Origin of the sequence: Nonomuraea sp. NPDC049158, from assembly GCF_040648335.1 — a bacterium.
In the GTDB taxonomy this organism is placed as follows: domain Bacteria; phylum Actinomycetota; class Actinomycetes; order Streptosporangiales; family Streptosporangiaceae; genus Nonomuraea.
Genome location: NZ_JBEZDM010000002.1, coordinates 619,550 through 734,276 on the forward strand (window position 1 = coordinate 619,550; position 114,727 = coordinate 734,276).

General features: G+C 69.0%; 104 protein-coding genes (2 of these 104 cut by a window edge). 45 read left to right on the plus strand and 59 right to left on the minus strand.

Going from position 1 to position 114,727, the window contains the following annotated elements; translation table 11 throughout:
* Both AB0B61_RS07145 and AB0B61_RS07150 read right to left on the minus strand, forming a co-directional pair.
* On the minus strand, positions 1-555 hold the 5' portion of the coding sequence (locus AB0B61_RS07145; RefSeq protein WP_225292135.1) for an enoyl-CoA hydratase-related protein. 219 nt of this gene lie to the left of the window's left edge; 555 of the gene's 774 nt are visible here — the first part of the coding sequence; the start codon lies at positions 553-555; the stop codon falls past the left edge of the window.
* A 2-nt stretch (positions 556-557) separates the two neighbouring features.
* Positions 558-1,415, minus strand: coding sequence for an NAD(P)-dependent oxidoreductase (locus AB0B61_RS07150; protein ID WP_358429104.1), 858 nt, complete (start codon positions 1,413-1,415; stop codon positions 558-560).
* Between the two features lie 111 nt (positions 1,416-1,526).
* Between AB0B61_RS07150 and AB0B61_RS07155 the strand changes: the two genes are divergently transcribed.
* On the plus strand, positions 1,527-3,455 hold the full coding sequence (locus AB0B61_RS07155; protein WP_358429106.1) for an N-acetylmuramoyl-L-alanine amidase: 1,929 nt from the start codon (positions 1,527-1,529) through the stop codon (positions 3,453-3,455).
* On the opposite strand, the gene AB0B61_RS07160 is transcribed toward AB0B61_RS07155, so the two are convergent.
* Both AB0B61_RS07160 and glgP read right to left on the minus strand, forming a co-directional pair.
* Positions 3,418-4,314, minus strand: coding sequence for a MurR/RpiR family transcriptional regulator (locus AB0B61_RS07160; RefSeq protein WP_225292140.1), 897 nt, complete (start codon positions 4,312-4,314; stop codon positions 3,418-3,420). The genes AB0B61_RS07155 and AB0B61_RS07160 overlap by 38 nt on opposite strands.
* 104 nt (positions 4,315-4,418) lie before the next feature.
* Entirely contained in the window at positions 4,419-7,001 is a 2,583-nt protein-coding gene (gene glgP, locus AB0B61_RS07165) for an alpha-glucan family phosphorylase (RefSeq protein ID WP_358429108.1), read from the minus strand.
* Positions 7,002-7,239: 238 nt separating this feature from the next.
* On the opposite strand from glgP, the gene AB0B61_RS07170 reads away from it, so the two are divergent.
* From AB0B61_RS07170 to AB0B61_RS07180, 3 genes are all read left to right on the plus strand, one after another.
* Positions 7,240-9,351 carry an alpha-1,4-glucan--maltose-1-phosphate maltosyltransferase gene (locus AB0B61_RS07170; RefSeq protein ID WP_358429110.1) on the plus strand — a complete coding sequence of 704 codons (2,112 nt, stop codon included), beginning with the start codon at positions 7,240-7,242 and terminating at the stop codon, positions 9,349-9,351.
* Positions 9,352-9,421: 70 nt separating this feature from the next.
* Complete coding sequence (treS, locus tag AB0B61_RS07175; RefSeq protein WP_357643461.1) at positions 9,422-11,122, plus strand: maltose alpha-D-glucosyltransferase; 1,701 nt, start codon at positions 9,422-9,424, stop codon at positions 11,120-11,122.
* Between the two features lie 3 nt (positions 11,123-11,125).
* Positions 11,126-12,490 (plus strand): phosphotransferase, encoded by a 1,365-nt coding sequence (locus AB0B61_RS07180; protein WP_358429112.1) that lies wholly within the window; start codon positions 11,126-11,128, stop codon positions 12,488-12,490.
* Positions 12,491-12,567: 77 nt separating this feature from the next.
* On the opposite strand, the gene AB0B61_RS07185 is transcribed toward AB0B61_RS07180, so the two are convergent.
* Positions 12,568-13,407 (minus strand): NAD(P)-binding domain-containing protein, encoded by an 840-nt coding sequence (locus tag AB0B61_RS07185; protein ID WP_358429114.1) that lies wholly within the window; start codon positions 13,405-13,407, stop codon positions 12,568-12,570.
* 81 nt (positions 13,408-13,488) lie between these two features.
* Here AB0B61_RS07185 and AB0B61_RS07190 point away from each other — a divergent pair, with 81 nt between their 5' ends.
* The 5 genes from AB0B61_RS07190 (at position 13,489) to sppA (ending at position 23,032) form a co-directional block, all read left to right on the plus strand.
* Positions 13,489-16,713, plus strand: coding sequence for a BTAD domain-containing putative transcriptional regulator (locus AB0B61_RS07190; protein WP_358429116.1), 3,225 nt, complete (start codon positions 13,489-13,491; stop codon positions 16,711-16,713).
* Between the two features lie 183 nt (positions 16,714-16,896).
* A complete protein-coding gene (gene glgB / locus AB0B61_RS07195) occupies positions 16,897-19,056 on the plus strand; it encodes a 1,4-alpha-glucan branching protein GlgB (RefSeq protein WP_358429349.1) in 2,160 nt (719 codons plus the stop codon).
* A gap of 65 nt (positions 19,057-19,121) precedes the next feature.
* Complete coding sequence (locus tag AB0B61_RS07200) at positions 19,122-20,996, plus strand: S8 family serine peptidase (protein WP_358429118.1); 1,875 nt, start codon at positions 19,122-19,124, stop codon at positions 20,994-20,996.
* Between the two features lie 110 nt (positions 20,997-21,106).
* Complete coding sequence (locus AB0B61_RS07205; RefSeq protein ID WP_358429120.1) at positions 21,107-21,253, plus strand: hypothetical protein; 147 nt, start codon at positions 21,107-21,109, stop codon at positions 21,251-21,253.
* Positions 21,254-21,334: 81 nt separating this feature from the next.
* Positions 21,335-23,032, plus strand: a complete 1,698-nt coding sequence (gene sppA, locus AB0B61_RS07210) for a signal peptide peptidase SppA (protein WP_358429122.1) — start codon at positions 21,335-21,337, stop codon at positions 23,030-23,032.
* A 28-nt stretch (positions 23,033-23,060) separates the two neighbouring features.
* On the opposite strand, the gene AB0B61_RS07215 is transcribed toward sppA, so the two are convergent.
* From AB0B61_RS07215 to AB0B61_RS07235, 5 genes are read right to left on the minus strand one after another with little or no spacing between them, the layout of a single operon-like run.
* A complete protein-coding gene (locus tag AB0B61_RS07215) occupies positions 23,061-23,546 on the minus strand; it encodes a flavin reductase family protein (protein WP_358429124.1) in 486 nt (161 codons plus the stop codon).
* 40 nt (positions 23,547-23,586) lie between these two features.
* A complete protein-coding gene (locus AB0B61_RS07220) occupies positions 23,587-24,510 on the minus strand; it encodes an ABC transporter substrate-binding protein (protein ID WP_358429126.1) in 924 nt (307 codons plus the stop codon).
* A 36-nt stretch (positions 24,511-24,546) separates the two neighbouring features.
* Positions 24,547-25,218, minus strand: a complete 672-nt coding sequence (locus tag AB0B61_RS07225) for an ABC transporter permease subunit (protein ID WP_358429128.1) — start codon at positions 25,216-25,218, stop codon at positions 24,547-24,549.
* Positions 25,215-25,889: an ABC transporter permease gene (locus tag AB0B61_RS07230; protein WP_358429130.1), complete on the minus strand. Its 675-nt coding sequence runs from the start codon at positions 25,887-25,889 to the stop codon at positions 25,215-25,217. The genes AB0B61_RS07225 and AB0B61_RS07230 overlap by 4 nt, the downstream gene beginning before the upstream one ends.
* A 22-nt stretch (positions 25,890-25,911) precedes the next feature.
* Positions 25,912-26,970, minus strand: a complete 1,059-nt coding sequence (locus tag AB0B61_RS07235; RefSeq protein WP_358429132.1) for an ATP-binding cassette domain-containing protein — start codon at positions 26,968-26,970, stop codon at positions 25,912-25,914.
* A 265-nt stretch (positions 26,971-27,235) separates the two neighbouring features.
* Between AB0B61_RS07235 and AB0B61_RS07240 the strand changes: the two genes are divergently transcribed.
* The gene (locus tag AB0B61_RS07240; protein ID WP_358429134.1) at positions 27,236-28,663 is read left to right on the plus strand and encodes a hypothetical protein; all 1,428 of its coding nucleotides are present in this window, start codon (positions 27,236-27,238) and stop codon (positions 28,661-28,663) included.
* Positions 28,664-28,860: 197 nt separating this feature from the next.
* Here the strand turns inward: AB0B61_RS07240 and AB0B61_RS07245 are convergent, their stop codons facing one another.
* From AB0B61_RS07245 to AB0B61_RS07270, 6 genes are all read right to left on the minus strand, one after another.
* A complete protein-coding gene (locus AB0B61_RS07245) occupies positions 28,861-30,027 on the minus strand; it encodes a lipid-transfer protein (RefSeq protein WP_358429136.1) in 1,167 nt (388 codons plus the stop codon).
* Between the two features lie 68 nt (positions 30,028-30,095).
* The gene (locus AB0B61_RS07250; RefSeq protein WP_358429138.1) at positions 30,096-30,509 is read right to left on the minus strand and encodes a MaoC/PaaZ C-terminal domain-containing protein; all 414 of its coding nucleotides are present in this window, start codon (positions 30,507-30,509) and stop codon (positions 30,096-30,098) included.
* On the minus strand, positions 30,509-31,507 hold the full coding sequence (locus AB0B61_RS07255) for a bifunctional MaoC family dehydratase N-terminal/OB-fold nucleic acid binding domain-containing protein (protein ID WP_358429140.1): 999 nt from the start codon (positions 31,505-31,507) through the stop codon (positions 30,509-30,511). The genes AB0B61_RS07250 and AB0B61_RS07255 overlap by 1 nt, the downstream gene beginning before the upstream one ends.
* Positions 31,504-32,658 (minus strand): acyl-CoA dehydrogenase family protein, encoded by a 1,155-nt coding sequence (locus AB0B61_RS07260; protein ID WP_358429142.1) that lies wholly within the window; start codon positions 32,656-32,658, stop codon positions 31,504-31,506. Before AB0B61_RS07260 ends, AB0B61_RS07255 begins: the two co-directional genes overlap by 4 nt.
* Positions 32,658-33,698: an acyl-CoA dehydrogenase family protein gene (locus tag AB0B61_RS07265; protein WP_358429144.1), complete on the minus strand. Its 1,041-nt coding sequence runs from the start codon at positions 33,696-33,698 to the stop codon at positions 32,658-32,660. The genes AB0B61_RS07260 and AB0B61_RS07265 overlap by 1 nt, the downstream gene beginning before the upstream one ends.
* A complete protein-coding gene (locus AB0B61_RS07270) occupies positions 33,698-35,347 on the minus strand; it encodes an AMP-binding protein (RefSeq protein WP_358429146.1) in 1,650 nt (549 codons plus the stop codon). The genes AB0B61_RS07265 and AB0B61_RS07270 overlap by 1 nt, the downstream gene beginning before the upstream one ends.
* Before the next feature lie 242 nt (positions 35,348-35,589).
* Between AB0B61_RS07270 and AB0B61_RS07275 the strand changes: the two genes are divergently transcribed.
* On the plus strand, positions 35,590-36,183 hold the full coding sequence (locus tag AB0B61_RS07275) for a TetR family transcriptional regulator (protein WP_357644750.1): 594 nt from the start codon (positions 35,590-35,592) through the stop codon (positions 36,181-36,183).
* A 6-nt stretch (positions 36,184-36,189) separates the two neighbouring features.
* On the opposite strand, the gene AB0B61_RS07280 is transcribed toward AB0B61_RS07275, so the two are convergent.
* Complete coding sequence (locus AB0B61_RS07280) at positions 36,190-37,152, minus strand: helix-turn-helix domain-containing protein (RefSeq protein WP_358429148.1); 963 nt, start codon at positions 37,150-37,152, stop codon at positions 36,190-36,192.
* Positions 37,153-37,230: 78 nt separating this feature from the next.
* Between AB0B61_RS07280 and AB0B61_RS07285 the strand changes: the two genes are divergently transcribed.
* The 6 genes from AB0B61_RS07285 (at position 37,231) to AB0B61_RS07310 (ending at position 43,217) form a co-directional block, all read left to right on the plus strand.
* Positions 37,231-38,169 carry an NADP-dependent oxidoreductase gene (locus AB0B61_RS07285; RefSeq protein ID WP_358429351.1) on the plus strand — a complete coding sequence of 313 codons (939 nt, stop codon included), beginning with the start codon at positions 37,231-37,233 and terminating at the stop codon, positions 38,167-38,169.
* 41 nt (positions 38,170-38,210) lie between these two features.
* Positions 38,211-39,203, plus strand: coding sequence for a sigma-70 family RNA polymerase sigma factor (locus tag AB0B61_RS07290; protein ID WP_358429150.1), 993 nt, complete (start codon positions 38,211-38,213; stop codon positions 39,201-39,203).
* Positions 39,204-39,246: 43 nt separating this feature from the next.
* Positions 39,247-40,365 (plus strand): steroid 3-ketoacyl-CoA thiolase, encoded by a 1,119-nt coding sequence (locus AB0B61_RS07295; RefSeq protein ID WP_358429152.1) that lies wholly within the window; start codon positions 39,247-39,249, stop codon positions 40,363-40,365.
* Between the two features lie 157 nt (positions 40,366-40,522).
* The gene (locus AB0B61_RS07300) at positions 40,523-41,548 is read left to right on the plus strand and encodes an MBL fold metallo-hydrolase (RefSeq protein ID WP_358429154.1); all 1,026 of its coding nucleotides are present in this window, start codon (positions 40,523-40,525) and stop codon (positions 41,546-41,548) included.
* A gap of 25 nt (positions 41,549-41,573) precedes the next feature.
* Positions 41,574-42,248: a FadR/GntR family transcriptional regulator gene (locus tag AB0B61_RS07305; protein WP_357949938.1), complete on the plus strand. Its 675-nt coding sequence runs from the start codon at positions 41,574-41,576 to the stop codon at positions 42,246-42,248.
* 15 nt (positions 42,249-42,263) lie between these two features.
* Positions 42,264-43,217 carry a DNA polymerase ligase N-terminal domain-containing protein gene (locus AB0B61_RS07310; RefSeq protein WP_358429156.1) on the plus strand — a complete coding sequence of 318 codons (954 nt, stop codon included), beginning with the start codon at positions 42,264-42,266 and terminating at the stop codon, positions 43,215-43,217.
* Between the two features lie 30 nt (positions 43,218-43,247).
* On the opposite strand, the gene AB0B61_RS07315 is transcribed toward AB0B61_RS07310, so the two are convergent.
* Positions 43,248-44,420, minus strand: a complete 1,173-nt coding sequence (locus AB0B61_RS07315; RefSeq protein ID WP_358429158.1) for a C45 family peptidase — start codon at positions 44,418-44,420, stop codon at positions 43,248-43,250.
* A 401-nt stretch (positions 44,421-44,821) separates the two neighbouring features.
* Here AB0B61_RS07315 and AB0B61_RS07320 point away from each other — a divergent pair, with 401 nt between their 5' ends.
* Both AB0B61_RS07320 and AB0B61_RS07325 read left to right on the plus strand, forming a co-directional pair.
* A complete protein-coding gene (locus tag AB0B61_RS07320; RefSeq protein ID WP_358429160.1) occupies positions 44,822-46,027 on the plus strand; it encodes an ATP-binding protein in 1,206 nt (401 codons plus the stop codon).
* A 50-nt stretch (positions 46,028-46,077) separates the two neighbouring features.
* A complete protein-coding gene (locus tag AB0B61_RS07325; protein ID WP_358429162.1) occupies positions 46,078-46,497 on the plus strand; it encodes a GNAT family N-acetyltransferase in 420 nt (139 codons plus the stop codon).
* Positions 46,498-46,621: 124 nt separating this feature from the next.
* Here the strand turns inward: AB0B61_RS07325 and AB0B61_RS07330 are convergent, their stop codons facing one another.
* The 9 genes from AB0B61_RS07330 to AB0B61_RS07370 all read right to left on the minus strand — a co-directional run bounded on the left by AB0B61_RS07330 (position 46,622) and on the right by AB0B61_RS07370 (position 55,529).
* Complete coding sequence (locus AB0B61_RS07330; RefSeq protein ID WP_358429164.1) at positions 46,622-47,578, minus strand: aldo/keto reductase; 957 nt, start codon at positions 47,576-47,578, stop codon at positions 46,622-46,624.
* A complete protein-coding gene (locus AB0B61_RS07335; protein ID WP_358429166.1) occupies positions 47,575-47,880 on the minus strand; it encodes an L-rhamnose mutarotase in 306 nt (101 codons plus the stop codon). The genes AB0B61_RS07330 and AB0B61_RS07335 overlap by 4 nt, the downstream gene beginning before the upstream one ends.
* Complete coding sequence (locus AB0B61_RS07340; protein WP_358429168.1) at positions 47,880-48,872, minus strand: ABC transporter permease; 993 nt, start codon at positions 48,870-48,872, stop codon at positions 47,880-47,882. The genes AB0B61_RS07335 and AB0B61_RS07340 overlap by 1 nt, the downstream gene beginning before the upstream one ends.
* Entirely contained in the window at positions 48,869-50,320 is a 1,452-nt protein-coding gene (locus AB0B61_RS07345; protein WP_358429170.1) for a sugar ABC transporter ATP-binding protein, read from the minus strand. Before AB0B61_RS07345 ends, AB0B61_RS07340 begins: the two co-directional genes overlap by 4 nt.
* Positions 50,321-50,349: 29 nt before the next feature.
* Positions 50,350-51,375, minus strand: a complete 1,026-nt coding sequence (locus tag AB0B61_RS07350) for a sugar ABC transporter substrate-binding protein (protein ID WP_358429172.1) — start codon at positions 51,373-51,375, stop codon at positions 50,350-50,352.
* 73 nt (positions 51,376-51,448) lie between these two features.
* Positions 51,449-52,183, minus strand: a complete 735-nt coding sequence (locus tag AB0B61_RS07355; protein WP_357949902.1) for an SDR family oxidoreductase — start codon at positions 52,181-52,183, stop codon at positions 51,449-51,451.
* Positions 52,180-53,487 (minus strand): L-fuconate dehydratase, encoded by a 1,308-nt coding sequence (locus AB0B61_RS07360; RefSeq protein WP_358429174.1) that lies wholly within the window; start codon positions 53,485-53,487, stop codon positions 52,180-52,182. Before AB0B61_RS07360 ends, AB0B61_RS07355 begins: the two co-directional genes overlap by 4 nt.
* Positions 53,484-54,329: a fumarylacetoacetate hydrolase family protein gene (locus tag AB0B61_RS07365; RefSeq protein ID WP_358429176.1), complete on the minus strand. Its 846-nt coding sequence runs from the start codon at positions 54,327-54,329 to the stop codon at positions 53,484-53,486. The genes AB0B61_RS07360 and AB0B61_RS07365 overlap by 4 nt, the downstream gene beginning before the upstream one ends.
* Before the next feature lie 597 nt (positions 54,330-54,926).
* Positions 54,927-55,529 carry a TetR/AcrR family transcriptional regulator gene (locus tag AB0B61_RS07370; RefSeq protein WP_357949895.1) on the minus strand — a complete coding sequence of 201 codons (603 nt, stop codon included), beginning with the start codon at positions 55,527-55,529 and terminating at the stop codon, positions 54,927-54,929.
* A 104-nt stretch (positions 55,530-55,633) separates the two neighbouring features.
* Between AB0B61_RS07370 and AB0B61_RS07375 the strand changes: the two genes are divergently transcribed.
* A complete protein-coding gene (locus tag AB0B61_RS07375; protein WP_358429178.1) occupies positions 55,634-56,407 on the plus strand; it encodes an SDR family oxidoreductase in 774 nt (257 codons plus the stop codon).
* A 261-nt stretch (positions 56,408-56,668) separates the two neighbouring features.
* Entirely contained in the window at positions 56,669-57,856 is a 1,188-nt protein-coding gene (locus AB0B61_RS07380) for a cytochrome P450 (protein ID WP_358429180.1), read from the plus strand.
* A 157-nt stretch (positions 57,857-58,013) separates the two neighbouring features.
* Here the strand turns inward: AB0B61_RS07380 and AB0B61_RS07385 are convergent, their stop codons facing one another.
* From AB0B61_RS07385 to AB0B61_RS07395, 3 genes are all read right to left on the minus strand, one after another.
* Entirely contained in the window at positions 58,014-58,514 is a 501-nt protein-coding gene (locus AB0B61_RS07385; protein WP_358429182.1) for a GNAT family N-acetyltransferase, read from the minus strand.
* Between the two features lie 59 nt (positions 58,515-58,573).
* Entirely contained in the window at positions 58,574-59,389 is an 816-nt protein-coding gene (locus AB0B61_RS07390; protein WP_358429184.1) for a class I SAM-dependent methyltransferase, read from the minus strand.
* A 172-nt stretch (positions 59,390-59,561) separates the two neighbouring features.
* Positions 59,562-61,148 carry an alpha/beta fold hydrolase gene (locus tag AB0B61_RS07395; RefSeq protein WP_358429186.1) on the minus strand — a complete coding sequence of 529 codons (1,587 nt, stop codon included), beginning with the start codon at positions 61,146-61,148 and terminating at the stop codon, positions 59,562-59,564.
* A gap of 324 nt (positions 61,149-61,472) precedes the next feature.
* On the opposite strand from AB0B61_RS07395, the gene AB0B61_RS07400 reads away from it, so the two are divergent.
* Entirely contained in the window at positions 61,473-61,868 is a 396-nt protein-coding gene (locus AB0B61_RS07400) for a hypothetical protein (protein WP_358429188.1), read from the plus strand.
* A gap of 225 nt (positions 61,869-62,093) precedes the next feature.
* Here the strand turns inward: AB0B61_RS07400 and AB0B61_RS07405 are convergent, their stop codons facing one another.
* Positions 62,094-62,480, minus strand: coding sequence for a helix-turn-helix domain-containing protein (locus AB0B61_RS07405; RefSeq protein WP_358429190.1), 387 nt, complete (start codon positions 62,478-62,480; stop codon positions 62,094-62,096).
* Positions 62,481-62,581: 101 nt separating this feature from the next.
* On the opposite strand from AB0B61_RS07405, the gene AB0B61_RS07410 reads away from it, so the two are divergent.
* From AB0B61_RS07410 to AB0B61_RS07420, 3 genes are all read left to right on the plus strand, one after another.
* Entirely contained in the window at positions 62,582-63,244 is a 663-nt protein-coding gene (locus tag AB0B61_RS07410) for an NAD(P)-binding domain-containing protein (RefSeq protein WP_358429192.1), read from the plus strand.
* Positions 63,245-63,565: 321 nt separating this feature from the next.
* Entirely contained in the window at positions 63,566-64,126 is a 561-nt protein-coding gene (locus AB0B61_RS07415; RefSeq protein WP_358429194.1) for an RNA polymerase sigma factor, read from the plus strand.
* Positions 64,119-64,412, plus strand: a complete 294-nt coding sequence (locus AB0B61_RS07420) for a hypothetical protein (RefSeq protein ID WP_358429196.1) — start codon at positions 64,119-64,121, stop codon at positions 64,410-64,412. Before AB0B61_RS07415 ends, AB0B61_RS07420 begins: the two co-directional genes overlap by 8 nt.
* An 85-nt stretch (positions 64,413-64,497) precedes the next feature.
* On the opposite strand, the gene AB0B61_RS07425 is transcribed toward AB0B61_RS07420, so the two are convergent.
* Both AB0B61_RS07425 and AB0B61_RS07430 read right to left on the minus strand, forming a co-directional pair.
* Positions 64,498-66,006, minus strand: coding sequence for an SMI1/KNR4 family protein (locus AB0B61_RS07425; RefSeq protein ID WP_358429198.1), 1,509 nt, complete (start codon positions 66,004-66,006; stop codon positions 64,498-64,500).
* Positions 66,007-66,111: 105 nt separating this feature from the next.
* The gene (locus AB0B61_RS07430) at positions 66,112-66,987 is read right to left on the minus strand and encodes an LLM class flavin-dependent oxidoreductase (RefSeq protein WP_358429200.1); all 876 of its coding nucleotides are present in this window, start codon (positions 66,985-66,987) and stop codon (positions 66,112-66,114) included.
* An 85-nt stretch (positions 66,988-67,072) separates the two neighbouring features.
* Between AB0B61_RS07430 and AB0B61_RS07435 the strand changes: the two genes are divergently transcribed.
* Positions 67,073-67,540, plus strand: coding sequence for a MarR family transcriptional regulator (locus AB0B61_RS07435; RefSeq protein WP_358429202.1), 468 nt, complete (start codon positions 67,073-67,075; stop codon positions 67,538-67,540).
* Here AB0B61_RS07435 and AB0B61_RS07440 read toward each other — a convergent pair.
* The 3 genes from AB0B61_RS07440 to AB0B61_RS07450 form a co-directional block, all read right to left on the minus strand.
* Positions 67,537-68,367 (minus strand): SRPBCC family protein, encoded by an 831-nt coding sequence (locus tag AB0B61_RS07440; protein ID WP_358429203.1) that lies wholly within the window; start codon positions 68,365-68,367, stop codon positions 67,537-67,539. The two genes, AB0B61_RS07435 and AB0B61_RS07440, sit on opposite strands and share 4 nt — an antisense overlap.
* Positions 68,360-68,917 carry a helix-turn-helix domain-containing protein gene (locus tag AB0B61_RS07445; protein ID WP_358429205.1) on the minus strand — a complete coding sequence of 186 codons (558 nt, stop codon included), beginning with the start codon at positions 68,915-68,917 and terminating at the stop codon, positions 68,360-68,362. Before AB0B61_RS07445 ends, AB0B61_RS07440 begins: the two co-directional genes overlap by 8 nt.
* Before the next feature lie 114 nt (positions 68,918-69,031).
* Positions 69,032-70,054 carry a GDP-mannose 4,6-dehydratase gene (locus AB0B61_RS07450; RefSeq protein WP_358429207.1) on the minus strand — a complete coding sequence of 341 codons (1,023 nt, stop codon included), beginning with the start codon at positions 70,052-70,054 and terminating at the stop codon, positions 69,032-69,034.
* A 250-nt stretch (positions 70,055-70,304) separates the two neighbouring features.
* Here AB0B61_RS07450 and AB0B61_RS07455 point away from each other — a divergent pair, with 250 nt between their 5' ends.
* The 4 genes from AB0B61_RS07455 to AB0B61_RS07470 all read left to right on the plus strand — a co-directional run bounded on the left by AB0B61_RS07455 (position 70,305) and on the right by AB0B61_RS07470 (position 74,469).
* Positions 70,305-71,549: a glycosyltransferase family 4 protein gene (locus tag AB0B61_RS07455; protein ID WP_358429209.1), complete on the plus strand. Its 1,245-nt coding sequence runs from the start codon at positions 70,305-70,307 to the stop codon at positions 71,547-71,549.
* A 43-nt stretch (positions 71,550-71,592) separates the two neighbouring features.
* Positions 71,593-72,309 carry a methyltransferase domain-containing protein gene (locus AB0B61_RS07460; RefSeq protein ID WP_358429211.1) on the plus strand — a complete coding sequence of 239 codons (717 nt, stop codon included), beginning with the start codon at positions 71,593-71,595 and terminating at the stop codon, positions 72,307-72,309.
* On the plus strand, positions 72,306-73,346 hold the full coding sequence (locus AB0B61_RS07465) for a prenyltransferase (RefSeq protein WP_358429213.1): 1,041 nt from the start codon (positions 72,306-72,308) through the stop codon (positions 73,344-73,346). The genes AB0B61_RS07460 and AB0B61_RS07465 overlap by 4 nt, the downstream gene beginning before the upstream one ends.
* Positions 73,347-73,497: 151 nt before the next feature.
* Entirely contained in the window at positions 73,498-74,469 is a 972-nt protein-coding gene (locus AB0B61_RS07470) for a DUF1702 family protein (protein ID WP_358429215.1), read from the plus strand.
* Here the strand turns inward: AB0B61_RS07470 and AB0B61_RS07475 are convergent.
* A complete protein-coding gene (locus tag AB0B61_RS07475; protein ID WP_358429353.1) occupies positions 74,466-75,095 on the minus strand; it encodes a class I SAM-dependent methyltransferase in 630 nt (209 codons plus the stop codon). The genes AB0B61_RS07470 and AB0B61_RS07475 overlap by 4 nt on opposite strands.
* 49 nt (positions 75,096-75,144) lie before the next feature.
* Here AB0B61_RS07475 and AB0B61_RS07480 point away from each other — a divergent pair, with 49 nt between their 5' ends.
* The 3 genes from AB0B61_RS07480 to AB0B61_RS07490 are packed head-to-tail and all read left to right on the plus strand — an operon-like array spanning position 75,145 to position 76,925.
* Positions 75,145-75,633, plus strand: a complete 489-nt coding sequence (locus AB0B61_RS07480) for a pyridoxamine 5'-phosphate oxidase family protein (protein ID WP_358429217.1) — start codon at positions 75,145-75,147, stop codon at positions 75,631-75,633.
* Entirely contained in the window at positions 75,630-75,821 is a 192-nt protein-coding gene (locus AB0B61_RS07485; protein ID WP_219533778.1) for a ferredoxin, read from the plus strand. The genes AB0B61_RS07480 and AB0B61_RS07485 overlap by 4 nt, the downstream gene beginning before the upstream one ends.
* An 18-nt stretch (positions 75,822-75,839) precedes the next feature.
* Complete coding sequence (locus AB0B61_RS07490) at positions 75,840-76,925, plus strand: alcohol dehydrogenase catalytic domain-containing protein (RefSeq protein ID WP_358429219.1); 1,086 nt, start codon at positions 75,840-75,842, stop codon at positions 76,923-76,925.
* A 100-nt stretch (positions 76,926-77,025) separates the two neighbouring features.
* On the opposite strand, the gene AB0B61_RS07495 is transcribed toward AB0B61_RS07490, so the two are convergent.
* The gene (locus AB0B61_RS07495; RefSeq protein WP_358429221.1) at positions 77,026-77,478 is read right to left on the minus strand and encodes a carboxymuconolactone decarboxylase family protein; all 453 of its coding nucleotides are present in this window, start codon (positions 77,476-77,478) and stop codon (positions 77,026-77,028) included.
* A 141-nt stretch (positions 77,479-77,619) separates the two neighbouring features.
* Positions 77,620-78,804, minus strand: coding sequence for a cytochrome P450 (locus tag AB0B61_RS07500; protein ID WP_358429223.1), 1,185 nt, complete (start codon positions 78,802-78,804; stop codon positions 77,620-77,622).
* Between the two features lie 103 nt (positions 78,805-78,907).
* Between AB0B61_RS07500 and AB0B61_RS07505 the strand changes: the two genes are divergently transcribed.
* From AB0B61_RS07505 to AB0B61_RS07515, 3 genes are all read left to right on the plus strand, one after another.
* A complete protein-coding gene (locus tag AB0B61_RS07505) occupies positions 78,908-79,540 on the plus strand; it encodes a sigma-70 family RNA polymerase sigma factor (RefSeq protein WP_358429225.1) in 633 nt (210 codons plus the stop codon).
* Complete coding sequence (locus AB0B61_RS07510; RefSeq protein ID WP_358429227.1) at positions 79,537-80,439, plus strand: hypothetical protein; 903 nt, start codon at positions 79,537-79,539, stop codon at positions 80,437-80,439. Before AB0B61_RS07505 ends, AB0B61_RS07510 begins: the two co-directional genes overlap by 4 nt.
* Before the next feature lie 109 nt (positions 80,440-80,548).
* Positions 80,549-81,064: a hypothetical protein gene (locus tag AB0B61_RS07515; protein WP_358429229.1), complete on the plus strand. Its 516-nt coding sequence runs from the start codon at positions 80,549-80,551 to the stop codon at positions 81,062-81,064.
* A gap of 15 nt (positions 81,065-81,079) precedes the next feature.
* Here the strand turns inward: AB0B61_RS07515 and AB0B61_RS07520 are convergent, their stop codons facing one another.
* The 5 genes from AB0B61_RS07520 to AB0B61_RS07540 all read right to left on the minus strand — a co-directional run bounded on the left by AB0B61_RS07520 (position 81,080) and on the right by AB0B61_RS07540 (position 86,164).
* On the minus strand, positions 81,080-81,634 hold the full coding sequence (locus AB0B61_RS07520; RefSeq protein WP_358429230.1) for a dihydrofolate reductase family protein: 555 nt from the start codon (positions 81,632-81,634) through the stop codon (positions 81,080-81,082).
* 99 nt (positions 81,635-81,733) lie between these two features.
* Complete coding sequence (locus tag AB0B61_RS07525; protein ID WP_358429232.1) at positions 81,734-83,374, minus strand: ubiquinol-cytochrome c reductase cytochrome b subunit; 1,641 nt, start codon at positions 83,372-83,374, stop codon at positions 81,734-81,736.
* Between the two features lie 177 nt (positions 83,375-83,551).
* A complete protein-coding gene (locus tag AB0B61_RS07530) occupies positions 83,552-83,767 on the minus strand; it encodes a DUF397 domain-containing protein (RefSeq protein WP_358429234.1) in 216 nt (71 codons plus the stop codon).
* The gene (locus AB0B61_RS07535) at positions 83,752-84,585 is read right to left on the minus strand and encodes a helix-turn-helix transcriptional regulator (protein ID WP_358429236.1); all 834 of its coding nucleotides are present in this window, start codon (positions 84,583-84,585) and stop codon (positions 83,752-83,754) included. Before AB0B61_RS07535 ends, AB0B61_RS07530 begins: the two co-directional genes overlap by 16 nt.
* Positions 84,586-85,273: 688 nt before the next feature.
* Positions 85,274-86,164 (minus strand): NAD(P)H-binding protein, encoded by an 891-nt coding sequence (locus AB0B61_RS07540; RefSeq protein ID WP_358429238.1) that lies wholly within the window; start codon positions 86,162-86,164, stop codon positions 85,274-85,276.
* A gap of 397 nt (positions 86,165-86,561) precedes the next feature.
* Here AB0B61_RS07540 and AB0B61_RS07545 point away from each other — a divergent pair, with 397 nt between their 5' ends.
* Positions 86,562-86,822: a type II toxin-antitoxin system VapC family toxin gene (locus AB0B61_RS07545; RefSeq protein ID WP_358429240.1), complete on the plus strand. Its 261-nt coding sequence runs from the start codon at positions 86,562-86,564 to the stop codon at positions 86,820-86,822.
* Positions 86,823-87,048: 226 nt separating this feature from the next.
* Here AB0B61_RS07545 and AB0B61_RS07550 read toward each other — a convergent pair whose 3' ends face one another.
* The 3 genes from AB0B61_RS07550 to AB0B61_RS07560 all read right to left on the minus strand — a co-directional run bounded on the left by AB0B61_RS07550 (position 87,049) and on the right by AB0B61_RS07560 (position 91,144).
* Positions 87,049-88,284, minus strand: a complete 1,236-nt coding sequence (locus tag AB0B61_RS07550) for a serine hydrolase domain-containing protein (protein WP_358429242.1) — start codon at positions 88,282-88,284, stop codon at positions 87,049-87,051.
* Positions 88,285-88,388: 104 nt separating this feature from the next.
* A complete protein-coding gene (locus AB0B61_RS07555; protein WP_358429244.1) occupies positions 88,389-89,933 on the minus strand; it encodes a serine hydrolase domain-containing protein in 1,545 nt (514 codons plus the stop codon).
* A 161-nt stretch (positions 89,934-90,094) separates the two neighbouring features.
* Positions 90,095-91,144 (minus strand): FAD-dependent monooxygenase, encoded by a 1,050-nt coding sequence (locus tag AB0B61_RS07560; protein ID WP_358429246.1) that lies wholly within the window; start codon positions 91,142-91,144, stop codon positions 90,095-90,097.
* A gap of 70 nt (positions 91,145-91,214) precedes the next feature.
* Here AB0B61_RS07560 and AB0B61_RS07565 point away from each other — a divergent pair, with 70 nt between their 5' ends.
* Positions 91,215-94,004: a BTAD domain-containing putative transcriptional regulator gene (locus AB0B61_RS07565; protein ID WP_358429248.1), complete on the plus strand. Its 2,790-nt coding sequence runs from the start codon at positions 91,215-91,217 to the stop codon at positions 94,002-94,004.
* Positions 94,005-94,059: 55 nt separating this feature from the next.
* Entirely contained in the window at positions 94,060-94,542 is a 483-nt protein-coding gene (locus AB0B61_RS07570; RefSeq protein ID WP_358429250.1) for a DinB family protein, read from the plus strand.
* A gap of 310 nt (positions 94,543-94,852) precedes the next feature.
* On the opposite strand, the gene AB0B61_RS07575 is transcribed toward AB0B61_RS07570, so the two are convergent.
* The 6 genes from AB0B61_RS07575 to AB0B61_RS07600 are packed head-to-tail and all read right to left on the minus strand — an operon-like array spanning position 94,853 to position 101,702.
* A complete protein-coding gene (locus tag AB0B61_RS07575; protein ID WP_358429252.1) occupies positions 94,853-95,857 on the minus strand; it encodes a sugar phosphate isomerase/epimerase family protein in 1,005 nt (334 codons plus the stop codon).
* Positions 95,854-96,984 (minus strand): Gfo/Idh/MocA family oxidoreductase, encoded by a 1,131-nt coding sequence (locus AB0B61_RS07580; RefSeq protein ID WP_358429254.1) that lies wholly within the window; start codon positions 96,982-96,984, stop codon positions 95,854-95,856. Before AB0B61_RS07580 ends, AB0B61_RS07575 begins: the two co-directional genes overlap by 4 nt.
* Before the next feature lie 11 nt (positions 96,985-96,995).
* Positions 96,996-98,042: a substrate-binding domain-containing protein gene (locus tag AB0B61_RS07585; protein ID WP_358429256.1), complete on the minus strand. Its 1,047-nt coding sequence runs from the start codon at positions 98,040-98,042 to the stop codon at positions 96,996-96,998.
* Positions 98,039-99,046 (minus strand): ABC transporter permease, encoded by a 1,008-nt coding sequence (locus AB0B61_RS07590; RefSeq protein WP_358429258.1) that lies wholly within the window; start codon positions 99,044-99,046, stop codon positions 98,039-98,041. Before AB0B61_RS07590 ends, AB0B61_RS07585 begins: the two co-directional genes overlap by 4 nt.
* Positions 99,046-100,533, minus strand: a complete 1,488-nt coding sequence (locus AB0B61_RS07595; protein WP_358429260.1) for a sugar ABC transporter ATP-binding protein — start codon at positions 100,531-100,533, stop codon at positions 99,046-99,048. Before AB0B61_RS07595 ends, AB0B61_RS07590 begins: the two co-directional genes overlap by 1 nt.
* Before the next feature lie 11 nt (positions 100,534-100,544).
* Complete coding sequence (locus AB0B61_RS07600) at positions 100,545-101,702, minus strand: ROK family transcriptional regulator (RefSeq protein ID WP_358429262.1); 1,158 nt, start codon at positions 101,700-101,702, stop codon at positions 100,545-100,547.
* An 807-nt stretch (positions 101,703-102,509) separates the two neighbouring features.
* On the opposite strand from AB0B61_RS07600, the gene AB0B61_RS07605 reads away from it, so the two are divergent.
* From AB0B61_RS07605 to AB0B61_RS07615, 3 genes are read left to right on the plus strand one after another with little or no spacing between them, the layout of a single operon-like run.
* Positions 102,510-102,623, plus strand: a complete 114-nt coding sequence (locus AB0B61_RS07605) for an LPXTG cell wall anchor domain-containing protein (RefSeq protein WP_358178670.1) — start codon at positions 102,510-102,512, stop codon at positions 102,621-102,623.
* 15 nt (positions 102,624-102,638) lie between these two features.
* Entirely contained in the window at positions 102,639-104,423 is a 1,785-nt protein-coding gene (locus AB0B61_RS07610; protein WP_358429264.1) for a DUF4012 domain-containing protein, read from the plus strand.
* A 53-nt stretch (positions 104,424-104,476) separates the two neighbouring features.
* Positions 104,477-105,058, plus strand: a complete 582-nt coding sequence (locus AB0B61_RS07615) for a hypothetical protein (protein ID WP_358429266.1) — start codon at positions 104,477-104,479, stop codon at positions 105,056-105,058.
* Here the strand turns inward: AB0B61_RS07615 and AB0B61_RS07620 are convergent.
* Genes AB0B61_RS07620 through AB0B61_RS07640 form a run of 5 tightly spaced genes read right to left on the minus strand, consistent with a single transcriptional unit; the run spans position 105,036 to position 110,610 of the window.
* Entirely contained in the window at positions 105,036-106,430 is a 1,395-nt protein-coding gene (locus AB0B61_RS07620) for a polysaccharide biosynthesis tyrosine autokinase (RefSeq protein ID WP_358429268.1), read from the minus strand. The two genes, AB0B61_RS07615 and AB0B61_RS07620, sit on opposite strands and share 23 nt — an antisense overlap.
* Before the next feature lie 4 nt (positions 106,431-106,434).
* Entirely contained in the window at positions 106,435-107,475 is a 1,041-nt protein-coding gene (locus AB0B61_RS07625; RefSeq protein WP_358429270.1) for an MraY family glycosyltransferase, read from the minus strand.
* Positions 107,472-108,461 (minus strand): GDP-mannose 4,6-dehydratase, encoded by a 990-nt coding sequence (locus tag AB0B61_RS07630; protein WP_358429272.1) that lies wholly within the window; start codon positions 108,459-108,461, stop codon positions 107,472-107,474. Before AB0B61_RS07630 ends, AB0B61_RS07625 begins: the two co-directional genes overlap by 4 nt.
* Before the next feature lie 41 nt (positions 108,462-108,502).
* Entirely contained in the window at positions 108,503-109,456 is a 954-nt protein-coding gene (locus AB0B61_RS07635; RefSeq protein WP_358429274.1) for an NAD-dependent epimerase/dehydratase family protein, read from the minus strand.
* Positions 109,453-110,610 carry a glycosyltransferase gene (locus AB0B61_RS07640; protein WP_358429276.1) on the minus strand — a complete coding sequence of 386 codons (1,158 nt, stop codon included), beginning with the start codon at positions 110,608-110,610 and terminating at the stop codon, positions 109,453-109,455. Before AB0B61_RS07640 ends, AB0B61_RS07635 begins: the two co-directional genes overlap by 4 nt.
* Positions 110,611-111,076: 466 nt before the next feature.
* Between AB0B61_RS07640 and AB0B61_RS07645 the strand changes: the two genes are divergently transcribed.
* Entirely contained in the window at positions 111,077-112,402 is a 1,326-nt protein-coding gene (locus AB0B61_RS07645) for a UDP-glucose/GDP-mannose dehydrogenase family protein (protein WP_358429355.1), read from the plus strand.
* 4 nt (positions 112,403-112,406) lie between these two features.
* Here AB0B61_RS07645 and AB0B61_RS07650 read toward each other — a convergent pair whose 3' ends face one another.
* Complete coding sequence (locus AB0B61_RS07650; protein ID WP_358429278.1) at positions 112,407-113,519, minus strand: glycosyltransferase; 1,113 nt, start codon at positions 113,517-113,519, stop codon at positions 112,407-112,409.
* 205 nt (positions 113,520-113,724) lie between these two features.
* Here AB0B61_RS07650 and AB0B61_RS07655 point away from each other — a divergent pair, with 205 nt between their 5' ends.
* Positions 113,725-113,850, plus strand: a complete 126-nt coding sequence (locus AB0B61_RS07655; protein WP_358429280.1) for a hypothetical protein — start codon at positions 113,725-113,727, stop codon at positions 113,848-113,850.
* Positions 113,847-114,727, plus strand: the 5' portion of a protein-coding gene (locus AB0B61_RS07660) for a glycosyltransferase family 4 protein (RefSeq protein WP_358429282.1). 226 nt of this gene lie beyond the right edge of the window; only the first 881 of its 1,107 coding nucleotides appear in the window; the start codon lies at positions 113,847-113,849; the stop codon falls past the right edge of the window. Before AB0B61_RS07655 ends, AB0B61_RS07660 begins: the two co-directional genes overlap by 4 nt.

Here is a 114,727-nt window from a genome sequence, read left to right on the forward strand (position 1 = left end):
CACCTCCGCGTCGGGCACCACCCGATCCACCAGCCCGATCGACAGCGCCTCGGCGGCCGGCACGTGGCGGCCTGAGTAGATGAGGTCCTTGGCCCGCGCGGGGCCGATCAGGCGCGGCAGGCGCTGGGTGCCGCCCGCGCCGGGGATGAGGCCGAGCTGGATCTCCGGCTGGCCCAGTTTGGCCGACTCGCCGGCCACCCGGAAGTCGGCGCACAGGGCCAGCTCGCAGCCGCCGCCCAGCGCGTAGCCGGTGACGGCGGCGATGACGGGCTTGCCGATGGCGGCCACCGCGGTGAAGCAGCCCTGGAGCCCGCGGGAGTGGGCGGCCATGTCGGCATAGGACATGACGACCATTTCCTTGATGTCGACGCCGGCCGCGAAGACCCGCTCGCCGCCGTAGACGACGACGGCGCGCACTTCGGGATCGGCGTCGACGGCTCGGGCCGCTTCGCCGAGCTCGTGCTGCATCTGACTGTTGAGGGCGTTCATCTTGGGACGGTCAAGCCGGATCGTGGCGATCTGGTCGGCCACTTCAACGCGTACGAAATCACCCATGCTCAGGACATTACAAGCTGTTGGCGCCGAACCAGATCCAGCAGATCAGTACGCGGGGTCCAGCCGAGCAACGCGTGGAGGCGGCGGGTGTCGGCCAGTGAGGCGCCGGGCTCGTCGGGCGGGGCGGGCACGACGTCGAAGGTGAGGCTGGCTCCGGTCACCGTGGCGACCGCCTCGGCCATGGCCCGCAGGGTGTGGCCGCGGCCCGTGCCGAGGTTCACGATGCCGGGCGCGCCGATGAGCTCGATCATCGCGCGGGCCACCTGGCGTACGTCGGTGACATCGCGCGTACGGTCGAGCGAGCCGAGCACGCGCAAAGGACGGCCCTCCTGGGCGGCGCGTAACCAGATCGACAGCGCCATGTCGGGCCGCTGCCCCTCCCCCGCGACGGTGAACGGCCGGACGATCGTGACGTCGGGGCGGTCGAGGCAGAGCCGTTCCAGGGCGACCTTGCTCGTGGCGTAACCGCCGATGGGACGGACCGGGTCCGACTCCGCGCTGGGCCGGCCGTGGGACGCTCCGCCGTACACCGAACTGGACGAGGTGATCAGGAGCGGGACGCCGGGTGGCGTGAGGGCCAGCACCCGCGCGCCCGCGAGCACGTTGTCCCGATGACGCCGCCAGGCGATCTCGGGGTCGGTGTCGCGCACGCCCGCGCAGCCGGCCAGGTGGTAGACCGCTTCCGCGCCGGAGAAGGCCCCCGGCTCCAGGTCCAGCAGGTCGGCCTTGATCACGGTGAGTCCGGGTCGTTCCTCGACGGGCAGGCGGTCGATGGCGATGACCGGGGAGCCGGACGCGAGCAGGGCCGACGTCAGCGCGCGGCCGATGAATCCGGCCGCACCGGTCACGATCGACGTCACCCGCCCCACCATAGGGCGTGATGTCCTGAAAAATGTCTTCGCAAAGCTCTCGCCGAAGAAGGAAAATGTTGAGACGCTGACTCCGATATTCCCCCAGTCGAGGAGCAGTACATGCGCAGAGCACTGGCGATCGCGGTGGTCGCCTTGCTGCCATTAGTCAACATGACGGCCGCGGCCGGCACCACTGCCGAGCAACCCCCGGATCGGCAGGCGGCGTTCGCCGCGGCCGCCAAGGAGTTCCAGGTTCCCGAGAGCGTCCTGCTCGGTGTCTCCTATCTGGAGTCGCGCTGGGACGCCCACGCCGGGCAGCCCAGCAACGACGCCGGCTTCGGCCCCATGCACCTGACCGACGCCGCCGCCTTCACCGGGTCCAACCACCACGGCGAAGGTGAGGAGGACGCGCGCGGCGACGAGACCAGGCCGTTACCCCCGGTCGCGACGGCGGTCGCGCCCACCGAGATCTCGGCCTCGCTCAAGACCATGGAGAAGGCCGCCCAGCTGACCGGCGCCAGCCACGAGGCGCTCCGGACCGACGCCGCCACGAACATCAGGGGCGGCGCGGCGCTGCTGGCCGACTACCAGAAGTCGATCGGCGCGCCGCTGAGCGCGGACCCGGCCCAGTGGTACGGGGCGGTCGCCAAATACTCGGGCGCCGACGAGTCCGAGGCGGCCAAGGTCTTCGCCGACGAGGTCTACAGCACCATCGAGGACGGCGCCGAGCGGGTGACCGACGACGGGCAGCGGGTCAAGCTCACGCCGATCCCCGGCCTGGAGCGGATCGAGGAGTGGCTGGAGAAGCTCGGCCTGCGGCCGCCGCGCCGCGACGGCGTCGAGTGCCCGAGGTCGATCTCCTGCGAGTGGATCCCGTCGGCCTACGCGCAGAAGCCGAACGGCGACTACGGGCACTACGACCTGGCCAACCGGCCCGACAGCCAGAAGATCCAGTACATCGTCATCCATGACATGGAGGGCTACTTCCTCCCGTCGATCAAGCTGAACCAGGACGTCAACTACGGCGCGAGCTGGCAGTACTCGGTGCGCTCCACCGACGGCCACATCGCCCAGCACGTCAAGGGCAAGGACGTCGCCTGGCAGGCCGGCAACTGGTACATCAACGCCAAGTCCATCGGCATCGAGCACGAGGGCTTCCTGGCCGAGGGCGGCACCTGGTACACCGAGGCGATGTACCGCTCCTCCGCCAAGCTCGTGCGCTACCTGGCGGCCAGGTACGACGTGCCGCTGGACCGGGCGCACATCCTGGGCCACGACAACGTGCCGGGCACGCTGCCGACCACGGTGCGGGGCATGCACGAAGACCCGGGCCCGTTCTGGGATTGGAAGCACTACTTCGACCTGATCGGCGCGCCGCTGTACGGTTTCGGCAGCCCCAAGGCGGGCTCCATCATGATCAGCCCCGACTTCGCCACCAACAAGCCGTACTTCTACGGCTGCGACCGCAAGAACCCGGAGGCCGCCTGCCCGCCGCTCCCCGCCGGGACCGTGTGGCTGCGCACCGAGCCGCGTGCCGACGCGCCGCTGATCAAGGACATCGGCAAGCACCCGACGGGCACCAACGACTCGCTCTACAGCGTGTACGACCACAGCGCCAGAGCGAGCACCGGCCAGCGGTTCGCCGTCGCCGATCGGCAGGGCGACTGGACCGCGATCTGGTACCTCGGCCAGAAGAGCTGGTTCTACAACCCGCGCTCCGCGCCGACCGCCGTCCCGTCCGCGGGCCTGGTGGTCACGCCCAAGCCGGGTCTCGCGACCGTCCCGGTGTACGGCAGGGCCTACCCGGAGCAGGAGGCCTACCCGGCCGACATCCCGTACCAGGCGGTGACCCCGCTGCAGTACACGTTCTCGGCCGGTGAGAAGTACACCCTGGCGGGGCAGGCGGCCACCGAGTATTACCGGGCGGTCACCTTCGACGAGGCCAGCCACAAGGTGGTCAAGGGCAAGACGAAGTACCTGCAGATCCAGTTCGGGCACCGGGTGATGTTCGTCAAGGCTGACGACGTGCGGGTGTCGCTCGCCTGGTGAACTCCTTGACGGCGCGCCTGGTGCTCTGCAACGCCTCCTGAGAGGAGTCGAAGGTGCGCTGGGCGACGCCGACGAACACGCAGTCGACGACGAGGAGCTGGCTGATCCGGCTGGCCAGGGCGCCGGGACGGAACTCCGTCTCGCGCCCGGCCGAGATCAGCACGTGTTCGGCCAGCTCCGCGATCGACGAGCGGGGGTTGTTGGTGATGGCGACGGTCGTCGCGCCGGCCTCCCCCGCTCTCGACAGCGGTTCGAGCACATCGGGCGTCTCGCCCGAGGTGCTGATGCCGATCGCCACGTCGCCGGGCTTGAGCAGCACGGCGCTGGTCAGCGCCAGGTGGGCGTCCTGGAAGGCGTGGCTGGACAGGCCGATGCGCAGCAGCTTCTGCGCCACGTCCTCGGCCACCAGGCCCGAGGCGCCCACGCCGTAGGCGTCCACCCGCCGGGCGCCGACGATCGCGTCGACGACCAGGCCGAGGCGCTCCGAGGTGAGCTGGGCGACCGTGTCGTTGATCGCCTCCGACTCGGCCCTGGCCACCTTCTGGATGACCTCCGACAGCGGATCGTCGGGCGCCAGGTCACCTGGCACCAGACGATCCGGCTGGGCGGCCGCGGCCGCCAGGGCCAAGCGCAGCTGTGGGTAGCCGGCGAAGCCCAGAAGCCTGGCCGTACGTACGATCGTCGCCTCGCTGGTGCCCGAGGCGGCGGACAGCTCGGTGATCGTGCTCCGGGCCACCGTCGCCGGATCTTCCAGGATGAGGCGGGCGACGGTCTGCGCGGCCGGAGTCAGGGACGGAAGCACGCCGCGGACCGTCGCCACCAGAGTGTCTGCCCGTAGGCCGTTCGCGCTGTCGTCCACGGTCTCGATTATGACGCTCCTCCAGCGTTTTCCCTATTGCACGGCCCACTCGGCCCGTTCAGCGCAGCCCGCCCGGCCCGTTCAGCACAGCCCGCCCAGTTCGTTCAGCGGAGCATGCCGTTCGTCATCCCCGCGGGCTCCTCGGGAACGGCGATGAGGCCGAGCTCGGCGCGGGAGGCGGCCAGCGGATGATGCGGGACCGCCCGGACCGTGTAGCCGAACGCGCCGGTGTGGTCCAGCGGCACCACGCCCACGTAGTGAGCCCGGCCATCGTCGTCGACGCCCTCGGCCCGCAGCTCGATGTAGGCAGGGTGGATCAGCTCGTCGTGCGGCCCGACCCGGCCGTAGGCGGCCTCGACCAGGAGGTCGCCCGGCTCCAGGTCGCCGAGCGCGACCGTGGCGCGCAGTTCGAGCGCCGCGCCGACCTCAGGCGCGTCGCCGATGCCCGACGACTCCACGTGCTCGACCCGGACACCCGGCCAGGCCCGCGTGACGCGTACGCGCCAGGCCGCGAACGCCTTGGCCCCGGCGGAGGAGTCGGCCTCCAGCGCGCGGGCGGCCCGAGCGGCGGGCAGGTAGAGGCCGACCACGTAGTCGCGCAGCATCCGCCCGGCGAGCACCTTGGGGCCGAGCGAGGTGAGCGTGTGCTTGACCATCTCCAGCCAGCGGCGCGGCAGCCCGTCACCGGCCCGGTCGTAGAAGCGGTCGGCCACCTCGTTCTCGATCAGGTCGTAAAGGGCGGCGGCCTCCAGCTCGTCACGGCGGTCGGGATCGGTCACCCCGTCGGCCGTGGGGATGGCCCAGCCGTTGGTGCCGTCGTACCACTCGTCCCACCAGCCGTCGCGGATCGACAGGTTGAGCCCGCCGTTCAGCGCCGACTTCATGCCCGAGGTGCCGGAGGCCTCCAGCGGCCGGAGCGGGTTGTTCAGCCACACGTCGCAGCCCTGGACGAGCAGCTGGCCGAGCGCCATGTCGTAGTCGGGCAGGAACACGATGCGGTGCCGCACGTCGGGCCGGTCGGCGAACTTGACGATCTGCTGGATCAGCTTCTTGCCGCCCTCGTCGGCGGGGTGGGCCTTGCCCGCGATCACGATCTGGACCGGCTTGTCGGCGTCGAGCAGCAGCTGCGACAGGCGCTTGGCGTCGCGCAGCATGAGCGTGAGCCGCTTGTAGGACGGCACGCGCCGGGCGAACCCGATCGTCAGCACGTCGGGATCGAGCACGTCGTCGATCCAGCCGAGCTCGGCGTCGGAGGCGCCGCGGTCACGCCACGCCTTGCGCAGCCTGACCCTGGCCCCCTCGACGAGCCGCCGCCGGAGCGTGCCCCTGATGTCCCAGAGGTCCGAGTCGGGGACCTTCTGGACGCCTTCCCAGCCGCGCGCCCGCTCGATCAGCGAGGGCAGCTCGCGGCCGGCCAGCTCCATGAGCTCGCGGCCGACCCAGGTGGGCGCGTGGACGCCGTTGGTGATCGAGCCGATCGGCACCTCGTCGACGTCGAAACCTGGCCACAGGCTCTTGAACATCTCGCGGCTGACCGCGCCGTGCAGCACGGAGACGCCGTTGACGCGCTGGGCCAGCCGCATGCCCATGATCGCCATGTTGAACCGGCCGGGCTGGTCCTCGGCGCCGAGCGCGAGGATGCGCTCGACGGGCACGGTCGGCCAGGCGTTGTCGCCGCCGAACTGGCGCTCGATCATGTCGACGGGGAACCTGTCGATGCCCGCCGGAACCGGCGTGTGCGTGGTGAAGACCGTGCCCGCGCGTACGGCCTCCAGCGCCTCGTCGAAGGAGAGGCGGGACTCGGTCAGCTCGCGGATGCGTTCGAGGCCGAGGAAGCCGGCATGGCCCTCGTTGGTGTGGAACACCTCGGGCTCGGCGTGGCCGGTGATGCGGCAGTAGGCGCGGATCGCCCGCACACCGCCGACGCCCAGGAGCAGCTCCTGCAGCAGCCGGTGGTCGGTGCCGCCGCCGTAGAGGCGGTCGGTGACGTCGCGGGCCGCGGCGTCGTTGTCGGCCACGTCGGAGTCGAGGAGCAGCAGCGGCACCCTGCCTACCTGCGCCACCCAGATCTGCGCGTGCAGGACCCGCTCACCGGGCAGGGAGATGCGGATCTTGACGGGCGTGCCGTCCTCCTCCTTCAGGAGGGTCAGCGGCAGGCCGCCCGCGTCGAGTGACGGGTAGTGCTCCAGCTGCCAGCCCTCCGGCGAGAGGGACTGGGTGAAGTAGCCGTGGCGGTACAGCAGGCCGACCGCGAGGATCGGCACGCCGAGGTCGCTGGCGGTCTTGAGGTGGTCGCCGGCCAGGATGCCCAGGCCGCCGGAGTATTGAGGGAGTGCGGCGGCGATGCCGTACTCGGGGGAGAAGTAGGCGATGGCGCGCGCGGCGTCGGGCAGCGTCTGATACCAACGCGGCGCGGTGATGTATTCGCGCAGGTCGTCGGCGGCATCGGCGAGACGGCGCAGGAATCGGCGGTCGGCGGCCAGCTCGGCCAGCCTGGCGTGGTCGACGGCGCCCAGGAGGGCGACGGGGTCGTGCCCTACCTGCTCCCAGAGACGGGGGTCGACCTCGGCGAAGAGGTCGGTCGTCTCCGGGTGCCATGACCAGCGCAAGTTGTGCACGAGCTCGCCGAGGGCGGCCAACTCCGCGGGCAGGACAGTGCGGACGGTGAACCGGCGGATTGCTCTCACGTTTTCGAACCCTATGGGCTAGGAGGGACCTCTCAGTCCCTCACCTTCGGCAAGGCCGTTCAAACCCCTTCCGAGAAGAAGCATGAAGAGGAAATATTGGGGCAACTTCCACCAATGTTGGTTCTCCTGGGGACACTCGGGAGGTCCTCCACTGCTGCCCACAATTTACATGCAAGGATCGTTCCTACCACGGAAGCCTCCGGCGGTACCGAGCGTGCCGTCGCAACCTTGAAATGCGATGATCGGACGAATTCCCATCACGGACATCTCCCCCGTCGTCGACTGCGGGCAGTGGCCCGCCAAGGCGGTCGCCGGCGAGACCTTTCAGGTCTCGGCGACCGTGTTCAGAGAGGGCCACGACGCCGTGGCCGCGGGCGTTGTGCTCACCACGCCCGATGGACAGCGAGGCCGCCTGAGACCGATGCGCGAGCTCGCGCCGGGCACCGACAGGTGGGGACTCGACGTGTGCCTGCCGGCCGAGGGTGACTGGCTGTTCAGGGTGGAGGCGTGGAGCGACCCCATCGCTACCTGGCTGCACGACGCGGAGATCAAGATCCCGCGGGGCATGGACAGCGACCTCATGTGCGAGGAGGGCGCGCGGCTGTTCGAGCGCGCCGCCAAGGCCGTACGGCAGGCGGACTGTCCCACCCCCGGCAACGGGAACGGGCATCCCGCGGCCCACACCAGAACCGGCCGGGCCACCGACACCAAGCCATCCACCAAGGTCAACGGCGACAGCACGTGCGGCCATCGCGCCGCGCTGCTGGCCGTCGCCGCCACGCTCCGCGACGAGCAGCTCGACCCCCGGGCCCGGCTGTCCATCGCGCAGTTGCCGGAGACGGCGGCGCTGCTGGACGCGCACCCGCTGCGCGCCCTGGTGACCAGGGCCCGGCCGCGGACGATCAGGGTGGACCGGCGCCGGGCCCTGTACGGCTCCTGGTACGAGTTCTTCCCCAGGTCAGAGGGCGCGGTCGTCAACGAGTCCGGCGTCTCCAAGTCCGGAAATTTCCAGACCGCGGCCAAGCGTCTGCCCGCGATCGCCAAGATGGGCTTCGACGTCGTCTACCTGCCGCCGATCCATCCCATCGGCCTCACGTTCCGCAAGGGGCGCAACAACACCCTGAGCCCCGAGCCCGACGAGCCGGGATCGCCCTGGGCGATCGGCTCCGACGACGGCGGCCACGACACGATCCACTCCGATCTGGGGACGATCGAGGACTTCGCCGAGTTCGTCAGCCGGACCCGCGAGCTGGGCATGGAGGTCGCGCTCGACTTCGCGCTGCAGTGCTCGCCCGACCATCCGTGGGTCAAGGAGCACCCGGAGTGGTTCACGATCAGGGCCGACGGCACGATCGCCTACGCCGAGAACCCGCCGAAGAAGTACCAGGACATCTACCCGGTCAACTTCGACAAGGATCCCGAGGGCATCTACACCGAGGTGAGGCGGGTCCTGCGGCACTGGATGGACCACGGCGTACGGATCTTCCGGGTGGACAACCCGCACACCAAGCCGGTGGGGTTCTGGGAGCGGCTGCTGGCCGACATCCACGCGACGGACCCGGACGTGATCTTCCTGGCCGAGGCGTTCACCCGGCCGGCGATGCTGCAGACCCTGGCCAAGGTGGGCTTCCACCAGTCCTACACGTACTTCACGTGGAAGAACTCCAAGCACGACGTGGAGACCTACCTCGCCGAGCTGTCCAGGCAGACGTCGTACTTCCTGCGGCCCAACGTGTTCGTTAACACACCGGATATTCTTCACGAATACCTGCAGCACGGCGGAAATCCTGCTTTCCGGATCCGTGCCGTGCTCGCCGCGCTCGCCTCACCCACCTGGGGCGTCTATTCCGGGTACGAGCTTGGGGAGAATGTCCCTGTCCGCCCGGGTAGTGAGGAATATCTAGATAGTGAGAAATATCAGTACAAACCGCGGGACTGGGTGGAGGCGGAGCGGGCAGGGTGGAGCCTGGCGCCGTTCATCACCCACCTGAATTTGTTCCGAAGAGCACATCCAGCGCTGCAGGAGTTGCGTAATCTACGGTTCCACCGGGTTGACCAACCGGACATGGTGTGCTTCTCCAAGCGCCTGCCGGGCGCCTATGACCCCGCCACACGACGGCACGGGCTGGGCGATGTCGTCCTGGCGGTTGTCAATCTCGACCCACACCACACCCACGAGGCGGCGGTCGAGCTGGACATGCCGGCCCTCGGTCTCGACTGGAATGCCGAGTTCGTCGTCGACGACGAACTGTCGGGCGAGTCGTACCGTTGGCGGCAGAACAACTACGTTCGCCTCGACCCCCACATCCAGCCAGCCCACATCTTCACCGTACGAGCCGCGCCACGGTAGAACACAGAATTCAGCGGGGAGTCTTCAACGTGTGTGAAAGCGCCTCCTTCATGAGCCCAAGGGAGTGCTCATGAGCTCCACACCCATTCCCAACCCCTTCGACGAGGAGAAGCCGCGCGACCCCTACTGGTACAAGCGCGCGGTCTTCTACGAGGTTCTGATCAGGGGCTTCGCCGATTCCAACGGCGACGGCACCGGTGACATCAAGGGCCTGATCAGCAAGCTCGACTATCTCCAGTGGCTCGGCGTGGACTGCCTGTGGCTGTTGCCGCTGTACGAGTCACCGCTGCGCGACGGCGGCTACGACATCGCCGACTTCATGAAGATCCTGCCGGAGTTCGGCGATCTCGGAGACTTCGTGAAGCTCGTCGACGAGGCCCACAAACGCGGCATGCGCGTCATCGCCGACCTGGTGATGAACCACACCAGCGACGCCCACCCCTGGTTCCAGGCCGCGCGCCATGACCCGGAGGGGCCGTTCGGCGACTTCTACGTCTGGTCGGACAACGACAGCAGCTATCCCGACGCCCGGATCATCTTCATCGACACCGAGACGTCCAACTGGACCTATGACCAGGTCCGCGGCCAGTACTACTGGCATCGCTTCTTCCACCACCAGCCGGACCTCAACTACGAGAACCCGGCCGTGCAGGACGCGATGCTGGAGGTGCTGCGCTTCTGGCTCGACCTGGGTATCGACGGGTTCCGCCTCGACGCCGTGCCGTACCTCTTCGAGGAGGAGGGCACCAACTGCGAGAACCTGCCGCGCACGCACGACTACCTCAAGCGGATCCGCAAGGAGGTCGACCGGCTCTACAACGACCGGGTGCTGCTCGCCGAGGCCAACCAGTGGCCCTCCGACGTGGTCGAGTACTTCGGCGACCCGGTGGGCGGGGGCGACGAGTGCCACATGGCGTTCCACTTCCCGCTGATGCCGCGCATCTTCATGGCCGTACGCAGGGAGTCGCGCTACCCCATTTCCGAAATCTTGGCCCAAACACCGAAGATTCCGGAACATTGCCAGTGGGGGATCTTCCTCCGCAACCACGATGAGCTGACGCTCGAGATGGTCACGGACGAGGAACGCGACTACATGTACACCGAGTACGCCAAGGACCCGCGCATGCGGGCCAACGTCGGCATCCGGCGGCGCCTGGCGCCCCTGCTGGAGAACGACCGCAACCAGATCGAGCTGTTCACCGCGCTGCTCCTGTCGCTGCCCGGCTCGCCGGTGCTCTACTACGGCGACGAGATCGGCATGGGCGACAACATCTGGCTCGGCGACCGCGACGGCGTACGCACGCCCATGCAGTGGGACCCCGACCGCAACGCCGGGTTCTCCGACTGCGACCCGGGGCGGCTCTACCTGCCGGTCATCATGGACCCGATCTACGGCTACCAGGGGCTCAACGTCGAGGCGCACCAGAAGAACGGCGGCTCGCTGCTCCACTGGACCAAGCGCATGATCGAGATCCGCAAGCGGCACCCGGTGTTCGGCCTGGGTGAGTTCACCGAGCTCAACTCCTCCAACCCGAGCGTGCTGGCGTTCGTCCGTGAGCTGGGCGACGACCGGATGTTGTGCGTCAACAACCTCTCGCGCTTCCCCCAGCCGGTCGAGCTTGACCTGCGCAGATTCGTCGGCGTCTCGCCCGTTGAGACGATGGGTGGAGTTCCATTCCCGGCAATTGGCGAACTTCCGTATCTTTTGACGCTTCCCGGGCATGGGTTCTATTGGTTCACACTCCCACCGGCCATCACCCAGGAGGAGTAAGACGTGCTTGACGGGCTCCTTGCCGCATGGATCAGTCGCCAACGATGGTTCGGCGGCAAGGGGCGCGCGATCGACTCCCTGTCGATCGAGTCGGACGTCGTGATCGACGCCGACGACCCCGGCCTCCGCCACCTGATCGTGTCCGTCTGGCAGGGCGCGTCGAGAGATCGCTACCAGATCCTGCTCGGCATGCGGACCGAGCTGCCCGACCGGCTGAAACACGCGCTGATCGGCACCCACGGCCCCTACGCCTTCGAAAACGGCCCCGACCATCCCGAGTGGTACGTCTACGACGCCGTCCACGACCAAGCGCTGACTCACTGGGTCCTGGAGTGCATGGCCGAGGGCTGCGGCTGGGACACCGTCCGCTTCCGCCACCTGCCCGGCGTCACCATCGACACCTCACCGCGCAGCCTGGTGCTCGGCGCCGAGCAGTCCAACACCTCCCTGGTGTACGGGGACGCCTACATCTGCAAGTTCTTCCGCCGCCTGATCCCCGGTGTGAACCCGGAGCTGGAGATCGTCACGGCCCTGGACGCCCTCGAGTCCGCGCACATCGCCAAGCCGTACGGCTGGATCGAGACCGACCTCGACGGCACCGCCACGACGCTGGCCATCATGCAGGAATACCTGTCCACCGCCAACGACGGCTGGGACCTGGCCCTGGCCAGTGTGCGGGACCTGTACGGCTCGATGTCCGAGTTCTCGGCCGGCGAGGTCGGGGGCGACTTCGCCGCCGAGGCGCACCGGCTCGGCGTGGCCACCGCCCACGTCCATCACGAGCTGGCCACCGCCTTCCCCACCGACCTGATCGAGACGCACGAGGTCAAGCGGATGGCCGAGGGCTTCCGGCGGCGGCTGGGCCGGGCCGTGGGCGAGGTGCCGGAGCTGCGCGAGCACGTCGACGCGCTGGAGGCCGCCTACCACGCGGTGGAGGACCTGACCGTCGAGGTGCCCGTGCAACGGGTGCACGGCGACTACCACCTGGGCCAGGTGATGCGCACCGCGACCGGCTGGGTGGTGCTCGACTTCGAGGGCGAGCCGGGCCAGCCCCTGGCCGAACGCCGGGCCCTGTCGTCCCCGCTGCGCGACGTGGCCGGGATGCTCCGCTCGTTCGACTACGCGGCCCGGCACCTGCTGGCCGACCACTCGCAGCCCGAGTCCCTGGAGGAGCGGGCCGCCGAGTGGGCCGACCGCAACAGGACCGCCTTCCTGGCGGGCTACACCGAGGGCGGCGGGGTGATCACCCCGGCGGACGCGGCGCTGTTGCGCGCGTTCGAGCTGTCGAAGGCGGTGTACGAGGTGGTCTACGAGGCACGCAACCGCCCCTCATGGATCCGCATCCCGCTGGCCGCCTTCCGCCGCTGACCTCTTCAAGCCGCCACGGCTTCAAGCCGCCACAGCTTTAAGCCGTCATCGCTTTAAGCCGTCACCGCTTCAAGCCGTCACCGCAGCTCTTCGATCAGGCTCGCCAGGCCCTCGGCGCCGTGGCCGGCCGCCACCCGCCGGTCGAGGACGTCCCCCATGGGCAGCAGCAGGTCCGGCTTCACGCCCTGCTCCTCGAAGGCACGGACCAGGTTGACCATGCCCACCCGGTTGACCTCCAGGTTGGAGACGTCGGTCGCGTAGTCGCCCGCCTCGATGGCCGCCGCCAACTCGGGCGTCCGACCGGCCATCGCGTTCATCCACGGCAGCAGCAGCTCCGTGGTGAACTCCGCCACCGGCCGCTTCTCCGAGGCGATCAGCGCCGCCGCCTCCAGGAATCCGGCGAACTGGCCGTACATGCCGGTGAGCATGGCCAGGTCGTACAGCGGCGCGAGCCCCGCGTCCGTCCCCAGGTAGCGGGACCCGGCCAGCGCGCTCAACGCCTCCTCGTAGCGCTCGAAGGCGGCCGGCGAGCCGCTGTAGAGGATCAGCGCGCCGGGCGTGCCGATCATCTGGGGGACGGCCATGATGCCACCGTCCAGGTAGTCGCCGCCGCGCGCGGCCACCCAGTCCGCCATGTCGCGGGCCTCCGCGGGCCTGCCGTTGGTGAGGTTCAGCAGAACCCGGTCGTCCAGCTGTACTACGCCGAGGAGCTCCCGCACGGCCGCGTAGTCGAGCACGCAGACGATCACCAGCGGGCTGGCCGCGACCGCCTCCGCCGCGGTCGCCACGGCGGTGGCGCCCAGGCCGTCTGCCTTGCCTTCCGTACGGTTCCAGACGGTGACGCTATGACCGGCCCCGACGAGGGTCCGGGCCAGGGCCTGGCCCATGAGGCCCAGGCCGAGGATAGAGATACGCATGCTGACCAGTCCTTTCGTTGACGGCTTCCACATTGCTGGCCGGGGGTTATGGTCGGGTTCGGAGTTTGTTATGGGGGGCTGATGAGATTCGGGGTGCTGGGCCCCCTCTCGGTGTGGACGCCGGACGGGCAGCCGATCCAGGTGCCCGAGGCCAAGGTCCGCGCGTTGCTCGCCGACCTGCTGGCGCACCGGGGGCGGCCGGTCTCGACTGACCGGCTCATCGAGGACCTGTGGGGCGACCGCCCACCCGCCGACGCGCCGGCCGCGCTCCGGGTCAAGGTCTCCCAACTGCGCCGGGCGCTCGGCGACCGCTCACTGGTGCCCTTCCGGCCGCCGGGGTACCTGCTCGCGGTGGACGCTGAGGCGGTGGACGCGGGCCTGTTCCAGTCCCTGCTCGCCCGCGCCGGGCGGAGCGACGACGCACGGGTACGGCAGGCGCTGCTGACCGAGGCGCTCGGCCTGTGGCGGGGGGCTCCGTATGCCGAGTTCGGCGACTTCGCCAGGGCGGCCGCGGCCCGGCTGGAGGAGCAGCGCCTCGTCGCGCTGGAGGAACTGGCCGAGACGCGGCTGGAGCTGGGCGACCACGGTTCACTGGCAGCCGAGCTGGCCGAGCTGGTGGCCGCGCACCCGCTGCGGGAGCGGCTGCGGGCCGCGCACCTGCGGGCGCTGTACCGGGCGGGGCGGCAGAGCGAGGCCCTGGCCGGTTATGGGCAACTGCGCGAGCTGCTGGCTGAAGAGCTGGGCATCGACCCGGCACCCGAACTGACGGCGCTGCACGCGGCGATCCTCCGCCAGGACCCAACCCTCGACCCACCCGCGCCGCCCGTGAACCCCACTCACTCCCATCCGCCCACACCGCCTGTGGACCCACCGCACCCCCATGCGCCCGCATCGCCTGTGGGCCCCCCGCACCCCCATGCGCCCACACCACCTGTGGACCCGCCACACCCCCACACGCCCGCACCACCACCCCGCTCCGGCTCTCCCGCGCCTCTTGGAGGGCCGCAGGACGACGGCGGGCCCGGAGCGCCCACCGGGCCGCCGGGGACGAATCTGCCCGCGCCGCTGACCGAGCTGATCGGCCGGGACGCGGAGGTGGCCGAGGTGCGGTCGCTGCTGGGGGCCGGGCGGCTCGTCACGCTGACCGGGCCGGGCGGGGTCGGTAAGACCCGGCTCGCCCTGGAGGCGGCGGCCGAGCCCGGTCGGCCGTTCCCCGGTGGGGTGTGGCTGGTCGAGCTGGCCTCGGCCACATCGTCCGCTGAGGGCGTGGTGGCCGAGGTGGTGGCGACGGTGCTGGGGGTCAGGGATGATCTGCCCGGGTCCGTGGTCGACCGGCTCGCCGCCGCGCTGCGTACCAGCGCGACGCTGCTCGTCCTCGACAACTGCGAGCACGTGGTCGGACAGGTCGCCGAGCTGGCCGAGCGGCTGCTGCGGGCCGCGCCCGAGCTGCGCGTGCTGGCGACCAGCCAGGAGTCGCTGCGCGTCCCCGGCGAGGTCCTGTGGAGCGTGCCGCCACTCGGGCCGGAGGCCGCCGCGCGCCTGCTCGCCGCCCGGGCCGGTATCGGGCCGGGCGACGACGGCGTGGCCGAGATCTGCGCGCGGCTCGACGGGATCCCGCTGGCGCTGGAGCTGGCCGCCACCCGGCTGCGGGCGCTCACTCCACGCGGGCTGGCCGCCCGGCTCGACGACCGGTTCCGGGTGCTCGCCACTGGACATCGGGGCGCTCCCGCCCGGCAGCGGACGCTGCGGGCGATGATCGACTGGAGCTGGGAGCTGCTGACCGGCGCCGAGCGGGTCGTGCTGCGGCGCCTGGCCGTGCACGCCGACGGCTGCACGCTCGAAGCCGCCGAGGCGATCTGCGCCGAACCGGGCCTGGACGTGCTCGACCTGCTGGCCAGGCTGGTGGACAGGTCGCTGGTGGTACGGACTCCCGGCGGCCGGTACCGGCTGCTGGAATCGGTGGCCGCGTACAGCCTCGAACGGCTGTCCGAAGCGGATGAGACGGAGACGGTCCGGCTGCGGCACGCCCGCCACCACGCCGACCTCGCCGAACGGGCCGAGCCCGGCCTGCGCGGACCTGAGCAGCGGCATTGGCTCGCGCTCCTCGACGCCGACGCGGCCAACCTCCGCGCCGCGATCGAGACCTCACTCCGGCTTGGCGCCACGGACGAGGCGGTCCGGCTGGTGAACGCGCTGGCCTGGTACTGGGTGCTGCGCGGCAGGCTCGGCGAGGGGCAGCGGACCCTGGAGGCGGTGCTGGCCGTCGCCGACGACGCGCAGGCCCGGGTCTGGCTGGCCGGGCTGCGGATGCTGTCCGGGCAGGGGCGGGCCCCCGGCGTGGAGCGGCTGGCGGCCGGGATCGCGGATCCGGGGCGCCGGGCCAGGGCGCAGTGGTTCTTGGCCTTCACGCTGTACGGCTATGACGACCCGGTGGTCACCGACGCGTTGCTGGACAGCGCGTTGGAGTCCTTCCTCGCCTTGGACGACCGGTGGGGCACGGCGGCGGCGCTGAGCCTGCGGGCCAGGCGGGCGCTGCTGCGCGGCGATCTGGCGGCGCTGCGGCAGGACGGGGAGCGGGGCCTGGAGCTGTTCCGCGAGGTGGGCGACCGGTGGGGCGAGATGCGGGCGGCCGAGAACCTCGGGACGCTGGCCGAGATCACCGGCGACTACGCGCAGGCCGCCGACCTGCGGCGCGATGGGCTGCGTGGCGCCGAGGAGCTCGGGCTGCAGAGCGAGGTGTCCGGCGCGCTGTCCAGGCTGGGCCGGGTGGCGCTGCTGACCGGGGACCTCGACGAGGCCCGGGAGCTGCACGAGCGGGCCCGGCGGCTGGCGGTCGCCCGATCGGATGTGCCGCTGGAGGAGTTCGCCGAGGTCGGGCTGGCCTTGGTCGCCCGGCGGCAGGGGCGGCTCGATGAGGCGGAACGGCTGCTGCGCCGCTGGTTGCGCTGGGTGCGTGCGGTGGCCGGCGAGCCGGGGGCGGCGCTGATCCTGGCCGAGCTGGGGTTCGTCGCCGAGCAGCGTGGGGACGCGGTGGCCGCGCTGGAGTGGCAGCGAGAGGGGCTGGCGGTGGCGCGGCGGGTGGGCGATCCGCGCGCGATCGCGCTCGCCCTGGAGGGCCTGGCGGGCGCCCGCGCGCTCGGCGGCCATCACGAAGAGGCGGCCGAGCTGCTGGACACGGCCGGCGCGCTCAGGGCGTCGGTGGGCGCCCCGCTGCCCGAGGCGGAACGCGGCGATGTCGGCCGGATCGCGACCTCGATCCGGACGGCGCTTGACCAGCGGCAGACCACCGAGACCGGCCGCTCCTGACGTCGGCGCCGGTCGCGGAGGCGCCGCCCCCGCAGATCATCCTGAACCCATCGCAAAGCGGGCATTTACTCCCGTCGCTGGCTCGCGATAAACCCAAGATTTCGCACTTTCGGTGATTGTCTGCGTGAATGCGGGCAGTGCCTGGGTTGTAGGTCTGACGTAGGGCAGGGTGGGAGCATGCCGATGAGGACAGAGCTCGACCGACTCGCGGGCGGAGCACACCACGATCCGCATTCCGTGCTGGGAGCACATCCCGTCGAGGGCGGTGTCACCTTCCGTACGCTGCGTCCGCTGGCCGAGCGGGTGCGCGTGGTCCTGGACGACGGGACGGCCCACGATCTCAAGCACACGGCCCACGGGGTCTTCGAGGTCACGGTCAAGGGGCTCGACAAGGTGCCCTCCTACTCCTTCAGCGTCCAGTACGCCGGCGCCGAGCCGTACCAGGCCCGTGACCCCTACCGCCACTGGCCCACGCTGGGCGAGGTGGACCTGCACCTCATCGGCGAGGGACGCCACGAGCGGCTGTGGGAGGTGCTCGGGGCGCGCGTGATGCGGCACGAGGACGTCGACGGCACCGCGTTCGCCGTCTGGGCGCCGAACGCGCGCGGCGTCCGGGTCGTCGGCGACTTCAACCACTGGGACGGCACCGCCTACCCGATGCGCTCGCTGGGCCGTTCCGGCGTGTGGGAGCTGTTCATCCCCGAGCTGGGGCGGGGCGAGCGGTACAAGTTCCACATCCTCGGCGCCGACGGCGTGTGGCGGGACAAGGCCGACCCGATGGCCCGGCGGACCGAGGTGCCGCCGCAGACCGCCTCCGTGGTCGAGCAGTCCGCCTACACCTGGGAAGACGACTCCTGGATGACCGAGCGCGCCGAGAAGAACGCGCAGCGGGGTCCGGCGAGCGTCTACGAGGTGCACCTGGGGTCGTGGCGGCCCGGTCTGTCCTATCTGGAGCTGGCCGAGCAGCTCGTCGACTACGTCCAGGACATGGGCTTCACGCATGTGGAGCTGCTGCCGGTGGCCGAGCACCCGTTCGGCGGGTCGTGGGGCTACCAGGTGACCTCCTACTACGCGCCGACGGCCCGGTTCGGGACGCCCGACGAGTTCCGCCACGTGGTGGACCGGATGCACCAGGCCGGGATCGGGGTGCTGCTCGACTGGGTGCCCGCGCACTTCCCGATGGACGACTGGGCGCTGGCGCGCTTCGACGGCACGCCGCTGTACGAGCACGCCGACCCCGCCCGTGGCGAGCACCCCGACTGGGGGACCTACGTCTTCGACTTCGGCCGCCGGGAGGTGCGTAACTTCCTGGTCGCCAACGCGCTCTACTGGATGAAGGAGTTCCACATCGACGGGCTGCGGGTCGACGCGGTCGCCTCGATGCTCTATCTCGACTACTCGCGGCGCGAGGGTGAGTGGACGCCGAACATCTACGGCGGCCGGGAGAACCTCGACGCGGTGGAGTTCCTCAAGGAGATGAACGCCGTCTGCTACCGGGAGTCTCCGGGCATCACGACCGTGGCGGAGGAGTCGACGGCGTGGCCGGGCGTGTCGCGGCCCGTGCACCTGGGCGGGCTCGGGTTCGGCTTCAAGTGGAACATGGGCTGGATGCACGACACGCTCAGCTATCTACGCCATGAGCCGATATTTCGGCAGTACCACCACCATCAGATGACTTTTTCGCTCATGTACGCCTACTCCGAGAACTTCGTGCTGCCGCTGTCCCATGACGAGGTCGTGCACGGCAAGGGCTCGCTGCTGGGCAAGATGCCGGGCGACGAATGGCAGCGGTTCGCCCAGCTCAGGGCCCTGCTCGCGTTCATGTGGGCGCATCCGGGCAAGCAGTTGCTGTTCATGGGCGGCGAGTTCGGCCAGGGCTCGGAGTGGTCGGAGGAGCGCGGGCTCGACTGGTGGGTGCTGGAGTTCGACGGGCACGCGGGCGTACAACGGCTGGTGCGCGACCTCAACCGGCTCTACCGCGAGACCCCGGCCCTGTGGGAGCAGGACGCGGCGCCCGAGGGCTTCCGCTGGATCGACGCCGACGACGCGCGGGGTAACACCTTCTCGTTCGTCCGTTACGCGGCCGATGGGTCGGCGGTGGCGTGCGTGGCCAACTTCAGCGGCGCGCCGTACGAGAACTACCGGCTCGGCCTTCCCTACGGCGGCCAGTGGACGGAGATCGTCAACACCGACGCCTACGACTACTGGGGCAGCGGGGTCGGCAATATGGGCGAGGTCCAGGCCGTCGAGGAGCCCTGGCACGGCCTGCCGCACTCCGCCACGCTGCGGGTTCCGCCGCTGGGCGCCGTGTGGCTGCGTCACGACGCGCTGGGAAGTGAGTGAGAGTTCGCTGAGAAGGGCTTTCCACCCCTGTGCGAGCCGGATAAATCCCCCTAAACTCCGAGATCGTGCGACTTCGCTCCTTGATCGTGTGCGCGATCCTGCTGGCCTTAGTGCCGGCCGCTCCGGCCTTCGCCGACGACCCGACGTCTACCCCGACACCCACGCCGAGCGCGACCCAGGAGAAGCTCGAAGACGGCCTGGCGCTCAGCGGCGGCACCGTGCGCGCCATCGTCGAGCTGACCGACCCGGCGCAGAACGCGCCCGTGGCCAAGCAGGCGGCGGCCGACAGCGTGGACGTCGTGCTGCGGCCGGAGAGCCAGCCGTTCATCGTGGTTCAGGGCACCGCCGAGGAACTCGCCGCGCTCGCCGCGGACTCGCGCGTCACCTCGATCCACCGCGATCGCGCCTATCCCCCGACGGCGGCGAACAACCTCACCCAGATCGGCGCCGACCAGGCGCACGCCCAGGGCTTCGTCGGCACCGGCCAGGCGGTGGCCGTGCTCGACACCGGCATCGACGAGAACCACCCGAACTTCGGCGGCCGGATCGTGGACGAGGCGTGCTTCTCCGCGGTGGAGGCGGGCGTGGAGTCGCTGTGCCCGAACGGCCAGACCACGCAGACCGGCAAGGGCGCGGCCGACGCCATGACGGCCAAGTGCCTGGCCAACGGCGAGAACCTGTGCGAGCACGGCTCCCACGTCGCGGGCATCGCGGCGGGCAACGGCGGCGTCGCGCCGGGCGCGGGGATCGTCGCGGTGCAGGTGTTCAGCCGGGTCAACGACGAGTCGGTCTGTGGCGAGGCGTCGTGCCTGCTGGCGTACGAGTCGTCGCTGCGGCTGGCCCTGGACTACGTGGCCGCCTCGACGCAGCCCATCGCCGCGGTGAACCTGAGCCTGGGCGGCCAGCCGTCCGAGGGCTCCTGCGACGACAGCGAGGAAGGCGCGATCTTCAAGCCGAAGATCGACGCCCTGCTGGCCAAGGGCATCGCGACCGTGGTCGCCGCCGGTAACGAGTACTTCGAGGGGACCTCGTTCCCCGCCTGCATCACCTCCGCGGTGGCCGTGGGCGCGAACGACGACAGCGACGCGATCGCCGACTTCTCCAACCGGGGCGCCGGGGTGGACCTGTTCGCGCCGGGCGTGGAGATCGACTCGTCGGTGCCCGACGACCAGACGGCCGTCTACAGCGGCACCTCGATGGCGACTCCGCACGTGGCGGGCGCGCTGGCGCTGCTGAAGGCGCAGTCCCCGCAGACCCCGATGACCGAGCTGATCGACAAGCTCAAGGCGGCCGGCCGCCCGTACGTCTATGAGGCCAACAACACCCAGGTCACCACGCCACGCCTGGACGTGCTCGCCGCGCTGACCGGCAGCGCGCCGCAGCCGCCCATCACCCAGACCCCGGCACCCGCCCCCGAGGACCCCGACCCGTCCGACCCCGACCCCGAGCCCGACCCGTCGGACAGCAGCGGCCCCACGCCGTCGCCCGTGCCGTCGGAGTCGAGCCCGACGCCGGTCCCGCTGCCGACCCTCACCGTGACCGTGACGGTGACGGTCACCCCCAAGGCCCCCGCCACGGTGTGTACGCGCGGTACGGCCGGCACCCGCCTGACGGCCAAGAAATGGGCCGTGGAGCTGCACCGGAGCACCGGCAAGCTGCCCGACGCCACGCTCACCTGCTACCTGAGCCTGGTGCAGAAGGCCAGTACGGTCTTCCCCGAGCTGACCAAGGCATCGACCTTGGGCACCGCGTACCGGGTGCTGAAGGCCGACAAGACCAACCGCGCGAAGCTGGACGCCGCCCTGCTGACGGGCTGGCTGAATTGGGCCCACGGAACCAATGGGACAACAACCTTGAAGTCCGCCGAAAAGGTGCGACTCACCGTAAAGTCCACGAGCGCGGCACTGAAGAAGGCGGCGAAGAGCGTCCTGCCGAAGTAGCGGCAAAGGTTTCGCTGGCGTAGATGCGTCACTTGGGAGACAGCGACATCACCCTTCTCGTGGGTGGGGACTGCGCAGGCAATATGCCTTTCCCCACCACGGAGGAACCAGTGAAGCTACGACCGCTGCTGACCGGCATGGTCGCGCTCGCCACGGTATGGGACATCATGGCGGCCTCCGCGGCGGCGCGGGTCGTCGAGACGGCGAAACGGATCAACCTCGCCAGGGCGATCCTGCCGAGCCAGTCGGCCGTCTAACCCCCCGCCTGGCCTGCCGTCCAGCTCTCGGCGGGAGTTTGGTCAACCCATGACCGACTCCTGCCGCTTAGGGTGGCTTTTATGGACGCAGGCAAGGCGATCTTGGATACCGTTGACAGGTTTCGCCAGCGGCGCACCGCCCCGCTGGTACTCGAGCTCGATCTGACCGAAGGGCTCACCGAAGGGCCACCGGCGGACCCGCTCTCCGCTGTGCTGTCCATGCGCAAGACGCGGCTGCCCGATGTGCTCTCGGGCCTCAAGCGGGCCAGGCAGGACTCCCGGGTCAAGGCACTGATCGTGAAGATGGGCGGCAACCCGCTCGGTCTGGCGATGGTGCAGGAGCTGCGCCAGGCGGTGACCCAGTTCCGGGACTCGGGCAAGCTGACGGTCGCCTTCGCCGAGACGTTCGGCGAGTTCGGCAACGCCACCGTGCCCTACTACCTGGCCACCGCGTTCGAGCGGATCTACCTGCAGCCGAGCGGCGACGTGGGGCTGACGGGCGTGGCGCTGGAGCAGCGGTTCGTCAAGGGCACGCTGGCCAAGCTGGGTGTCGACTACGAGGTCGGCCAGCGGCACGAGTACAAGACCGCGGCCAACATGTTCACCCAGGACCACATGACCGAGCCGCACCGCGAGTCGATGACCCGCATCGTCGAGTCGGTCATCGAGCAGGTCGGCGCGGGCATCGCCGAGGGCCGCCGGCTCGACCCGGCCAAGGTGCGCGAGCTGATCGACCAGGGGCCCTTCATCGGCGCCGAGGCGCTGGAGGCCGGCCTGGTCGACGGGCTGGCCTACCGCGACGAGGTGTACGACGAGGTCAAGCGGGCCGCGGGTGGTGAACCGCACCTGCAGTACGTCTCCCGCTACGCCAAGGCCGCGGCCGTACGCAAGCTGCCGCACCCGACGGCCGACGGCATCGCGCTCGTCCACGGCAACGGGCAGATCAGGTCCGGCCGCAGCGGGCGCAGCCCGCTCGGCGGCGGCGGCGCGATGGGCTCCGACACGGTGAGCGCCGCGCTGCGGGCCGCCCGGCGCGACGAGCACGTCAAGGCGATCGTGTTCCGGGTGGACAGCCCAGGCGGCTCGTACGTCGCCTCGGACACGGTCTGGCGTGAGGTCGTGCTGGCCCGCAAGGTCAAGCCGGTGATCGTGTCGATGGGCGACGTGGCCGCCTCCGGCGGTTACTTCGTCTCGATGGCCGCCGACGTGATCGTCGCCCAGCCCGGCACGCTGACCGGCTCCATCGGCGTGTTCGCCGGCAAGCCGGTGATGCGGGAGCTGCTGGAGAAGGTCGGCGTCAACTCCGAGCTGGTGGCCGGGGGCGCCAACGCGGGCATGTTCTCCGCGACGCGCGCCTTCTCCCCCGAGCAGTGGGAGCGGGTCAACGCCTGGCTCGACCGGATCTACGATGACTTCGTGGGCAAGGTCGCCGAGGGTCGCGGCCTGACCCGGGACCGCGCCCACGAGCTGGCCCGCGGCCGTGTCTGGACCGGCTCCGACGCCCAAGCCTGCGGCCTGGTCGACGAGCTGGGCGGCCTCGAGGACGCGCTCGGCATGGCCAGGAAGCGCGCGGGCCTGGGCGCGGAGGCGCCCGTGCGGGTCTATCCGCGGCTCAACCCGCTGGAGCGGCTGCTGGGGCCGGAGTCGAGCGAGGACAAGGCCGCCGCGCTGGCCCGCGTCCGCCTGGAGGCCTGGGGGCCGCTCGCCCGGCTCTCCGCCGAGCTGGGCCTCCCGGCCGCCGGGCCGCTGACCCTCCCGAGCTGGTACGCGATCCGCTGAGACCGCCGTACGCGTTGCCGTTTTGCTGTCAGGAGCCGCCCATCGGGCGGTAGCGGGCGCGGAGCCGTACCAGCGGCTGGAGCGAGGGCGTGACGTACGGCACCGCGAGCACGCGCGCGACGAACAGCGTGTGATCCCCGGCGGGGACCACCTGGGTGGTCTCCGCCTCCAGGGCCGCGACGCCGCCCTCGACGACGAGCGCGTCCGAGTGGCTGCCGCGGTGGTGCGCGGTGCCCGCCACCAGGTGACGGGCGCTGGGCCGCCCGGCGGCGGCGAAGCGGCTGGCGATCGCGGCCTGCCCGGCCGACAGGAGCGAGGCCGCCCAGCGGTCCTGGCGCAGCAGCACCTCGCAGAGGTAGCCGCCGCTGCCCAGGCTCACCAGGATCAGCGGCGGCTCCAGCGAGACCGACATCAGCGCCGAGACCGTGGTGCCCAGGTCGTCGCGGCCGTCGCGCACGGTGACCACCGCCACGCCCGCCGCGAGCTGCGCCATCGCCTCGGTGAACTCACTCACGACGAGAGCCCCCGGAGTGCGGGGACCCTCGCCGGGCGGATCAGCCGAGACCGTTGGAGGTCAGCCATTCCTTGGCCACCGTGGCGGGCTCGTCCTTGTTGACGGCGATCTTCTGCATCATGTCGAGCAGCGACTGCGTGGTGAGCTTGGCCGAGATCGCGTTGAGCGTGGTCTTGACCGTGTCGTTCACCGCCGCCTTGTTGACCAGCGGCGTCACGTTCTGGGCGGCGAAGAGGTTCTTCGTGTCCTGGAGCGAGACGAGGTTGTTGGCGGCGATCTTCGGGTCGGTGCTGAACACGTTGCCGACCTGGACCGTGCCGTCCTTGATGGCGTCGGCGGTCGTCGCGCCGGTGGCCTTCCAGTCCTTGAACTCGATCCCGTAGACCGACTTCAGCTCCGCCTCCCAGCGCTTCTTGAACTCGGCCGGAGCTCCGATGACCATGGTCTTGGACACCTTGGCCAGGTCGTCCATGCTGTTGAGCGACTGCTTGGCCTGCGTGTCCTTGCTGATCGTCAGGGTGTCCTTGTCCTCGGCGGGAGAGGAGTCGAGGACCTCGAGCTCGGGCGGCAGCTTCTCCTTGAGTCCGGCGTTGACCTCGTCGGTGGTCTTCGCCTTGGTCTCCTTGTCGACGAAGGCCAGCAAGTTGCCGTTGTACTCGGGTACGACGGTCAGCCCACCGCTCTTGACCTGGTCGTAGATGACCTCGCGGGTGCCGATGTTGGGCTTCTCCTCCACCTGCACGCCCTTGGCCTGGAGCGCCTGGGCGTAGATCGAGGCCAGCAGGGTGTTCTCATCGAAGTTGGCGGAGCCGATGATGACCTTGCCGCCACTCGCGGAGGCCGAGCCGCTGGGCGCGGCGCTCGTGGTGTCGAGCGGGTTGCCTCCACTGCCGCCACCCCCACAAGCGGCCAACGCGAGCGATGCCGTCAGCAGCACCGCCGCGGTGCCGAACATGCGTTTCATCGTTATTTCCTTCCTTAGCGGCAGGTATTGGAGAGATTAGCGGACCTTGACCCGCTGGCTCACCCCTGGGGAGACCGTCACCCTCCGAGCGAGGGTGAACAGCACCTGCACGACGAGCGCGAACAACACAATCAGTACTGAACCGCCGACGACACTGGCGTAATCCTGAGTCGAGAAGCCATCGATGACGAATCGCCCCAGCCCGCCCAATCCGGTGTAGGCCGCGATCGTGGTGGTGGCGACCACCTGAATGGCCGACAGCCGGAGCCCGAGGAGGATCAGCGGCAGCGCCACGGGCACCAGCACCCGTCCGAGCACCTGCCCGCTCCGCAGGCCCATCCCGTAGGCGGCGTCACGCAGCTCCGGGTCCACGCCCCTGATGCCCTCGAAGGTGTTGACCAGGATCGGCGGTATGGCCAGGAGCACCAGCGGAATGATCACCGGCAGGATGGACGCGGTGCCGAGCAGCAGCACGAACAGCACCAGCAGCCCCAGCGTCGGCAGCGCCCTGGCCAGGTTGGCCGTGACCACCACGCCGATCCCGCCCTTGCCGGTGTGCCCGATGAGCAGACCGAGCGGAATCGCGATCAGCACGGCCAGGGCCAGCGCCATGACCGAGAACTCCAGGTGTTCGAGCAGCCGCGCGGGGATGCCCGCCGGGCCCGACCAGTTGTCGGCGTTGCCGAAGAACTCCAGCAGCCAGTTCACGCGGACCTCCTAGCCCGGACCCAGGGCGTGAGCAGCCGCTGGGCGAGCACCAGGAGGCCGTCGGCGATGAGGGCCAGCAGCACGATCAGCACGATGCCGACCAGCGCGGGCGGCACGAACGGGTTCTGGTAGGCCCTGGTGAACAGCATGCCCAGGCCGCCCTGCCCGATCAGCGCGCCGACGCTCACGAGGCTGATACTGGAGACGGCGACCACCCGGAGCCCGGCGATCACGACGGGCGTGGCGATCGGCAGCTCCACCTGTATCAAGCGGCGCAGTGGCGTGAACCCCATCGCGACGGCCGACTGCCGCACGTGCTCGGGCACCGCGCCGAGCCCGTCGACGACCGACGGGATGAGTACGGCGCAGGCGTAGAAGGTCAACGGCACGATCACGGTCGTCTTCGACAGGCCGCTGAACTGGATGAGCAGCATGAAGACCGGCAGCGACGGCAGCGCGTAGATGACGTTGAACACGCCCGTGGTCGGCTGGTAGAGCCAGCGCCAGCGCACGCTGGCCAGCCCCAGCGGCAGCGCCACGACCAGCGCGGCGACGATCGGCACCAGCGACATGATCAGGTGGTCGCCGAGCAGGTTCTTGATGCTGTCGACCCGCCCGGTGTCCCAGTTGCGCGCGATCCACTCCCATATGGAGGGAGGTCCATCAGCCATCGCCCATACGGAGGGAGATCCGTCAGCCATCGGCCGCCTCCGCGAGTGCCTCGTCGAGCGCCTCCCGAGTGGCGGCGCCTACGACCTTGCCGTCCCCGTCGACGGCCACCGCGCAGCCCGACGGCGACAGCAGCGCCGCGTCGAGAGCCGAGCGCATCGAGTCGCGGCCGAGCACGAACGTCCCGTACGGCTCCAGCTCGGCCGGCCGCTCGCGCGAGATCCAGCCGACCGGCCGGTCATCGCCGGTGACGACGAGCAGCCACGGCTCGTCCGTGGGACCCTCGAAGCCCTCGGGCACGGTCAGGTCGTCACGCAGGCGCAGGCCCTCCGTCGAGATGAACTGCAGGCGCCTGATGCCCCGGTCATGGCCGAGGAACTCGCGGACGAAGTCGTCGGCGGGCTCCGACAGGAGCGTCTTGGGGTCGGCCAGCTGCGCCAGCTTGCCGCCCACGCGCAGGACGGCCACCCGGTCGCCGAGCTTGATGGCCTCGTCGATGTCGTGGGTGACGAAGACGATGGTCTTGTTCAGCTCCGCCTGCAGTCTGAGCAGCTCTTCCTGCAGGCTGGTGCGGACGATCGGGTCGACCGCGCTGAACGGCTCGTCCATGAGCAGCACCGGCGGATCCGCCGCGAGCGCCCTGGCCACACCGACCCGCTGCTGCTGCCCGCCGGACAGCTGGAACGGGTAACGCTCGCCCATGGCCGAGTCGAGCCCCACGCGTTCGAGCAGCTCCATGGCGCGGTCACGGGCCTTCTTACGATCCCAGCCGAGCAAATAGGGGACGGTGGCGATGTTGTCAACGATCTTCCGGTGCGGGAAGAGCCCAGCCTGCTGGATGACATAGCCGATGCCGCGCCGCAACGTCGGCGGATCGATGCCCTGTACGGGCTCACCGTCAAGGAGGATCCGCCCCTCTGAGGCGTCGATCATCCGGTTGATCATTCGGAGGGACGTCGTCTTCCCGCAACCCGAGGGGCCGACGAACACGGTGATCTCACCCGTCGGCGCCTCAAGGCTCAGGTGATCAACTGCGACCGTGCCGTCCGGATAGCGTTTGCTGACGTCGTCAAATGTGATCACGCGCGACCTCTCGCGTTCGTGGCGGGGGCCGCAGCCCCCCTGCTACGGCCGCCGCATGATCTCTCAGGACGACCAGACTACGGCGATCCAGCGCACTCTGTCCCCTCGGGCCTCTGTGAAACGCTTCAGGTAGTTGCAAGTTTCATGCGAAATGCCGTTCTGATAGTGCGCGGTACCTGGGTAAGTTGGCATGATTAACTCCACAAACATCGACGCCGCACCCCCCACCTCAAGCGTCCGTATTTCAGCAAGAGGATCCGGCCCCGTGACAGACTTGCTCACCGATCACCCCTCCCGGGCGGAACTGATCGCCGAGCTCTACGACCGTTACGCCGCCGGGCTGTTCGCGTACTGCGCCGACCAGCTCGGAGACCACGGTTCCGCATCCGACGCCCTGGTGTCCGTCCTGGGTTCCGCCGCCGACGCCTCGGTGTCCGCCCTCGCCGGTGTCCCGGCGAGGACGCCTGCCCGCGCCGCCCTGTTCGCGTTCGCCCGCCGCGAGATCCAGCGCCGCGATGTCGTCTACGCGCCGCCGGCGGTCGACCCGCTGATCGACCCGGCGTCCGCGCTGGTGGAGCGGGTCCTGCGAGAGCTGCGCCCGCACCAGCGCGAGGTGCTCGTGCTGTGCGAGGTGTGCGGGCTGGACCGCGCCGAGCTGGCCTGGGTGCTCGACGTGGCGCCCGACACGGCGGACGAGCTGGCCACCAGCGCCACGCACCGCTACCGGCAGGCGCTCGACACCACCCTGGCCTGCACGGAAACCCGCGTGTCCAAGCCGGTGGCCGACGTCTACGGGGCACTGGGCGTGGCGCCGTTGCGCGACGTGCTGGGCCGGCTGCCCTGGCCACCGCCGCCCGCCTCTCTCCACTCGCACTTCGCTCGCCAGGTCCCGCCCGGTCGTACGGCGGCGCCGATGTTCGTCAAGCCGCTCTGGCCGGGACCACCCACGTGGCCGCAGCCGCTGGCTGTGGCGGACGCGGCGACCAGCACCGGGATCTTCCCGACAGAGCTGCTGACCCCGCCGTCGCCGTCCCGCGTACCGGCACACGAGGCCCCCACGGCCCCGATGCCCAAACTCCGCGACCCCTTCGGGCCCGGCCCGGCTCTAGAGGGCCCCGCCCCTGCGGGTCCGACTTCCAAGAGCCCGGCTCCTGAGGGACAGCGGTTCTTCACGCCTCGGCTGTCCAGCGCGCGGCCATCCGACGATGCCCTCTTCGGCGCGTGGCCGGTGCGTGATGGGCTGTTCCGCCTGCCGCAGCCCGCTTCCGAGAAGGCCGCGCCCGCCCAGCCGGTCAAGGAGCCCTTGCCGGAACGGCCGTTCACTCTCTCGGCGTCCATTCCGGGGGACGTGCTGGATGACGAGCCGATCACCGAGGAACTGCCCGCCATCGGCGACATCCTCGTACACAAGGGCGAGGCCAGGGAGCCCGGCGCCTTCTTCGTCCCCAGGACCGCCGCCAGAGAGCCCATCTACCGGCTGCCGGCCCCGCTGCCGTTCCCGCCGACCGTGGACGACCTGCCCATCGTGGACGACCTGCCCGAGGACCTCCCGGACGTACCGGAGATCCCGCGAGCCCGGGTACGGCCCGGCAAGGACCGGCACCACGACTGGGCGTGGGAACTGGTCGGGTTCCTGGTCTGTGTCGGGATCGCGATGATCGTGTTCTTCGCGGTCCCACTCATCATCGGCTAGCCTCCACGCCCCCGCCGGGGGCTCCCCCACAGAGACCCCAGCGACCACGGACCGTCACTTCCGCTGCCCCCGCAGGGGGCTTCTCCCCCCAATAGGGACTCCAGCCGCAACGGACCGTCACAGAGATCGAGACGGTCGCGTGACGAACCGCCCGGGGAACCCCCGTCAACGACCGGAGCCGCGACCCAAGGACGCCGTCAGCCGGCCGACAGGATCAGCCCGCTGGTCGGGACGCCGGTGCCCGCCGTCACCAGGACATTGCGGACGCCGCTCACCTGGTTGGCGGAGGTGCCTCTCAGCTGCCGTACGGCCTCGGCGATGCCGTTCATGCCGTGGATGTAGGCCTCCCCCAGCTGGCCGCCGTTCGGGTTGACGGGCAGGCGGCCGCCGAGCTCGATGCCGCCGTCCTGGAGGTAGCCGGGGGCCTCTCCTCTGCCGCAGAAGCCCAGCTCCTCCAGTTGGGCCAGGACGAACGGGGTGAAGTGGTCGTACAGGATGGCGGTCTGGATGTCCTGCGGGGTCAGGCCGGACATGTCCCATAGACGTCGGCCGACGACGCCCATCTCCGGCAGGCCGCTCATGTCATCGCGGTAGTAGCTGGTCATCATCATCTGCCCCCCACCCGATCCCTGGGCGGCGGCGGTGATCACGGCCGGGGAGCGGCGCAGGTCACGGGCTCGTTCGGTGGTCGTGACCACCAGGGCCACGGCTCCGTCGCTCTCCTGGCAGCAGTCGAGCAGGTGCAGCGGCTCCACGATCCACTTGGACTCCTGGTGCTCCGCCAGGGTGATGGGCCGGCCGTGGAACCAGGCGGCGGGGTTCGTGGAGGCGTGCCTGCGCATGGCGACGGCCACCCGGCCGAAGTCCGCTGATGTGGCGCCATAGGTGTGCATGTACCGCTGGGCGAACATGGCCACCCACCCGGCGGGCGTCATCAGCCCGAACGGTACATGCCAGCTCATCTCCAGCCCCTGCGAGGTCGGCTGGCCGCCCAGGCGGGCGTCCGGCTGCCCGAACCTCCGGCCGGACCGCTCGTTGAACGCCCGGTAGCAGACGACAGTGGTGGCCATGCCGGTCGCGACGGCCATGGCGGCCTGGGCCACCGTGCCGCACGCCGCGCCGCCCCCGTACTCGACCCTGGAGAAGTACGTGAGCTCACCGGCGCCGATCTCCCGGGCCACGGCGATCTCCTGGTTGGTGTCCTGGGTGAAGGTCACCATCCCGTCCACGTCACCCGGCGCCACCCCGGCATCGTCGAGCGCGGCGAACACGGCCTCGGCCGCCAGCCGCAACTCCGACCGGCCGGATCGCTTGCTGAACTCGGTGGCGCCGATGCCGGCGATGGCGGCTCGTGACTTGAGCACTGACGTGCCACTCCTTCGGGTCAGGGGGCTCTGTTCGGGCTGGGTTGTTCGGGCCGGGGCCGTTCGGTTCAGAGGGCTGTGGGGAGGGTGAGGGTGATCGTGCCGGTGGCGTGGTCGCCGAGGCTGACCTTGCCGCGTACCTCGACGGTGAGCTCTTCCCCCGCCCGCGAGACGATCGTGCCGGTGAAGCTCAGCCGGTCGCCCGCGTACGCAGGGACGCCGAGCTTGACGTTGATGCGTCTGATGACGGCCGCTGGACCCGCCCAGTCCGTGACGTACCGCTCCACCAGCCCCATCGTGGTCAGGATGTTGAGGAAGATGTCCTTGGAGCCCTGCGCGCGGGCGCGCTCGACGTCGTGGTGCACCGGGGTGAAGTCCATGGTGGCCAGGGCGGTGGAGACGACCACCGTGGGCGTGAGGTCGATCGACAGCTCGGGGAGCGCCGAACCGAGCTCGACCTGGTCTTCGGTCAGCGTCCGCATCACGACTCCCCTGGCGCCCACATGGGCAGGACTAGTTCGTCATCCAGCGCGCGGTACGTCACGCGCAACGACATGCCGATACTGACGGCGTCGGTCGGACAGTCCACGATGTTTCCTACGATCCTCACCCCTTCTGGCAGTTCCACCACTGCCACCACGAAGGGCGTCTCGCGTCCCGGCACCGGGGGGTGGTGGTGGACGACGTAGCTGTAGACGGTGCCGTGGCCGCTCGCCACGGTGTGGGTGCGGTTGGTGGAGCGGCAGGCGGGACATATGGGGCCGGGCGGGTGGCGCAGCTCGCCGCAGTCGGCGCAGCGCTGGACGCGCAGCTCGCCCTGCTGGACGCCCTCCCAGAAGAAGGCCGTGTCGGCGTTGACGGCGGGACGCAACGGGTACGGCTCGCGGCGGCCGGTCTCCGGCGGTTTCGCGGTCTCGGATCCTGCGGCCTCGGATTCTGCGGCGGCGGAGCTGGGGCGTTCGCGGGTACGTGGGCGAAATTTCAGGATTCGGAACATCATCTCGGCCACTGGTTCGTCCGCCTCGTCGTACCAGGTGACGTTCCAGGTGGCGAAGTAGCCCTCGCCGAGCGCCGTACGCTTCGGGCCCACGAGGCTCGTGAAGCGGGTCGACGGGGTCAGGCGCTCGCCGAGCCGTACGTACCGGTGATAGGTCTGCTCGCAGTTCGTCGCCACCACGCCCGTGTAGCCGTGCGCATTCAGTGCGGCGAGCATGTCGTCGACCGGCGAGCGGTCCTTGGCGGCGTTCTGGCGGAGGCCCTGCATGGTCCAGACCTGGATCATCGCCGGCGGGGCGACCCCTTGGTCGAGGTAGGCCGGGTTCGCGTCGCCGAGGGCGTCCTGCCAGTGCCTGATCATGGGCGCGTTCACCGGATCGGCCGCGGGGGCGCCGCGCATCTCCCCGAGGGCGGCCTGCTTGTCCGCCAGCTCCCGCAGCTCCCTGTCCACGCTCGCGGGGTCGGTGATCGAGGGGTCGGTCATCGGGGCGGCCTCGGGAGGCTCAGGCCGAGCATCGCGATCAGCTCGCGCTGCACCTCGTTCACCCCGCCGCCGAACGTCAGCACCACCGCGCCCTTCACCCCGTGATCGGTGCGCTCCAGGAGCTCGGCCGTCTCCGGGTCCGACGGGTCGCCGTAGCGGGCCAGGATGTCGCCGATGAGCCGGCCGACCTCCTGTACCCGCTCCGAGGCGTAGACCTTGGTGGCCGACGCGTCGGGCGCGCCCAGCCAGCCGAGGTCCATGTTCGCCGCCACCTGCCAGTTGAGCAGCTCGTTCGTCCGGAAGTACGCCCGCACCCTGCCGAGCGCCCGTCGTACGTCCGGCTGGTCCACCAGCCCGGTACGGCGCGCCCAGGCCAGGAAGCGGTCGTAGGTCTGGCCGAGGTTCCCGGCGGGGCCGAGCGTGACGCGTTCGTGGTTGAGCTGGTTGACGATCAGGTCCCAGCCCTTGTCCACCTCGCCGACGACCATGCTCGCCGGAACGCGGACGTCGGCGTAGTAGGTGGCGTTCGTGTGGTGACGGCCGTCCATGGTGATGATCGGGGTCCAGGAGAAGCCGGGATCGTCGGTCGAGGCGATCATCATCGTGATGCCCTTGTGCTTCTTGGCGTCGGGGTTGGTGCGGGTGGCGAGCCAGACGTACTGGGCGTAGTGGGCGCCGCTGGTGAAGATCTTCTGGCCGTTGACGACGTAGTGGTCGCCGTCGAGCACCGCCGTGGTCCGCAGCGAGGCCAGGTCCGTACCGGCCTCGGGCTCGCTGTAGCCGATCGCGAAGTGGCACTCTCCGGCCAGGATGCTCGGCAGGAACGTCTCCTTCTGCTCCTGCGTGCCGTACTGCATCAGGGTGGGCCCGACCGTCTGCAGCGTGATGATCGGGTACGGCACGCCGGCCCGGGCGATCTCGTTGGCGAAGATCTGCTGTTCGAGCGGGCCGTAGCCGGCGCCGCCGTACTCCTTCGGCCAGCCGAGGCCGAGCTTGCGGTCGCGGCCGAGCCTGCGGCAGTGCTCCATGTACGCGGTGCCGAAGGGGTCCTGGGAGATCTTGCGGCGGTCCTCGTCGGTGAGGCAGTTCTGGAAGTACTCGCGCAGCTCGTCGCGGAGCCTGCGCTGGTCGGGGGTCAGGTCGATCAGCATCAGACGAGCGCTCCGATCAGGTCGAGCTGGGCGTCGGCGCCGCCGAGCAGGTGCGTCAGGTGCTTGGCGTGGGCGAAGTAGCGGTGCAGCGGGTACGTCACGTCGAGCCCCAGGCCGCCGTGCAGGTGCTGGCAGGTGAAGAGCGCCTTGTACGCCTCACTGACGTGGAAGGCGGCCACGGCCAGGTCCTCCTCCGCCGGGAGATCGTTGGCGATGAGCCAGGCGCCCGACCACACGGCCACGTCGAGCGCTCGCGTGGCGATGTAGACGTCGGCGATCTGTACGGTGACCGCCTGGAACTCGGCCAGGGCCCGGCCGAACTGCTTCCTGTTCTTGATGTACTCGGTGGTCAGTTTGAGCGCGCCGGCCAGCACGCCGCTCGCCTGGGCCGCGACGGCCGCCGTGAAGATCTGCCGCAGACCGGAGACCGCATCCGGACCGGCCAGCCGCTCGGCCGGGGTTCGGTCGAGCACGACGGTGGCCAGCGGCTCGCCGTTGGCGGCGAACTCCGGCCGCGCCGTCCACCCGCCGGTGACCAGGAACACCCCCTCGTCGGCCGTGACCAGCGCGTACGCGGCCTCGCTCCCGTACGGAACCCCGACCTTTCGGCCGGTCAGCACCCACCCGTCGCCGTCTCGCTCGGCGGAGGTCGAGGGCGGGTCCGCCGGCGCCCGGCCCGGTTCCCGCAGCGCCACCGTGCCGAAGCTGTCGGCCGGTAGCCGCTGCTGCGCAGGTGTGCCGTAGCGAGCCAGGGCGAGCGTGCTCACCAGCGTCGCCAGCGCGGGCGCCGGTGCGGCCCGCGCGCCGAACTCGCGGAGCACCACGGCCAGCTCGATGGACCCGAGCCCGGCGCCGCCCGCGTCCTCCGGAACGCACACGCTCATCAACTCCGCCTGGCACAGCGCCTGCCAGAGCCGTTCGTCATACGGCCGGTCGCTCTTCTCGTGCGCCTCCAGCCGCTCCGGGGTCGCCTCCTTCGCCAGGAGGTCGGCGGTCAGGGTACGCAGGTCCTGCTGGGTCTCATCCAGGTTGAAATCCACTATTTCTCCAAAAGGTGTTGCCGGCCGTGCCGGGCGAACTCCCGCTCGATCGCCGCGACGTCCGCGCCGCCCAGTAATCGGATCTCCGCGCCCGTGGGGCGCCACCAGACGGGGTCGGCCGTCCGCCAGCCCTCCTGCACCAGGACACGCTTGACGACCTTGTGCGAGGGGGTCTGGGGCAGGCCGCCGGAGATGCGTACGTACCGGGGGAACGACTTGGCACCCAGATCGCGGCGCCCGGTGAGGAACCCGGCGAACGCGACGGGGTCGAACGCCGCCTCCAGGACCAGCGCCGCCATGACCTGGTCTCCGGCCGCCGCGTCCGGCACCGGGTAGACGGCCGCCTCGATCACGCCCGGGAACTCCCGCAGGACCGCCTCGATGGGCGCCACCGCCAGGTTCTCGCCGTCCACGCGGAGCCGCTCGGTGCCCCGCCCGGCGAAGAACACGTAGCCGTCGGCGTCCGCGTACGCCAGATCGCCCGACCAGAACGCGCCCTCCCGCATCCGTTCGGCGTCGGCCTCCGGGTCGTTGTAGTAGCCGTCGAACAGGCCGAGGCCACCGATGTTGACCAGCTCGCCGATCGCCTCGTCGGGGTTGAGCAGCCGCCCGTCCTCGACGCGGCCCGGCGGGCACGGCAGGCCGGTCAGCCAGCTGCGGATCTCGATGCCCGCCGGCAGCCTGCCTAGGCAGCCGGGTGGTCCCGTGGGATCCGGGGTGAGCGAGATGGCCGTCTCCGTCGACCCGAACGCGTCGATCACGTGGCAGCCGAACCGCTCCCCGAACCGTCTGGTCGCCGTGGCGCTCCCCTCGTTGCCGAAGGCGATCTTCAGGGGGTTGTCGGCGTCGTCGGGCTGTCGCGGGGTGGCCAGGACGTAGGAGAGCACTTTGCCGACGTAGTGGAGGTACGTGCAGCCGTACCGCCTGATGTCCGGCAGCAGGCCCGACGCGGAGAATCTGCGGCGCAGCACCAGCGCCGCCCCGGACGCCACGGCGGGGGCGTAGGCGGCCATGACGGCGCCGGAGTGGAAGAGCGGCATCGCGCAGTAGACGGCGTCGGCGGGGGTCAGCATCGCGGCCAGTGAGACGCCCGGGACGGCGATCTTCCGCTGCGTGATCCGCACCGCGCGCGGCCGTCCCGAGGTCCCGGAGGTGAAGATCAGCATGACCAACGCGCCCGGATCAGGCTGGCTCGTGCCTGGCTCAGGGCTCGCGTCCGGCTCAAGGCTCGCGTCCGGATCCGGTGTGTCCCCCGTGCCCCAGTCCGGGACGGGCGTCGCGGCCGTACCCGAGGCGTCGGCGACGGACCGCGCCACCGTCTCGTAAGGCGCGTCCCACAGCAGGAGGCCGACGTCGGTGGCCTGGGCGTCGCGGGTCAGCTCCTCCACCGATCGGGTCGGGTTCAGCGCCACCAGCACCCGCCCGGAGAGCGCGGCCCCACCCAGCAGGAACACCATCTCCGGCACGTTGTCGCAGAGCACCCCCACGTGCGGCGGTCCGTCGAAGGGGCGGGCGTTCAGCCAGGCGGCGGCGGTACGGCAGGCCGCCACGACCGAGCGCCACGACCACACGCGATCCTCGAAGACCAGCCCCGGACGGTCATCATCGGCCCGGGCCAGTAGCAGGGCGGCGAGTGTGTCCGCGGCCATCGACCCTCCCAGCAAGCGCTCGGTCAACAGTTCCGCAAACTAGAACAGATTCTAATATCTGTCCAGCCACGACACATCCCAACAAGTCTGGATATATGCCTGTAGCGCCGCAGACATGCGCCTATACAGGTTCTTTGTGACTCGCGGGTAACAAGCCGAGTTATCGAGAAATCAGATAACGTGTTCTCATGCGTACCCCGCAGGCGACGACCGCCGCGCCCCCCAGCGACACCGAGGGGATCATGGAGAGCCATTCCACGTCCGGCGGTCACAGCGTCCGTACGCGTAGCCAGCACCAGCGCCGCAAGCGCATCGTCCAGGCCGCCGCCGCCCTGGCCTCGCGCGGCGGCGTCGAGGCCATGCAGATGCGCACGGTCGCCGAGCGGGCCGGGGTGGCGCTCGGCACCCTCTACCGCTACTTCCCGTCGAAGATGGACCTGGTCGTGGCGGTCGTCGGCGAGGAGATCGACCTGCTGGAGAGCAGCATCCAGCGCCGTCCGCCGAGCGCCTCAACGCCGGCGGGCCGGGCGGTCGACGTCCTGATGCGCGCCACGCGCGGCCTCATGCGCGAGCCGGAGCTGGCCGACGCGCTGATCCGATCGCTGATCATGGCCGAGGTGGAGACGCCGTTCGGCGACCGGATGACGGGGCTGCTGCTGCGCGTGTCCGCCGACCTCACGCGGGATCGGGCCAGCGAGGTGCAGCTCGACCTGGCGGGGTCGCTGTCCAGCGTGTGGGTCCAGGAGCTCCTGGAGATGCTGCGCGGGCGCCGCACGTATGAGCAGATCCAGCGCCGCATCGAGATCGCCGCCGCACGGCTGGTCAACGACCTCTAGTCGTCGTCAGCCGACAGCCCTGAAGGTGCGGCGATACGCGTGCGGAGACACCCCCAGTGACGCGTGCAGGTGCTGCCTCAGGGAGGCCGCCGTGCCGAAGCCCGACTGCTCCGCCACCCGGTCCACCGACAGGTCCGTGCCCTCCAGGAGATGTCTGGCCAGCTCTACCCGTTGCTGGAGCAGCCATTGGCCGGGGCTCTGGCCCACCTCGTGGCGGAAGCGCCGGGTGAAGGTGCGCCTGCTCATGCCCGCGTGTTCGGCCAGGTCGGCCAGCTGGAGCGGGGTGGACAGGTGCTGGAGGGCCCACGCCCGGGTGGGCGCGGTTCCGGAGGCCGACGGTTCGGGGACCGGGCGTTCGACGTACTGGGCTTGGCCGCCGTCCCGCCACGGCGGCACGATGCAGTGGCGGGCCACCTGGTTGGCGATCTCGCTGCCGTGGTCGCGCCGCACCAGGTGCAGGCAGAGGTCCACGCCCGCCGACGCGCCCGCCGAGGTGAGCACGTCGCCGTCGTCCACGAACAGCACGTCCGCGTCCATCTTCACGTTCGGGAAGAGGCGGGCGAGGCGCTCGGCGTGCCGCCAGTGGGTGGTGGCCGGGCGGCCGTCGAGGAGTCCCGCGGCCGCGAGGACGAAGGTGGCGATGCAGATCGAGACGACGCGGGTGCCCGGCCGTACCAGGGAAAGAGCGTCGAGGAGCCCGGGAGGCAGCGACTCCGGGCCGGTGATGTCCGCGAAGCCGGCGGCGGCGGCGATGACGACGGTGTCGGCGCTCGCCAGCGCACCCGCGTCGTGTTGGACGGCGATCGTGTAGTCGGCGGACGTGACGACGGGGCCGCCGTCGAGTGTGCAGGTGATCACCTCGTAGAGCGGCTCGCCGTCCGGACCATGTGCCGTACAGAAGATCCTGGACGGCACGCTCAGCTCGAACGGGATGACGTTCGGCAGCGCCAGTACGACCACACGATGCATGGCCCGATCTTTACACATCTTGACCTCCGGGCCACTCGCAGACCACCACCCAGGCGCAGCAGGCTTGACCGCATGAAGATGCGCGCGATCAGCCAGGACACCCTGGGCGGACCAGAAGTACTGAAGACGATCGAGATGGACAGGCCCACGCCGGGACCGACCGAGGTGCTCGTGCGGGTGCACGCGGCCGGGGTCAACCCCGCGGACTGGAAGACCCGGACCAGCGGCGGTCAGCTGGGGATGCCGCCGTTCGTGCTCGGCTGGGATGTCTCCGGCGTCGTCGAGCAGGTGGGACTGGGCACGACCCTTTACCAGCCCGGTGACGAGGTCTTCGGCATGCTCCGCTTTCCGTACGGCAACGGCGCCTACGCCGAGTACGTGAGCGCCCCGGCCCGCCATTTCGCCCCCAAACCCGCGAACCTCGACCACACCCAGGCGGCCGCGATCCCCCTCGCCGCGCTGACCGCCTGGCAGGCGCTGGTGGACACCGCCGGGCTGACGGCGGGTGGGCGGGTGCTCGTGCACGCCGCGGCGGGTGGTGTGGGGCACTTCGCCGTGCAGATCGCCAAGGCACGCGGCGCGTACGTCATCGGTACGGCCAGCGCCGCCAAGCACGAGTGGCTCCGCGACCTCGGCGCCGACGAGCTGATCGACTACCGGAGCGAGGATTTCGCCGAGGTCGTCCGTGACGTCGACGTGGTGATCGACACCATGGGCGGCGACTACGGTGCGCGCTCGTTGCGTACCCTGCGCGAGGGCGGCACGATCGTCTCACTGGCCCTCACGCTCCTGGACGAGGGCCTGCACGCGCGGGCCGCCGAGCGGGGCATCCGGTCGGCGGCCATGCTCGTCGAGCCCGATCACGCGACGATGAAGGCGCTGGCCGCGCTGGCGAAGGCCGGGAAACTGCGGGCCGAGGTGGCCGCCGTGCTGCCGCTGGCGGACGCGGCCAAGGCACACGAGCTGGGCGAGTCCGGCCGTACGACGGGGAAGATCGTCCTGTCTGTACGTCCCTGAGACTCGTCGGTTTGTCGGTGGCGGGGGCTATACAGGGGGGTATGACAGAGCGGCCGTCGAACGAGGAATTCCTGCGGCAGACCGATGTGATGCGGCGCGAGTTGCTGGCGCACTGCTACCGCATGCTGGGGTCGGTGCACGACGCCGAGGATCTCGTCCAGGAGACCTACCTGCGCGCGTGGCGCGCCTATGACGGGTTCGAGGGGCGTTCGTCCCTGCGCACCTGGCTCTACCGCATCGCCACGACGGCCTGCCTGACGGCGCTCGACAGCCGGAGCCGGCGGCCACTGCCGACCGGGCTCGGCGCGCCCGCGTCCGAGGCGACCGGCCCCCTGGTCGAGGGCAACGAGGTGCCGTGGCTGGAACCCGTGCCCACCGGGATGGTCGGCGCCGGGGCCGACGACCCCGCCGCCATCGTCACCTCGCGCGACAGCATCCGGCTCGCGCTCATCGCCGCGCTGCAGCACCTGCCTCCCAGGCAGCGGGCGGTGCTGATCCTGCGCGACGTGCTCAAGTGGCGGGCCGCCGAGGTGGCCGAGGTGCTCGACACCACGACCGTCGCCGTCAACAGCACGCTGCAGCGCGCCCGTGCCCAGCTCGACGAGGTGGCGCCGAGCCTCGACGACCCGATCGAGCCGCTGACGGCCGAGCAGCGGGCGCAGCTCGACCGTTATGTGGCGGCGTTCGAGAATTACGACGTGGCGGGCATCGTGGAGCTGTTCACGAAGGACGCGGTCTGGGAGATGCCGCCGTTCACCGGGTGGTATCAGGGCGCCGAGGAGATCGGCCGGCTCATCGCGACCAACTGTCCCGCGAAGAAGGCCGGCGACCTGCGGCTGGTGCCGGTCGAGGCGAACGGTCAGGCGGCGTTCGGGATGTATCTGCGGCATGGGGAGGTCTATGACGCGTTCGGGCTGCCGGTGCTCACGTTCACCGGCTCGCGGGTCAGCCATGTCGCGATGTTCTTCGACCTGGGCCTCTTCGAGACGTTCGGGCTGCCTCGCACGCTGAGCGGGGCTTCCACCGGAAACTAGAACGCGTTACAGTCACGTCCAGAGCATCATTCTGGAGGCTACTGTGGGCACACCGGTGATCGTCGAGGCCGTCCGCACCCCCATCGGCAAGCGTGGCGGCTGGCTGGCCGAGCTCAAACCGCAGCAGGTGCTGGCCACCGCGCTCAACGGCCTGGTCGAGCGCTCCGGGATCGACCCGGCGATCGTCGGCCAGGTCTTCGCCGGGTGCGTGACCCAGGCGGGCGAGCAGGGCGGGCATGTGGGGCGGCACTCCTGGCTGTACGCGGGGCTGCCGTACCAAACGGGGGTGACCACGGTCGACGCGCAGTGCGGATCGTCGCAGCAGGCCGTACACCTGGCGGCGGCGATGATCCGGGCCGGCGTGATCGACGTGGGCATCGGGTGCGGGGTCGAGGTGATGAGCCGGGCGCCGCTCGGCAGCAACGTCCTGCCGGCCAAGCCGAAGCCCGATGACTGGAACATCGACCTGCCCGACCAGTTCACCGCGGCCGAGCGGATCGCGGAGCGGCGCGGGCTGACCCGCGAGCGGCTCGACTGGTTCGGGGCGCGGTCGCAGCAGCTGGCCGCCAAGGCGTGGGCCGACGGACGGTTCGAGCGGGAGATCGTACCCGTCGGGCAGGTACGCAGGGACCAGGGCTTACGCGAGACCACCGTCGACGGGCTGGCCGGACTCAAGCCGGTGATGGGCGAGGGTGGCCGGCACACCGCGGGCACCTCGTCGCAGATCTCCGACGGCGCCGCCGCGGTGCTGGTGATGAGCGAGGAGACGGCCCTGCGCCACGGCCTGCGACCCCGGGCGCGGATCCTGGCCCAGGCCCTCGTCGGCGCGGAGCCCTACTACCACCTCGACGGGCCGGTGGACGCGACGGCGAAGGTGCTCGCGACGGCCGGGATGACGATCGGCGACATCGACAGGTTCGAGGTGAACGAGGCGTTCGCGTCGGTCGTCCTGTCATGGGCGAGCGTGCACGAGCCCGACTTCGACCGCGTCAACGTCAACGGCGGCGCGATCGCGCTCGGCCACCCCGTCGGCGCCACGGGGGCGCGGCTGCTCACGACGGCGCTGCACGAGCTGGAGCGCTCCGACTCGGCGACCGCGCTGGTCACGATGTGCGCGGGCGGCGCACTGGCGACGGCCACGATCCTCGAACGCATCGCGTGACGTACAGGGGACACCCGTCCCACGATCACGTCAGGTACACCGCGTGGACCCGCCGGGCGAGTCATCCGCGGCCGTGTCCAGGGAAATTCCGTACCGATCTCACGTTCCGTCCCGCACACTCGAACAAGTACAAGCACGCTCAACGGGGGCCCCAGGCATGAAGACGACCCGGCGCAGGCCGTACACCGAGCAGCGCCCGCAGGACCTCGGCGGCGGGGTGTGGAGCGTGCCCGTGCCGATCCCCGGCAACCCGCTCGGCTACACCCTCGTCTACGCCGTCGACTCCCCCAAGGGCCCCGTGCTGGTGGACGCCGGCTGGAACCACCCGGACGCCTGGGCGGCCCTCAGCGGCGGCCTGCGGACCCTCGGCCTCGACGTGACCACGGTCAGGGGCGTGGTCGTCACCCACTTCCACCCCGACCACGCCGGGCTGGCCGGTCAGGTCAGGGCGGAGTCCGGCGCCTGGATCGCGATGCACGAGTCGGACGCCGCGCTGGTCAGGCTCATGCACAGCTTCGCCGACGGCGAACACCGCGACTTCCAGGCCGACATGCTCAGACGGGCGGGGGCCGGACACGAGGACGTGGCGGTCGCCACCGCCGGCCGCCCGGACACGCCCGCGCTGCCCGACCGCGAGCTGCGCGACGGTGACCTGGTGGACCTGCCAGGCCGCAAGCTGCGGGCCGTGCACACGCCGGGCCACACCCCCGGCCACATCTGCCTGCACCTGGAGGACGCCGACCGCCTCTTCACCGGCGACCACGTCCTCCCCGACATCACCCCCCACGTCGGGATTTATCCCTATGACCGGGACGATGTTGATCCCTTGGGGGATTTCCTGGAGTCGCTGGACCGCGTCGGCGAGCTGGGCCCGCTGGACGCGCTTCCCGCCCATGAATGGATATTTCCGGATGTAGCCGCGCGCGCCGCCGAGATCCGCCACCATCACGAGGAGAAGCTCCAGCGTCTCGGCGCCCTCCTGGCCGAGCGCGCGCAACCGCTGACCATCTGGGAGACCGCCGCGATGATGACCTGGAACCGGCCCTGGGACGACCTGTCCCCCGTCCTGCGCGGCATGGCCGCGGGAGAGGCGGCCGCGCATCTGCGCACGCTGGAGGCGCGTGGCGTGATTCGCCGCGTCTCCGGAGTCGATACGGTGCGCTTCCAGGCCATAGAATCCTAGACATCCGATGTCTAGGGAGAAAAGCGTGGCGGTCACCGACGCGGCCATCGACAAAATCAAGCAAATGATCCTCTCGGGCGAGCTCACGCCCGGCGACAGGCTGCCGAAGGAGGCCGACCTCGCCGAGCGCCTCGGCCTGTCGCGCAACTCACTCCGCGAGGCCGTACGAGCGCTGGCGCTGATCAACGTCCTCGACGTACGCCAGGGAGACGGCACCTACGTCACCAGCCTGGAGCCGCGCCTGCTGCTCGACACCATGTCGTTCGTGCTCGACCTGCATCGCGACGACACGGTGATCCAGTTCTTCGAGGTACGCCGCATCCTGGAGCCAGCGGCGACGGCGATGGCGACCGAGCAGATGACCGACGGGGAGATCGACGAGCTCCGGGTGATCCTGGAGTCGCTGCCCGACTCGCCCACGGTGGAGGAGTTGGTGGCCAACGACCTGGACTTCCACCACCGGATCGCGCGGGGTTCGGGCAACAGCGTGCTCTGCTCGTTCATCGAGAGCCTGTCCGGGCCGACGACCCGGGCGCGGATCTGGCGCGGGCTGACCCAGGAGGGCGCGATGGAGAAGACGCGGGAGCAGCACACCGCGATCTACGAGGCCATCGCGACCCGTCAGCCCGACGTGGCCCGCTCCTGGGCCACGGTGCACATCGCGGGAGTGGAATCCTGGCTGCGCAAGGCCCTCGACTGAGGGTAGATACCCGGCGTGGCCGACAAACTGGAGAAATATCGCAGTAAACGCGACGCCAGCCGTACCCCCGAGCCCGTCCCCGGCGCGGCGCCGTCACCCGAGCAGGGCGACGGCGCCGCGTTCGTGATCCAGGAGCATCACGCCCGCGCCCTGCACTGGGACCTGCGGCTGGAGCGCGACGGCGTGCTCGCCTCCTGGGCGATCCCCAAGGGCCTGCCGGCCGACCCACGCGTCAATCACCTGGCCGTACGCACCGAGGACCACCCGATGGAATACCTCGACTTCCACGGCGAGATCCCCAAGGGGGAGTACGGCGGCGGCACGATGACGGTCTGGGACCGCGGCACGTACGAGACCGAGAAGTGGTCCGACCGCGAGGTCAAGGTCGTCCTGCACGGCTCGCGGGCCTCGGGGCGGTTCGTGCTGTTCCCGACGAACGGCAAGAACTGGATGATCCACCGCATGGACCCGCCCTCCCGCGACCCCCTGCCCCCACTCGACCCGATGCTCCCGGTCGAACGGACCCGGCTGCCACGTGACGTGGCCGACTACGCGTTCGAGTTCGCGTGGGGCGGGGAGCGCGTGCTGGTGGCGATCGACGGCGGGCGTACGGAGGCGGCGCGGCGCCATCCCTGGCTGCGCCCGCTCGCGGCGTCGTTCGGCAGCCGCACGGCGGTGCTGGACGGCGAGGTGGTCACGATGGCGGGCACGGACGTCCTGGTCTGCTATGACCTCCTTTACGACGACGGCCGCTCGCTGGTCGCGCTGCCGTACACGGCCCGCCGCGCGGCCTTGGAGGCGCTCAAGCCGGCCTCCGCCCGCTGGCAGACCGCCCCCGCGTGGCCGGGCCAGGCCAAGCCGGTACGGCAGGCGGCCCGCGAGCAGGGGTTGCCCGGCGTGGTCGCCAAGCGCCTCGACTCCCCCTACGAGCCGGGCGCGTCGAAGTCCTGGCTCTTCATCCCCACCTAGCGCCGACCGACTCATCCGGCGCGGACCGACTCATCCGGCAGGGACCGCAGACTCCTCCGGTATGGAGTGCAGGGCGGGCACGGCGTCCTGGGTGAAGACGTCGTCCAGGCGCCAGCGCGCGTAGCGGTGCTCACACGGCGGCCCGCTCGCGATGGACAGCACACGCTCATCAAGATCCATCACGATCGAGTACACCGTCGTGGACAGATCGGCCTCCGCGACATCCGGATCGCGGTGGCGGCAGATGCCGTCAGGGAAGGAGAAGTGGTCGCGCAGCGCCGCCACGATGTCCTCGACGGTCACCGCCCGTACGCGCGCCGCGTCCTCCAGCAGATGGCGCATCCGCGCGGGCCGCAGCAGCGTCAGAGCCGAGGCCGCCACCTTCTCATCATGCAGCGGAAGCGGGCACTGGAAGTGGTTGGAGTGGGCCAGCAGGCCGTCCTCCGGCAGCAGGTGCCCGAACACACCGGGCGCCACCTCAAGGTCGATCGCCTCACCTCCGGCGTCGGCGATGAGCACGTTCCCCGAGGAGACGCGGGGCACGTTGAGCGTCCTGCGCAACGCGGTGCTCATCCGCGGCGAGTTCAGCACCCCGCGCAGCAGATAGTGGTACGGCACGCCCTCGCCGCCGGTGTCCAGATCGGAGACGAGCAGGTTGGCGCAGACCCCGAGGCCCGCGGAGTTCAGGCCGCTCTTGGCCAGCATGCCCGCCTCGGCCAGCGTGAGCACCGAGAACCCCTCGGTGTCGCGGGTGGCCAGCAGGAACGTGACGGGTCCCTGCTCGGGGTTCCAGTCCCAGTTCTGCGCGAGCAGGGTGTGGCCGTCACGCGTGTACTGCGGCAAGACCGCCACCGAGGTGCAGCCCTCGTCGTGGTAGCCGGTCCCGTAGAGCAGCTCGGTACGCGCGTTGAGCGCCGTGATGTGCTCGACCCGCCGGCCCGCCCCCTCGGCCAGGCCCTCCAGCATCTCCGCGATCGTACGGTCGTAACCCTGAGCCACAGAGAGATAGGTGGCGCCCCAGCGCAGCACGTCGGCGTCTGACAGGCCCACGTCGTCACGGAACCTGCGCAGGTACGCCTCCAGGCTCCGCTCGACGAGCGCGCTGGTCCTACGGCCGATCTCGGCCCCCATCTCACGGGGCGTCCCCTCGACGGCGACGAGCGGCGGGCCGGCCGCCGGGTTGGGTTGACCGTACTCGATCATGTTTCCTCCAGTCGTCGAAGAACGCTGCGCACCTAGAAGCTGCCCTGGTTGAGCAGCCCCATTACCGGCCGGCCCATAACGGGGGGGATACGGACGGCAACCGTTTGCGCCTTAGCCGAACGAGCACCGCACGGAAGGGAACGCAGACTTGTGCAGCGTCCGTCGAGATCTTGGCGGGGTCAATGATCGGGCGACCAACCCGTCATGAGCACAGCGACCAAAACGTCACGGAATTCGCGACCAACGCGTCACGATCACAGCGGCCAGTGCGTCATGAGAGTAGCGACCAATGCGTCACGATCATGGCGACCAACGCGTCATCAACTGGGCTTTTATGAGACGCTTGGCCCATGGTCGGCAATGTGACGAACGGTGTCGTTCCTCGTCATGCCCAACGGGCTGTGGCTGAGGCTCTGACGGACACTCGAGTCGTCCTCGTCAACGGAGCTCGTCAGTGCGGCAAGAGCACGCTGGTACGCGTGGTGGCCAAAGGCAGGACCGCCGAATGGCGGGACCTCGACACCGTCATCAACCGGCAGGCGGCCACCACCGATCCCGAGGGATTCGTGGCGTTCCCGGAGCTGATGGTCATCGACGAGATCCAGCGCGTGCCCGACCTGCTGCTCGCCATCAAGGCCCAAGTCGACCAGGATCCCAGACCGGGCCGTTACCTCCTGACCGGTTCGTCCCGCGTGCTCGGTCTGCGAGGACTACCCGACACGCTTCCCGGACGAATGGAGACCATCGAGCTCTGGCCCTTCTCGCAGGGAGAGATCGACGGCACGCCGGACGGTTTCGTGGACGCCCTTTTCGCCGAAGGCGCCGGGCTCCACCACACGTCCAAAGTCTCGCGAGGCGACTACGCCGAACGCCTCGTCAGAGGCGGTTTCCCCGAGGCTGTCGCTCGACCGACCGCCAGGCGCAGGCAGCACTTCTTCGACTCATACGTGAGCGACCTGATCGCCCGCGATGTGAGCCAACTGGCCGAGATCGAGCGGCTCGCCGAAACGCGGGCCCTGGTCAGGCTGGTCGCGGCCCGCTCCGGACAGCTTCTGGTCGCCAGCGCCCTCAGCAACGAGCTCGGCATCTCGGCCAGCACCGTCCGCCGCCACCTCGCCCTGCTGGAAGAAGTGTTCTTGATCAAACGAATCCCCGCGTGGTCGAGGAACATCAGCAACCGAGCCACCGGCACGCCCAAAGTCGCCTGCGTCGATTCCGGCATAGCCGCGAACCTGGTCGGCGCCGACGCGCGCAGCCTGGTCCGGCCGGGCAGCCTCTTTGGCCCCTTGCTGGAGGGGTTCGTCCTGATGGAGCTCGCTCGCCAGTTGACGTGGGCGGAGGAGCGCGTGGAGCTCTTCCACTACAGGACCAAGGACAAGATCGAGGTCGACGCGGTTCTCGAGAACCGGCAGGGCCGCGTGGTCGGAATCGAGGTGAAGGCCGCGTCCACCGTACGGAGTGAGGATTTCAAGGGGTTGAGGCATCTGGCCGACCGGCTCGGGGACGACTTCGTCGCGGGTCTCGTGCTCTATACCGGCGACCAGACCTACTCGTTCGGCGACCGGATGCGGGCGATGCCGGTGAGCGCGTTGTGGGAGATCGGCTAGGAGATACTCGGGGGATGCAGATTTCCGAAATATCGCCTGATAGTGAGTCGGTGGGGCCTCGGTTGCTGGCCGTTCAGCATGCCGCGTACGCGGTCGAGGCGAAGATCATCGAGGATGACCGGATTCCCCCGTTGAGTGAGACGCTCGATGAGCTGCGGGCGCAGCCACTGCGGTGGGTGGGGGCGTTCGACGAGGACGAGCTGCTGGTAGGGGCCGTCGCGTGGGAGGAGACGGTGGATGAGGTGGACATCAACCGGCTGGTGGTCGATCCCGCGGCGCATCGGCGAGGGGTGGGGCGGGCGCTGGTCGAGGAGGTCATGAGCCGGGCGGGCAGCCGCAGGATCGTGGTGTCCACCGGCCGGGCCAACGCGCCGGCCAGGAAGTTGTACGAGCGGCTGGGGTTCGAGGGGCTCGACGAGGTGGAGGTGATCCCGGGGCTGTGGATCGCCAACTACGCCTACGGCGGCTGAACCAACTACCGCCCGCGACGACTGAACCAGCTACCGCCAGGCCGGCTGAGCCGGCCACGTCTGCCGCGGTTGCCAGCGACGTGGCCGGGACGTTCAGCGATCCACGTGAAGCCGGTCGCGAGAGCTAGGCCGGTCGCGGCAGGAGGCCCTCGGCCTCCAGTTCCGACCACAGGTTGTCGGGCACCGGACGCTCCCAGAGCGCCGCGTTGGTCGCCACCTCCTCCGGCGACCGGGCTCCGATGACGATGGAGGCCACCGCCGGGTGTCGGAGCGGGAAGGCCATGGCCGCCTGCGGGAGCGGCACGTCGTACCTCTCGCAGACCTTGGCGATCCGTCTGGCACGGTCGAGCACCTCGGCGGGAGCGGGCTCGTAGTTGTAGGTGCCCCCAGGGGTGGAGGTGGCCAGCAGGCCGCTGTTGAAGACACCCGCCGCGAGCACCCGTACGCCCTTGTCCGCGCAGGCGTCGAGCAGCGGGAGCCCCGACTGGTCGATCAGTGTGTAGCGGCCGGCCAGCATGACCACGTCGATGTCGGTCTCCTGGACGAACCGCAGCGGCACCTGCCACTGGTTCATGCCGACGCCGATCGCGCCGATCACGCCCTGCGAGCGGAGCTCGGCCAGCGCCGGGTACGCCTCGCTGATCGCCTGGTCGGCGTGGGCGTCCGGGTCGTGGATCAGGGCGATGTCGACGCGGTCCAGGCCGAGCCGGGCCAGGGACTCCTCCAGAGATCTCCGTACGCCGTCGCCCGAGAAGTCCCAGACGCGCTCGAAAGCGGCCGGTACGTCGAAGCCCTGCTCATCACGACCGCCCGTGGCGGAGGGGACCAGCAGGCGGCCGACCTTGGTCGAGAGCACGAAGCCCTTGCGGTCGGCCAGCGCGGCGCCGAGGCGGCGTTCGGACAGGCCGACCCCGTAGTGCGGGGCCGTGTCGAACAGCCGCACGCCATGAGACCAGGCGGCGTCCACGGTCGCGCGCGCCTGCTCGTCGCTGACCGCCTCGTAGAGGCCGGCGATCGGCGCCGCTCCGAAGCCGTGGCGAGGCAGTTCGATCATGTCATTCTCCAGGTCAGCATTCGTCACGTCATCTCCCAGACCAGCGCGAGCCCGCCGGCGCCCTTGTCGAAGTCGCCGTCGAGCAGCCGGTTCATCTGTACTTGCCACGCCTGGTCGGCGGGATCGTCCTTGAGCGCCGCCTGCAGCGCGGCGTAGTCGTCGACCTCGACGAAGTGGAACAGGTCGAGTCCGTCGCGGAAGATGCGCCAGGAGCGCACGCCGTTGGCCCGCATGACCGCCTCCAGGTCGGCGGGGATGCTCGCGTGCTCCCGGTCGTAGGTCTCCTCGAAACCGGGCTTGAGCCGGGTACGCAGCGCGATGCGTTCCATCAGTCCTGGGCCTTTCCGCCGGCGATCCGGCTGATGATGAGTGCGATCAGGATGATGCACCCATAGACGACCGGCTGCCAGAAGCCGGAGACGCCCTTGAGCGTGAGGATGTTCTGGACCAGGCCGATCACCAGCACGCCGGTGAGCGCGCCGAGGATCGTGCCCTTGCCGCCGTCCATGCTGACGCCGCCGATGACGGCCGCGGCGAACACCATGAAGATCCAGCCCACGCCCTGGTTGGAGCCGATGGCCCCGAGCCGGCCGGTCTCCAGGACGCCGGCGAGCGCGGCCAGCGTGCCGCCGAGGATGAACACCCCCCAGAGCACCCGGTCCACCCGGATGCCCGCCGCCCGCGCCGCGTCGGCGTTGCCGCCGATCGCGTACAGCGAGCGCCCGAGCCGGAAGTAGCCGAGTCCGACGATGCCCACCGCGAACAGCACGGCCGCGATCCAGATCGCCGCCGGCAGGCCGAGCCAGATGGCGCTACCCAGGTAAAGGATGGAGTCGGGCAGCTCGAAGAGCGTCTTGCCCTCGGTCGGGCCCAGCTGCAGACCGTGCACGATGATCAGCATGGCCAGCGTGACGATGAACGCCGACAGCTGGAACTTGATGATCAGGAACCCGTTGAACGCCCCGATCGCCGCCCCGACCAGCAGGCAGAGCGGGATCACCAGCGGCCCGGGTAAGCCAAGCCCGAACCCGCCCGCCGACGTCGGGATCACCAGCATCACCGCGATCGCCGGAGCCATGCCGACCGTCGACTCCAGCGACAGGTCGAACTTGCCGGCGATCAGGATCATCGCCTCGGCCAGCACCAGCAGCGAGATCGACGCCTGCTGCTGGAGCACGTTGGTCAGATTGCCACCCGTCAGGAAGACCGGGTCCAGGAACGCGCCCACGATGAGCAGGATCAGGATCACCGGCACCAGCGTGAGGTCCCGGAACCTGGCGAGCCGCACCCTGGGGGCCGGCGCAGACAGTGTGGTTGTCACTCTTCAATGCCTTCCATCACGGCTACGAGCTCATGGTCGGTCCACCCACGCGGCACGTCCTTCACGACCCTGCCATGGAACATCACCAGCACCCGGTCGCAGATGCGCAGGTCGTCGAGCTCGTCGGAGACCAGCACGGCCCCCGCTCCCCGCTCGACCGCGTCCTCGACGGCGCCGAGCAGGGCCTGTTTGGCCTTGACGTCCACGCCCGCGGTCGGGTTGATCACCACCAGCGCGGACGGGTCATCGACCAGCGCCCGCGCGAACACCACCTTCTGCGCGTTTCCGCCCGACAGGTCACCAACGGGTTGGTCTGGCCCCTCGGTCTTGATGTCGAGGTCCTCGATCAGTCGCAAGGCCTTGTTCCGGCGCCTCGTCGGTGAGACGAGGCCGTACCTGCCGAGCTTGCGGGCGATCGGCAGCGTGCCGTTCTCCCCTACCGACAGCAGGGGGACGAAGCCCTCGCGGTTGCGGTCCTCCGGCACGAAGCCGAGGCCCGCCCCCAGGGCGGCCGGTACGTCGCCCGGCCTGACCTGGGTGCCGTTGACCGTGACCGTGCCCGAGTCGGGTTTGCGCAGGCCGACCAGGGCCTCGGCCAAGCCGACCTTGCCGCTGCTGCCGGATCCAGCCAGGCCGACCACCTCGCCGCTCCTGACGGCCAGGTCGACCGCCTGGAAGCGGCCGGCCAGCGACAGCCTCTCTGCGGACAGGACCACCGCGCCGTTCGCGGCGCCGCGGGTCCTGGCCTCGTACGCGGCCGTGGCCTCGCCCGTCATCGCCGCCACCAGCTCGTCGTGCGGCAGCTCGGCGACCGGTCTGGTCATGACATGCCGGGCGTCGCGGAAGACAGTGACGCTCTGGCAGATCTCGTACACCTCATCGAGATGGTGGGAGATGTACATCATCGTCACGCCCTGCTCGCGCAGCGCCCGCATGCGGGCGAACAGCCGCTCGATGGCCGGGCCGTCCAGCCGGGCGGTCGGCTCGTCGAGGATGATGAACCGCGCGCCGAACGACAGCGCGCGGGCGATCTCCACGAGCTGGCGCTGCTCGACGTTCAGGTCGCCGGCGAGTGCCTGCGCGTCGACCTCCACCTCGTACGTGGCGAGCAGCTCGCGGGCCTTCGCCCGGAGTGTCCGCCAGCTGATCATTCCGCCGGTGGTCTGGCGGTTGAGGAACAGGTTCTCGGCGACGGTCAGCGCCGGGATGATCGTCGACTTCTGGTACACGCAGGCGACCCGCTGCCGCCAGGCGTCGCGGTCCGCGAGGGCGGGTGCCGCCTCTCCCGAGAACCGCACCTCGCCCTCGTCCGGCCGCTGAAGCCCGGTGAGAATCGACACCAGGGTGGACTTTCCGGCGCCGTTCCTGCCGACGAGTGCGTGGGTCTCCCCCTCGGCGATCGCGATGCCCGCGCCGTTCAGCGCCGTGGTGGGGCCAAAGCGCTTCACGACATTTCGGGCTTCAACATGATTTTTCATTACTTGACCTGGTTGCCCCAGAGGCTCTTGTCGTCCACATTGTCCTTGGTGACGAGCGGGGCGGGAAGCTGGTCCTCCAGGCCGTTCGGCAGCTGGATGATCGTGCTGTCGTGGTCGGTCGGTCCCGGCTTGAAGGTCTTGCCGTCGATCGCCGCCTTGGCGTAGAAGAGGGCGTACTTCGCGTACAGGTCAGCGGGCTGCGACACCGTGGCGTCGATGTCGCCCTTGCGGATCGCCTCGAACTCCTGCGGGATGCCGTCGTTCGACACCACGAACACGTGCTTGGGATCGGTCGGCGGGACGAGCAGGCCCTTCTGCTTCAGCACCTGCAGCGTCGGGGCCAGGTGCACGCCACCGGCATGCATGTAGATGCCCTTGATATCCGGGTTCTGCTCCAGCCTGGTCTGCAACATGGACGCGGCCTTGCTGCCCTCCCACTCGGTCGGCTCCTCGAAGACCGTGATCCCGGGGAACTTCGTCTTCATGCAGTCCCGGAAAGCCTCGGCCCGGTCGCGCCCGTTGATCGAGCTCAGGGAGCCCATCAGCTGGACGACCTTGCCCTTGCCGCCCAGCTTCTCGCCCAAGAAGTCGCAGGCTTTCGTCCCGTACGCCCGGTTGTCGGCGCGTACGACCATGTAGACCTGACCCTTGTCCGGCCGGGTGTCGACGGTCACGACGGGGATCTTCTTGTTCGCCAGCGTCTGGAGGGTCGTGGCGATCGCGCCGGTGTCCTGGGGAGCCATCACGATCGCCTTGGCCCCTTGGCCGGTCAGCGCCTGAACGTTGTTGACCAGCTTGGTCACGTCGTTCTGCGAGTTCGTCGCGGGCATCAGGTCGACCTTGAGCTCGCCGGCCATCTGCGGGACGTACTTGATGTAGGAGTTCCAGAAGTCGGAGTCGGCGCGCGGGTGGTCGATGCCGACCTTCCCGCCGCCGCCTCCTCCGACTGCTGTCTGACCTCCGGAGCCGCACGCGGTGATGACCGCCAAGAGGGCCGCGCCTGCGGCTAAAGGACCGAACTTCATGGTGGGGGGTTACCTTCCTCGAATGCCTCTGCTTGACCGGCCCTCGACTGGGCTTGGCTGTCCGTCGATTCGTTTAGTTCACTGGCCGGAGCCGCAGCCCCTGCATGCCGCCGTCGACCGCGAGCGAGGTGCCGGTCGTCGCGCCGGCCTCGGGCCCGGCCAGGTAGGCGATCGCCGCGGCCACCTCCTGCGCGCTGACCAGGCGGCCCATCGGCTGCCTGGCGTTCAGCGCCTGCCTCTCCGCCACCGGGTCGTCGGCGGCGTCGAGCAGCCGGCCGACCCACGGAGTGTCCGCTGTGCCGGGATTGACGCAGTTGACCCTGATGCCCTCCCGTACGTGATCCGCCGCCATCGCCAGCGTGAGCGACAGCACCGCGCCCTTGGTCGCGCTGTAGAGCGCCCGGTTCGGCAGGCCCGCGGTGGCCGCGATCGAGCACGTGTTGACCACCGCCGCGTGCTCCGACTGCCTGAGGTACGGCAACGCCGCCCGGGTTACGCGGACCATGCCGAACACGTTGACGTCGAACGCCTTCTGCCACTCGCTGTCGGGGTTGTCGGCGACCGTACCCTGTGCCCCGATGCCCGCGTTGTTGACCACGATGTCGATGCCGCCGAGCCGCTCGGCCGCTTCGGCCACGGCCGCGCGTACGCCGGCGTCGTCCGTGACGTCCACCTTGATGCCGATGAACGGGTCACCGGGCGGGTTGATGTCGAAACAGGCCACCTTCATGCCGCGCTCGGCGAGCAACGTGGCCGTGGCGAGGCCGATACCGGCGCCGCCGCCCGTGACAATCGCTTTGAGACTCATGCGTCCCTCCAGACCTCGCCGCCGGGGAAAGTGTGGGCGGCGATCGATTCGGGGTGCATCGCCGCGCTGAAGCCCGGCGCGCTGGGGGCGGCGTACCGGCCGCCTTCGATGACCACGGGGTCGACGAAATGCTCGTGCAGGTGGTCGACGTACTCGATCACCCGGTTGTCCATCGTGCCGGTCACGGCCACGTAGTCGAACATCGACAGGTGCTGCACCAGCTCGCACAGCCCCACGCCGCCGGCGTGCGGGCAGACGGGGATGCCGAACCTGGCCGCGAGCAGCAGGATCGCGATGTTTTCGTTAACACCGCCGACCCGAGCAGAATCCAGTTGCAGGTACGAGATCGCGCCGGCTTGCAGGAGCTGCTTGAACACGATCCGGTTCTGCACGTGCTCGCCGGTGGCCACCGGGATGGGCTTGATGCCCGCGGCGATGGCGGCGTGGCCGAGCACGTCGTCGGGGCTGGTCGGCTCCTCCACCCAGTGCGGGTTGAACTGCCGCAGAGCGTTCACCCAGTCGATGGCCGCGCCCACGTCCCAGCGCTGGTTGGCGTCGATCGCGATGGGGAAGTCGGCCCCGCACACCTCGCGAGCCACCCGGAAACGTCGGATGTCGTCGTCGAGATCGGCGCCCACTTTGAGCTTGATCTGGCCGAAGCCGGCGTCGAGCGCCTCCTTGCACAGCCGGCGCAACTTGTCGTCGTCGTAGCCGAGCCAGCCCGGGGAGGTGGTGTAGGCGGGGTACCCCTCGCGCTTGATGTCCTCGACCCGCTGCCCCTTCCCCTTTTCCGCCTTTTTCAGGATTTCTAGGGCCTGTTCAGGCGTCAGGGCGTCGCTCAGGTACCGGAAGTCGATGAGATCGACGATCTCCTCGGGGGTCATCTCGGACAGCAGCAGCCAAAGCGGCTTGCCCGCCCGCTTCGCCTTCAGATCCCACAGCGCGTTGACCACGGCGGAGATCGCCATGTGCATGACGCCCTTCTCGGGGCCCAGCCAGCGCAGCTGCGAGTCGTACACCATCTCCTTGTAGAGAGCGCCCAGGTCCTCGACGTCCTTGCCGATCACATAGGACTCGAGGGCGCTGATCGCCGCGGTCTGCACGTCGTTGCCGCGCCCGATGGTGAACGCGAACCCGTGCCCCTCGTAGCCGTCATCGGTCTTGAGAACCACGTAGGCGGCGGAGTAGTCGGGGTCGGGGTTCATGGCGTCGGAGCCGTCAAGCTCGCGGGAGGTGGGGAAACGGATGTCGTGCGTCTCCAACTCCACGATCCGGTAGCTCTTTTGTCCGTCGAGAGTCGTCATGCCTGGCCCACCGTCTGGCGCTGGCGGCCGAGTCCCTCGATCTCCAGCTCCATCACGTCACCCGCGCGCAGGTACGGCTGGCCGGGCATCCCCATGGCGACCCCGGCCGGAGTGCCGGTGTTGATCACATCACCCGGATCGAGCACCATGAACTGGCTCAGATACCGGACGATCTCCGCCACATCGAAGATCATGTTCTTGGTGACGCCGTCCTGGCGCACCTCGCCGTTCACCGACAGCCGCATGGTCAGGTTCTGCGGATCGGCCACCTCGTCGGCGGTCACCAGCCAAGGCCCGAGCGGATTGAACGTCTCGCACGACTTGCCCTTGTCCCACTGGCCACCCCGCTCCAGCTGGAACTCCCGCTCAGAGACATCGTTGGCCACCGCGTACCCCGCGATGACGCCGAGCGCCTCCTCCCGGCTGCCCAGGTAGCGGGCCCGCTTACCGATGATGACGGCCAGCTCCACCTCCCAGTCGGTCTTCAGACTGTTCCGCGGTACGAGCACCTCGTCGTAGGGGCCGACCATGGTGTTGGCGGCCTTCATGAACACGACCGGCTCCGCCGGAACCTCCGCGCCGGACTCGGCCGCGTGGTCGCTGTAGTTCAGCCCGATACAGACGATCTTGCCTGGTCGCGCGACCGGAGCTCCGATGCGCAGCCCCTCGGCCGCGATCACGGGCAGCGCATCACGCTCGAGCGCGTCGCGGACGCGCGCCACTCCCCCGGAAGCGAGGAAAGCCCCATCGATCTCGGGCTCTCCGATGTCGCGCAGGTTACCGGCGCCGTCCATCACCACCGGACGCTCCTGGCCGACAGGTCCTACTCGCAGCAGCTTCACACCGCATCCTTAAGTTATACATCGGATGTATCTAGCATGATGCTGGTCGGCCTGAGTAGGGCCTGTCAAGCCTCCACGCGCGATACATCGGATCCATAGGGGTCGAGAGTGGCGCTGAAGTCGCATTACAAACGGTTGCAGTGACCAGCTTCGCCCAATCTTCGCATGAAGGGCCACCGAGTGGCCGTCACATACATCGGATGGCCCCCGTTCCCCATACCGGACTCCTTTCACCTGCGTAACGGGTGGATCCTCGGAGGTCTAGCATAAATTGCCGGGCGAACCGGGGCTCACCCACCTCGCAGCCTTCCCCATCCGCCTCAACCACAAGCCCCACTTAACGGGTAAACCTCCAGCAAAGCCCCTCAAACACCCGATGAATCCCCACAATGCCCCACGTACAACACCATCCCCCATCCCTCACGACCAGCCCTCCGCCCCTTCTACCCTCACCCTCCCAACCCAGCGACGCCACCAACCACACCAACCCCAAAACCGAGGACTGTCCGGCAAACGGTTGGAACCGCAGCCCGGCAGGGCGTAGGCGCGAGCGCGGTTATAGCTCGTTTTCTTGCCGGGCTTCTTGCCGGGCGGCGATCAGCCTCGCGCTTGGGGCCAGGCGGCCAGTGCCAGTTCCGCGGTTTCGGTGAGCTCTGCGGCCGTGGCGCCGTCGCGGGCCCGCTGTGACATGCCCTGGATGATCGCGGCAAAGTAGGCGGCCAAGGCGCGAGGGTTGGCCGCGGCGGATAGCTCGCCTTGCCGCTGCGCGGTCGTCAGGCGGGTTTCGAAGGCGGCCAGGTTCGCGTTGCGGAGGTCGCTCAGGAATGCCGAGATGTCGGCGTCCTGGACCGTGACGTTGGTGGCGGCGCTGATGGTCAGGCAGCCGGCCGGGTGGGAGGGGTCGGGATAGACGGCGGCCGCCTCGCGAAGGATGCGACGGAACGCGCCGCGGGCTGTGCGCTCCTCTTCCAGGGCGGTGCCGATGAACGCACCGACGGGAGAGCGCCCGTAGGCGTGGACGACCTCTTTGAACAGGGATTTCTTATCCCCGAACGCCGCATACAGGCTGCCGGGTTTGATGTCCATCGCCCGGGTCAGCTCGCCGATGGTGGTGGCCTCGTAACCGTGCTCCCAGAACAGTCGCGTCGCGGCTGCCAGGGCCGTCGTGCGGTCGAACGCCGGTGGCCGTCCGCGCTTCACGCCTGGTCCATTCATGCCCCTGATTTTAGAGCGAGCACTCAAGAAAGCGTGCTACGTTCACTTCTTGAGTCATCGCTCAAGAAATAGGAAGGCGGTCAACAGCCATGGCAGCAGGAGCACTTGAGGGCAAGGTCGCGCTGGTCACGGGTGGCAGCCGAGGCATCGGCCGGGCCATCGCCGAACGACTCGCCCGGGACGGTGCCGCCGTCGGCGTCGCCTACGCCCGGGACGAGACGGCGGCCGGCGAGACCGTCGAGCGAATCCGGAAGAACGGCGGGCTGGCCTTCGCACTCCGCGCCGAGCTGGGACGGCACGGCGACGCGAGGCGCCTCTGGGCTGCCTTCGACGCCGCGGGCGAAGACCACGCGTCCGACGGGAAGCTCGACATCATCGTCAACAATGCCGGCATAGGGCGCAGCGCGGCGCTGGCCTCGTTGACCGAGGACGGCTTCGACGAGATCTTCGCCGTGAACGTGCGTGCGCCGTTCTTCATCGTGCAGCAGGGGCTGTCGCGCCTGCGTGACGGAGGCCGGATCATCAACATCTCCAGCGGTGCGGCCCGCCTGGCCATGCCGGAGATCATCGCCTACGGCGCCACCAAGGGCGCACTGGACACCTTCACCCTCAACCTCGCCAAGGAGCTGGGCCCAAGGGGCATCACGGTCAACTCGGTGGCTCCCGGGATCATCGACACGGATGTCAATGCGGCCTGGCTGCGGGGCAATCCGCAGGCCGAGGCACATGCGGCCGCCCTGGCCGCCCTCGGCCGGGTCGGGCAACCGGAAGACGTGGCCGACATCGTGGCCTTCCTCGCCTCCAACGACGCGCGCTGGGTGACAGGCCGGGTCATCGACGCGACGGGAGGCGCCGGGCTGTGAACTGAGAGAGAGCTGAGAGGGCAGGAGCTGGGCCGCTGGACGGAGGGGCGGGCAGGTTGGCATGATCATGGACGAGCAGACAAGATGAGTCTGCCTCAGGCATGGCACAGCCAGCTTGGCAGCGTCGGCGGGCCAGGATGACGGGGATCGGGATGATGGCGGAGCGGGCGGTTGACTGAGGCAGCGGGGCGTAATAGAACACGTTTCAATAAGGCGCTTAACCAAGCGCTTGATCACTCCACAGGCCCGAGGTGAGCTCGAGTGCATATTGACCTCGTCGACCAGGACCGTTACGCGACCTCCGGCCCGCCGCACGAGCAGTTGCGCTGGCTGCGCGACAACGATCCCGTACACCGGCACGAGGGCGAGCCCGACTTCTGGGCCGTCACCCGATATGACGATGTCGTACAGGTGTCTCGGCGCTCGGACCTCTTCTCCTCGTCCAGGAAACTGGCACTGTTCGACGAGGTCACCGAGGAGCAGCGGGCGCTGCAGCGGCTGATGATGCTCAACCAGGACCCGCCGGAGCACACGCGGCGGCGGTCGCTGGTCAACCGGGGGTTCACGCCGCGCACGATTGGAGCGCTCGAACAGCACATCCGGGATATCTGCGACGACCTTCTCGACAAGTGCTCGGGCGAGGCGGACTTCGTCACCGAGGTGGCGGCTCCGCTGCCGCTCTACGTGATCTGCGAACTGCTCGGCGCCCCGGTCGAGGACCGGGACAAGATCTTCAACTGGTCGAACCGCATGATCGGCGCCCAGGACCCCGACTACGCCACCTCGGAGGACCAGGGCGGCGATGCGGCCATGGAGGTGTACGCGTACGCCAACCAACTGGCCGCACAGCGCAAGGCGAACCCGCGCGACGACATCGTCACCAAGCTCATCCAGCCCGACGAGAAGAGCGGCGAGACGCTCGGGGAGGATGAATTCGACCTCTTCGTCCTCTTGCTTGTGGTCGCCGGCAACGAGACCACCCGCAACGCGGCCTCCGGCGGAATGCTCGCCCTCTTCGAGCACCCCGAGCAGTGGCAGCGCCTGGTCGCGGACCCCACGCTGGCGGGCACGGCGTCCGACGAGATCGTCCGGTGGGTGTCGCCGGTGAACCTGTTCCGGCGCACGGCCACGGCGGACACGGTGCTGGGTGGCCAGCAGATCCGCGAGGACGACAAGGTCGTGGTCTTCTACTCGTCAGCGAATCGGGACACCTCCGTTTTCCCGGATGCCGAGGTCTTCGACATCGGCCGCAACCCGAACCCGCACATCGGTTTCGGCGGCGGTGGGGCACACTTCTGCCTGGGCAATCACCTGGCGAAGCTGGAGCTGCGGGTGCTGTTCGAGCAACTGGCCCGGCGGTATCCACGGCTGCGGCAAACGGGAGAGGCACGGCGCCTACGGTCGAACTTCATCAACGGCATCAAGGAACTACCGGTCGTCATGGACTGATCGCCGGCCAGCCGGCCCCTTCGGCGGCTGGCCGCCATGGGTGATCGCGAGCCGGCCAGCCCGTAGGACGCTGGCTGGCTCATACTTCAGCTGACATAACCAAGATCAGCGGTTTGCGCAACTCCCCCGGCAGTCGGTCCATCAGCAAGATCGCGGTCTACGACTGGGGCACCAAGTCGCGCTGATACCAACTGCCTGGCTTGCCGCCGAGGTCGGCCGAATCAGCCGGGCCGATCAGGACGAACCCGGCTTTGGTCAGCACCTTCTGGGACGCGGCATTCTTGTGGGCGGCGGCCGCCCGTAGTGTGCGCAGCCCATGCCGCGACGCCGCCAGCCGGCACAGTTCCCGAACGGTCGCGGTCGCCACGCCGCGGCCGGCGACGTGCTGCGCCACCCGGTAGCCAAGGTTCGCGATGCGATCCTCGATGTCGATCAGGTTGAACCTGCCGAGCACCGAGCCGTCCTCGGCGATGAGTACGTAGAAAGCACAGATGCCGGCCTCCTGCTCAGCCAGCAAGGCGTTGTACCGGTCGGTGAACTGGTCGAAGAAGTCGTCACCGCGATCAGAGATCGAGGCGGCGAAGTAGGCGCGGTTCGCCAGCTCGAAGGCCAGGACCGCCGGGGCATGACCAGCACGCAGTTGCTTCAGCTCGGGCACTGCCCGACTCTACCCAGAGGGCTCGCCGAGATCGCCTGCGTTTCCGGCCAGCGGCAGCGTCAGAAGCGGAAGCGCACGATGCGGGTGGACCGCTTCATGCCCGGCAGCAGGTTCAGGAGGCGGTACATGCGGCGTACACCCGCGGGTGCCTTGGCCATCAGCACCGGTGCGTCGAACATCGGCGCCTCGTCGACGTATTCGAGCCGCGGGTGCCAGTCGGCCGGCTCTGCCGGGTCGTTGAAGCCGCAGTGGAACTGGGCGCCGTATTTGCGCAGCGTGGGATCCCATTTCGAGGTGCGCCACGCCCAGACAGGCACCGTGTCGAACTGTATCTGGCCGGTAGGGAAGGCATCGATGACGCTGGTCAGCAGCCGCCGGAGGTCAGTCTCGGTGAGGTAGGGCACCAGCCCCTCGGCGATCATCAGCACTGGCCGCCCCCGGGGGATGCGTTCCAGCCAGGCCAGGTCGGTGACGCTGGAGTCGATCAATGTGTAGTGCTCGCGCGGCGGCAGGAATTGTCGCCGCAGTTCGATGACGGAGGGGTAGTCCAGGTCGTACCAGTCGACGGTGGCGGGCGGGTCGATCCGGTACACCCGGGCATCGAGACCGCAGCCCAGGTGCAGCACCACCGCGTCGGGGTGATCGGCGAGGAAGCCTCGGGCCCAGTCGTCGTGGGCCTTGGCGCGCACCACGGCGGCGAGGCCCATCTGGCTGGTGCCGAATCTGCGGCTGTCGTAGCCGGGGTCGAGGCGGCGCATCGCCTGCTCGGCGTATTCGTCGCCAAGAATCGGATCCGACAGTCGGTTGTCCAGTGCTTTGGCCTTCAGGACCGGACTGAGAGTCTTCTGCACTCCGACGAGTTCAGATTCTTTCATGACAACTACACTAAACTTATTTCAAGAATTTCGTGAAGACTGTGAATGATTTCAACCTGGCTTGGCCGGGAGTGCAGAACTCGAACGCGCCATGGCGTAAGCCCGGCAGGGTCGCACGCTGTCACACGACTAATTTCCTGGTTGCGGCAACACCGAGTCCGGGAACCGGTGGTCAGCTCGGGATTGCGCTGCCCCCGCAGCCTCTGTCGATCCGGCCCGTCTCGAAATACCGCACCACCTCGGCGGCGCACTCGGGTACCCGGGTGGTCGAGACGTGCACGTCGTCGGCGACCGTGTAGACGGTGCCGCCGATGGCGCGCCGCGTCTGCAACGTCCAGTCGTAGACGGACATGAACTCGTACAGGTGCCCCGCCAGTACCAGCGACCCGCTGCTCCGCTTCAACGTGGCCTCCTGCACCGGCAGCGGCCAGCCGGCACACATGACACCCAGTCCCCAGGACCGGCCGGTCGCCGGATGACGCTTCACGAGCTCCTGGTAGGCACGCCAGGCGGTGTCGAAACCGGCCCGGCTGCTGTCCTCGTTGCAGGCGACCGCCCAGTTCATGGTCATGTTCAGCATTTCGGGTGCGCCGGGCACGGGCGTACCCATCATCTGACCGCCGCTGAGCATCTCCTTGACGGTGGGCGGGGCGGTGGTGCCCGTCGCTGTGCGCAGTTCGGCCAGCGCCTTGCCCGCGCGTGCCCACTCGGTCGAGTTGCGCTTGGCCAGGTCGGCGACTGCCGAGCCGTCGATGGGCCGCGGCAGGTCGGTGTACGTCTTGGGGCTCTTGTCATAATCGCGCACCAGCTTGGCCACCTGCTCGCGCACCTGCCGGGCGGTAGCACCGAGACCATAGGTCTCATCGCGGCGGCTCAGCCAGGCGGCCATGCGCCCGAAGTCACGCTCAGCCGCCTCCGCGCTGTCCTTGACGTGCTCGTCGAAACGGGTCCACGGTGGCGCCACGCTGTCCAGGAAGGCCCGTGCAGTGTGCTCGGGGAACAGGCTGCGGTACACCATGCCCAGATAGGTGCCCCAGGAGAAGCCGAGCAGGCTGAGCTTGCGCTCACCCAGCGCGGCCCGCACCAGGTCCAGGTCCTTGGCCACGTTGCCGGTGGTGAGCTGACCGAGGAAGGCGGCGTCGGAGCGTCCGCACTTCTGGTTGGCGGCCACCTGGCCGTCGTAGATCTTCCTGGCCGCCTCCTTGGTCAGCGCGCCCGGCTCCTGCGGGCCTCCTGGCAGGGTGGGGCAGGCGACCTTGGTGCTGTACCCGACCCCGCGCGGATCGAAGCCGATGATGTCGTATCGCTCGTTGAGCTTGGCCATCTCCTCGTTCCTGAGCGCGGCCCGCAGAATCGGGTCCAGGTATCCGCTGTTGCCCGGCCCTCCTGGCAGGACGGCGGTCGCGCCGAGCCGGTGTGCCTTGTCGGTGGCGGCCAGCCGGGTCACCGCGATGTCGATCTTCCGCCCGCCGGGGTCGCGGTGGTCCAGCGGGACACTGACCGTCCCGCACTCCAGGCGCTTCATCAGCGTCCGGAAGGCCGGAACCTGCTCCTGCGTCACGCGCAGGCTCTGGATCACCTCATCGGAGTAGTCCGGGCAGGATTTCCATTGAACGGACGATACGCCGGAGCTCGGGCTGGGGTTCGCGGTGACGCTCGCGCTCGGGTCGGCCTCCGTGGCGGCGCCTGCCGCGGAAGGATGCGCCACCAGCCCCGCCAGCGCCAGTGCCATTGCCGTCAGTGATCTTCGGTACGTCATGCGGACCAGTTGTAACGCAGCGGTTGTTTCCTTCCTGTTTCCAGGAAAACGGCCGCCGGGCCGCAGGCTCTTCGGCACCGCCCCACGGCCGCCCTGACAACATCACCTCATGCTGTACGAACAGGAACTCGGCGAGCAGGCAGTCACCAACCGACGATCACGCGTCGTGACCGATAACCGGAGGCCGAGTTTTCCGATGTCCGCTAAATGTCCGGCGGCTGTCCTGGCCTCCGCATTATCGGATGCTGGAAGGTCATGAGTAGCGGCGCCTGAGTGTTATCTCAGAGCATCGCAATTCCGACCGGACGACCCATGGAGGTTTCTATGGAAACGCGATCGAAGTCCCGCCGCACCGTTCGCCGGCGCATTATCGGCGCAGCCCTCGGCGTACTGTTCGCCGGCACGATCGCGACCGTCGGCGCGTCACCCGCGCTGGCCGAAGGCGATGGCTGGATGTGGATCGGCGTAAGTGCCGACAACCGCGTAGACGTCCAGCAGAACTCCGGCAATAACGGGAAGTATCACATAGACATCTGGTACGCCTCGAACGGTGCGCGGTACGGCGGAACCGGTGACTACCAATACTCAGGCGGCACCAGGGGACAAAAGTTTGGCACGCATGCGTCCGTCGCCGGTAAGCGGCTCTGCGCCAAGCTCTGGTATTACAACCCTAATACCGCAGACTGGGAATCTCACGGCTCCCCCTGCCACACTTATTGATACCAGTGGCTGCATAGCAAATGGGTTGCCCTGGCAACCTGAAACGGGCCTGCCGGCGTACCCTCGGACACGCTGGCAGGCCGCCCTTTTCTTACCAACGACGGCAAATCCGCCAAGGCCGCTCGGGAATTGGGACATGCAGTCGATACTGGGCAGGTGCGTTTCGAAAGGCGTGAGGCCCTTGCGGACGCAGTCGAAGGCCGTGCGGGCGCCTGGCCGTGCGGGTCAACCGGCTGTGCGGGAGGAGTCGTCGTAGGCGGTCAGGACCGTGTCGGCGTGGCGGAAGGCCCAGTCGCCTAGAGCACGGATCGGCACCAGCAGATCCTTGCCCGCTTGGGTCAACTCGTACTCCACCCGCGGCGGGGCTTCGGCATAGCGTCGGCGTTCGACCAGGCCACAGCGTTCCATGCGACGCAGTGTCTGGGTGAGCACCTTCTGACTGATGCCGCCGATCTCCTGGCGGAGCCGGCCGGGGCGCATGGGCCCCTCCTTGAGGGCGAATACCACCACCGGCAGCCAGGCATGGGCGAACAGGTCCACGGCCAGACGGGCCGGGCAGTCGGCGATGAAGTCGCCGAAGGGCTCAAACGGGGAATCGTCGTGGTGGTCCACATGCGCCAGTCTCCCGCATCCGTTGAACACCTGGAGGTACCTATCGGCGCGGCTACCGTCTTCGCCGGAAGCTGCAGTCCAGGCGAGGAAGAGGGAATGACATGCGTATTGGCATACTTGGGGCGGGGCAGATGGCCGAGGCGCTGGGATCGGGCTGGGCGCGGACTGGGCACGAGGTGATGGTCGGCGCACGGTCGCAGGAGAAGGCGCGCAAGGTGGCCGAGGCGATCGGGGCGGGCGCCTGCGGCGGTGACCTGCGGGCCGCCGCGGAGCACGGCGAGGCGTTGCTGCTGGCCGTACCGGCCTTGTCGGTGGACGGGATTCTCGCCGAGATCGGCGCGGCGGACGGCGCGTTGGCCGGGCGGACGCTGATCGACTGCACCAACGCCTACGAGCCTGACGCGTTCACCAACGCGCCGAACTCGTTCTTACTGGCCGACGACGCGGTGTCCGAGCGGGTGGCCAGGCTGGCCACTGGGGCGGGGATTGTCAAGGCGTTCAACCTGTGCGCCGCGGAGGTCTGGACCTCCCACGCAGGGCGCGGGCTGGGGGTGCCGCTGTGCGGCGACGATGAGCGGGCTGTGGAGGTGGTCGCCGGTCTGGTGAGCGATCTGGGGTTCGAGCCGGTACGGGCAGGTGGGCTGAGGCGGGCGCGATATCTGGAAGCCGTGAGTGTGTTCGTGGTCGGCTTGTGGTTCGCCGGGTACGACGCCCGCCAGATGCTGCCGCCCCTTCAGGAGGCCTTCGCCCATTCTGACGCCTGACATCGATCCGTTCATGGGTTTTAAGAGCCCTCATGACTCCCAGGTAAGGGCTCTACCGGTAGCTGGCCCAAGAACGTCGCCTTCTCCTGATCGCTCATGGGTGTGGCTTGCCTGGAGGGAACGAGGGGCACCCCCTTGGATGAGTCCCAGTCTTGGGGTGCGGCATGAATCCTTTAATGGGGTTCGCGCCTCTTATACCTGTACCGACAACCGCGTCGGGACAGGTTCAGGAGGTTGTCATGCTCGTAGGTATCGTCGTCGTGGCGGCCGTGCTCTTGTGCACGTGCACCGTCGTAGTGCTGCGTAGGCGGAGTCGTTCGCGTGGCTGAGGTGAGCTGGCCGGTTGAGCAACTGGTCGTCGCCGCGCGGGATGGCGACGTCGAGTCGATCGCCGCGTTGGTGTCCGGCACGCACCCGCACGTGCAGCGATTCGCCCACTTGATGTGTGCCTCGCCGGAAGATGCGGAAGACGCCGCGCAGGAGGCGTTGATCATTCTGTACCGCAAGATCGGGACGTTGCGGGCGTCCGGTGCGCTGGCGTCGTGGATGTTTCGCATCGTCCGCAACGAGTGCCTGCGGCGATCGCGGTTACTGGTGCGACGCCACGAACCGGTCGTGGACGTCACCGTGTGGTCGGCCGAAGAGGAGGTGCTGCAGCGGCTGGAAGCCGACCGGGTAGCGGCGGCGATCGCTTCTCTGCCCGCTGATCAGCGGCGCGTTTTGATCATGCGCGATGTTCTGGGCTATCGCGGACGGGCGGTCGCCGATGCGCTCGGCCTCAGCACCGCCGCGATGAAATCGCGCTTGCATCGCGCCCGCGCCACGGTGCACCACACGCTGCAGGGCACACCTGGCACAGCCATGGGAGACAACGATGACTGACGATCACAGCTTTGCCAGCGCCTCTCTGCCACGACACCTGGTGCGCGGCGTGATCGGGTTCGGCGCGCTGGTCGGTTCGGTCGCCCTGATTCCGGTGGTCGGACTGGGTGGCTTGCTGCTCGCGCCGGCTGGTCTGCTCGCCCTGCGAGGGTGTCCGACCTGCTGGGCCATCGGTTTGATACAGACCATCTCGATGGGCCGGGTGCGGCGCTCCTGCGTAGATGGCCGGTGTGAACTGACCCTGGCCCCCTCTCCTGGATCGCACCCCGCCGACGACAGCTCGTAAACCGATGCCGCAGATCTACTTGTCCGGTCTCGGAAATCGTGTCGGTGGTTCCCGGCACCTCTACCGGATTGCCACGTGCGCCGTGTCAGGGAGTCGGGAGAAAACGCCTGATACCCGGGGGCGCAACCTCCGGATTTTCGGTGCTCCACCACAGCTCGCCGTCGACCGTCAGGTACGGCACCCAGTAACGCACCGGGGCACCCGCGGCGAGCGCGTCGGCCACCTCGGTGAGGTAGGCGCCGAGCGTGGGCCAGGCAGCGTCGAAGTCGCCGAGGCCGTCGTGCGTGGTCCAGCCGACCCGGCCGTACCCGGGCCCGGGCCGCAGGTCGATCACCTGCGCATCGCCGTCCGCGGCGGCAAACGGCACCCATCGCTCGTGCCACCATGGCTCGGCGCCCGGCTGGTGCGGGGTGAACCCGTCGACGCTCGCGGCGACGTCCATGCACATGCGCCAGTGGTCGACGATGCCGGCGGTCGACAGCGGCGGCCCTTCGGGCAGGATGTTCGCCCAAATGCGTTGGCCGTCGTGGCGGCTCAGCGACTCGACGAGCTCAGGCGGGAAGGCGAGTCCCAGCGCGGCTTCGGCGGCGGCGACGTCGGCCGGGTCGGCGGGTGGAGCCAGCGCGGCCGCGCTGGCGGGGGTATGCCGCGCCAGCCACTCCTCGATCCGCGCCCACGCTTCCGTCACCATGACCACACACCCTAACCTCGCTCGTCCCAAGTGCAGCACCCCCACCGCACACAACGGACGACGAGACTTCCGAAATGGTCTGGTACGGGTGGCCTCACCCGTACCAGGTAACCGTCGTCGTCTGCGGGCGGCTCTGATGCGGGCGAGGATGCGGGTCGTCTGCCGGGCGCCTGGTTGCCAGCCCTGCTGGATGAGGGTGTCGGCCACCTGATGGAGGAGGTCGGCGGTCTGACCGGGGATGACGTCTCGACGGACGACAATGACCCGCCAGCCGAGTGCGCGTAGCTCTGTGCGGCGCTGCTCGTCGCGGAGTTGGTCGGCGGCCGACGTGTGGTGTCGCTGACCGTCGTACTCGACCGCCACCTGGAACTCCGGCCAGCCGAGATCGAGATAGGCGAAGCGGTCCTCCGCCAGGGTTACCCGGATCTGGGTGCTGGGCTTGGGGAGGCCGTTGTCCACGAGGATCACGCGCAGCCAGCTCTCCCGGGGCGAGCCGGCACCCCGGTCGGCGAGGCTGAGCGTGTCACGTAGGTGCCATGAGGTGGACTGGTGCCAGAGGGCCTCCAGGTCCACTCCGTAGCGGAGGAACTGGTCCAGGGCGGCCACGGCCTCCAGGCGGGGAAGCCAGCGGACGCAGTCGAGGGCCGTGCGCTCCCGGGTGGTGAGGCGGACGCCCTTGTGCTCCGTGATGTCATCGGCGGGCAGGGTGGCCACGTGGGTGACGCAGCCGGGGATCGCCAGGTGGCCAGGGGCTATGAGCTCCACCGGCCAGTCGTCTTCGGTGGTGTCGAGGCTCAGCACGTGCAGGCCCCAGATGTGGGCGGCCGTCCGGCGGCACGCGACGGCCTGGGGAATCAGCCGCGTTATGTGCTGGGCACGTTCGAGCAGCGAGAGTTCGTTCACGCCGTTCAGAATGAGGGAGCAGACGATGGGCAAGAGGCGCCGAATCCGATTCTGTGGATGAAGCAGATCATCGACAATTACGGAGCTTTGGGCGGATCTTAGGCGCTAGGAAGAGAATGCGCGCAATGCCGGAAGGACGTCGGCCGCGAGTCGTTCCATCTGCCCCCGGAAGTCCGCCCCCACGGGCATGAGGTTCAACGAGGTGAACCCCAGCCGGAGGAACCCCAGCAACTTCTCCACCACCTCCTCCGACGAACCCGCCACCATCGAGGCCGAGGACGAGGACTCGCCGACCGAAACCGGCACGTTGTAGACGCACTCCACCTCCCGCCCCACCCGCTCAGCGGACTCCAGCACCCGCGAACGCATACCCGCCGCCTCCGAAGGCGGTGCGAACCCCAGTGAAGGGATCCACCCGTCCGCCAGTTCCCCGGTCGCCGCCAGCGCCCGGTTGCCGTACGTCCCCAACCAAATGGGGATTGGACTGACAGGCTTGGGCTCCAGTGAGGCGTCCAGTGTGTGATACCGGCCGCCCTCGTACGTGAACGACGGAGACGACCACAGCCCGCGCATGATGTGGATCGCCTCCACCATCCCGTCGACCTTCTCCCGCGGCGTCGGCACGCCCAGCCCGAAGGCCCGGAACTCCTCGTCCGAATAGCCGCCGCCGAGCCCCAGGATCAGGCGGCCACCCGAGAGCCGGTGCAGCGACTCCGCCATCTTGGCCACCATCGCCGGCGGCCGGTACGGCACCCCGAGGACCCGCGTGGCGACGCGGATCCGCGAGGTGGCGGCGGCGATCCAGGTGAGCAGCGTCCAGATCTCGTACGTCGGCGACGTTCCGCACGGATGGTCGGACGTCGAGACGAAGTCGAACCCCAGCTCCTCGGCCAGCCGCGCGTCCCCGACCGGATCGGCGCCGGGAGCCGCCGAGGCCGAGATGCCCACGCCGAACATCGCACCCGACATTCCACTCGACATCGCGTCCGCCTCCCATCATTTGGTTTACATGGAACCTAAAACCAATGTTGGTTACACGTCAACTAAGTCAGCTAATCTGGGCGGCATGGGTGACCCGCGTTGGTTGGATGAGGCGGAGTTCCGGGCCTGGCTCGGCTACCGCCGGATGCGGCTGCTCCTGGACGCCCAGGTGAGCCGGGATCTCCTGCGCGACTCGGGGTTGTCGGCGCCCGACTACGACGTGCTGTCGTCCCTGTCATCGGCCGAGGGGCGTCGCGGGCGGCTCACCGAGCTGGCCGAGCGGATGTTGTGGTCCAAGAGCAGGCTGTCGCGGCACATCTCACGGATGGAGCAGCGCGGCCTGGTCACCCGTGAGGAGTGTGAGAGCGACGGCCGCGGCGCCGTGATCGTGCTGACCGAGGAGGGAATGCGGGCCATCGAGGTGGCGGCTCCCGATCATGTGGAGTCGGTACGCCGCCACTTCATCGACCTGCTGACGCCGGAGCAGATCGAGGTTCTGGGGGCCGTCGCGGAGACCGTGCTGACCCACCTTGGGGAGAAGAGCGACGGCTAGGACACCCAGATGGGGCTCCAGTTGGGCACCTCGTGGAAGCGGCGCAGTTCGGAGACGCCGGATATGGTGCCGAGCCAGGCCGCGTACGGCGGGCGGTCGAATCCGCTCTGCACCATCGTCAACCGCGTCTTGCCACCGGACTCCGCCAGCTCCCAGGTGCTGACCCCGACGCCGCCCCAGTCGACGGACAGCTTTCGCCCCGGCTCCAGCTCGACGATCTTCGCCGGGTTGGGGTTGTCCGCCAGGCCGCCCATGGCGAAACGGCCGCCGACGTGCGGCTCGATCTCGATCGGGAAGCCGAACCAGCGAGTCACCGACTCCGAGTCGATCAGCGAGTCGAAGACCTTCTCCGCCGAAGCGGCGATCAGCACTTCCGCCCGCAGGTCGGAGGAGGTGAAGTCGGGCTTCGGGGTGAGCGGGCGGCCGTCGAAGTGCTCGGCCAGGTTCGCCAGCATGAGGCACCAGTATGTCTGGATCACCCCGCGGATCGTCGCCTCCGAGAGTGCCTCCTGGAAGTTGAAGTGGGTCTGCGACACCGACACGATGGTCGTCTCGGGCCCGTCCTCCTCCAGGCCGAACTCGACCGTGGTGTCCACGCCGTCCAGCAGCCAGGAGAAGCGCACCGTGTGGTCGTCGACGTGCAGGGGCCGCTGGTGCGGCGCGTCGCCTTCGGGGGTGTGGCGGCCCCAGAACGCATAGCGGTCCGGCAGCTCCACCTCGGCGTGCTCGGCCAGCCAGAGCCGCATCGTCGCGGCGTCGGTCAGCGCGTGGTGCACCTCCTTCACCGGTGCCTGGACGCGGGCGCGGACGGTCATCGGCTCACTCATGTTCATCTCCCTTGGGGTAGCAGGCGACGGCGAGCTTGAAGGCGTCGCCTTCAGCCCCGCCGTACCTCGTGAACAGGTCCTGCAGCATCCCCTGCAGCTCGTGCAGGAACTCCTGACGGTCCTCGGGGCGCACGTGGATCTCCCCCGACAGCCCGATCGACGGCAGCTCCGTCGCGGTCCTGTCGAGGCTCGCGATGTCGGACTGAACCTCCTCCATGAGGTCCAGCAGGTAGCCCAGGCTCAGCTCGTCCCGCACCCTGCGCACGCCGATGTGGCCGACCAGGCGGGGTGACAGCCAGTACGAGCGCGCACCCGCCTGGTAGATGCCCTCGTGGACACCGCGCACCTTGCGCTCCGACACCAGGTCGACCAGGCCGGCGTCCACCAGCCGTTTGACGTGGTAGTAGACGCGTTGTGGCGTCTGACCGAGCCGGGCCGCGACCTCGGTGCAGGTGCGCGGCTCGGCCAGCTGCCGCAGCACCTCGACGCGCTGCGGCTTGAGCAGCGCCTCGGCCTGCTCGATCTGTTCCAGGTACAGGACATCTCTCATCGCAAAAACAATCCTTTATGTAAAACTGTATTTTGTCAATAGGGCGTGCTCGAAGGAGCACCGTCGATCGGGGTGGATGAAGGCCAGGAGGGGGTCAGGGCCAGGGAGGGCGGATCAGGGCCAGGAACTGTCCTGGTCGGGGTCGCCGCCGTTCGACAGCAGGCGCAGGTCGGCTTCGACCATCGTCGCCACCAGCTCGTCGAACGGCATCGTCGGCTCCCAGCCGAGCTGCACCCGGGCCTTCTTCGGGTCCGCGCAGAGCAGGTCGACCTCGGCGGGCCGATGCAGGGCCTGGTCGGTGACGACGTACTGCTCCCAGTCGAGGGAGGCCGCCGCGAAGGCGGCCTCGACCAGCTCGCGGACCGACTTCATGCGCCCGGTGCCGATCACGTAGTCCTCGGGGGTGCCGGCCTGGAGCATGAGGTGCATGGCCCGTACGTAGTCGCCCGCGAAGCCCCAGTCCCGCCTGGCCTCCAGGTTGCCGAGCCGGAGCTCGCTGTCGAGGCCGAGCTTGATGCGCGCCACGCCGAGCGAGACCTTGCGGGTGACGAACTCGGCGCCCCGCCGGGGCGACTCGTGGTTGAACAGGATGCCGGAGACGGCGTACATGCCGTAGGACTCGCGGTAGTTCTGCGTGAGGAAGTGCCCGTACGCCTTGGCCACGCCGTACGGCGAGCGCGGGTGGAAGGCGGTGCGCTCCGTCTGCGGCGTCTCGCTGACCTGCCCGAACATCTCAGAGGACGAAGCCTGATAAAAGCGGATCTGGCCGGAGGCCGCGCTGCCGCGCGACACGCCCGAGCACACCCGGATGGCCTCCAGCATCCGCAGCACGCCCATCCCGGTCACCTCGGCCGTGAGCTCCGCCTGCTCCCACGACATGGGCACGAACGAGATGGCCCCCAGGTTGTAGACCTCGTCGGGCTGAACCCGTTCCACGGCAGAGATCAGCGACCCCTGGTCGAGCAGGTCGCCGCGGACCACCTGGACGTCGGCCAGCAGCTTGCGCAGCCGCGACACGCGCGGGTTGGCCTGGCCTCGCGCCAGGCCCCACACCTCGTATCCCTGACCGAGCAGGTACTCCGCCAAATAGGAACCGTCCTGGCCGGTGATGCCGGTGATCAGAGCGCGCCTGGCCAAGGGGTCCTCCCACTATCACGACCGCGTCCGTTTGGACGGGAATGTACAGCTAAGCGCCTCGATACAGCACCAAAGCCCCCTAGAACACGTTCCACCGAACCGCGCTCGGTCATGCCAACATCGCAGTTCGCACGGCCTTTGGCGGTAGTTGTGAACAATTCCAGGTGACCTACCGAATGGTAGCCTTCTCGGACTAAGGTCATCTTCACGGTACACGCCCATCTCTGGGTGCATACCGGGCTAGAAAGGGGTGTCCGTGAGCGACACGCTGCGGATCGCGCTGCTGTCCTACCGCAGCAAGCCGACCTGTGGTGGCCAGGGCGTCTACCTTCGCCACCTGAGTCGCGAGCTGGTCGCCCTGGGCCATCACGTCGAGGTGTTCTCCGGCCAGCCGTACCCGGAGCTGGATGAGGGCGTGATCCTGCAGAAGGTGCCGAGCCTCGACCTCTACCGCGACGAGGACCCGTTCAGGACGCCGAAGCTGCACGAGTACCGCGACTGGATCGACTGGCTGGAAGTCGGCACCATGTGGACCGCCGGGTTCCCCGAGCCGCTGACGTTCACGCTGCGGGCGCACCGCGCGCTGAAGAAGCGGGTGGGCGACTTCGACGTCGTCCAGGACAACCAGACACTCGGCTACGGCCTGCTCGGCATCCAGAAGCTGTTCCCGGTGGTCGGCACGATCCACCACCCGATCAGCGTGGACCGGCGCATCGAGCTGGAGGCCGCCACCGGCGCCAAGAAGCTGACCATGCGCCGCTGGTACGCCTTCGTGAAGATGCAGGCCAAGGTCGCGCCCCGGCTGAGCCCGATCCTGACCGTCAGCGAGTCGTCGCTGGCCGACATCCACCGCGACTTCAACGTCCCGCAGGCGAACATGCGCCTGATCCCGCTCGGCGTCGACACCCGCTACTTCCACCCGCGCCCGGACAAGCCCCGGCGCAAGGGCTCGATCGTGGCGGTGGCCAGCGCCGACTCCCCCATGAAGGGCGTCGCCACGCTGCTGCGGGCGGTGGCCAAACTGGCCACCGAGCGCGACGTCAACCTCACCGTGGTCAGCAAGCCGACCCCCGGCGGGCCCACCGAGCAGCTCGTACAGGAGCTGTCGCTGCAGGAGCGGGTCCGCTTCGTGCACGGCATCTCCGACGACGAGCTGGGCGAGCTGATCGCCACCTCCGAGGTCTCCGTGGTGCCGTCGCTGTACGAGGGGTTCTCGCTGCCGGCCGTCGAGCACATGGCCTGCGCCACCCCGCTGGTCGCCAGCCGTACCGGGGCGCTGCCCGAGGTGGTGGGGGACGCCGCGATCCAGGTCGCGCCCGGCGACTCCGAGGAGCTGGCCGCGGTGCTGCGCCGCCTGCACGACTCCCCGGAGGAGCGCGAGCGGGTGGGCAAGGCCGGATACGACCGGGTCATGGAGCGTTACACCTGGCGCGTCGTCGCCCAGAGAACCGTCGAGGCGTACCGCGAGGCCATCGCGGCCCGCCGTACCCGCTGACCGAACTTCCGAGGCCCTGACCCAACTTCAAGGAGATCGATAAGTGCTGACGGTGGACTTCGCCCGACTGCCGGTCGGGCCCGGCGTACGCGTGCTCGACCTGGGTTGCGGCGGCGGCCGGCATGCCTTCGAGGTGCTGCGCCGGGGTGCGGACGTGGTCGCCTTCGACATGGACCAGTCCGAGCTGGACAGCGTGGCGGCCATGTTCGTGGCGATGGACAAGGCGGGTGAGGTGCCGCCCGGCGCCGACGCTGAGACCGTCCAGGGTACGGCGCTGGACATGCCGTTCGAGGAGGGCTCCTTCGACCGGGTCATCGCGGCCGAGGTGCTGGAGCACATCCCCGACGACATGGCCGCGATGCGGGAGATCTTCCGGGTGCTCAAGCCCGGCGGCACCGCCGCGATCACCGTGCCGAGCTTCCTGCCCGAGCGGATCTGCTGGGCGCTGGACGAGGACTACCACACGGCCCCCGGCGGACATGTCCGGATTTATACGTTGGCTGAGCTGTCGGCGAAGCTGAAGTCCACCGGCTTCGACATCGGCCCCCACCACCACGCCCACGGGCTGCACGCGCCGTACTGGTGGATCAAGTGCGCGGTCGGCGTCAACAACGACGACCATCCGCTCGCCAAGGCCTACCACGAGCTGCTGGTCTGGGACATCATGAAGCGCCCGCCGCTCACCCGGCTGGCCGAGAACCTGCTCAACCCGCTCATCGGCAAGAGCGTGGTGCTCTACGTCAGGAAGCCCGCCGCGTGATCTCACGCGAGGAGGCCGTACGGACGGCCTTGAGCATCTCGGCGATCCAGAGCGCTGACGGCGGCGTGCCCTGGCCGGAAGGCCACGTGGACGCGTGGAACCACGTCGAGTGCCTGATGGCGATGACCGTGGCGGGCCTGCGCGATCCCGTGGCGCGCGGCTACGACTGGCTGGCCCGGCACCAGCGCGACGACGGCTCGTGGGCGATGAAGCTGGTCGACGGCGTCGCCACCGAGCAGGGCGGCGAGTCGAACCACGCCGCCTACGTCGCGGTGGGCGTCTGGCACCATCACCTGGTGACGGGCGGCCAGGAGTTCACCGAGCTCAGGTGGCCGATGGTCAAGAGGGCGCTCGACTACGTCGTGGGGCTCCAGACCGAACGCGGCGAGGTCGTCTGGGAGCGCGACGCCCAGGGCCGGGCCTCCTCCTACGCGCTGCTCACCGGCTGCTCGTCGATCCACCAGGGGCTGCGCTGCGGCGTCCTGCTGGCCGACCACCTAGGGGACCCGCAGCCGCACTGGGAGCTGGCCGCCGACCGCCTGGCCCACGTGCTGGCCGCGCACCCGGAGGCGTTCGCCGACAAGAGCCGCTACTCCATGGACTGGTACTACCCCGTGCTCGGCGGCGCCGTCCGGGGTCCGGCGGCGGAGGAGCTGCTGGAGCGGGAGTGGGGCACGTTCGTGGTGCCGGGGCTGGGGATCCGGTGCGTGTCGGACCAGCCGTGGGTGACCGGGGCGGAGACGTGCGAGCTGGCGCTGGCCCTCGACGCGCTGGGCGACCGCGACCGGGCCGCCCGGCTGTTCGCCGACGTCCAGCACCTGCGCCATGAGGACGGGTCGTACTGGACGGGCTGGCAGTTCGTCAACCAGCGGCACTTCCCGCACGAGCGGAGCGGATATACGGCCGCGGCGGCGGTGCTCGCGGCGGACGCGTTGTCCGCCTTCTCGCCGGGGGCGGGGATCTTCCGCGACATCAGCGCCCCCTCCGTCTCCCCCGCCGACCCGCACCTGTGTGGATGCACGCCCGCTCGCACGTGATCCTGCCCGGGTACGCAAGGGCTTTTGCGGGTTCTTTGCCGGGAAATGCGGAGCGGCACCGCCGAACGCCTCATTGGGGTTACTAGCTTCGTGAGTGGCCGTACGAGGCGTCTTCGGGGGAAGCGTGGGCGACACGGGCACAACAGCGTTCTTGGAGCAGGACAGGACCGAGCCGACGTTTTCGCCGGTTCGCGGGCTACGGAAGCTGCTGCTGAAGGAGCAGTCCGAAGCCGACCTGGCCCGGCGGAGGTTCCGGCTACGGCAGGGACATTCCCGGGCGGCCGTCGAAGGAGCCGAGCGGTCATACCTTTTCGGGTACAACGCCGCTCTTTCCGATGAAGCCGACAGGATCGACGAGGTGGCTCCCGAGCAGCGGAGCTTCGCCTATGAGGGGGCCGGTGCCGCGTGCACCGTGCTCGATCTCCTCACCATGACTCGGGGCCGGCGCCTTCACGAGCTACTAGCCGGCCCCGCCCAGCTTCACCCGTACGCCGTGCACCTCGGTGCCGGGCGCGGTTACGCACTGCTGCGCGTACGGCCCATGTGGGGTGTACGGCGTACCCACCCGCTGTTCCGGTGGCTGGCCGTGGACGGGTTCGGGTTCCAGTGGAGCCTGACGCGGGCCGACCGGATGGTGGGCGAGCGGACCATGCCCGACCTGCTCACCCGGAGCCACTGCGCGATCTTCGACCAGGGGCTGGGGCGGCTGCTCTGGTACCACGAGTGCGCCTCACCGGACGACGTGGCGGCCAGGATCGCCGCCTACCCCGCGGGGCGCCGGGCCGATCTGTGGAGCGGTGTCGGGTTCGCGGCGACGCACACGGGTGGCGCGAACGCCGACGAGCTGTGGTGGCTGACCGATCACGCGGGGACTGACGGATTCCGGGCCCATCTGGCTCAGGGGAGCGCGTTCGCCGCCTCGGCCCGGCTCCAGGCGGGGGCGCTGCCGGACCACGTGGCGCAGGCCGTACCGATCCTGGCGGGGGCGGAGCCCGACGAGGCCGCCGGGTGGACCGAGGGGGCGCTCATCGCGCTCGGCCACGACCCGCGCACCCACGAGGACTTCCAGTCCTGGCGGGCCCACACCCGCAGAGCGTGGACCCGCCGCCGGACGCGGCATTAGATCCCTGGGGCCACGCGCTCCAGGACGCGCAGCGAGCCCTCCACCGAGGTCTCGGTGAACGCGCCCGAGGCGAGCGCCCGCTGGTATACCCGGTAGGGCGCCTGACCACCGGTGGCCGGATCCGGATAGATGTCGTGGAAGACCAGCGCGCCGCTCGCCATGACGTGCGGCGCCCAGCCCTCGTAGTCGCGCGTCACCGGCTCCTCGGAATGGCCGCCGTCGATGAACAGCAGCCCCAACGGCGTGTTCCAGAGCCGGGCCACCTGCTCGGAGTGGCCGACCACGGCGATCACCTCGTCCTCCAGCCCGGCGGCGGCGATCGTCTGGCGGAACGTCGGCAGCGAGTCCATCTTGCCGAACCGCGGATCGACCAGCGTCGGGTCATGGTGGGCCCAGCCGGGCTGGATCTCCTCAGAGCCGCGGTGATGGTCCACGGTGATGACCACGGACCCCGCCAGCCGGGCCGCCGCTCCGAGGTAGACGGCCGACTTGCCGCAGTAGGTGCCGATCTCGCAGATCGGCCCGAGCTTGCCGTACTGGCAAGCCGCCTCGAACAGGGCCAAGCCCTCATTTTCCGGCATGAAACCCTTGGCGTGCTTGGCGGCGTATCGCAGTTCAGGCGGCATCGTCATAGGGATGCACCCTAGTAGAACCGAACAACATTCCAGCGCCCCCTTGCCCGCCATTCTGCAACCTGTTCTACTTGGCAACGTGAATCAGCGCGCTCGCATCGCGATGTCCGGAGACGAGGTCACCGCCTTCCTCGAAGGGGCCCGCAAGCTCCAGCTCGCGACCATCAACCCCGATGGCACGCCGCATCTGGTGACCATGTTCTACGGCCTCGACGAGGGGCGGATCGTCTTCTGGAGCTACGCCAAGGCGCAGAAGGTCCGCAACCTGGAGCGCGATCCGCGGGTCAGCTGCCTGATCGAGACCGGCGAGGACTACAACGAGTTGCGCGGCGTCCTGCTGTACGGCGAGGCCAAGCGCGTGGACGAGCCCGAGCAGGTCCTGGCCGTCGGCATGAAGGTCACGCGCCGGATGACCCCGGACGTGCCGGACGAACTTTTGCACCCCTATGTCGAACAAACCGGGCGGAAACGGGTCGCTTACCTTGTCGAGCGCACCAAAGTGGTCTCATGGGATCACAGGAGGCTCACATGAAGATCAAGGTAGATGAGATGGTGTGCGAGGCCAATGCGGTGTGCATGGGGCTCGCACCCGAGGTGTTCGACGTGGACGACGACGACCAGCTGCACATCCTGCTCCCGGAACCACCCCCCGAACTCCTGGACCGCGTTCGCCACGCGGTCCGATCCTGCCCCAAAGCCGCTCTTTCCCTAGAGGAATAGCCGGAGGAGGAACTCCCCATGCGCGCCGCCCTTCTGCACGCCGTAGGCGACGACAAGCTGGACATCCGCGACGATGTCACCCTCACCCCCGTCGGCCCGACCGACGTGCGGGTGCGGATCAGGGCTACGGGCGTCTGCCATTCGGACCTGTCGGCCATGTCCGGCGTGCTGCCGCAGCCCGTGCCGCTCGTCCCGGGTCACGAGGGCGCGGGCGAGGTGGTCGAGGTGGGCGAGCACGTCTCCTCGGTCCAGCCGGGCGATCACGTGATCATCAACTGGCGTCCGTCCTGCCAGGCCTGCGAGCTGTGCCTGGGCGGCCAGCCGTACCTCTGCATGAAGTACGTGATCGAGGCGTTCACCAAGGGCAACTTCCGCTTCGGCGGCGACCAGACGGCGTACGGCATGGCCGGGTGCGGCACCTGGGCCGAGGAGATCGTCGTCCCGTGGCAGGGCGCGATCAAGATCGACACGGACATCTCGTGGGAGGCTGCCGCGCTGATCGGCTGCGGCATCACCACCGGCGTGGGCGCCGCCCTCAACACGGCCAAGGTACGGCCCGGCTCGACCGTCGCCGTCGTCGGCTGCGGCGGGGTCGGCCTGTCCGTCATCCAGGGCGCGCGCGTCTCCGGCGCCCGGACGATCCTGGCGATCGACCCGCTGGAGTCCAAGCACGAGCTGGCCAAGAAGGTCGGCGCCACCCACGCCGTCACCCCCGAGCAGGTCCCCGAGGCGCTCAACGAGCTGACCGCCGGCGGCGGCTTCGACTACGGCTTCGAGGTGGTCGGCAAGGCGGCCACCATCCAGAGCGCGTGGCAGGTCACCCGCGCGGGCGGCGAGGTCATCGTGGTCGGCGCGGGCGCGGTGGACGACATGGTGTCGATCTCCGCGTTCAGCCTGCTGTTCGAGGGCAAGAACCTGCTGTCCAGCCTGTACGGCGAAGCCGACGTACGACACGCCTTCCCGTACTTCGCCAAGCTCTACAAGGCCGGTCAGCTGGACCTGGAATCCATGATCAGCGCCCGGATCCGGCTGGCCGACCTGAACGACGCCGTGGCCGCGCTCAAGGGCGGCGAGGTGCTACGCCAGATCGTCCTGATGGACTGAGCCTCCAGCAGGACTCAGCGCCTGATCCCGCTCGACCAGCGGGGACTCGACTCAGCCGATGGGCACCACCGCGATGCTCATCCGTGCTTCTCCATTCTCGTCACCAGGCGCCCGCTACTGCCCGGGTGGCGACGTTGAGGCGGTTGAAGACGTTGGTCGCGGAGATCATCAGGAGCAGGGAGCTGAGCCCCTGCTCGTCGTAGTGCTTGGCGGCCGTGTCCCAGATCTCGTCCGGAACCGGATCCGCACGGTCGCTGAGCCGCGTGACGGCCTCGGCGAGCGCCAGGGCGGCGCGCTCGGCGTCGGTGAAGTAGGGGGCCTCCCGCCAGGCCGCCACCGCCCACAGCCGCTCGTCGCTCTCGCCCGCCTTCTTGGCGCTTCGCGAGCCCATGTCCACGCACACGCTGCAGCCGTTGATCTGGCTGGCCCGCAGGTGGACGAGCTCGAGCGTCGTGCCGGGCACGCCACCCTGCTTGCACGCCTCGATGAGGGCCAGGATCGCCTTCATGGCGTCGGGGACGAGCTTCGCCGGGTTGGTCATCCGCGCTTGCATGGTCGCGTTCCTCCAGGAGTCACATCGGCCGGCAGGGTCCCGGCCGTTACCCATATGACCCGCCGGATCGGAGGAATGTGACCGGCCGCTGATGGCCACCAGGTGAAGGGCGCGACACCGGCCCGCGGAGGAAGCCGATGGTCACCAGGTGACGGGGAGCGACACCGGCCCGCGGATGACCATGCCGCTCTTCCAGCTCAGCTCCTCCCCCGCCACGGCCGGCCGCAGGCCGGGCAGGCGCCGCAGCAGCGCGGCGAGCGCCACCTGAAGCTCCATCCGGGCCAGTGCCGCCCCGGGACAGAAGTGCGGGCCGTGGCCGAAGGCGAAGTTCGGCTGCGGCTTGCGGGTGAGGTCGAGCCGCTCCGGGTCCTCGAACACCCGGGGATCGCGGTTGGCGGCGTAGTAGGCCGCGAAGACCGGCTCGTTCGCGCGCACGGTGCCGCCTTCGAGCGCAACGTCCTCGGTGGCGTACCTCGGGATGAACGTGGCGGCGGTCGCCGTCACCGGGACGTATCTCAGTAACTCCTCGACCGCGTCCGCCAGGTCCACCTGCCCCTCGCGCAGCAGGGCGAGCTGGTCGGGGTGGGTCAGCAGCGCGTACGTGAAGTTGGCGATCTGCGACGCCGTGGTCTCGTAACCGGCGGCCAGCAGGGTCATCAGGAAGCCGATCAGCTCCTCCTCCGACAGGCTGTCCCGCTCGTCACGCGCCCGCACCAGAGCGCCGATCAGGTCGTCGGTAGGGGACTCGCGCCGGCGCGCCACCAGCCGCGCCAGGTAGCCACCGAGCGCGGCCAGCCGCGCCGTCTTCTCCTCCAGCGGTATCGCGGTCGTCGTCATGTACGCGTCGGCCCAGGACCGGAAGGTCGCGCGATCCTCGTACGGCACACCCAGCAGCTCGCAGATCATGGTCGCGGGCAGCGGCACGGCGTAGCCCTCCACCAGGTCGGCCGGTGGCCCTTGAGCCGCCAGCCGATCCAGCAGGTCCTCGACGATCTCCTCGGCGCGGGGCCTCAGCAGTTCGACCCGGCGCGCGGTGAACGCCTGGCCGATCAGCCGCCGCATCCGCGTGTGCTCCGGCGGGTCGAGGTCGGAGAGCCCGCCGGGCACCGGCTCCGGGTACATGCGCGGCGCGTCCCGGCCCACCGCCGCGGCCCGGCTGAAGCGCGGGTCGGCGAAGACCGTGCGGACGTCGTCGTAGCGGGTCGCCAGCCAGGCCGGCTCGCCGTACGGCAGCTGGATCCGGGCCAGCGGCTCGTGCTCGCGCAGCCAGCCGTAGGTGTCGTCCAGCTCCAGTTGGTACGGCATGCCAAGCGGATAGTCCCTCATGGCCCCACCTCTCACCAGGTGACGAGCAGTCTGGCCCACGCTTTCACCAACCCTCCAGGCTGTCCAGATCATCGAAGGACAGGGAGTTGACCTGTGTCAGGCCATGTCGGCGGCGGTCGGCGGGGCTGTGACTCTCGCGTGTGCGGCGTACGGGGAACTGCAACAGGCCGAAGGGTGCCGGACACTTACCAAGGTGTCCGGCACCTTTCGGCAAGGAGACTCTGTGACACACCGAGATCGCTTCGAAGCGGTCTATGACGCGTACTATCCGGCGATACATCAGTACGCCGCCCGCCGTACCAGCTCCCCCGACGACACCGCCGACGTCATCTCCGAGACGTTCCTCACCGCCTGGCGGCGCATCGGCGACGTGCCCGAGGGCGAGCGGGCGCTGCTCTGGTTATACGGGGTGGCCCGCCGCGTACTGGCCAACCAGCAACGCGGCGCGTCCCGCAGGGCCGGGCTCGCTGAGCGGCTCCGCGACGAACTGGCCGCCGACCGGCCCGTCAGACCGGTCGATCTGGAGTACGTACGCGCCGCCTTCGACGAGTTGCCCGAGCGTGACCGCGAGGTCATGGCGCTGGCCCACTGGGAGGGTCTGAGCAGCGAGCAGATCGCCAAGGTTCTGGGATGTACGGCCGTCGCCGCCCGGACCCGGCTGCATCGGGCGCGCAAGCGGCTCGCGGCGGCGCTGGAACGGCAGACGTCCTTGACGATCGCGATGGGGGAAGCATGAGTGACATCGACAACCTGATGAGGGCCATCGATCCGACCCCGCACGCGCCGGAACAGGGGCCCGGCGCGCGCGAGCTGCGTGCGGCGATCATGGCGACACCGGCTCCAGGCCGCCGACGGTCCTGGCTTCCGCAAAGGGGAACCTTCGGACCCCGCTGGCCTGTGCTGGCATCGGCGGTCACCGCCGCGGCCGTGGCCGTGGCGATCGGCGTCGGCCTGCCGGCCGGGGGGCCGGCGACCGAGTTCGCCAACGCGGCCGTCTCCATCAAGCGGGCCGAGGACTCCTTCAGCGTCACCATCACCGACCCGGCGGCCGACCGCCGGCGCTTCGAGGAGGCGTTTCGGGCGGTCGGGTTGAACGTCACGGTGAAGGTCGTCCCGGTGGCACCGGACGAGGTCGGCAAGCTGCTCGGCCCAATCGTTCCGGAGGGCTTCAAATGGCACGGAAGCATCGGGGTGCAGAGCGTGACACCTTGCGCGTCGGTGTTCTGCGGCAAGGTCTGGATGCCCTCGGACTTCCCCGGACACGTCGTCTTCGGGGTCGGCCGCCCCGCCAAGCCCGGCGAACCCTATGCCGAGGACGCCGCCTTCGATCCCGAGGGGGAGGAGGCCATGGACGGCTACACGGCTCACGGCAAGACGGTCGCGGCTGTGCGCGCCGAGGCGCGCCGCCGTGGGTTGAAGGTCGGGTACCTCCTGGTGTGGAGCCACCCTTACGGCGGCTTCTTCGACCAGCCCGTGCCCGCGGACCAGGTCAAGGAAGGCTGGATCATCAGCGGATCCCGCGCCCACAGCTCCGACACCGTCGACCTCTACGTCCTGCCCGGTCCCGGCGCCGGTCCTACCCCCGACCCGCTGAAGGTCAGAACACCTCAGTGGTACGACGACCTCACCGACTGAGGAACAGCGCCCTGTCACATTTCCCCCGGTTGGAACGTCTTATAGGTAGCCGCCCGTAGGTAGCCGCCCATTAGTCCAGGCGTCCACGCAGGGGAGATGAATCCTGTTGGTGTCCATCCCGGAAGTCCCTTACACCGACCCCAACAGCTGGCGGATCGCCATGGAAGCCAGTACGGCGAGCCTGTCGATGAGCAGCCTGAACGGCCCGCGGCTCCTCGAGGAGCTGCCGTGGTTCCAGGGTTCCTTCCGGCTGACTCCGGCCGGGCTGCTGGCGGGATTCACCCTGCGACTGCCGCTGCCGACCCGCCCGGCGTGGCTGCGGGAGGAGGAGACGGCCGAACTGCTGTGGGAGTCGGTGAGCCTCGAAGCCGCCGGGATCCCGAACCAGTTCAGCGGGCGGACCCGGCTGCGGCTCGGCCGACGGGAGACCTTCACGAGCGTGTCCGCTCTGTGCGCCAAGATCCCCGTCGGCCGTTCCGGCCGCCCCTACCTGAAGATCGTCCTGGAGACGGTGTTCCCGTCGTTGAGCCTGCGCTGGCCGCGCGAGGCACGGCTGCGGCTGCGGCCAGTGACGCTCAAGCTGTTCAGTGAGATCCGCCTCGCCGAGACCACCCCGTCGCCGTGATCCCGGGCCCATCCGTCACTCGGCCGCCTTGGGCCGGTACGAGGCGATGATCACGCCGCTCTTCATGACCTTGGTGTCGACCAGCTCGAACGACGCCTTGAAGTCCTTGAGCGGCGTCGTCACGCTCTCGGCACCTTCCAGCACCGGGGTGATCCAGAACCGGACTTCGTCCAGCAGACCCGCCCTGATGAGCTGAGTGGTGACCGAGCCGAACCCGTACTGCAGGATGTCCTTGCCGTCCTGGGCCTTGAGCTTGGTGACCTCCTCGACCAGGTCGCCCTGCAGCACTTCGGTGTTCTTCCACGTGGGGTCGGTCAGAGTGGTCGAGGCGACGTACTTCTTGACGTTGTTGAAGTAGGCCGCGCCGGTGGTCGGGTCGCTCTCGTCCCGGGTCGGCCAGGCGGCGGACATACCGTCGTACGTGGCACGGCCCATCAGCAACGCGTCGGCGCCATTCGTCTGCTCGCCGGCGAAGGCGGCGGCCTCGTCGTCGAAGTAGGGCATCGTCCACATCGGGTTCTCGATGACGCCGTCGAGGGTGATGTAGGTCGAGTTGATGAGCTTGCGCATCGGGATCTCCTCAGTGTCGGGGTGCTGCTTGGTGACACCCACAACATTTCAGGTCCCGCTGACGATTCTCTTAAGATGCCCTATTCGGCCGATCTTCGGCTAATGGATCAGCGTACGGTCGTCGCCCGCGCGATCCAGCTCTCCGGCCCCGTGGCCGTCGTCAAGGGGGACCTTCTCGCCCCCGTACGCCTTCGACATCCGAGCGCGCAGTCTGCCCAGTGGGCCGCGCATGCCCTTCGGCGGGATGCCCGTGCTGTCGGGCTCGGCGACCGCCAACATCGCCACCGGCTCCTTGCCCCGTACATGCGCCTCGATGTCGTCCGCCGCCGGCACGTGCGCCTCGACGAACTCACCGCTGGGCAACCGCTTGATCACACCCGATTCGACACCATGGGAAATGATGCCCGCGTCGTAGCGCTGGAGCCCCAGGCATATCCGGTACGTGATCACATACGCCAGCACGGGCGCCACGAAGATCAGCACCCGGCCCGCGTACGTCGTCGCATTGAGGCTGATGTGGAAATAGGCGGAGATCTCGTCGTTGGCACCGAAGAGCCAGAGCACGCCATAGAACACGACGGTCGTCATGCCGATCGCCGTGCGGTGCGGGTTGTTGCGCGGGCGGTCGGCGAAGTTGTGCTCACGCTTGTCGCCCGTCACCCACTGCTCGAGGAACGGATACAACGCCAGACCCGTCAAGACGATACCCAGCGGGGCCAGCGCCGGGATGATGACGTTGAGCGGCACTGTGCCCGCATGAGACGTACCGAACAGGTTGATCTCCCACGGAGGCATGATGCGCAACGCGCCTTCGAGGAAGCCCATGTAGAAGTCGGGCTGCGAACCCGCCGACACGTCAGCGGGCGTGTAGGGCCCGAACAGCCAGATCGGGTTGATCTGGGCGAACGTCGCCAGCCCCGCGATCACTCCGAAGGTGAACAGGACGTACGCGCCCGCCTTGGCCATGAACGCCGGATAGAACGGCGCCCCCACCACGTTCTGGTTTGTCGTGGTCTTGCCGGCCATCTGGGTGTGCTTCTGCATCCACATGAGCACCAGGTGAGCGGTGACCAGCGCCAGGATGATGCCCGGGATGAGCAGGATGTGCAGCGAATAGAACCGGGAGATGATATCTCCGCCCGGATACTCTCCGCCGAACAGGAAGAACGTCGCGTACGTACCGACCAGCGGCAATGAGACCAGCACACCCTCGGTGATCCGCAGACCGGCGCCGGACAGCAGGTCGTCGGGCAGCGAGTATCCGGTCAGCCCCTCAAGGAGCGCCAGCGTCAGCAGTAGCACGCCGATCACATGGTTGAGCTCGCGCGGCTTGCGGTAGGCGCCGGTGAAGAACACCCGCAGCGCGTGCACGATGGTGCTCGCCACGAAGATCAGCGCCGCCCAGTGATGCATCTGCCTGACCAGGAGGCCACCCCGGACGTCGAAGCTGAGCTCCAGCGACGACGCGTAGGCCTGGGACATCATGACGCCTTTGAGCGGGGCGTACGACCCGTCGTAGGCGATCTCCGCCATGCTGGGCTTGAACCAGAACGTCAGGAACGTCCCGGTCAGCAGCAGGAAGATGAACGCGTACAGCGCGATCTCCCCCAGCAGGAACGTCCAGTGGTCGGGGAAGATCTTGCGCATGTTGCGCTTGATGAAGTTGGCCGCGCCGAGGCGCTCATCGAGCCAGTTCGAGGGGCTTGAGACGGCGTTCGGGATGGTCTTGAGCTCGTTCATCCGTGATCTCCGACCGCCATGTCAGGCACTGTGGGCATGTCGCTCCCCGTTCTCGTGGACACCTCCCTACATAGACGCCATAGGGGTCGGAAATGTGACATGTCCGCCCATGATGGGCGACCTCCGCACCCATGACAAAGGGGCCCGGTACGCTGCCGGGCCCCCTGCTTGAGGTGGCTAGAAGTCGAACTCTCCCCGCTTGGCGCCGTCCATGAACGCCGCCCACACCGACGCGCTCACCACATAGGGCTGCAGGTCAGGCCGCTCGGTGTCGCGGATGCCCACACGGCCGGCGGACAGCGGGGCAACCTCCAGGCAATTTCCGTTGTCGCCCGAGGACGAGGACTTCCGCCAGCCGGCGCTCCTGAGCTCCTCGTTCAGTTCCAGGTCCATCCCTGCTCCAACCTCTCCTCGATCTTCTTGATGGACAGGCTCTGGGGAAGGGCTTCCGCGCGGCACATCTGATAGCGGAGGCCAAGGGTCTCGATCTCAGCCGGTTTGTCCCACACCTTTCCCGATACAGGGCTGTCCACGAAGGCCGCGCTCGGCCCGCCTGCCATGTGCGCGATCACAAAGCCTCCGAGCAGTCCAGCCGTGAGACGGGCGCTGAGCGGGAGGATCTGGATCGTGATACACGGACTATGAGCCACCTCGATGAGGTGCGACAGTTGGTGGCGGGTGATACTTTCGCCCCCGATCGGACGGTAAAGGATCGACTCGTCGAGGACCGCCCAGAGTGTGGGTGGGCCGTCTCTTTGGAAGATCTCCTTGCGCGCCATCCGGGACCTGACCGCCTCCTCCACCTGGTCGCTGGTAACCCCTGGTTTTCCCGCCAGGATGGCTCGGGCGTATTCAGGCGTCTGCAGGAGACCAGGGACGATGGTTGGTTCCCAGGTCCAGAGCTCCCGGGCCATCGTCTCGATATCGAGCCAGGGAGCGAACGTCTTGAAGATGGACTCCCGCTTGCCGACCGGCAGGAAGTCGACCAGGCGGCCCGGCTCCAGCCCCAGTCTTTCCTCGCAACGCTTGGCGAGCACCTCGGTCGGCGTGCGTACGGCCCGTTCGACGGAACCGACCTGGTTGGCGGAGAAACCGATCTTGTTGCCGAGTTGCCCTTGGGTCAGTCCCGCTTCGAGACGAAGCTGACGTAGTTCGTACCCGAAACGGGCCTCCGCACTGGCGTCTGGATTCAACTCTTTGGCAGGACGCATCGGGGGCTACTCCTGGTCTGATCCCACAGGATCACACAACATTTCCCACCGAGGGACTCATATTCGTGTGGCACGAGCCCTTACGGTCATCCCAGAAATTACCTGCCGGATGGCACGCTTACCAGTGTTTCAGGCCAACAATTCCCCGTGCGACACACAAATTCTCGAGATCGCGTGTTATAACGGCACAGAAATTCGGGCGAGTCAGGTGATTTCCATGCTAATACGAGCAGAAGATGTAATTCTCATCGGAGCAACCAGGCTGCGGCGCGGCCGCATGGCGCCGAAACAGGCGCGCGCCGCTGTCGCCTGGTGGCTCGCGGACGATCTCCCGACGGGTCCCGACGTGCAACAGGTGGTCTCTGAGCTGGTCACGAACGCCTGCGAGCACGTGGAAGGAGGCCCGGACCGCGAGTGGGTCACGGTGAGTGTGGTGGACGCGGGGACGGGTTCTTTCGCGTCGAGGTGACCGATCCCGGCGCATTTAGCGCTGAGCCGCATATGGCCGAGCCGGCTCCCGAGGCCGAATCGGGGCGCGGTATTCGCATTGTCGCCGAGCTGTCCGACGGATGCTGGGGGACATTTGTCACCGCAGCCCAACACCGCGCGGTGTGGGCCGATGTGAAGACCAGATAATGAGGCCGAATATTCGGCTGACCGTTCCAAGAACGCGACCGGGAAGGGGCCCTCAGCGGATACCACGCGCCGTCTTCGGCGCTGGCCACCAGGCCGCGTCTGAGATCGGGGTCGCCGGTGAGCCGGTGAGCCGGGGGACGACGTCAGTGACCATGGAGACCTCGCCCTTCTCGATCGCCTGGAACCACGAGATCCAGGTCTCGATCTGCTCTCCGCTGATGCCCAGTCGCCATCGCCGTGCGAAGGCTTCCTCAAGGGTCTCGGTTTCGAAGCGGTAGGGCCGGCCGGTGGCCGCGGCGATCCGGGTGACCGCTTCGTCGAGAGTCAGGGCCTCGGGCCCGGTGATCTCTAGGGTCGCGCCGTCGTGCTCGGAGCGGGGACCCTCGTCGAGCGCGACGGCCGTGATCACGTCGGCGATGTCCTCGTGGGTGACGAAGGCGGCCCGGCCGGTGCTCGCGGGGCCGCTCACGACGAATTCCTCGTCGGCGAGGGCGGCCGGCGTCGACGCGTAGATGCCCGCCCGGAGCACCGTGTGGCGGATCCCGGCCCCTGCCAGGAACTGTTCGGTCAGCCACTGGTCGCGGGCGTTGACATAGGTGGCGGTGGGCGCCGCGCCGACGAGGGACACATACAGGACCCGGTTCACGCCGACCGCGATAGCGGCCTCGACCGCGGTGGCGTGTTCCTCCAGTCGACGCCCCGTGCGGTGTCCGGAGACCAGGATGAGGGTCGACGCGCCCTGGAGTGCCGTGCGCATGGCGTCGGCGTCGGCGTAGGCGGCCGGACCGCGCCGCTGGGCGCCCGGCAGTTCGGGTAGACGGTCGGGTCTGCGTCCGACGAGGAGTTGGGGGACGCCACGGTCGGCGAGTCGTGTCGCGATCCGGCTGCCCAGCGCCCCGGTCACCCCGGTGACCGCCACTGTGACGTGGTTCCCCTCAGCCATGAGGCTCCCTCTATCCGGGGGCCACTGTCGATCGCGGAGCCCCTGCTTCCGATCACGTACCTTGGAAGTCGATCACAGGCGAAGGCCCGTCGCAAGCATCTCAGGCGCCCCTGACGAGGCTCCGACCTGCCGAAACGGTGGACGAACCGGGCATGGAACCCGGCCCTTCTCACCGATGACGAGGTTGCCTCTCCCGTGCCAAGGGGCAGTCCGCGCAGGCCTACATGCTGAGCCTCCTGGCGGCGGATGCACGCCGTTCTCACAACATCGACCTGATCGCCCAGTTCGAGGGGCGTGACGACGGCATGCACAGCGCTCCAGGGCAGGCCGCGGAACTCGTTCACCAGGCACGAGACGAGCGGGACGAGCAACTCACAGATACCACTGGAGACAGCCCGTGCTCGTGATCGACGCCTCCGTCATGATCAATGCGCTGGCCGATGACGGAGAAGCCGGCCGTGCCGCACGCAAGGCCATCATGACCGATCCCGCCTGGATCGCGCCCGCCCACATGCCCAGCGAAGTCGCCCACGTCGTCTCCCGCCTCGTCAGACAAGACCTGATCACACAGACGCGTGGGTGGAGCGCCTTTGAGGCGCTCACCCGGCTAGAGCTTCAAAGGTTGACGTTATGTAGTTGTATTCTCACGGCTGGGTGACATGTGGGCGGTCGCCGTTCAAACCGGAGACAGGGGTTGAGGCCGCCCAAGGGCCGTAGCTGGGGAGCGCGCGGGACACCCCCGTGGTGAAGGTGTCTCGGCGGCCCGCTCGCGGTCTGCTGGGACAACCTCAACACCCACATCAGCGTGAAGACAGCTGATCAGCGGCTTCATCGCCAAGACCCGTCTCGACTTCAAACCGCCCTCCCACAGCATTTGAAACTCTCTAGTCAGCCGACCCGGCCTGCCCGCCGCAGAACACCTGCTTGACCAGAGTGTCGGTCAGCTTCAAGTAGTCCTTCGCCGGGCCCCTTGTGACCTCGTCCACCCAGGTCACCGAGGCGGTCAGGGTCTTCTTGCCGTCGGGTGAGCTGTACATCAGCGCCCCGTAGCCGTGCGGCGGACTGCCGTTGTGCTGGTAGACGGTCCCGCAGTTCGGGCCCAGGTCCTGCACGAACAGCCCGAAGCCGTAACCGAGCTTCCCGTACGGCTTGCGCATCTCGGCCAGCAGCGGGGCCGGCAGGAGCTTGCCGCCGTTCAGCGCGGAGATGAACGTGTGGAGGTCCTGGGTGGTCGAGATCATGTCACCGGCGCCGGCCAGGAGGGACTGGTTCTGGCGGGAGATGTCGACCGTCTTCCACTGGCCGGCTTCCTCGTAGCGGTAGTAGCCATGGGCGTGCGGCCCGGGGAGCTCGGTCCGGTTGCCCGGCACCACGGTGCCCCGCAGCCCGAGCGGCCGCAGGATCCGTCGCTTCATCTCCTCGGCGTAGGAGTGGCCGGTGACCTTCTCGATCAGCAGCAGGGCCACCGTGTAGTTGGTGTTGGAGTAGTTCTGGTCCGTCCCCGGCTCGAACCGGGCCCGCTTGGACAGCGCGAACCGGACCAGCTCTTCGGGCTTGTAGGAGTGGAACCGGTTGTCCAGCCACTCGTTGCCGGTGGCGGGGAGCCCCGGCACGTACGTGCCGTCATCGTAGGTCTCGCCGCCTGCGTAGTTGAACAACCCGCTGGTGTGCCGCAGCAGCATCCGCACGGTGATCCGCGGATCCAGTCCGAGCTTGGGCAGGTAGTCGGCCGCCGGGGTGTCCAGCCCGATCTTGCCCTCGCCCACCAGCTGCAGCACCAGGGTCGCGGTGAAGGTCTTGGTGACGCTGCCCGCCCAGAACCGCCCGTTCGTGGGCGGCTTGGCGGCCTCGCCGAGCTTGCTCACCCCGGCGCTGCCGACCCACTCGCCCCGCTGATCGTGCACGCGCACCTGCACCCCGGCGAAACCGGCGTCGACGAACGCCTGCATGGCCTTCTGCAGTTCCGGGCGATTCTGCCCGGCAGCGGCCTTCGGCGTGGCCACGCTGCTGTCCGCGGCGGCCATCCCGGGGGTGACCGCCCCGGCGAGCAGCGCGGCCGCCAGCGCGGTGACCGCCACTCGCCGGAAGACCTTGGTGGCTGGTGGGGATTGGGTTTTCATGGTTGCTTGTCTTTCGGTGTCGCGCTCAAGCGAACAGCTCGCCGAGCGGATCGGGTCGATGGGGATGCGAATTGGCCCGTACGGGTCCCCGGTGCTCAGCGGGTCTACTGAGCCGCCTCGGCTTGCCCGCCGCCGAACACCTCGTCGATGAGCTTCACCAGGGCCGTCTGGAATGCCCCTGCCTGGGACATCGCGGCGTCGTCCACATAGGTCAGCGATGCGGTCATGGTCTTGCCGCCGTCGGGCGTGCTGTACATCAGCGTCGCGTAGCCCGCGATGCCGCCGTTGTGGTGGAAAATGGTGCCGCCGTCCGGGAGCTCCTGCACGAACAGCCCCAGGCCGTAGCCGATCTTCGGGTCCGGCTTACGCATCTCGGCCAGCAGCGAGGCCGGCAGCAGCTTGCCGCCCTGCAACGCGGAGATGAACGTGGCCAGGTCGCGGGTGGTCGAGATCATGTCACCACCGGCGGAGATCCAAGACGGGTTCTGGCTGGTGACGTCGACCGTCTTGTCCTGGCCGTCCTCCTCATACCGGTAGTAGCTGTGCGCGTGCGGCTCGGGGACCTCCGTCGAGGTGCCCGGCGCCACAGTGTCCGACATCCCGAGCGGCCCCAGGATCAGCCGCCGCAGCTCCTCGGCGAACGAGCGGCCGGTGACCTTCTCGATCAGCAGCCTGGCCAGCACATAGTTGGTGTTGGAATAGTTCCACTCCGTCCCCGGCTCGAACCGCGCCGGCTTGGACAACGCCAGCTCCACCAACTCCTCCGGCCGGTAGGTCCTGAACCGGTTGTCCACCCACTCCTGGCCCGCCCAGGCCACCCCCGGCACAACCGTCCCGTCCTCGAAATACTCCCCCGTGAAGTTGAACACCCCACTGGTGTGCTGCAACAGCATCCGCACCGTGATCCGCCCGTCCAAGCCGAGCTCGGGCAGATAGCCGGCCGCCGGACTGTCCAGCCCGATCTTGCCCTCGGCCACCAACTGCAGCACCACGGTCGCGACGAAGGTCTTGGTGGAGCTGCCGATCCGGAACCACCCGTTCGTCGGCGGCTTCGCGCTCTGGCCCAGCTCACGCACCCCGGCGCTGCCCACCCACTCACCCCGCTCATCGTGCACACGCAACTGCATGCCGACGAAACCGGAATCGACGATCTCCTCGATGACCTTCTGCAGCTCCGGACGGACCTGCCCGGCAAGGGTCGTGGGCACGGTCCCGCTGTTCGCCGCGGTCACCCCGGGCGTGGCCGAAGCGGCGTCGAGGGCCTCGGTGATCTTGCGGGCCATCTCGGTCATGGTGGGGCTGGGCGCGCCCTTCTGAGGCCGGCCGGCTGCTTCGATGGCGACGATGACGGTACGGCGGAAGTTGTCGGCCTCTTCCGGAGCCTGCTCCTTGAGCAGGCCCATGGAGGCCGTCAGCGCCGGCAGCACCTGGTCGGCGAGCTCGGCCACCGTCTTGCCGTACTTCACGCCCTTGGGCGCCTTGGCCAGCACGTGCCCGACCAGACCGGTCGCGGAGGTCAAGGCGATGGAGGCCTCGGTGGCGGCCTTGTGCGCCGAACCGGCCGCACCGGCGGCGGACATCAGCGAAACGGCGCCCCAACCGGCGATCCGCAGGGTGAGCTTGTCCTGGTCGTCAAGGGTGATGGACATGATGGTGTGCTCCTTTGAAGCTGTTACGAAAAGTCATTTGAAGGGCGATGGCTCTTACAATCGCCGACCGCACTGATACCGGGCCGTCGCCGTCCTGACGCCGCCGCTGACAGGACACCGCATGAACCGCATGGGGCCGATGTCGGCGGCCACGCTTCCTGTCAGGCGCCGAACATCATTGCCGCCTCGGCACCCTTGGACTGGTTCTCGGTGATGTAGGGGCGTAGTTCGCGCTCGTACGCGGGGAACGCGACCGTGTGGTCGCCCGCCGTCTCCACCAGGCGGGTCGCCAGCAGGTGGGCGCCGATCAGGGCCTGGGAGGTGCCCATGCCCGCCGTCGGCGCCGCGCAGTATCCGGCGTCGCCGACGAGGACGACGCGACCGTGTGACCAGCGGTCCATGGCGATCTGGCAGGCCGAGGAGAAGTAGAAGTCGGGAGCCAGCCGCATCTCCTCCAGCAGCAGCGGCACCTCCCACCCATCGCCGGCGAAGCGCTCGCGGACCAGACGTTCCTGCGTGTCGCGGTCGAGCCTGTCGATGTCAGGGGAGTCGGTGGCGACCGACAGGCTCACGGTCATCCTGGCCGGGTTGCTGGAGCTGAACACGTAGACGGCCCGGCCTGGCGCGCTGTACAGCAGGCCCTCGTGGTCGAGGCCCAGCCGGTTGACCGTGGTGTAGCCGACGCCCGACATGCCCAGGTGCCGCACGAAGTCGCGGTGGGGACCGAAGACATGGCGGCGCACGTTGGAGTAGACGCCGTCGGCTCCGACCACCAGGTCGAACCTGCGCCCGGCCGCCCTTTCGAACACGACGCCGACGCCGTCCTCGTCCTGGTCGATCGCGGTGATCGAGTCGTCGAAGACGTAGGAGACGTCGTCGGCGGTGATGCTGTGCAGGATGCGCGTCACATCGGCTTTGAGCACCTCCAGGTCGCCGGCGAACGTCTCCGCGGGCAGCTCACCGGTCGGCTTCCCGTCGCCGTCGATCAGCGTGATCGCGCCCATCCCCGTGGCGTGATCGTGCATCTGCGCCAGCAGGCCCATGCCGTCGAGGACGCCGATCGCCTCGCCGCGGAAGTCGACCGCGTATCCGGTGCCGCGCAGCGCGGCGGCGCGCTCCACCACGGTCACCGCGTAGCCGTGCCGATGTAGCCAATACGCCAGCGACATACCCGCGACACCCGCGCCCGAGATCAGCACTTCTCCGCTCATGTGTGCTCCCTTTCTGTACGTCATGAGATCTGGGGAAATACTGATCGAGGGCGTTGATACATTCGCCCATATGACCTCTATGCGCTTCTCACTCCTGGGCCCAGTAGAGGTCAGCACCGAAGGGCAGCCGCTGGGCGGAGCGCCGCGGCATCGCGCGATGCTCGCCTACCTCCTGCTGAACGCGGGAAGCACGGTGAGCACGGACCGGCTGATCGAGGCGATGTGGGGGCCGACCCCACCGGAGACGGCCAAGGCCCAGGTCCAGGCGTCGGTGATGGCGATACGCCGGATGCTGCGCGCGGCGCAGGCCGAGAGCATCGTGCGGACGCGTCCCGCCGGCTATGCCGCGGTGCCGGAGCCGGGTCAGGTGGACGTCCATGAGTTCAGGCGGCTGGCCGCGGGCGACAGCGAGGAGATCCGTCAGGCGCTCGGGCTCTGGCGCGGGCAGGCGCTGGCCGACGTGCAGGCCGACTATGTGCCCGCCACCAGGGCCCTGCTGGAGGAGCAGCGGCTGACGGCCGTCGAACGGCTGGCGGAGCTGGAACTTCAGGCCGGGCGGCATGCCGTACTGCTTGACGAACTCGCCGCGGAAGTGGCCGGCCACCCGCTGAGGGAGCGCCTGCGCGGGCAGTACGTGCTGGCGCTGCATCGATCGGGACGGCAGGCGGAGGCTCTGGCGACCGCGCGCGACTACCGGACGACGCTGGCCGAGCAGCAGGGGCTGGACCCCAGCCGGGAGTTCGCGGCCGTCGAAGAGACGGTGTTGAGAGACGAACGGCACGCGGTGGTGAGTTTCCTGCCGTACGACGTGCCCGATTTCGCCGGGCGGGAAGCCGAGCTCGAGCGGCTCACCAGACTGCCCGACGGGGTGAGCGTGGTCGCGATCGACGGCATGGCGGGCATCGGCAAGACCACACTGGCGGTACACGCGGCACACCTGCTCGCCGAGCGCTTCCCCGACGGCGGGCTCTTCGTCGACCTGCAGGCCCACACCGCCGGCCGTGATCCCGTCGATGCCGGCGAAGCGCTGGAGATCCTGCTGCGCCAGCTCGGCCTGCCCGCGGAGCGCATACCGGCAGGGACCTCGGAACGTGCCGCGCTGTGGCGTGGCGAGCTGTCGGGGCTGCGCGCCCTGGTCGTCATCGACAACGCCGCCGACACCCAGCACGTCCAGCCGCTGCTGCCCGGCGGTTCGGGCAGCATGGCCGTGATCACGAGCCGGCGTCGGCTGATCGACTTGGACGGCGCCCACGCCATGTCCGTCGACGTGCTCTCAGAGCGTGACGCGGTCGAGCTGTTCACCGGCGTCGTCGGGCCGCGGGCGCGGCAGGAGCCCGTCGCCGTCGCCGAGGTCCTGCGCCTGTGCGGGTTCCTGCCGCTGGCCGTGCGCATCGCCGCCGCGCGGCTGCGCCACCGCCCCCGATGGACGGTGGACTACCTCGCCGTACGGCTCCGCGACCAGAGCCGCCGCCTGGCCGAACTGGCCACCGCGGAACGGGGCGTCCCCGCCGCCTTCGCGCTGTCGTACGAGCATCTGAGCCCCGACCATCGCCGCATGTTCCGCCTGCTCGGCCTCCACCCCGGCCAGGACATCGACGCCTACGCGGCCGCCGCGCTCGCCGACCTGACCGTCACGCGTGCCGAGTCGCTCCTGGAGGACCTGCTCGACGCGCATATGCTCCTCCAGCAGGAACCGGGCCGCTACACCTTCCACGACCTGCTGCGCGACCACGCCAGGTCAGCGGCCGACCTGGAGGAGCCGGACAACTCGGGAAAGGCCGCCCTGACCCGGCTCTTCGCCTTCTATACGCACGTCACGGGCATGGCCGCCGACCTCAAGTACCCGGACAGAACACTGCCGGTTCCGCACGAGCCCCCGCCGCGCCCGCAGATCCCGCCCCTGACCGGCCGCGCCGACGCCACGGCCTGGCTGGACGCGGAGCTGCCCGTCCTGCTGGCCGTCGGCGCGCACGCGGCGGAACACGGCCGGCACCCGCACGCCTTCTTCCTGTCCACGACCCTGTTCCCCTTTCTGGAGGAACGCGGCCGCCGCGGCGCCGCTCTTACCCTCCATCTGCAAACTCTCGCAGCGGTACGGCGGGCGGAAGACCGGCGCAGCGAGGGCCGTACCCTCGCCGACCTGGCCAGAACCCACCACGCCATGGGCAACGTGGTTCAGGCCGTCCAGTACGCCCAAGAGGCCATCAGCGTCTGCCGGGCCGCCGGTGACCCGGAGGGCGAGGCGGTGGGACATCACTACCTGGGTCACTCGCTCGAATGCCAAGGCAACCTCCATGGCGCCCAGGACCACTATCAACAGGCATTGGACCTTTTCCAGGCGGCGGACAAATACGTCGGCACGGGGGTCCTCCTGACAGACGTGGGCAGGATCTACGGGCAACTGGGCAAGCCCGACCTGGCTCGCGACTACCTGGAGCAGGCCCAGCGGATCAACCACCAGATCGGCAGCCCATCGGGCCTCTGGAACACCCTGCTCTCCCTCGGTGACCTCCACAGCGACCAAGGCGAGCACGACGCCGCCCGCCACGCCCTCGAGCGCGCCTACGCGATCAGCCGCGACCTGGGCCCGCACCTGCAGGCGGAGACCCTCAACGCCATGGGCGCCGCCGCACACGCCATGGGCGACCACAATCAGGCCCTCATCGATCACGACGCCGCACTCGCCCTGGCCAAGGAGATCGACGATCCCCACGAAGCCGCCCACGGCCACCTCGGCCTGGCCAAGGCCCGTCACGCACTCGGCCACACCGCCCTGGCCCGCACACACGCCCAGGCGGCGCTCCTCCTGCTCGAAGAACTCGGCAACCCCGCCGCCGACGCCGCCAGAGCCCTCCTGTGACGAGACCGCCGCGCGGCCACCCCAGAATGTCGGTTCCGTTTACTAGCGTTGGCGCGTGGACGAGAGCGAGAAGAACGCGCTGTTGATGTTCCTGGAGGCGCAACGGGCCAGTGTCCTGGCGATCGTTGACGGCCTCGACGTCGAAGCCTTGTCAACCGCGGTCCTGCCCTCGGGATGGACGGTTCTGGGTCTCGTGGAGCACCTCGGCTACGCCGAACGGCACTGGTTCCAGGAGATCGCCACCGGCCACGCCGAGCCGCTGGCCTGGCCAGACGACCACCTGCCACTGACCACACCGCGGCCACCGTCTGTGGTCTTCGCGTTCTACCGGGACCAGTGCGCGCGGTCCAACGCGGTCCTCGCCGCTAGTCCGCTCTCGGCTCCCCCGCGAGGACGACACCCCGGACCGCTCGGGGACGAGGTCACTGACCTGCGGCGGATCGTCCTGCACATGATCGAGGAGACGGCACGCCATGCGGGTCACCTTGATGCCGCGCGCGAGTTGCTCGATGGAAAGACGGGACTCGGGCCTCGATAGCCGGCCCTCCAATCAGGCAAGGCAGGGGTGCGCGAGGGGCGGGAGCCCCTCGCCGGGGCGGAGCCCCAAGGAAATACGCCTGAGCGCCGTCCGCGCGAAGCGCGCCCCACGGCGAAGCCCGCGCTTGTCGGGGGTCGAAGGGGGCGGAGCCCCCTGGGAAGCACGCCTGAGCGCCACTCGCGCGAAGCGCGCCCGACATGCGATGACCATGCGTGTCGGGCGTCGAAGAGGGGCGGAACCCCTGGGAGACATATGCCTGAGCGCCCGGCACGCGATCATCATGCGTGTCGGGCGCGCCAGGGCAGTCAGGTCAGGTGGTGGAGAAGGCCGCGTCGAAGGCGGTGGTCGGTGGGGTGATGGCGTTGAGGGCGCGGATGTAGCCCAAGGCCTCCCGTGCCCCGTCCAGCCGGTCCATCCCCGCGTCCTCCCACTCGATCGAGATCGGGCCCGCGTACCCGATCGAGTTGAGTGCCCGGAAGCAGTCCTCCCAGGCCACGTCGCCGCGGCCGGTGGAGACGAAGTCCCAGCCGCGCCTCATGTCCGCCCACGGCAGGTGGGAGGACAGGCGGCCGCGGCGGCCGTCGCCCACGCGGACGCGGGTGTCCTTGCAGTCCACGTGGTAGATGCGGTCGGCGAAGTCGAGGATGAACGCCACCGGGTCGAGGTCCTGCCAGACCATGTGGGACGGGTCCCAGTTGAGGCCGAACGCGGGGCGGTGGCCGATGGCCTCCAGGGTGCGCTGGGTCGTCACGTAGTCGTAGGCGATCTCGCTGGGGTGGATCTCGTGGGCGAAGCGGACACCCTCCTGGTCGAAGACGTCGAGGATGGGGTTCCAGCGGTCCGCGAAGTCCTGGTAGCCCGCCTCCACCATCGAGGCAGGCACCGGCGGGAACATGGCCACGGTGTGCCAGATCGACGAGCCGGTGAAGCCGACCACCGTGTCGACGCCCAGCAGGGCCGCGGCTCGCGCCGTGTTCTTCATGTCCTCGGCGGCCGCCTGGCGAACGGACTCCGGGTCGCCCGAGCCCCAGATGCGGGCGGGCAGGATGGCCTTGTGGCGCTCGTCAATCGGATGGTCGCAGACCGCCTGGCCGACAAGGTGATTGGAGATCGTCCAGACCTTGAGGCCGTGCTTGTCGAGCTGGGCTCGCTTGGCGGACACATACGACGGGTCGCTGATCGCCTGCGCCACGTCGAAGTGGTCGCCGGAGCAGGCGATCTCGAGGCCGTCGTAGCCCCATTCGGCGGCGAGCCGGCACACCTCCTCGAACGGCAGGTCGGCCCACTGGCCGGTGAACAAGGTGACCGGTCTCATATGTCCTCCACAACTGTGAAACGGCTGGAATCAGCCGCACTACGCTCGACCGCCGCGAGCACGCGTTGCACCCGGAGCCCGTCCGCGAAAGACGGCGCCGGGTCGCTGCCCTGGGCGATCGCTTCCAGGAAGTCTTTGACCTCGTGGGTGAAAGTGTGTTCGTACCCGAGTCCGTGTCCGGGTGGCCACCACGCCCCGGCGTAGGGGTGGTCGGCCTCGGTGACGAGGATACGTTTGAAGCCGCTGTCGCCCTCGCTGACCCACAGCTCGTTCATGGCCTCGAAGTCGAAGGCGAGGCTGCCCTTCGAGCCGTTGAGCTCGATGCGCAGCGCGTTCTTGCGCCCGGTGGCGAACCGGGTGGCCTCGAAGGAGGCCACGGCACCGCCGGTGAGCCGCCCGATGAAGAGCGCGGCGTCGTCGACGGTGACGGGTCCGGTTTCCGATGAGCCCGGCGACACGGGACGTTCCTTGACGAACGTCTCGGTGAGCGCCGAGACGCCCACGATGTTCTGGCCGGTGATGAACTGGGCGGTGTCGATGATGTGCGCCCCGATGTCACCCAGGGCGCCCGATCCCGCCTTGTCCTTCTGCAGCCGCCACACCAGCGGAGACGCGGGGTCGACGATCCAGTCCTGGAGGTACTGGGCTCGCACGTGCCTGATCTCGCCGAGCCTGCCCTCCTCGACGTAGCGCCTGGCCAGCGCCACCGCGGGCACCCGCCGGTAGTTGAAGGCCACCATGCTCTTGGCGGTCGACAAGGCCGCCGCCCGCACCATGGCCTCCGCCTCGGCCACGCTGTTGGCCAGCGGCTTCTCGCAGAGCACGTGCTTGCCGGCCTCCAGGGCGGCGATGGCGATCTCGGCGTGGGAGTCGCCCGGCGTGCAGATGTCGACGATCTGCACGTCGTCGCGTTTGACCAGTTCCCTCCAGTCGGTCTCGGTGTCGGCCCAGCCGAGCCGGGCGGCCGCGGCGGCGGTGTGCTCCTCGGACCGGCCGGCCAGCACCGCCATGCGCGGTGCCAGCGGCAGGTCGAAGAAGGCGCCGACGCTGCGCCATGCCTGGGAGTGGACGCGGCCCATGAACGCGTAGCCGATCATGCCCACGCCGACGGTGGTTTGGTCTGACATGCAACCCCCGATCAGGATTCGAAGCCGAGTGGCAGGTATTTCTCGACGTTCTCCTTGGTAATGGTCTCCGACGCGAGCGTGATCGACTGTGGCACCTGGTTCTCCACCAGGTCGCTCATGCCCTTCTGCTGCGCGATCAACCTGGCCAGCTTGATGGCCGACGAGGCCATCGTAGGACTGTAGGTGACGGTGGCCTTCAGCACGGAGGTGCCCGACTGGATCTCCTTCATGGCGTTCAGGGAGCCGGCGCCGCCGACCATGAAGAACTCGGTCCTGTTCGCCTCCTTGATGGCGGCGAGCACGCCCACGCCCTGGTCGTCGTCGTGGTTCCACAGGGCGTCGATCTTCTTGTGCGCCTGCAGCAGGCTGGCGGCCACCGAGTTGCCCGTCTCCACGGTGAACTTGGCGTCCTGCTTCGCGGTGACGCTGAAGCCGAAGGTCTTCAGCGCGTCGGCGAACCCCTTGCTGCGGTCCTGGGTCAGCGGGAGCGTCGCGATGCCCTGGATCTCCACGATCACCGGGTTCGAGACGCCCTTGTCCTTGAGCTGCTTGCCGATGTACTGGCCGGCCGCGACACCCATGCCGTAGTTGTCGCCGCCGATCCAGGTGCGGTACGCGAGCTTGTCGGGGAAGATCCGGTCGAGGTTGACGACCGGGATACCGGCCTGGGTGGCCTGGAGCGCGACCTGGTTGAGCTGCTGGCCGTCGTTCGGCAGGATCACCAGGGCGCTGACCTTGGCCGCGATCAGCGACTCGACGGCGGAGATCTGCTGGTTGATGTCGTTCGTCGGCTCGACGGGCTTGAAGTCGACGTCCGAATACTGCTTGGCCGCGGACTCGGCGTTCTTCGCGATGGCCGCGATCCAGCCGTGGTCGGCGGCGGGCGCGGAGAAGCCGATGACCACCTTGGTGCCGGGCTGGTCGTTGCCGCTGGCCGCGGGCGCGGGGGCGGGGGCCGCCGACGAGGGCGCGGCGGCGGGCTCGTTGCTGGTACAGCCGGCCGCTAACATCACGGCTCCACCGACCAGGAAACCCCTGCGCGCGACGTTGTTGCTCATGGTGCTCTCTCCTTCAGGTTCCGTCGCTGGAGAAGGACGGCGACGACGATGATCAGGCCCTTGGCGATCAGCTGGTCGCTGGTGTTGAGCCCGTTGAGGATGAACAGGTTCGTGATGAGGGTGAAGATCAGCAGGCCCAGGATCGAGCCGATGATCGTGCCGCGGCCGCCCGTGAGCAGGGTGCCGCCGATGATGACGGCGGCGATGGCGTCGAGCTCGTACAGGTCGCCGTGTGTGGAGGAGCCCGTGGTGGTGCGGGCCATGATGAGGATGGCGGCGATGCCGCAGCACAGCCCGGACAGGGCGTACAGGAGCATCGTGTGCCGGCGGACGTTGATGCCGGCCAGCCGGGCCGCCTCGGGGTTGCCACCGACCGCGTAGGTGCGGCGGCCGAACGTGGTGCGGTTGAGCAGGATCCAGCCCAGCACCACGACCAGCGCGAAGATGTAGACCAGCAGCGGGACCCCGAGCAGCCGCGTGGTCGACAGGTCCACGATCGCGCCGTTGTCGGACTGGATGATCTGCGTCTTGCGGTCGGACATGCGCTGGGCCAGCCCGCGCGCCGCGACGAGCATCGCCAGGGTGGCGATGAAGGGCACTAACCGCCCGTACGCGATGAGCAGCCCGTTGACCAGGCCCGTGCCGGTGCCGACGAGGATCGCGCAGATCGCCATGACGGCCGGTCCGTACGCCTGCGTGGCCAGGGTGGTGGCCCAGACGGAGGCCAGGGCCATGGTGGCGCCCACCGACAGGTCGATGCCGCCGCCGATGATGACGAACGTGGCGCCGACCGTGATGACGCCGATCGTGGCGGCCAGCGACAGGATGCTGACCAGGTTGGAGGTGGTGGCGAAGTTCTCGGGCTTGGTGACCAGGCCGACGATCGCGAGCAGTACCAGCGCGACCACCAAGCCCAGGTGCCGCGCCTCTCCGAGCCAGGCCAGCGGACCGGGGGCCCGCACGGCCAGGCGGTCCTGCGGGCCCGCTTCTGCGGGGTTGCTCATCAGGCGGCTCTCCCATCCATGATCATGTCGAGCACGCGATGCTCGTCGAGCTCTTGGGCGTCGCCCTGGTGGATGACCGTCCCCTCGCGCAGTACCAGCACGCGGTCGGACAGGCCGAGCACCTCGGGCACCTCGCTGGAGACCAGCAGCACGCCGATGCCCTGGTCGGCCAGCCCGCGGATCACCGCGTACAGTTCGGCCCTGGCCCCGACGTCCACGCCCCTGGTCGGCTCGTCGAGCAGGAGTAACTTGCGCCCGCCGAGCAGCCAGCGGGCCAGTACGGCCTTCTGCTGGTTGCCGCCGGACAGCGTCTTGATCGGCCGTTCGGGGTCGGGCGGGCGGATGTCGAGCACCTCGACCAGGCGCCGCGCCTCGGCCTTCTCGCGGGCCCGGTCCATCCAGCCGAAGGTGGCGAACTCCGGCAGGCTGCCCAGGGTGATGTTGGCGGTCACGCTCTGGTCGAGCAGGAGGGCCTGGGCCTTGCGCTCTTCGGGGGCCAGGCCCATGCCTTGCCGTACGGTGCCGACGACGTCGCCCCGCCGCAGGGTCTTGCCCGACAGCAGGACGCGGCCGGAGGCGCGACGGGCTCCGTAGACCGCCTCCAGGATCTCCGAACGTCCGGAGCCGACCAGCCCGGCCAGCCCGACGATCTCACCGGCGCGCACCGAGAACGACACGTCGGCGAACGCTCCCGGCGAGCTGAGCCCTTCGACGCGCAGCACCTCCTCGCCCGGGGACTCGGCGGCGCGGGGCGGGAAGACGTACTCGACGTTGCGGCCGGTCATGAGCGAGACGATCTCGGAGGTCGGCGTGTCGCGGGCGGGCAGGCCGACGGCGACCGTGCGGCCGTCCTTGAGCACGGTGACCCGGTCGCCGATCTCGCGGATCTCCTCCAGGCGGTGCGAGATGTAGACCACGGCGACGCCCTGGGCGGTGAGCTCGCGGATGATGCGGAACAGGTTGGCCACCTCGTCGTGGGCCAGCGCGGCCGACGGCTCGTCCATGATGATCAGGCGGGCCTCGTGGGAGAGCGCGCGGGCCATCGAGACGACCTGCTTGGCGGCCGGTGCCAGCCGCCCGACCTCGGCCTTCGGCCGAATCTCCGGGTGGCCGAGCCTGGCCAGCACCGCGGCGGCGGCCCGGTTGGCCGCTCCCCTGTTCACGAAGCCGGCGCGGGCGTGCTCGTGGCCCAGGAAGATGTTCTCCGCGACGCTGAGCCCGTCGACGAGGTCGAGTTCCTGGTAGATGGTGGCGAAGCCGAGCCTGATGGCGTCGATCGGGCTGCCCGCCCTGACCTGCGCGCCGTTGAACTCGATCGTGCCCCCGTCGGGCTGGTGGACGCCCGCCAGCACCTTGATGAGCGTCGACTTGCCCGCGCCGTTCTGGCCGAGCAGGCAGTGCACCTCACCGGCGCTCACGTCGAGGTCCACCCCGTCGAGCGCGCGCACGCCGGGGAACTGCTTGACGATTCCCCTCATGACCAGCATCGGGGTCCCTTTCAGGCGTTGACGATCCGGTTGATGTTCTCGGGTGACAGGTAGTTCTCGATCGCCAGGATCCCGGCGCCCAGCGCGGCGGCGTTGATCCCGGTACGACTGGGCACGATCGAGAGGTGATGTGTGGCCAGCGGCAGCGATCTGCGGTAGACGGTCTCCTTGATGCCGGCCAGCAGGTGCTCGTGGACCCGCGACAGGGCGCCGCCGATGACGATCACCTCGGGGTTGAAGAAGTTGACCAGGCTGGCGAGCACCTCGCCGATCAGCCGGCCCGCCTCTCTGACCAGCCGGAGCGCCTGGGTGTTGCCCGCCTGTACCAGCGCCACGACGTCGGCTCCCGTCTCGGCGGGCGTGCCGAGCTCGGTCAGCCTCCTGGCGACGGCCGCGCCGCCGGCGACGGCCTCCAGGCAGGCGCTGTTGCCGCAGCGGCAGCCGGCGTCCTCGTGGCCGGAGACCCGGATGTGGCCGATGTCGCCGGCCGAGCCCTGGGCACCGCGGTGCAGCTTGCCCTCGGCCACGATGCCGCAGCCGATGCCGGTGCCGATCTTGACGAACAGCAGGTGGTCGGCGCCGGGGTAGGCGTTGCGGTGCTCGCCGAGCGCCATGACGTTCACGTCGTTGTCGACGAGTACGGCGCAGCCGGCGAAGTGCTCGGGAATGGGATAGTCGTTCCATCCGGGCATGATCGGCGGGTTGTTGGGCCGGCCCGTGGCGAACTCCACCGGCCCCGGCACCCCCATCCCGATCGCCTTGAGCGCGGCCCGTGGCCGTCCGGCCTCGGCGAGCAGCCGGTCCAGCCGCTCGTCGACGTGGGCCAGGACCGTCTCCGGACCTTCGGCGATCAGCAGCGGGTCTTCGCACTCGGCCAGCACGTCGCCCGAGATGTCCATCAGCGCGATCCTGCAGTGCGTGGCGCCCAGGTCGACGCCCGCGAAGGCGTGGTCCGCGGTGTGCAGGCGCAACTGCCGCGGCGGCCGGCCGCCGGTGGACTCGCCGCTTCCGGTCTCGGAGACCAGGCCGCGCTCGATCAGCGCGTCGACGCGCTGGCTGATCGTGGACCTGGCCAGGCCGGTGAGCCGGGCGAGGTCCGAGCGGGTGGTAGCGGAACCGGCGCTGATGAGCGTCAGAACGTCACCGGGCGAGCCCGGAGCGGAGGTCATGCGGCGACAATAAGATCACACAAGCGGCAAATCAAGAGTGTTAGCCGCCCAAACCCTCCCTACTTCCGCCGATAATCAAACAAAGATCTCTGAATTCGGACATAAGGGCAGTTCGGCCCCACCGAGGTCGCGACGCGCCGCCCAGCGGCGGCGACGCAGGGCGTACTCCTGACGTCGGGCGTACTCCTCACCGCTCATGCCCCTGGCGCCACCGCCACAAGCCCCGGCAGCTTGCCGCCACACGCTCTGGCGTCTCGGAGCAACCTCCCTCGCGAGAGCGGCACGGTCGCAGAGCATCGGCGCCCCGGCAGACCGTCAACATCTGGAGAACCATTAGTGGTCATTCGGTAAGAACTGTGCGGCGACCGGAGCACCCATTAGGAGGGCGCATATAACGGGTTCCGTGGCGAACACTTCGCTGGAATTCCGGGCGAAATGTCCCATGACCCGAACCGCCATCCACACGGGGAGTCCGAAATGAGAGAAAAAATAACGATACCTATTTTCGTGGCGATGGCCGTGGGAGGTGGAATCGCCTTCGGGACCGCAGGACTGGCGTCCGCCTCCACGGACAGCCAGGTGGCACCCACGAGCACCGCGAGCCCGCGACCCTATCCGCCGAGGCCCACTGCCAGTGCCAGTGCCAGTGCCGCCGCCACGCCGAGGGCCACCTCGACGTCGTCGTCGCACGTCAACATCGACGTCGACATCGACCCCGAGGAGTTCCGTGGGTGGCATCGTCGCCATCGGGGCTGCGGCCATGGGTGCTGTGGCCACGGGTGCCATGGCCACCACAAGGAGCTGCCGATGACCGGAGCACCCGTGAAGGCCCTGGCCGCGGCCGGTGCCGGCATGCTCCTGACGGGCACCGCCGGCACGCTGATCGCCATGCGGCGTCGCCGTTCGTACAGCGCGAAGTAAGTCGCCGATCTCACAGTGCGAAGTAAGAGACGCCGAGTTGTCATCGCCGGCCTGCTGGCTCCCGCCGCGGGCCTCACGCTGGCCGGGGGTTGGGCCGCGCACCTCGCTCTGAGCGTGCGGGACCACCTGCAGGCGACCAGGAACGCGCTGGTCCTGCTGCGCGCGAGCGACCCCGGCCGGCTGGCCGGGACGCTCGCGGACGCGCAGTGGCACGCGACCGAGGCCCGCCGGCTCACCTCCGGCCCGGACTGGTCGTTGCTCGCTCACACTCCCCTGGTCGGAGGGAGCGCGACGACCATCCGCGGTCTGGCGGAGGCCGCTGCGGAGCTGACCGGTGCCCTGACCGACGTGCACCGGGCCGCCGCGCCGCTGATCACGGCCGATGGGTCCGCCAAGGGCGCTTCCATGACTGACATGGGCGAACTGCTGGCCGACCTGGAGTCGGCGGCACCGGCCCTGGACGCTGCCGCCGACCGGGTCGCTCTGGCGCGCTCACGCCTGTCCGTTACCCCGGCGGACACGGGCGTGAGCGAGCTGGACGAGGCCCGCGTCACGGCCCTGGAGCAGGTCGATCGGCTGCACGGCTGGCTCGGCGCCGCGGCCGACGCCGCCGCCCTGCTGCCGCCGATGCTGGGCCACGACGGTCCGCGCCGCTATTTCCTGGCATTCCAGACAAATGCCGAGGCGCGCGGAACCGGCGGCCTGGTGGGCGCCTTCGGCATTCTGAAAGCCGGGCAAGGAAAACTCGGCATTCAGCGGCTCTCCGCCAACACCCGCCTCGCGCCGAGTCCGGCACCGGTCGCCGACAATGGGCCGGCATTCAGCGCGCGTTACGGGCCGAGCGCGCTTTCCCTGCTCTCCAATTCCAATCTTTCCCCGCATTTCCCGTACGCCGCGACCACCTGGACCGCGCTCTGGGAGCGGCAGACAGGCCGGCGGCTGGACGGCGCCATCGCGACCGACCCGGTCGGGCTCTCCTACCTGCTGCGGCTGATCGGCCCGGTCACTCTCCCGGGCGGTGAGACGGTGACCGCCGAGAACGTGACCGACCTGACCGAGCGAGTGGCCTATGTCCGCTACCAGGATCCGGACGAGCGTAAGAAGTACCTCATCACGATCGCCGGCGCCGTCAGCGAGGCGATGACCCGGTCCCATCCGGATCCCCGCACCTTGATGTCCACCTTGGCGCAGATGGTGGATGAGCGGCGGATCCAGGTGTGGAGCCGCAGAGGCATCGAGCAGCGCCGCCTGGCGACGACGCCGCTGGGCGGAGTGCTACCCCGGGAGCCTGGACCGTTCGCCGGACTGGTGGTCAACAATTCCGGCGGCAACAAGCTCGACTACTACCTCAAGCGCTCGGTCGACTATGAGCTGGGCCCCTGCCGTCCCGACGGGCAACGCGTCACGAAGGTGCGGGTCAGTCTCACCAATGACGTGCCGCGCAGGAAGCTGCCCAGGTACGTCACCAGCCGCCTTGACTCCCCGGAGCGCCCCCATGCCGTCGGATCCAACCTGCTGTGGGTGTCGCTGTACACCGGCGTCGGCGCGAAGAACGGCGGCGTGCGGATCGACGGCAAGCCCGTGGAGGTCATCAAAGAGGTCGAACGATCCCACCCCGTCTACTCCATCATGCTGGAGCTCGCACCCCGGCAGTCCAAGACGCTGGAGTTCCTCCTGCTCGAACCCACCTCGGACGCGGCGCCGCTGGCGCCCGTGCAGCCACTGGTCCATCCGCAGCAGACCAACATCACCCAGGACCATCGGGGCTGTACCTTCGAGACTCCCACAAGCGAAGGGTAAAGACCGGCGCGCCGCCAACAGCCGTCTGACCAGGGCGTTCTACCGTCGCGCTCATGGAAGGTACGCGGGACGCGGCTGGTTTCCACATCTTGTTCGTGTGCACGGGCAACATCTGCCGCTCTCCTCTGGCGGAGCGGCTGACCCGGCCGGCCCTCGGGCCCGCGTTCCGGGTGACCAGCGCGGGCACCCACGCCGAGCCGGGCACGGAGATGGCCGAGCACACACGGCGGACGCTGCTGCGCCTCGGTGGCGATCCCAGCGGCTTCGTCTCCAGCCCGCTGACCACCGAGGTGGTGGCCGCCGCGGACCTGGTGCTGACGGCCGCCGCCGCGCACCGCGCCGAAGTGGTGACCCGGCAGCTCCAGGCAGCCGGGCGTACCTTCACCATCGTCGAGTTCGGCGCCTTGAGCAGCGCGGTCGAGCCCATGGCGGTCACCCGTCATCGCGACGCGGTACGGCGGGCGCACGCGCTGGTCGACGAGGTACGCAGGCTACGCGGCCTGGTGCCGGTGGACCGGCCCGACATCCTCGACCCCATCGGCGGCACCCGGTGGCACCACCGGATGGCGGGACGGAGGATCGCCAGATCGCTCGCCGTCCCGCTCCGGCTCCTCACACAGCCGTCGGCGCCTTGACCGCCGCCCTGGCCTCGGCCTCGGTGTCGGTCTCGTACCCGTAGCCGTAGCCGTAGCCGTCGTATCGGCTGGCCTTGGCCGGGACGAAGTTCATGACCGTGCCGACGATGCGAGCGTTGATCGACGCCAGCAGCTCAATGCCCCGGAGGATGTGCTCCTGCCGGGTCTTGCCGTACCGCGCGACGAGCAGCACTCCGTCACAGATCGCCGAGAGCGTCGCGGCGTCGGTCACCGGCAGCAGTGGCGGCGCGTCGACGATCACGATGTCGTAGTCGTCCATGACCTGGTCGATCACCTGGCGCATCCCTCGTGAGCCGAGCAACTCGCTCGGGTTCGGCGGGATCCGGCCGCTCGGCAGCACGAACAGGCGCGGCTCGCCCCAGGGCTGGATCACCTCGTCCAGCCGCGCCTTGCCGATCAGCACGTCCGTCAGGCCGACCGCGCCCTCGATGCCGAGGTAGGTCGGGATGCGCGGACGACGGAGGTCGCCGTCGACCAGGAGCACCCGCCACCCCGCCTGGGCCAGGGCGATCGCGAGGTTGGAGGAGGTCGAGGACTTGCCCTCGTTCGGCAGGCAGCTGGTGATCACCAGGGATCTGGGCTGCCGGTCCACGCCGATGAACTGCAGGTTCGTACGGAGTGAGCGGAACGCCTCCGACCTGGACGATCGGCCCCCGCTACGGACGATCAGCGGGTGACGCCGCGCGTCCCGCTCATACCCGATGACGCCGAGAGTCGAGCTCTTCGAGGCCCGCTGCAGCGTGTCGGAGGACTTGATGGTCGTGTCCAGGCGATCGCGGAGCACCAGCGCGGCGAGGGCGGCGAGCAGCGAGATCAGTACGGCGAGCACCATGTTGATCACCGGCCTGGGGCTGACCGGCGCCTGGGGGGTCTCCGCCTGGTCCACCACCGTGATCTTGATCGCGGGGCGGCTGGCTGGTGTGACCCGCTCGATCTGGTCGATCAGCTGCGTGAACCGCGCCCCCAGAGCGTTGGCCAGTTGTGCGGCGCGGACCGGGTCGCTGTCCGTGACCGTCGCATGGAGCAGGACGGTACCGGGGACGACTTCCGCCGAGATGTTCGCCTGCACGCTCCGGATGTCCTCGGGTGCGGCGATCTGGCTGACCACCCGATGGCTGGACAACAAGGTGGCATAGGACTGGACCCTCTGCGCCGACAGTATGCCCGCTTGGTACGCGGCGGAGAGGCCGCCCTCTCTGTCTTGGCCGGAGACCAGCATCGAGATCGCCGCGACATACTTCGGCGGCGTGTTCGCGGTGACCACCGCCGCCGCGCCCATCCCGATGGCCAGCGAGGCGAGGATGAGCAACCAGTTCCTGCGCACGAGCCGCATGTAGTAGAGCAGATCCACCGGATCAACGCCGCCTTTCTCGGATTCTTGAACGAGCCTTGAGGTGCCGGACCGGCGCGTAAACGTTCACGCCCTGCAGCAAGACGAAGACAACGAGCGCGATTCCGCCCGCGGTGACCGCCGCGATGAAAGAAGAGACCCAGCCCATGGCCATGGCCAGGTACAGGGCACCAGCGAGCCCTGAGCCCACGCCGAGTGCCGTTGCCGCCAGTCGGGCTCCCAGGCCGATTCTCCGCAGGCGATGCGACACGTGATCGGTGCCGCCCGACAGCGGCGATCGGCCGGCTCTCATCCGGGAGACGAACACCACCCCGGTATCGATAGTCGCGACAAAGGTGGGCAGAAGCAGCCCCGCCGCCACCGTGACCGGACCCTGTCTCATCACCAGGACGACCGCCGAGCACGTGAGGACGAAGCCGATGAACAGCGATCCGGTGTCTCCCATGAACATCTTCGCGGGCGGCCAATTGTGCAGGAGGAAACCCAGCGTGGCGCCGGCCAGGGCCACCAGCAGGAGCCCCAGAGCCGGCCATGCCTGCAAGAAGGCCGTCCCCGCGAGGAAGGCGGCGCTGACCGCGGTGATCGCCCCCAGCGAGCCGTCCATGTTGTCCAGCAGATTGAAGGAGTTGGTCATCACGACGATCCACATGACGGTGATCGGACCATCCGGCCATCCGCCTGTCACCGTGAGCTGGACCCCGGAGAGCACGACGCCGCTCGCCGCCACCGTCTCCACCACCAGTCTGGCGGCCGTGGTCAGCGACTCGAAGTCGTCGATCAGGCCGAGGAGGGCCACCGCCATGCCGGCCAGCAGGATGGCGGTGAGCCGCCGGTCGCCGGGGCCGACCGCGGCCACCGTGGGGACGATCGTGGCCAGCGCGATCGCGATGCCACCTAGGTAGGGGGTCGGGCGGGTATGCGCCTTGTGCCCGCCGGGATGATCGGTGAGGCCCCACTGAACCGCGAGGCGCTTCAGCGGGATGGCGGCCGTCGCGCTGAACAGACACGCCGCCACACCGGCGGCCAACGCGAGTGCTCCGTTCACCGCATCGCCGCCGCGAGCTCCTCGCGGGCCTCCTTGACGATCTCGGTGAGGATCTCGTCCAGTGTGCGTCGCGGAGCCCATCCCGTGAGCTCTCGGATCTTGGTGGTGTCGGGGACCCTGCGGGTCATGTCCTCGAAGCCGTGTTCGTAGGCCTCGTGATAGGGGATGAGGTCTACCCCGGAGGTGGACGCGGTGTGCTCGACGACCAGCTTCGCCAGCTCCAGGATGCTGATCTCGTCGGCCGATCCGATGTTGAAGGTCTGTCCGATCGCGGCGTCGTGGTCGAGCAGCCGGAGCAGTGCGTCGACGACATCCACGACATGGGCGAAGCACCGGGTCTGGGTGCCGTCTCCGAACACCGTGAGCGGGGCGCCGGCAAGCGCCTGGCGTACGAGGCGTGGAATGACCATGCCGTAGGCCGGGCTTTGCCGTGGTCCCACGGTGTTGAACAGCCTGACGACGATCGTCGGCAGGCCGCGCTCTCGGTGATAGGCGTTCGCGAGGATCTCGTCGACGGCCTTCGCCGTGCTGTAGGCCCATCTCACCACGGACGGACTGCCGAGGATGCGATCGGCGTTCTCGCGCAGCGGTCCTGACGAGTTCTTGCCGTAGATCTCGCTCGTACTGGTGATCAGGATCTTTTTCCGGTATCGATGCGCGGCCTCGACGACGATCTCCGAGCCGCGGATGTTGGTCGTCAGGGATCGGAGCGGCTGCTCGACTATCAGCTTGACCCCCACCGCGGCGGCGAGATGAACGACGACGTCGCACTGATGGACGAGTTCGTCGACCATCAGCTCGTCCAGAATGGAGCCCTGGATGAAGCGCAGGTTCGGATGCGGCCGCAGGTTGGCCAGCCGCCCGGTCGACAGGTTGTCGAGAATAACGACGGAGTCGCCGCGGGCGATCAACGCGTCGGTCAGATGCGACCCGACGAATCCGCTGCCGCCCGTTATCAGGTAAGTGCACTTCGATGCTTTGCTCACGGGTTTCCCTATGAATGCGTTGAACTGGAGATAGCAGCAAGTCAGGCATGCACACCGGGGTTCACGATCACCGCCTTCTCGAACCAGTCCACCGTCATCCGCAGCCCGTCTTCCAGCGGCACCGAGCGCACACCGGGAAACAGTTCGCGCAGCAGGCTGGAAGAAGCCTGCGATTCTCGGATGTCACCGGTTCGGGGCGGGAGGTAGGCGGCCTCGATCGGCTGGTCGAGGACCGAGCCGAGGAGGTCCTTCAGCTCCAGCAGCGAGACGCGCGTGCCGAAGGCGAGATTGACCGGTTTCGTGCTCGTCACCCGGCGCACGGTCGCGTCGCAGAGGACCTCAGTCACTGATCCCACATAGGTGAAGTCCCGCGTCTGGAGCCCGTCGCCGTAGATCGGCACCGGGCCGCCCGCCAAGGCTTTCGACACGAACGCGGGGATGACCGCCGCGTAGGCGTGATCTGCGGCCTGTAGCGGGCCGTAGACGTTGAAGAAGCGAAAGGGCAGCACAGCCAGGCTGAAACTCGAGGCGTACGCCAGAGCGTAGGCCTCGGTCGCCAGCTTGCTCACGCCGTAGGGGCTGAGGGGCCTGGTCGCAAGGTCTTCGTGCTTGAACGGCTCCGCGCAGTCCCCGTACACCGAGGACGACGAGGCCAGGATCACGTGCGGTTTCGTGGCCCGGCAGGCCTCCAGGACGTGGAGGGTGCCAGTGGCGTTGACGCCGTGCGAGGCCAGCGGGTCCGCCAGTGATCGGGGCACCGACGGACGTGCGGCGAGGTGAACGACGGTTGTGGCGTCCGAGACAAGACCGGTCAGGAGATTCAGGTCCAAAATACTGCCCCGAACGAACTCCACCCCGACGTCGTCGAGATTGGCGAGATCTCCGCTGCTCAGGTCGTCGAGCACCGTGATCCGCTCGATCTCGGGCCGCGACGCCAGCGCCCGGCACAGGTTCGCGCCGATGAAGCCGGCCCCGCCGGTTATCAGGATTTTCACTTGTTCATCTCTCCTGTCATGACCTGCCGATCCCGGCGACGTGCGCCCAGTGATCGATAGAGGGCCTCGGTGTCCGCGACCAGCCGGTCCACATCGAACGAGGCCGTTGTCCAGAGGCGCGCCGCCTCACCCATCCGGCGGGCGAGCGCGGAGTTCGAGAGCAGCCGTACGGTGTGGTCGGCGAGCTCTCCCGTGTCGATCGCGGCGACCAAGCCGGTGCGTCCGTCCTGGACGACCTCGGTGACGCTGCCCACTCGGGTGGCCACAACGGGAGTGCCTGCCATTCCCGCCTCGATGAGCGTGAGGGGGGTGCCTTCGTTGTCGGAGGTCAGCAGAACCACGTCGGCCGCGGAGTAGATCGTTTCCACGTCCTTTCGCCAGCCCAGCAGGTGGAAGGCGGGCCGGATCGGCTCGATGCTCCGTTCCACTTGCTCGCGGAGTTCGCCGCCGCCGCAGATGACGAAGTGGCAGTCAGGCACCCGCTGAAGGATCCCTTTCGCCGTGGCGATGAACCGATCGGGGCGCTTCACCTGGGTGAGCCGACCCACATACGCCACTACGGGTGCGTCCGCGGGGAGGCCCAGAATCCGGCGCGCGAATCCGCGGTCGGACACCGGCCCCAGCCGGACGCCTGGTGGGATCACCACATACTGCTCCGGACGGCCGATCCCCGCTGCGAGGAGGTCGTCTCGTACGTGAACCCCCACGGTCACCAGGCGATCCGACAGGGAGGCGAGAAGCCGCTCAGCGCGCACGTAGATCGCACGCTTGGGTCCCGAGAAGTAGCCGTCGAGAAGATGACCGTGGAAGACGTGAACTCGGGCGGCGCCGACTCCGGCCAGCGTGGCCGCCACGCGCCCAAGTGCGCCTGACTTCGCCGTCCGCGTATGGACGATGTGCGGGCGGAAGGCGCGCATGGCGGATATCAGGCCGAGGAGTGCGCGGGCGTCATCGGTTGGTCTGATCGAGCGGCCGAGACCCGGAATCCGGTGAACGCGCACGCTCGAACGCTTCAGTTCGAGGTGGTCACCCTCCTCATGGTCGACATAGCCCGTGTAGAGACGATGGACGAACTCCTCCGGGTTCAGCCGCTCGGAGAGTCCCAGCACTTGGGTGGCAGGGCCGCCTACGTTCATCCGGGCGATGATTTCCATGACGCGAATCCGGCTCTCCGGATGCATACGGGTTCCTCGATGATGGACATAGCGCACGTCAGCGAAGCTAGCCAGGAAATAGGCCCGTTCCGCCGACGCCGTGGCGGTACTGGCGAAATGTTTTACCGCTCCCTACCTGCCCATGATCAAGCTCTGCCGGCCGGCGCGGTGGTCGCCTACGCCTCGAAACCGTTCTCGAGCTCCGCGCCGCTTCCAGCGGAACATCGCAGGCGAGCTCCGCAATGCCTGCTGCCGCGTGGCGTGGTTCCGAACGCGTATCGTCTATCTGAATGAAATTATTCTCTTTCTTTTCCTTGTCGGCGGCGGTACCGCAGGCGTCCCCAAGTAAGAAAGTAAAATGACCCGGCGGCGTGGCCGGCGAAGAATAGCGCCACGCCGGCGCCAAACGAAGGAGATGGTTGTGCAGCTAGATACGGTGATACGTCCAGATTCACCACGCGTGAAGATGCCGCGACCCCTCGAGGCGCCCGACCGCCTCCGAGTAAGCGTGGTCGGCACCGGATATCTCGGAACCACCCACGCGGTGAGCATGGCACAGCTCGGACACGACGTCGTCGCCATGGACATCGAGCAGGAAAAGATCGCCATGCTGTCCGAGTGCGAACTCCCCTTTTTCGAACCCGGCCTCGCCGAACTGCTCCGCAAATGCGTGGAGGCGGGCCGTCTCCGGTTCACGACGTCGTACGACGACGTCTCCGAGGCGGACATCCATTTTGTCTGCGTAGGAACACCGCAGCTTCATGGCTCCTTCAACGCGGATCTGCGGCTGGTCGAGACGGCGTTCACCGAGTTGGCGCGGCGGGTGACCAGACCGACGGTCATCGTGGGGAAATCCACGGTACCGGCGGGAACCGCGCGGCGTATGGCCGACGCGGTCCGCCGCCAGGCCGCCGACGGCCAAGTCGAGGTGGCCTGGAATCCCGAATTCCTGCGCGAAGGGCACGCCGTCGAAGACGCGCTGCGACCCGATCGGCTGATTTTCGGGGTGAGGTCACCGCGGGCCGAACGACTGCTCCGGGCCGTCTATCGACCGATCATTGAGGGCGGCTGTCCCGTCATGGTGACCGACTACGCCACAGCCGAACTGGTGAAGGTCTCGGCCAACACCTTTCTAGCGATGAAGATATCTTTTATCAACGCCATGGCGCAGATATGCGAGGCCACCGGCGCGGCCGTGCTGCCGCTCGCCGAGGCGCTCGGCTACGACGACCGGATCGGCCGGCGTTTCCTGAGCCCCGGACTCGGCTTCGGCGGTGGCTGCCTCCCGAAAGACGTTCGTGCCCTGTACGCGTGCGCGACAGACCTCGGCCTGGACGATGTCGCCACATTCATCAGACAGATCGATGTCATCAATCTGAGTCGCAGAGACCGTACGCTGACGCTCGGCCGGGAACTCCTGGGAGGCTCGTACGCGAGAAAGCGAGTCTGCGTCCTCGGCGCCGCGTTCAAACCGAACACCGACGACGTCCGGGACTCTCCCGCGCTGGCGGTGGCGGTCGCCGCCCACCGGGAGGGCGCGCAGGTCGTCATGCACGACCCCGTCGCGATGAACAGCGCGCGGCGAATACACCCTGAGATCGAGTACGCCGACACCGTCGTCACCGCCGCACGGGAGGTTGATCTCGTCATGCTGTTGACCGACTGGACGGATTTCGAAGACATGGATCCCGCACTGCTCAGCGGCGTCGTGCGAAGCCGGAATGTGCTGGACGGGCGCAACGTGCTGACGCCGGAACGCTGGCGCTCGGCCGGCTGGACCTATCGCGCTTGACGGGTCACCGGGAGCACACCTCGTCGTAGAGTTTCTCGAACCACGCACCCGTCTGCTCGATGTCGACTAGATCGACGCCATCACGCGCCCCCTCCCGGAGACGCGCGTGGTTCGCCGGCAGCATCGCGCGCAGTATCTCCTCCGCGAGCGCCTCGGGGTCTCCGGGGCGGGTCAGGTAGCCGTTCCGCTCGTGCTCGACGAGATCGGGAACGCCCCCCACCCGGGTGGACACGACCGGCACGCCCGCAGCGAGCGCCTCCATGACCACGACGGGCAGTCCCTCGTGTGCGGAACTGAGCACCAGCAGGTCCGCGGCCGCGATCAGGCGGGCAGCGGTGGGCACGCCGCCGAGAAACCGTACGGAGTCCAGCCTCAGCCTGGCGACCTGGCGGACCACCTGGTCGTGCAGCGGCCCCGTGCCGGTCAGGACGAACATCGCCCGCGGGTCGCGCGCCACGACCGTGGCCGCCGCCTGGAGGAGGGTCTCATGGTCCTTCTGCGGGCGCAGGTTGGCCACGTGCACGATCAGGAACGCCGACTCCGGTACGTCCCATGCGCTTCTCGTCCGCGCGGCGTCCTCGGCCGCGTGGCGCTGCTCGGCGACGTCGACTCCATGAATCCTGATGCGGAGATCGCGTGCTCCGCGGCTCACGACGGCCCGCGCGACATGGGGGGAGACCGCGACGGTGCAGGCGTCGAGCCATCCCGTGGCCCGGTCGAGGAGCATCGTGGGCACGCGATAGCGCACGTTGTGCACGGTCGAGACGAGCGCGGGGCGCGGCCGGGACAGGCGAGAGGTCAGCCGGATCACCGCCGCGGGCAGCGGGGAGTGCAGGTTGAGCACGTCTGGGCGCAACCTTCTGACGACGGCCGCCAGGCCGAGAAGGCGCAACGCCGGAGGGCAGGGGGTCAGATCGACGACACGGATGCCCGCGGACCGCAACCGCTGGATGAGCTCGCCGGTGGACGCCTCCAGGCACACCACGGTGTATCGCTTGTCGGTAGACCGCATGGCGAGCAGCCGTGATACGAGGAGAACCTCCGCACCACCGACGTCCAGCGTCTTGATGATTTCGCAGACATGCAATCCGGCCTTCACCGTGACCATGATCGCCATCGGGCTTCCAGCAGGCGCGCGGCGGCGCTCCGGCGACCACAGAAATTACGAGATCTTGACGGGCCGGCATGCCGGGACACCGCCGAAGCCGGTGGCCCGGCAAACCTTCATGCGACACGCGTCCGCCACGCACCGTCGCGCGTCATCACTATCTGTACGCTTGCTCTTGTGGTTGGTAAACCACCGGCGGTCTTAGGGAGAGCTCATGGCTCTCCTCACCACACCTGACGAGCGAATCGTCGTCGATCGGCTCCTCACGAGCCCGAAGCTGATCTCGGTTACCGCCGTGGCGTACAGCCAAAAGAACAAGGGCAGCGTGTCACGAGCATGAGAATTATCCGTGTCAGTTATCGCATACCACCCGAGCCGGGCGGAAAAGAACGGCATGTCGAATGCCTCACCCGAGAACAACTCAAGCGCGGCCATGAGGTCGTGCTCGCATTCCGCCGAGGTGGGGTCGTGCCGGACGGCACGACGGTGCTGGCCACAACACCCACGCCGGTGTCACGCACGCTGGCGGTGAAGTCCGACGTCCTGGCTTTCGCGGCTGAAGTCGGCAGGGCGCTGCGGAGGTGCCGTTCCGCCGATCTTGTGCACCTGCACGGAGACCATGTGGAGTCGGCCGTCCTAGGACCGATCTGCAGGCGTCTCGACCTCCCGCTTGTGCTCACCGTGCATGCCGCCCTTTCAAAGCGGCATCAGCGCTTTGCCCGGATGGCCTTGCGAAACGTCGACGCCTGCATCGCCATAGGCGCCAACACCGGCGACGATCTGGCGCGCCTGGGTGTCGATCCACGCCGGATCTGGGTGACCTCCAGCGGCCTTGACCTCGAGGGCATCGCCAAGATCCGCGGACTCGGCGAACGCGAGCCGGGCCTGATCGTCAGTGTCGGCTCCCTTGAGCCGATGAAGAATCATGATCTTCTCATCGCCGCCTTTCACGCGGTGCGCCGCACCCGGCCGGGGCTTCGGCTGGTCATCGCCGGCGACGGCCCCCAGAGGGAGCGACTGCGGCGCCTGGCCGGCCAAGGGGCCGGCATCGAGCTTCCCGGACAGCTGCCCCGAAACGAGATCTACCGGCTTGTACGGTCCGCACAGGTCTTCGTCCTCGCGTCACGCCGCCTCGACGGCAAGGGCGAGGGAGTCCCAACGGCCGCCCTGGAGGCGCTGGCTCTTGGCACTCCGGTCATCGTCTCCACAGATGCCGC

Coding starts and splice junctions, on each gene's coding strand:
- AB0B61_RS07155 (WP_358429106.1), top strand. CDS start 1,527: ATGCGCAGAGCACTGGCGATCGCGGTGGTCGCCTTGCTGCCATTAGTC.
- AB0B61_RS07170 (WP_358429110.1), top strand. CDS start 7,240: ATGATCGGACGAATTCCCATCACGGACATCTCCCCCGTCGTCGACTGC.
- treS (WP_357643461.1), top strand. CDS start 9,422: ATGAGCTCCACACCCATTCCCAACCCCTTCGACGAGGAGAAGCCGCGC.
- AB0B61_RS07185 (WP_358429114.1), bottom strand. CDS start 13,407: ATGCGTATCTCTATCCTCGGCCTGGGCCTCATGGGCCAGGCCCTGGCC.
- AB0B61_RS07190 (WP_358429116.1), top strand. CDS start 13,489: ATGAGATTCGGGGTGCTGGGCCCCCTCTCGGTGTGGACGCCGGACGGG.
- glgB (WP_358429349.1), top strand. CDS start 16,897: ATGAGGACAGAGCTCGACCGACTCGCGGGCGGAGCACACCACGATCCG.
- sppA (WP_358429122.1), top strand. CDS start 21,335: ATGGACGCAGGCAAGGCGATCTTGGATACCGTTGACAGGTTTCGCCAG.
- AB0B61_RS07220 (WP_358429126.1), bottom strand. CDS start 24,510: ATGAAACGCATGTTCGGCACCGCGGCGGTGCTGCTGACGGCATCGCTC.
- AB0B61_RS07230 (WP_358429130.1), bottom strand. CDS start 25,889: ATGGCTGATGGACCTCCCTCCATATGGGAGTGGATCGCGCGCAACTGG.
- AB0B61_RS07250 (WP_358429138.1), bottom strand. CDS start 30,509: ATGCGGACGCTGACCGAAGACCAGGTCGAGCTCGGTTCGGCGCTCCCC.
- AB0B61_RS07255 (WP_358429140.1), bottom strand. CDS start 31,507: ATGACCGACCCCTCGATCACCGACCCCGCGAGCGTGGACAGGGAGCTG.
- AB0B61_RS07260 (WP_358429142.1), bottom strand. CDS start 32,658: ATGCTGATCGACCTGACCCCCGACCAGCGCAGGCTCCGCGACGAGCTG.
- AB0B61_RS07270 (WP_358429146.1), bottom strand. CDS start 35,347: ATGGCCGCGGACACACTCGCCGCCCTGCTACTGGCCCGGGCCGATGAT.
- AB0B61_RS07275 (WP_357644750.1), top strand. CDS start 35,590: ATGGAGAGCCATTCCACGTCCGGCGGTCACAGCGTCCGTACGCGTAGC.
- AB0B61_RS07280 (WP_358429148.1), bottom strand. CDS start 37,152: ATGCATCGTGTGGTCGTACTGGCGCTGCCGAACGTCATCCCGTTCGAG.
- AB0B61_RS07285 (WP_358429351.1), top strand. CDS start 37,231: ATGCGCGCGATCAGCCAGGACACCCTGGGCGGACCAGAAGTACTGAAG.
- AB0B61_RS07290 (WP_358429150.1), top strand. CDS start 38,211: ATGACAGAGCGGCCGTCGAACGAGGAATTCCTGCGGCAGACCGATGTG.
- AB0B61_RS07300 (WP_358429154.1), top strand. CDS start 40,523: ATGAAGACGACCCGGCGCAGGCCGTACACCGAGCAGCGCCCGCAGGAC.
- AB0B61_RS07315 (WP_358429158.1), bottom strand. CDS start 44,420: ATGATCGAGTACGGTCAACCCAACCCGGCGGCCGGCCCGCCGCTCGTC.
- AB0B61_RS07335 (WP_358429166.1), bottom strand. CDS start 47,880: ATGGAACGCATCGCGCTGCGTACCCGGCTCAAGCCCGGTTTCGAGGAG.
- AB0B61_RS07350 (WP_358429172.1), bottom strand. CDS start 51,375: ATGAAGTTCGGTCCTTTAGCCGCAGGCGCGGCCCTCTTGGCGGTCATC.
- AB0B61_RS07355 (WP_357949902.1), bottom strand. CDS start 52,183: ATGAGTCTCAAAGCGATTGTCACGGGCGGCGGCGCCGGTATCGGCCTC.
- AB0B61_RS07360 (WP_358429174.1), bottom strand. CDS start 53,487: ATGACGACTCTCGACGGACAAAAGAGCTACCGGATCGTGGAGTTGGAG.
- AB0B61_RS07375 (WP_358429178.1), top strand. CDS start 55,634: ATGGCAGCAGGAGCACTTGAGGGCAAGGTCGCGCTGGTCACGGGTGGC.
- AB0B61_RS07390 (WP_358429184.1), bottom strand. CDS start 59,389: ATGAAAGAATCTGAACTCGTCGGAGTGCAGAAGACTCTCAGTCCGGTC.
- AB0B61_RS07395 (WP_358429186.1), bottom strand. CDS start 61,148: ATGACGTACCGAAGATCACTGACGGCAATGGCACTGGCGCTGGCGGGG.
- AB0B61_RS07400 (WP_358429188.1), top strand. CDS start 61,473: ATGGAAACGCGATCGAAGTCCCGCCGCACCGTTCGCCGGCGCATTATC.
- AB0B61_RS07410 (WP_358429192.1), top strand. CDS start 62,582: ATGCGTATTGGCATACTTGGGGCGGGGCAGATGGCCGAGGCGCTGGGA.
- AB0B61_RS07420 (WP_358429196.1), top strand. CDS start 64,119: ATGACTGACGATCACAGCTTTGCCAGCGCCTCTCTGCCACGACACCTG.
- AB0B61_RS07430 (WP_358429200.1), bottom strand. CDS start 66,987: ATGTCGAGTGGAATGTCGGGTGCGATGTTCGGCGTGGGCATCTCGGCC.
- AB0B61_RS07435 (WP_358429202.1), top strand. CDS start 67,073: ATGGGTGACCCGCGTTGGTTGGATGAGGCGGAGTTCCGGGCCTGGCTC.
- AB0B61_RS07440 (WP_358429203.1), bottom strand. CDS start 68,367: ATGAGTGAGCCGATGACCGTCCGCGCCCGCGTCCAGGCACCGGTGAAG.
- AB0B61_RS07445 (WP_358429205.1), bottom strand. CDS start 68,917: ATGAGAGATGTCCTGTACCTGGAACAGATCGAGCAGGCCGAGGCGCTG.
- AB0B61_RS07475 (WP_358429353.1), bottom strand. CDS start 75,095: ATGCCGCCTGAACTGCGATACGCCGCCAAGCACGCCAAGGGTTTCATG.
- AB0B61_RS07485 (WP_219533778.1), top strand. CDS start 75,630: ATGAAGATCAAGGTAGATGAGATGGTGTGCGAGGCCAATGCGGTGTGC.
- AB0B61_RS07490 (WP_358429219.1), top strand. CDS start 75,840: ATGCGCGCCGCCCTTCTGCACGCCGTAGGCGACGACAAGCTGGACATC.
- AB0B61_RS07495 (WP_358429221.1), bottom strand. CDS start 77,478: ATGCAAGCGCGGATGACCAACCCGGCGAAGCTCGTCCCCGACGCCATG.
- AB0B61_RS07500 (WP_358429223.1), bottom strand. CDS start 78,804: ATGAGGGACTATCCGCTTGGCATGCCGTACCAACTGGAGCTGGACGAC.
- AB0B61_RS07505 (WP_358429225.1), top strand. CDS start 78,908: ATGTCGGCGGCGGTCGGCGGGGCTGTGACTCTCGCGTGTGCGGCGTAC.
- AB0B61_RS07510 (WP_358429227.1), top strand. CDS start 79,537: ATGAGTGACATCGACAACCTGATGAGGGCCATCGATCCGACCCCGCAC.
- AB0B61_RS07520 (WP_358429230.1), bottom strand. CDS start 81,634: ATGCGCAAGCTCATCAACTCGACCTACATCACCCTCGACGGCGTCATC.
- AB0B61_RS07525 (WP_358429232.1), bottom strand. CDS start 83,374: ATGAACGAGCTCAAGACCATCCCGAACGCCGTCTCAAGCCCCTCGAAC.
- AB0B61_RS07530 (WP_358429234.1), bottom strand. CDS start 83,767: ATGGACCTGGAACTGAACGAGGAGCTCAGGAGCGCCGGCTGGCGGAAG.
- AB0B61_RS07535 (WP_358429236.1), bottom strand. CDS start 84,585: ATGCGTCCTGCCAAAGAGTTGAATCCAGACGCCAGTGCGGAGGCCCGT.
- AB0B61_RS07540 (WP_358429238.1), bottom strand. CDS start 86,164: ATGGCTGAGGGGAACCACGTCACAGTGGCGGTCACCGGGGTGACCGGG.
- AB0B61_RS07550 (WP_358429242.1), bottom strand. CDS start 88,284: ATGAAAACCCAATCCCCACCAGCCACCAAGGTCTTCCGGCGAGTGGCG.
- AB0B61_RS07555 (WP_358429244.1), bottom strand. CDS start 89,933: ATGTCCATCACCCTTGACGACCAGGACAAGCTCACCCTGCGGATCGCC.
- AB0B61_RS07560 (WP_358429246.1), bottom strand. CDS start 91,144: ATGAGCGGAGAAGTGCTGATCTCGGGCGCGGGTGTCGCGGGTATGTCG.
- AB0B61_RS07565 (WP_358429248.1), top strand. CDS start 91,215: ATGACCTCTATGCGCTTCTCACTCCTGGGCCCAGTAGAGGTCAGCACC.
- AB0B61_RS07575 (WP_358429252.1), bottom strand. CDS start 95,857: ATGAGACCGGTCACCTTGTTCACCGGCCAGTGGGCCGACCTGCCGTTC.
- AB0B61_RS07580 (WP_358429254.1), bottom strand. CDS start 96,984: ATGTCAGACCAAACCACCGTCGGCGTGGGCATGATCGGCTACGCGTTC.
- AB0B61_RS07585 (WP_358429256.1), bottom strand. CDS start 98,042: ATGAGCAACAACGTCGCGCGCAGGGGTTTCCTGGTCGGTGGAGCCGTG.
- AB0B61_RS07590 (WP_358429258.1), bottom strand. CDS start 99,046: ATGAGCAACCCCGCAGAAGCGGGCCCGCAGGACCGCCTGGCCGTGCGG.
- AB0B61_RS07595 (WP_358429260.1), bottom strand. CDS start 100,533: ATGCTGGTCATGAGGGGAATCGTCAAGCAGTTCCCCGGCGTGCGCGCG.
- AB0B61_RS07600 (WP_358429262.1), bottom strand. CDS start 101,702: ATGACCTCCGCTCCGGGCTCGCCCGGTGACGTTCTGACGCTCATCAGC.
- AB0B61_RS07605 (WP_358178670.1), top strand. CDS start 102,510: ATGACCGGAGCACCCGTGAAGGCCCTGGCCGCGGCCGGTGCCGGCATG.
- AB0B61_RS07615 (WP_358429266.1), top strand. CDS start 104,477: ATGGAAGGTACGCGGGACGCGGCTGGTTTCCACATCTTGTTCGTGTGC.
- AB0B61_RS07640 (WP_358429276.1), bottom strand. CDS start 110,610: ATGGAAATCATCGCCCGGATGAACGTAGGCGGCCCTGCCACCCAAGTG.
- AB0B61_RS07645 (WP_358429355.1), top strand. CDS start 111,077: ATGCCGCGACCCCTCGAGGCGCCCGACCGCCTCCGAGTAAGCGTGGTC.
- AB0B61_RS07650 (WP_358429278.1), bottom strand. CDS start 113,519: ATGGCGATCATGGTCACGGTGAAGGCCGGATTGCATGTCTGCGAAATC.
- AB0B61_RS07655 (WP_358429280.1), top strand. CDS start 113,725: ATGGCTCTCCTCACCACACCTGACGAGCGAATCGTCGTCGATCGGCTC.